Genomic DNA, 112544 nt, shown 5'->3' with positions numbered 1-112544 from the left:
TCACCGACGACCCCGCAACACTCGTTACCAGGCGGGCGCTACCCCTTACCTGGGCCGGACTTCCACCGGCCGGATCGCGCCAGCTTTCCTGACGCACCGCTCAACGCGCCAGCGCGGCGAGAATCTCTCTCGGAAGAGCAACTCGCGCGCGTTCACCCTGATCCTTTGGACGATGCGGCAGGGCTACTCGGCGATCTGCGGATCCAACTTCCGCCGCCCCCCCCGTTCACCGATGAAGACCCACAGGAGAACCGACGCCAGGATATCGAAGACGAACAGCATGGCGAACAACGGCTCGTAGCCGATCGTGCTCGCCAGTTGTCCGACCACCAGGGTGAACAAGGCGCCCCCCAAATAGCCGAACATTCCCGCGATGCCGGTCGCCGTGGCCACGTCCGACGTCTCGAAGACGTCGCCGACCACCGCATACAGCATGCTGGAAAGCAACTGGTGGGCGAAACCGCCCAGAGAGAAACAAAGGATGGCGACGATCGGGCTCGCCACCATACCGATCAGGGCCGGGCCGATCATGCAGACGGCGCCGATACTGATGGACGCCAGCCGGGAATTGATCAGGCTCAGTTTGAAATGCCGGTAAATGAACGGCGCGAGATAGCCGCCGCCGACGCAGCCCAGGTCCGAAAAGAAGAACGGCATCCAGGCGAACAAGGCGAACTGCTTGATATCCATGTGCCGCACATTGACCATGTAGAGCGGAATCCAGAAGGCGAAGGTCTGCCACGCCGGTTCGGTCAAAAAGCGGGCGAAAACGATACCGAGGAATTTGCGCTGGGTCAGCACCGCCTTGATCGAAGGTTTGGGCGGCTTCACGTTCCGGTCGCGCCCGCCGGTGATGAGGGCGAACTCCTCCTCGCCGAGGCGGGGATGATTTTCCGGATCCCGATAGAGGGCATACCAGACGATCGACAGTCCCACGCCGAGCAGGCCGGTGATCACGAACGCCGGTTTCCAACCCCAGGTGAGGGAAATCCAGATGGCCAGGGGCGGGGCGAGGGCGGCGCCGATCGACGAGCCGGAGTTGAACCAGCCGGTGGCGATCGACCGCTCCTTGGGCGGAAACCAGACGGTGGAGGTCTTCGTGCCGGTGGGAATGGCGACGGCCTCGGTCAGGCCCAGAAGACCGCGGAAGACCGCCAGCGATCCCCAACCGCCGGCGAAAGCGTGCAAGGCGCAGATGATGCCCCAGACGCAAACGGCCACGCCATAACCGATGCGCGGACCGATCAGATCCGTAAGGTAGCCGGCCACCGGCTGCATGAAGCTGTAGACGATCTGGAACGAACTGACGATGTAGGAATATTGTTCGGTGGTGAAATGCAGCTCTTTTTCAAGAAGCGGGGCCAACACGCCCAGCACATTGCGATCGATATAGATGATCACCGTGCCGAGCAGCATGAGCACCAACATGCGCCATCTCAAGCCTTTGATCTTGCTCAACTGATAAACTCCCAACCCCGTCCTTCGCGGCATTTCGCCCCGGGACCGATCCAAAAACATCGAGACGCGTCGCAAAAAAACGCCACCGTTGGCGCGAAGGGGTTCCCTCGCGCTTTCGAGTGACGTTTCTATTTCCCTGATCGTGCCTTGTTTGTTGTCGCGGGAGGTCGCTTCAGCTCAAGGCCGCCATGCCCAGACAATGCGGGGTTAAGCGCCTTTTTGGAGAGGGGCGGAAATGGCCCTTCTCTCGAAACATTTACCGGACAACTGGCCTTACCGCCTGACCATTCCATCTTTTTTCGAATGTGTCTAGCAACGTTTGAGCCGGAGCGCGGGCATCGGATGGAGTGCCATTGCGGAAGGCAGATTGCCTCGGGTCTCGTCGCCGTGACGGCGGCGTGCCCCACCGAAGCGACGGCGCACGGGAGATTTTCCGCATTGCCCTCTGGCCGAAGCTTGTAAAATCGGTAATATCTTTCCGTCATGGATCGCTTACCTTTCTCCCTTCCCGATTTCCTTCCCGGACATGTCTGGCTGGTCGGGGCAGGACCGGGAGACCCCGGTCTGCTCTCGCTGCTGGCGCTCCATGCGCTCACCCATGCCGACGTCATCGTCTATGACGCGCTGGTCGATCCTCGCGTGATGGCATTGGCCAACGCCGGGGCGATCCTGGAATTCGCCGGCAAGCGGGGGGGCAAGCCTTCGGCGAAGCAGCCCGATATCTCCAACCGCCTAGTCATCCTGGCCAGGGAGGGCAACCGGGTTCTGCGCCTCAAGGGCGGCGATCCCTTCGTCTTCGGACGCGGCGCCGAGGAAGCGTTGACCCTTTCCAAAGCCGCCGTCCCCTTCCGCGTGGTGCCGGGCATCACCTCGGGCATCGGCGGCCTGGCTTATGCGGGCATCCCGGCGACCTCGCGCGAGACCAACTCGGCCATCGCCTTCGTCACGGGCCACGACGCCTCGGGCGATGTTCCCGACAGCGTCGACTGGGAGCATCTCGCCAAGGCGGTGCCCGTGCTGGTGTTCTACATGGCGCTCAAACATCTGGACCGGATCGCCAGCCGGCTGGTCGCCGCCGGCCGCCGGCCCGACGAACCCGCCGCCGTGGTCTCCCGCGCCTCGACCCCGCAGCAGAGAGTCGTGGTCGGCACCCTGAACGACATCGCCCTGCTCGCTCAACGGGAAGGCATCGAACCGCCGGCCCTGGTGGTGGTGGGTGAAGTGGTTCGGCTCCGCCAGGAGTTGAATTGGCAGATCACCTTCTCTTGATCCCCGATAGCGGGCGGTCCTATGCTGCCGCGGTCTTCATGGAGATCGCGCGGTGACCGACCAAGCTGTTCTACTTGCCCTGTTGGAGTCCGGTCTGCATCAATGCCATGTGGCGTTGCAGGGCGAGGGCGGACTGCTGGGCAGCCTGGCCCTGGCCGGTCTGGTCGGCGGCGTCAGCCACTGCGCCGGAATGTGCGGTCCCTTCGTTCTTTCGCAGGTCGCCGCCAGATTGGAAGGCACTCCGGCCGGCCAGATGAGGGAGTGGCATCGCTTGAGCGGCGCCGCCGTCCTTCCCTACCATCTGGGACGGGCCGCCACCTATGCGATCCTCGGCGGGGCGGGCGCGGCGGTGACCGGATCGCTGACCACGGCGGTGGGCGGCCTGCATTGGCTGTCGGCGGCGCTCCTGCTGGCCGCGGCCCTGTTCATGGCGGGGCTCGCCATTCCCTCGCTCAAACGGCTGCTGACGGGAACGAACGGCGAAGCCGCGGGATGGAGCCGCATCCTCGAACGTCTGGCCGGCCCCTTGTTCGGCCAGCCGACGGGATGGCGGGGATTCCTCCTCGGCCTGCTGCTGGGCTTCATTCCTTGCGGCCTTCTCTACGGCGCCCTGGCGGCGGCGGCGGCCAGCGGCAATGTCCTGACCGGCATGGCCGGCATGCTCGCCTTCGCCGCCGGCACCTGGCCCAGCCTGTTCGCCGTCGGCCTGCTCGGACATCTGGCCGGAAACCGTTGGCGGGCGCCGGTCCTGCGTTACGCGCCGCTCCTTTTAATGATCAATGCCGGCATGCTGACGTGGCTTGCCTGGCGCCATGTCGCTTGAGAGTCGGATGACCGATAAATACCATTCCAGACATTCCCGCCCGTGGCCGGCCATTCTGGCCGGGATCGCCGCCTTGGCCGTGGTCGCGGCCATCGGCCTCCTGCCGCGTTTTCTCGAACAGGCGCCGGCGGGGCCGACCATCGGCGGGCCCTTCAGCCTGATCGACCAGACCGGACGCACGGTCACGGACAAGGATTTCCAGGGCAAGCTGCTGCTGATCTATTTCGGCTATACCTTCTGTCCGGACGTCTGCCCGACGACGCTCGGCAATATGGCTCAGGCCTACGATATGCTGACCCCGGCCGAGCAGGCCCAGGTGGTGCCGATGTTCATCACCGTCGATCCGGAACGCGATACCGTCGACCAGATCGCCCAATATGTCGACGCCTTCTCCCCCGCTTTCGTCGGCCTGACCGGCAGCCCCGACCAGATCACGCCGGTTCTCAAGGAATTCCGCGTCTATGCCCGCAAGGTGGAAAGCCAGGACGCCAATTATTCGGTCGACCATAGTTCGATCCTTTATGTCATGGGAAAGAACGGCAAATACGCCACCCATTTCACCGGCGAGGCCGCGCCGAAGGACATCGCCGCCGGCGTGAAGAAGCTGTTGGCGGGATGACCGCGCCCGGACTGATCATCGCCGCCGCCGCATCGGGCAGCGGCAAGACCGTCTTCACCCTGGCCCTGCTGCGCGCGTTGAAACGCCGGGCCTTGCGCATCGCCTCGGCCAAGGTCGGCCCGGACTATATCGATCCCGCCTTCCATGCCGCAGCCAGCGGCCGACCCTGCCTTAATCTGGATGGCTGGGCGATGCGCCCGGCTTTTCTCGCCCGGCAGGTCCAAGACATGGGACGGACCGCCGAGCTGGTCGTCTGCGAAGGAGTCATGGGCCTGTTCGACGGCGCCAACGTCGAAACCGGGGTCTCCGACGGATCGACGGCGGACTTGGCGGCCCGGACCGGCTGGCCGGTCATCCTGCTGCTCGACCTGCGGCGGCAGGCCGCCTCGGCGGCCGCCGTCGTCGAAGGATTCCGCCGCCACCGCCCCGACGTCCATATCGCCGGCGTGGTATTCAACCAGGTGGCCGGCGACGCCCATCGGGCGATGGTGGCGCGGGCCTGCCATGCCACCTGTCCCGACCTTCCCTTGCTCGGCTGGTTGCCGCGAACGCCTCTTTTCGCCTTGCCGGAACGGCATCTGGGGCTGGTCCAGGCCGGCGAGACCGAGGACCTGGAGGCCAGACTCGATGCCGTGGCCGGATTGATCGAGGAGCATGTCGATGTCGACGGCCTGATCGGGCTGGCTCTCAGTTCACCGCTCTCCGGCGACGCCACCTCGTCCGCCTGGCCCGTACCGCCGCTCGGCCAGCGGATCGCCGTGGCCAGGGACGAGGCCTTCGCCTTCGCCTATCCGGCCGTTCTCGAAGGCTGGCGAAAGGCTGGGGCCGAGGTCTCGTTCTTTTCGCCGCTGGCCGACGAGGCGCCGCCGGAAGACGCCGACGCCGTCTATCTTCCCGGCGGCTATCCGGAATTGCACGCGGCGCGGCTGGCGGCGGCTTCGCGTTTCCTGTCGGGCTTGCGCCGGCTGGCCGGCCTGGGCGGGTGCGTCTACGGCGAATGCGGCGGCTATATGACGCTGGGGGAAATCCTGGAGGATCGGGATGGCCGGCCCCACGTCATGGCCGGCCTGCTGCCGGTGTCCACCAGTTTCGCCAGGCGGCGGCTCCATCTCGGTTACCGGCAATGCCGCCTGGCCGGACCGACCGCGCTGGGGCCGGCCGGAGCCGCCTTTCGCGGGCACGAATTCCATTATGCCACCATCGTCCGGCAATCCTCGGCGCAGCCTTTGTTCCATGCGGCCGATGCCCAGGGGCGGTCCCTGGAGAGCGCGGGGCAGATTTCGGGCACGGTGTTCGGATCGTTTCTGCATCTGATCGATCGCGATGGAGATTGACGGGTCGACAATCCAAAATCCGTCACCATTTTGAAATGGGGCGCCGAGGCGCCCGGGAGATCCAGGTTTTATGTCATCACCGCCCACCGAAAACTCCAAGGAACCGTTCTGGCAGGTCAAATCTCTCGCCGAAATGAACAAGGCGGAATGGGAATCCCTGTGCGACGGCTGCGGTAAATGCTGTCTGCATAAGCTGCAATACGACGACACCGGCGAGGTCCATTACACCAACGTGGCCTGCCGCCTGCTCGACCTGGGAAGCTGCCACTGTTCGAACTACCCCGAGCGCCAGCGCCATGTTCCCGACTGCGTGGCGCTCAGGGCCGACAAGGTGCTGGAGTTGAACTGGCTGCCGTCGACCTGCGCCTACCGGCTGCTGGCCAACGGCCTGCCGCTGGCCTGGTGGCATCCGCTGGTTTCCGGCGATCCGGAAAGCGTGCATGCGGCCGGGCAATCGGTCCGTGGGCGCGCGATCCCGGAGAAGAAAGCCGATATCCTCGATCATCACATCGTGACCTGGCCGGCGTGACCGAACTGATCCTCGACGGCCGCAAGGTGCCGGTAAAAATCCGCAGGAACGCCAATGCCGGCCGCATGTCGCTGCGCATCAACGAGCAGGACGGCTCGATCATCCTCACCCTGCCGTCGCATATGGCCGCCGCTCGTGGCCTGGATTTCGCCATGAGCAAGGCGGACTGGCTGACCGAGCGGCTGGACGCGCTACCCGACGGCATGCCCTTCAAGGATGGGGCCATCCTGCCGCTGCTGGGCGTTCCGCACCGGTTGCGCCACGATCCCCTCGGCCGGCAGGGCGTCTGGCTGGCGGATCGTGAAATCCACGTGGCCGGCCGCCCCGAGCATTTCGAGCGCCGCCTCACCGACTGGCTGAAGCGCGAGGCCCGGAAGGAAATCACCGCTCTCGCCCTGCCGATGGCCGCCTCGATCGGCAAATCGCCGGGATCCGTGCGGCTCAAGGACACCCGCTCCCGCTGGGGAAGCTGCAGCGCCCGGGGCGATCTGGCTTTTTCCTGGCGGCTCGTGCTGGCGCCGGCCCATGTGCTCGCCTATGTGGTCGCCCATGAGGTGGCTCATCTGGCGCAAATGAACCATTCCCCCGCTTTCTGGCGTGTCGTCGACGAGCTGATTCCCGACGCCGGGGGAGCGCGGGCCTGGCTGAAGCGCAACGGGACGCAATTGCATCGTTACGGCCGGTCATGACAGGCCCCGTCTCTCCCACGACGTCTCCCCCACCCCGTCCGCCGCTCGCCTTGCTGATCGCCATGGTCATGGTGGGTCCCGTCTCGATCGATATCTTTCTGCCGTCGCTGCCCGACATGACGCGCGTCTTCGCCACCGACGTCTCCCATGTCCAATTGACCATGAGCATCTTCATCGGCGGCTTCGCCCTGTCGCAACTGATCCTGGGCCCCCTGTCCGACCGCTACGGACGACGGCCCGTCCTGTTGACCGGGATCATCCTTTATCTGATCGCCAGCCTGGCCAGTCTGGCGGCCCGTTCCATCGAAACCCTGATCCTGGCCCGCCTGGTTCAATCCTTCGGCGCCTGCGCCGGGCCGGTCTTGAGCCGGGCCATCGTGCGCGACGCCTATCCGAGGGACCAGGCGGCGCGAACGCTGGCCATGATGGCGTCGGTCTTCACCATAGCCCCCGCCGTGGCGCCCATTTTCGGCGGCTGGCTGCACACGCTTTTCGATTGGCGCGCCAATTTCGTCGTCATGGCGGTCTTCGGCGTCGTCCTGTTCCTCGGCGTCTGGAGATGGCTGGCCGAAACCAACCTGCATCCCGACCGTCACGCCCTGAAGCTCTCGCGCATGCTGGGCACCTACGCGCTGCTGATGGGACGACGCTCCTTTCTCGGCTATACCCTGACCGTCAGCTTCGTCTTTGCCGGCATGTTCTGCTTCGTCTCCATCGGCTCCTTCGTCCTGATCGACGTCCTGGGCGTGCGGCCGGAGCATTTCGGCTTCTGCTTCGCCCTGGTCATCATCGGGTTGCTCTCCGGCAATGTGATCACCGCCCGCCTGGGACATCGTTTCGGCATGGCGCGCATGATCGGCGCCGGCGTCGTGATCGGCGTGCTGTCCGGAACGATATTGGGGGGGTTGGCCCTGGCCCATATTCAAACCATCGCCGCGATCCTGGCGCCGATGACGGGCGTCTTCCTGGCCGCCGGCCTGGTCCTGCCCAACGCCACGGCGGCGGCGATCGCCCCGCACGGACGCATCGCCGGCAGCGCGTCGGCCCTGCTCGGCTTCATTCAGATGGCGGTGGCGGCCGGCGCCGGCTGGATGGTCGGCCGGCTGCACGACGGCACAACCCTGCCGATGGCGCTGACCATCGCCCTGATGCTGTTCATCGGAGCGGCCAGCTTCGCCCTGCTGTCCGATCGCAAGGGCGGCAAACGTCCGGAAAGCATCGGATAACTCCGCCTCCATCTCAATAAAGCAGAGCCGCTCAACCGCATGTCGCGTAGATCGGCAAATCAAGCTGGTTGCAGGCCCCCGCAACCACTTCCCTCATAGCTCAACACCGTCCCGGTCTAACAACCCGCCGGTTTTGGCTTGGCGGCCCGATGACGGGCAAGCCTCATTTCTCCCCACCGCGCCAGCGCATCGAAGATCGACCTGAGGCTTTCGCCTTCTTCAGTCACACGGTACTCCACACGCGGGGGCACTTCCGCATAGACCGTTCGACTGACCAGCCCGGCTTCTTCGAGTTCGCGCAACTGCTTCGTCAGAAGGCGCTGCGTGATGCCAGGCAGACGCCTGTGCAACGCGTTGAAGCGAAGGCAGCCGGCATCGAGCAGATGGAAGAGCACAACCCCCTTCCAGCGGCCGTCAATAAGGTCGAGCGTCACTTCCACCGGACAGCCAGGAACGTCGACGTAGTGCTTGACCTTCATCATTACGGTTCCCTTTCGGGAACTTAATACGCCAAATAGCCGTGTTTACGGAAGCAGGTGTGGTGACGATCTTGGACAGACACTGTCTCTGTCACGGAAATCACCATGAAAGCCATTGGTTATCGTCCGGCCTCGCCATTGTCCGCTCCGGATTGCTTCATCGAATTGGAGCGGGACCCTCCCGTTCCCACGGCTCACGACCTTCTCGTCTCGGTACGCGCCGTGTCGGTAAATCCACTCGATACCAAGGTTCGCAATGGCAGCGTAACGGTGGGCAATGACGTCGACATTCTGGGCTGGGATGTCGCCGGTACCGTCCAGGACGTGGGTTCCGCGGTAACACTGTTTCGGCCTGGTGACGATGTCTATTACGCCGGGAGCTTCGGTCGCTCCGGTGGGAATGCGGAGTTGCATGTGGTCGACGAGCGTATTGCCGGCTTCAAGCCAGCGAGTTTGACCTTCACACAGGCGGCGGCACTTCCCCTCGCCTCGCTGACCGCATGGGAACTGCTGTTCGACCGGTTGGGCGTCATCCCCGGCAAGCTATGCAATGCGGGCGCCTTGCTGATTATCGGAGGCGCTGGAGGTGTCGGCTCCATGCTGATTCAGCTTGCCCGTCGTCTGACTGGACTTGAGGTGATTGCAACGGCTTCGCGTGAGGTAAGCCGCGACTGGTGTCTGAAGCTTGGCGCCCATCATGTCATCGATCATTCGAAGTCGATGACGGAAGAGCTTGCAGCGATGAACGCGCCGCCGATCACATACATAGCCGCGCTGAACCAAACTGCCCGCCATTGGGACGCAATTTCCGCGATCATCGCCCCACAGGGCAAGGTGGGCGTGATCACCGATCATGACACACTCGACGCCACGCCATTGAAGGCGAAAAGTGTATCTCTGCATTGGGAGATGGTCTTTACGCGGCCGTTGTTTGCCACGCCGGACATGATCGCCCAGCATAAAATCCTCAATGAAGTGGCGTCATTGATCGACGCCGGCCAGCTGCGCACGACCGTCAGCAAGGAGTTGCGACCACTCGATGCCGCTAGCCTGAGGGAGGCCCACGCCCTCGTCGAAGGCGGGCGAGTGCTGGGCAAAATCGTGTTGCCGGGAATATCGTCCGATACGATCGGACGTTAGCGCGATGGATCTTCGCCGATCACCACAACACCAGCCGCTCCGGCGGGGCTCAAACGCCGCTCGGGCGCGATTCCAACAGGGCCTCAGCCGCCCAGCATCTTGACCAGGCCGTTCCAGATGTTGTCCAGCGTCTCCGCCGGTTGCGAGGGCCGGCCGGACTCGTTCTCGGCGGAAGGCGCCTCCTCGCCGCCCTGGCCCGGCAACGGACGCGCCGGCAGGCCCTTGTGGGCGGCCAGCATGACATTGTGCCAAAGCTGGGCGGGCAGACTGCCGCCAGTGGTCCGGTGCATGGAGGTGCCGTCGTCGTTGCCGAACCAAACGCCACCGACATAATCGGCAGAGAATCCGATGAACCAGGCGTCGCGGTAATCCTGGGACGTCCCCGTCTTGCCGGCGATCGGGCGGTCGATCGCCGCCGCCTTGCCGGTGCCCTCGGTGACCACGGCGGACAGCATGTCGTCCATCTCGCGCAACGCATGCGGCGAGATGATCTGGCCGGTACCGGCGCCTTCACGGTGGTAGATGACGTTGCCCCGATTGTCGCGGACCTCGGTGAAGCCGAAGGGGAAGACGCCGTTGCCCGCGTTGGCGAAGGTGGCGTAGGCGGAGGTCAGTTCGACCAGATTGACCTCGCCGGTGCCCAGCGCCAGCGAGGCGTCGGAATGGAGCTGCGAGGTGATTCCCAGCCTTTTGGCCACGGCGACCACCCGCTTCGGGCCGATGCGTTCGATCAGGCGGACTGCCGCCACGTTGCTCGATTTGGCCAGCGCGTGGCGAAGCGTGATGGACCCCTCGTAGCGGTGTGATTCCACAATGTTCTCCGGCTGGTATTTGCCGGTGGTGATCGGGGAATCCTCGATCATGTCGTTCTCGTCCCAGCCGGCCTCGACGGCGGCCAGATAAAGCATCGCCTTGAAGGACGATCCGGGCTGGCGAAAGCCCTGGACGGCGCGATTGAACTGGCTGGTGGCATAGTCGCGGCCGCCGGTCAGGGCACGGATGGCGCCATCGGGGGTCATCACCACCATGGCTGCCTGGCTTACCCCGGCTTTGCTCCCCGATTTGGCGAGGAGGGCCTCCAGTTCGGCCTCGACCCTGCGCTGCAGCCCCATGTCGAGAGTGGTACGGACAACGATGTCGCGGTCGTCGCGAGCATATTGGTCGACCAGGTCATGGATCCAGTCCGCGAAATAGCGTCCGGTGTGGGAAACCTGCCTGACGGAGGATTGTTCGTTTTTCAAGGCCTCGGAGGCCTGTTCCGGCGAGATCACGCCGAAAGCCACCATATTGGCCAGGACCTGGGTGGTCCGTTTCACCGACTGCTCGCGGTCGTTCTGCGGATTGTAACGGGACGGCGCCTTGAGAAGGCCGGCCAGCAAGGCCGACTGATAGAGGTTGAGCCTGGTGGCCGGCACGTCGAAATAGCGCCGCGCCGCGGCGTCGACCCCCCAGGTGCCGTTGCCCAGATAAACGCGGTTCAGATACAGCGTCAGGATCTGGTCCTTGCTGAATTTATGTTCCAGCCACAATGCCATCAGCAGTTCCTGCACTTTCCGCTTCAGGCTGCGTTCGGGCGTCAGGAACAGGTTCTTGGCCAACTGCTGGGTGATGGTCGATCCGCCCTGCACCACATGGCCGGCCCGCAGATTGACCACCATGGCGCGCGCCAGGCCGATCAGATCGAGGCCGAAATGGCTATAAAAATGACGGTCCTCGGTCGCCATCACCGCCTGCGGCAGGCTGGCCGGCAGATCCTGGAGATTGACCGGCTCGCCATAGACGTCGCCATAGGCGGCGATGGTTTCACCATCGGCCGACAGCAGCGTGATACTGGGCCGCCGGGCCGTGGCGGTCAGGTTCTCCAGATCGGGCAGATCGTAGGCGTAATAGGCGATGACCCCACCCAGGCCGATGGCGACCCATATGGCGACGGTCAAGGAGAAATTGATCAGCATGCCGAGCAGGCGGCGACCACCGCCACTACCGGGCGGACGCGGACCACGGCCGTTTCTCGGCGGCCGGGGCGGCGGCGGCTTCGACGTGCCGCCGCGGTCGGGCGGCGGGGGCGGCTCAGACCGGCTTTCCTTCATCGATCGCGGGCCACGTCCAAAAAAAGACGACGCCATCTCGCCGACCGGCTTGGACCTGCGCGATGGCGATTCGGACGAGATCCGCATGCGATCTTCGGGCGCCACCCAAAGATCAGAATCCGTGTTACTTGGCTTTCGAGAAGGCATGAGCGGGCTTATATCACAAACGAATCCATTCTGGCACATAGCCATACATGGAATTTAAGGCTAGAATGCGTCAACTTTGCTCAATTTTCGATCAAAGGGTACCTCGTCCATGAGCACTCCGGACTTGCTGCTGGCCCTGACGCCCGCCATGCGAGAGCGTCTGGAAGACATCTCGGCCCAGTTGGGCCGGACGCTGGAAGAGTGCGCGCAAACGGCGCTGACCGAATTCATCGAGAACTGGGACGATTATATGCGCACCGTCGCCGAATTGGAAAAAGGCGACGAGGAGAGGCCCGTTCTCCGCGCCGTCAACGACTAGCTTGTTTTTCAAGTCCCTGGCCTTAGCGCACGCATCCGCGTGCTAGGCCATCGCCAGTGAGCGAAAGGCGGATTGCTCAGGGTTCTTCCGGAAAATAGGCGGCCATCAGATCGCGCACGCGGCCGATCTGGTCGTCCATGTCTTCCGGTGTCGCCCGCGCCGCCACCGGAACATCGCCGATTTGGACGACGTCGAGGATTTCCTTGCCGTCGGAATTGAAATACTGGATCCGCCAGACATTTCGGAGCGCCGCGGCACGGATGCGGCAACTGCCGTAGCCCCGCGACCAGATTTCCAATGCCCCGATCCCCAGCGTCTCCTCCAACACCCGATGATCGGCCGGGCTCATCGGCATCAAGCTCAGGTTGATCTCGTGCTCGCCCGCCTCCGCCGCCATGTGGTGGGCGATCTCGGCAAGGACGGGCAGGATATTCATCGTGCCTTCGGGCAAGTCCTCCACCGCCGGCATGTCCAGCCGTGCGCTGCCGCGCCGCGCCGCGTCGCGGGCGATGGCGGGAAAATCGGCCACCTCGAGCCCCTGCCGTTCGCCATCGACCATCCAGACCCCGTAAAGCGATGTTTCCTGGATGCGCGTGGGCGGGGTGGCGGCAAGGGTGGCCGAGATTTCACCGACGCTCAGCATGCTGGACAGCAAGGCCCGCGAGCCGCCTTCGAGAGAGGCGATATCGATCCAGCGCCCGGGGATTTTGCCCCGGCCGATGTCGCAAAGGGCCTGGACCACATCGGCCAGCACGGCGCGGACGTCCTGGTGGCGGGCCGCCTCGGCGTCATCGAGCAATAAAGGCATGGGCCGCTGGGGCGTGGCCAGGGCGATCAGGGCATCGGTCACGCTTGGTCCGGTCATCGCTTCAAGCCTTTCTCAAATGGGCGGGAAGTTCGGGTTCTCGGCCGAGCAGATCGGCGAACAGATGATCGACATTATCCCCCTCGGCGGCCAGAAGCGCCGCGTCGAGAGCATCGGCGATCAGGCGGGCGTCCTCGGCGTCGAGCGCCTCGCGGGCCAGGCCGCGATGGGTCAGCACCCAGCCGCCGGCCGGAACCGGATCGAGCAGACGCATGTCGATTTCCACCGCCTGTCCTCCACGGGGACGACACAGCGCCTGCATATCGCCCGGAACCTCAACCTGCATGGGAATGCCGATGCACATCGGTCTATCTCCTCTCCGCCAGAATCGGCCGCCGTTCGTACCCGGCGAGATCGATGTCGTGGCCCAGCAGCAGACCCTCACCGTCCGCCGCCTGACGCGGAATCGCCTCGACGCCCCACTCCCGCAGAATCTCTAATCCGAGACCGATGGCCGGCTCGATTCGTCCGCGCACCGTTTCGGTCAGACTGCCGCCCCAATCGTCCAGACGCTCGGCCTGAACGCCGACCAGGGCCGCGCTTTCCGGACCGCCGCCCAGAAGGCTGGCGGCGGCCAGGACGTCCTGGAAGCCGGTCTGATGCAGACTGAGCTTGCGACAGCCCATGAAAGTCGGCACCTCCCCGTCGCGCACCACGCGCAAGGTTCCGGGCTCAGCCCCGTAGTCGATGGCGTCGAACACCAGAAGACGGCGGACGGCCTTCACATATTGAACGAGGTAAAGCCCCTGGGTGCCGCCATCCATCACCGACACGCCGGCGGGCAGGCTGAAGCGGCGATGAATCTCCTCGACCACCCGCACGCCGAACCCCTCGTCGGCCCATAGGATATTGCCGATTCCGAGGATCAGGGTATGGGCCGTCGGTTCGCCGAAATCGTCGGCTCCCGTCCTCACGGCTCGTCGTCCTTGAAGGCCCGCTCGCCGTTGATGATGGTGCTGATCAGATTCTGCCGCGACATGATGTCCTCGCGGATCGCCGCGTAGACATGCAGGAAAACGAAGATGCCCATCATCCACAGCCCGAGATGATGCAGAAGATGCAACCGCTCGCTATTGCCGGCCAGGGTGACGATCCAGCCGAACAGCAGATGTTGCCAACTGTCGTAGCCGGCCCCTTCGGAGTAGAGGGCGAAGCCCGTACCGATCATGAAGACCAGCGTGGTCAGGAACATACTGACCATCATCAAATGGGCCAACGGATTGTGCCCGACATATTTCTTCGGAACACGTTCCAGGAACAGATACCATTTCAGTTCGAAGAGCACCTCGCTCCACCAGCGCAGGCTGGTGAGCGGCAGGCGGAAAAGCTGGCGGGAATGGACGTTGCCGACTACCGCCCAATAGAGCCGCCCCAGCAAAGCGACGGTCAGGATGTAACCGGCCGAGAAATGAACGAAGCGGATGATGCCGGTGGTGAAGATGGCCGAGGCCTCGCCCGGCATGGATGGCAAGGGACTGCCGATCAGATAGCCGCTGCCCATCAGCACGACGATGGCCAGGGCATTGACCCAGTGCCACAGGCGCACCGGCGCCTCGAAAACATAGATGGAGGCGCGGGCGATGGCGCGGGACCGCAACTCCCGCGCCGACTCGTCGCTGGTGTAATTGAGCGTCATGACCACCCCCCTTCCTTATCCGGAAACCCTGATCAGCGCACGGTGACCCGCGTCGTCTCGCCGTCGGGCGACATGACGTGGGTCGAACAGGCCAGGCACGGATCGAAGCTGTGGATGGTCCTCAGTATTTCCAGAGGCTTGTGGGGATCGGCCAGCGGAGTATCCAGCAGGGAGGCCTCGAAGGCGCCGATATTGCCGTCGGGGTCGCGCGGCGAACCGTTCCAGGTGGTGGGCACGATGCATTGATAATTGGCGAGGCGCCCCTGGGTGATGTGGATCCAATGGCCCAGGGCGCCGCGAGGAGCCTCGGTGAAGCCGACCCCCTTGACGTCGGACGGCCAGGAGGAGGGGTCCCATTTCCCGGTATTGGCGGTGGCGAGATCGCCCGACTTGAGATTGGCGACCAGCTTATCGAAGAAATACTTCATCTTCCGCGCCGCCCATTGGCATTCCAGGCCGCGCGCCGCCGTCCGCCCCAGCGTCGAGAACAGCGCCGTCACCGGCACATCCAGGGCCTTCAGCGTCGCCTCCACCGGCTCCTTGAATTCGGGCTTGTTCTGGGCGTAGCCGATGATCCAGCGGGCCAGCGGGCCGACCTCCATGGCATGGCCCTTCCAGCGGGGCGCCTTCAGATAGGAGTATTTGCCGCCTTCGTCGAGGGATTCGATCTTCGTCTTGGCGCCCTTGAAATTGGGCCCCATGACGAAATTGGCCTCGGTGACGCCCTCCCAGGGATGCAGGCCCTTGGTCTCATCGGGATATTTGTACCAGGAATGGGTCACGAACTCCTGGATCTCCTGCGGATTGCGAACATCGACCGCATGCACCTCGGCCAGCTTGCCGTCGATGATGGCGCCTTGCGGCAACAGCAGATTCTTCGCGGAATAATCGTTGGCCTGTTCGGGGATGTCGCCATAGGACAGCACCGAGCGCGACGACAGCCCACCGCCATGGAGCCAATCCTTGTAGAAGGAGGCGATGGCCATGAGATCCGGAATATAGACCTTCTCGGTGAATTCGATGCAGCGGTCGATGATCGAGGAGACCAGATTGAGCCGCTCCATGTTGATCGCCCCGACGGCGCCGGTACCGTCGAGGTTGATGGCGCAGGGCACCCCGCCGACCAGCCAGTTGGGATGGGGATTCTTGCCGCCGAAAACGGCATGGATCTTGACGATGTCCTTCTGGAAATCGAGCGCCTCCAGATAATGGGCGACGGCCAGCAGATTGGCCTCGGGCGGCAATTTGTAGGCGGGATGTCCCCAGTAGCCGTTCTTGAACGGTCCTAACTGCCCCGAGGAAACGAAGCTTTTCAGGCGCTGCTGCAAGTCGCGGAAATAGCCCGCCGAGGCCAGAGGCCAGGACGAGATGCTCTGCGCCAGGACACTGGTCTCCTTGGGATCGGCCGAAAGGGCGCTGACCACATCCACCCAGTCAAGGGCGTGCAGATGGTAGAAATGCACCAGATGGTCATGCACCTGAAGCGCCAACTGCATGATGTTACGGATGGAATTGGCGTTTTCCGGGATCTTGATGGCCAGGGCGTCCTCGACCGCGCGGACCGAGGTCAACGCGTGGGTCCCCGTGCAGACCCCGCAGATGCGCTGGACGAAAGCCCAGGCGTCGCGCGGGTCCCGATCCTTGAGGATGAGTTCGATGCCGCGCCACATGGTGCCGGTGGAGACGGCGTTCCGGATGACGTTGCGGTCGTCCAGGTTGACCTCGAGCCGCAGATGCCCCTCGATACGGGTCACCGGATCGACCACGACGCGCCGGCCGGCGGAGTCGAGCTTGAAGCCGTTGGGTGTCTGAATGGTCATGGCCTGCAAATCCCCCCTTTATAGATCTTTGTTTTTCTTATTTTTCTTGTCGGATACCTGTTTCACCGCGCTGACGGCGGCATGGGCGGCCACGGCCGCGCCCAGCACCACGCCGGCACCGGCGCCGATCTCATCGGCGTTCTTCTCGATGCCGAACTGGGTAATGTCGGTCAGCCGTGAATAGAAGGAGCCGCGATCCCAGAAGCCTTCCTCCGAACATCCGATACATCCGTGGCCGGACTGGATGGGGAAGGACACGCCGTCGTTCCAGCGCACCGTCGAACAGGCGTTGTAGGTGGTGGGGCCCTTGCAGCCCATCTTGTAGAGGCAGTAGCCCTTGCGGGCGCCCTCGTCATCCCAATGCTCGACATATTGCCCGGCGTCGAAATGCGGGCGGCGATAGCATTTGTCGTGGATACGCTGGCTGTAGAACATCTTCGGCCGGCGCTGACTGTCGAGCTCCGGCAACCGCTCGAAGGTCAGCATATAGGTCAGCACGCCGGTCATCACCTCGGCGATCGGCGGACAGCCGGGCACCTTGATGATCGGCTTGTCGGTGATCACCTTGTGGATCGGCACGGCTTGCGTCGGATTGGGCTTGGCCGCCTGGATGCAGCCGTTGGAGGCGCAGGATCCCCAGGCGATCACCGCCTGGGCGTCGGCAGCCATGGATTTCAGTTTCTCGACGAAGGGCACGCCGCCCGGAAAGCAATACATGCCGTCGTTGCCCAGCGGCGAATTGCCCTCGACCGCCAGGATATAGCGGCCCTTGTACCTGGCCTTGGTCTCCTCGAGGATTTCTTCCGCCTGATAACCGGCGGCGGCCATGATGGTGTCGTCGTAATCGAGCGAGATCATCGACAGCACCACGTCCTTCACCAGCGGATGAGCCGAACGGATGAAGGATTCGCTGCAACAGGTGCATTCCAGCCCATGCAGCCAGATCACCGGGATGCGCGGCTTGGTCTCCAGCGCGTAAGCCATCTTCGAGGCGACCATCGGGCCCAGCCCCAGACTCGCCGCGGTCAGGCTGCAGAATTTAAGAAAACTGCGCCGGGATACCCCCTGGCGCCGGATGACCTGATAGAAGCTATCGTCATGATCGAACATTGCTCCCCCCGCTCCAACGACGTAATTTTGGAACTAATATGATCCGAAAAACCGTTCCAAAAAACGGTTTTTTATCCATTTTTTTAACATGGTTAATATCACAAATAGGATTTACAACCTTTGATAGCATCCCCGAAAAGGACAAGCGGCATTGCCGCCGGACGGCGCGATACCGTCGGTGTCGGGTTCGAAATACGCGTCGAAAATTCGGGGTTTTGGGGCTTGGAGCGCGTTGCGTATAGATTGAATCGCGCTCGTTGGCCTGAGGGCAAAAGCCCTTCTCCCCTCGCGGGAGAAGGGGGCATCCCGCCGACAGGCGGAAGAAAACTCTCAAGCGTCACGCAAGCCTGGGGCAGGTCACGCGAAGCGCGAACTGCCCCAGGCTTGCGAATTATCGAAGTGTCAGGATCCGACCGGCCGGCCGGTGACCAGGGCGACCAGATGAGCCAGCAGGCCGATGACCACCACCAGACAGACCATCATGACCGGAATATAGGGAAACAGTCTCGGCTTGCCAAATTCACGGGGACGGCGCTCCCCCAGCAGGCACACGGCGAAAATCGCGATGGCCGCAGCCACCCCCAGAAGCGTCGTGGTGCGATCCATTATTCGATATACTCGGTTTGGTAAACGCCCCAGAACTCATCGCGCTTCAGCCATCCCTGGATATTCTCAATCTCGACCCGACAATAGGATTTGCTCCTTGGGCATCCAAGCAGGCGGCCGGTAACGTTGGGATCGATCAGCGCGAGAGACAGCGCTTTGTCATCCGGCTCGGCACGCAGGCGGCGCTGGCTTCCCACCACCACCACCATCCTCCGCGCCGCCAGCATGCTTTGATGCACCCAGCCCTCGGTCCCCTGCCAATCGCGGATTTTGCGCCAGGTTTCAAACTCGGCGATCACCTCGACCGGCAGATCGCGCCGGGTGTAGATCCAATCGACCGGGTAGCGAACCCCCGGCCCGGTCCTCAAATTGACCTCGTCGGAACGCAGGGAAACGAACCTTGGCAACGGCAAGCCGCTGCTTTCCGCCGCAACCGCGGCCTGCGCCAAAAGGAGCAGCGCCACCAAGGTTGCACCACGAGGGAAAAAGCAACGGATCAGTCGCGCCACAGGCGGCATATCAGGGACCTTCATTTCGGTAAGGGAATATTTGCCAGGGTCCGGGCAACCGGTCAAGCTATCGCCGTTCAAGGCGTTCGGCTACTGGACAAGACGAGCTGGTCTTGCTACAGCCTCTCGAATAACAATGAATGTCCAAAAAAGACGGAGGCTCCACGATGGCACCTAAGAAGCCCTTGGTTTTCGCCACACGCAAGCTGCCCGACGTCATCGAGACCCGTCTGATGGAATTGTTCGACGCGCGGTTGAACGTCGACGATCGCTCGTTGACCAAGGCCGATCTGATCGAGGCGGTCAAGACGGCCGACGTCCTGGTCCCCACGGTCACCGACCGCATCGACGCCGCGGTGCTTGCCCAAGCCGGCCCCAACCTGCGGCTGATCGCCAACTTCGGCGCCGGCGTCGATCATATCGACCTGGCTACCGCGCGCCAACGGGGCATCACCGTGACCAATACCCCCGACGTGCTGACCGAGGACACGGCCGACATGACCATGGCCCTGATCCTGGCCGTCCCGCGCCGGCTGACGGAAGGCGAGCGCCTGGTGCGCGCCGGCCGCTGGGAGGGATGGAGCCCGACCTTCATGCTGGGACGGCGCATCTGGGGCAAGCGCCTCGGCATCGTCGGCATGGGCCGTATCGGCCAAGCCGTGGCGCGGCGCGCCAAGGGGTTCGGGCTGGCCGTGCATTACCATAACCGCAAACGCCTGCACCCCGATCTGGAGCAGGAGCTCGACGCCACCTACTGGGAAAGCCTCGATCAGATGCTGGCCCGCATGGACGTCATCTCGGTGCATTGCCCGCACACCCCGGCGACCTATCACCTGCTGTCGGCGCGACGTCTCAAGCTTCTGCAACCGCATGCCTATGTGGTGAACACGGCGCGCGGCGAGGTGGTCGACGAAGCCGCGCTCACCCGCATGCTGCAAAAGAGGGAAATCGCCGGAGCCGGCCTCGACGTGTTCGAGCATGAGCCGGCGGTCAATCCGAAGCTGCTTGAAATGGACAATGTGGTGCTGCTGCCCCACCTGGGCTCGGCGACCCTGGAAGGGCGCATCGACATGGGCGAAAAGGTGCTGATCAACATCAAGACCCATATCGACGGCCATAATCCACCGGACCGCGTCCTGGCCAGCATGCTCTGAGACCGCTCACGCCTCCGGCTCCGGATCGGCTACGATCTGGTTGAAACAGGCGTAATCGAGGGCCCTTCCGCCATCCGGCAGTAGACGGAAGAGGTCGGCGAACCGTGCCCCCCAGGCGATGTCCTTCGCCGAATAGGCCCAGCGGGAGTGAACCTCCTGCTGGAAGCCTTCGTGGTGCCCGGCCAGATGAACGATGAACTGCAATTCCTCGTCCCGCGCCGCGTCCGCAGTGCAGCCATAAAGCGGACTGTCCTTGTCGAGCTTATGCATGATCGTCCAGGACAGGCCCAGGATCGGCGTGAAGGAGCGTTCCAGGGCGAGATCGCGCAGACGCCGGAATTCGTGCCCTTCCGGCGAACGCTCGGTACGGACCAGCACCACATGGATGCGGGCTTCGTGAATGAGATCGTTGCGCTCGTTGGCCAGTCGGAACATCAGGGTCGGCACCCCGTTCAGACGCGTCACCACCGCCTGCCGGCTGAATAGAATGCCGGCCGTGGCGCGGGTAAAACGGGAAAACATCAGGGCGGCGGAGACGGCGATGCCGAACAGGCCGACGCCGGCCTCGATGGTGACCAGGACATTGGCCAGCGTGGAGGTCGGGACCATCTTGCCGTAGCCGATGGTCGCCATGGTCTGGACCGAAAAGAAGAAGGCGTCTTCAAAAGCGCCGGGACGGGCGTTCTCGATGCCGCCCCCCGCCACATAGGCCAGGGCGAAAAAGGTGTTCAGGACGAAATAGCCGACGACCAAGACCGCGGCGAACTTCCCCCGCGAGGTGGTCAGCAGCCAATAATAAAGGTCCCGGATGCCGGCCCGCCTTCCGTTGAGGCGCTCGATGCGGACGCTGCCGTCGTCATTGAGAACGGGGCGGGAGTCGAACGACCCTTTCAAATGAACACCACGGCGCCATCCGCCGAGGCATCGGCCAGGAAGGAGACCAGCCCCCCCGGCATCACCGGCACGTCGGAGCGCAGCGCCGATAGCTCCAGCCCCAACGCCCTCAGCCCCGTCTCGCAGACCATCACCGTGGCGCCCAGGGCGACGCAGGCGGCCAGCAATTCCTCGAACCCGCCGATTCCCTTCGCCGTCAGATCGGCGTCGGCCACCTGCGGCGCCAAACCGTCCTCGGTGGGATGCAGGTCCCGCCAACCGGGCCCCCCGGCATCGGCGGCCAACAGGGCGCGGGTGGCGCCCATGGTGAAGAACAGGGTCGCCATGCGATTGCTGGCCAGCGCCGCCGCCGCCATCGCCAAGGCGTAATGCACCTTGTCGTAAGCGCCCGAGAACAGCACCAGGGACAGCTTGTCCGGACCAGCCTTATCCGCAGACACGCACGGTGCTCCGATGCTGGGACAGATCATGGATGGAGGCCGCTCCGCCGCACAGCGGACAGGTCGGATCGGGGCGCAGCCGGACCTTGCGAATGGTGGTCGACAGGGCATCGATGATCAGCAGGTTCCCGGCGAGGCTATCGCCGATCCCAAGGATTTCCTTCAAAACCTCGGTCGCCTGCAAAGTCCCCATGACACCGGCCATCGCCCCCAGCACGCCGGCCTGGGCGCAGGTCGGGACATCGTCGTCGGGCGGCGGCGCGGCATAGAGACAGCGGTAACACGGCCCGCCCGGCTTGAAGGTGGACAGTTGCCCGTCGAAACGCAGGACGGCCGCCGAGACCAATGTCTTGCCGGCCAGCCGGCAGGCGTCGTTGACCAGAAAACGGGTCGGAAAATTGTCGCTGCCGTCGGCGACGATGTCGTAACGGCCGATCAGATCAAGGGCGTTGGAGGCGTCCAGGCGGAACCGATGGGCCACCAGGGTGACATCGGGATTGATCGCCGCCACGGCCGCCTTGGCGCTTTCCGCCTTCGGCCAGCCGATCCGGTCGGTGTGGTGCAGAACCTGGCGTTGCAGATTGGTGAGATCGACCGTGTCGTCGTCGACGACACCGATGGTCCCCACCCCGGCCGCCGCCAGATAAAGGATCACGGGGGATCCCAGGCCGCCGGCACCGACAACCAGGACCTTGGCCCCCAGGAGCTTGGCCTGCCCGGTGCCGCCGACCTCGGGCAGGATGATATGGCGCGCGTAGCGCCGGATCTGATCTTCGGAAAAATCCATTCGTTCGTTTTAGCCGAATTTCAGAATGGATGCGATGGTTCTCGGTTCCGCCTTCGTGAGCCCCCGCCCGAACAATGGAAAAGGGAAACGGGCCTCCCCGCCCGACGGGCCTTGCGGCCGTCCGGCGGGGAGGGGGATCATCAGGCGATGCCGTCGAACAGGGCGGTCGACAGATAACGTTCGGCGAAGGACGGGATGATCGCCACGATCAGCTTGCCGGCGTTCTCGGGACGGGCGCCCAGTTCAAGCGCGGCGGCCAGGGCGGCACCCGACGAGATGCCGACGGGAACGCCTTCCAGACGGGCCGACTTCCGGGCGGTGGCGAAAGCGGTCTCGTTGCTGATCTGCAGCACTTCGTCGACCACGCTGCGGTCGAGCACGGCCGGCACGAAGCCCGGGCCGATACCCTGGATCTTATGCGGGCCGGGAGCGCCGCCGGACAGAACCGGACTATCCTCGGGCTCCACCGCCACCAGCTTGACGCCGGGCTTGCGGCTCTTCAGAACCCTGCCGATGCCGGTGATGGTGCCGCCGGTGCCGACGCCGGAAACCACGATATCGACCTTGCCTTCGGTATCGGCCCAGATCTCTTCCGCCGTGGTGGCGACATGGATGGCCGGATTGGCCGGATTTTCGAACTGCTGAAGGATCACCGCATGGGGGATTTCCTTGGCCAGTTCCTCGGCCCGGCGCACGGCGCCGGTCATACCCTTCGGCGCCGGGGTCAGTTCGATCTCGGCACCCAGCAGGGCCAGCATCTTGCGGCGTTCGAGGGACATGCTTTCCGGCATGGTGAGGATGAGGCGGTAACCCTTGGCGGCGGCGACGAAGGCCAGGGCAATGCCCGTATTGCCCGAGGTCGGTTCGATGATGACGGAACCGGGAACCAGCTTACCGGCCTTCTCCGCGGCTTCGATCATCGCCAGACCGATGCGGTCCTTGACCGACGACAGCGGATTGAAGAATTCGAGCTTGCCGACGATGTCGGCCTTGACCCCGGCTTCGGCGGCCAGCTTCTTGAAGCGAACAAGGGGGGTGCCCCCGATGGTCTCGAGGATGCTGTCATAGATCTTGCCGCGATAGCCGGCTTTGGAAGCAGCGGTCATGATTTACCTCGTGTTAATGTAAATAAATTCAATACGCACATCTATGTTGTGTTTAAACCCTGGCGGGTCAAAACTCAAATCGTAAAATCCATCTTCTGAGTCACTTCGCTGACGATTCCGGACTGATAGGCCTTCATGCACAGATCATCGATGGAAATTCCGTCGAGGCGGGTCATGATCTCGTCCTGCAGAGTGGTCCACATCGGACGGATCACGTCCTTGCCCAGTTCCGACGACGGTTGTTCCTCGGCCGTTTCCTCCGCCGCCTCGAGGGCGCGGACCACCCTGACGATCTCGCCCACCGTCACCCTGCGCCGTTCGCGGGCCAGGCGGTAGCCGCCGCGCGGACCCCGCACGCCCGTCAGAATGCCGGAGCGGACCAATTGCTGCAGGGTTTGTTCGAGATAGCGGCGCGGAATTCCCTGCCGCCGGGTGATTTCACGGCTCTGCACCGGCTCGCCGCCTGCGTGATAGGCGATGTCGAGCACCGCCTCGATGGCGAACAACATCTTTTTCGAAGGTCTCAGCATGAAAGTGCATCCTCACGTTCTGAAATAGGTCCCATGCCCGCCCACGGGCGTCCGGTTACGATGTCGCGCCCCCGATGCCGGTCGAACCGAATCCACCGACGCCGCGCCGCGTCTCCGACAGATCGCCGCTTTCCCTCAACTCCGCCCTGGCCACCGGCGCGACGACCATCTGGGCGATGCGCAGGCCACGGGTCACGCTGAAGGCGGCCGAGCCATGATTGATCAGAATCACCTTGATCTCGCCCCGGTAGTCGGCATCAATGGTTCCCGGACTGTTCAGCACGGTAATGCCGTGTTTGGCCGCCAGGCCGGACCGCGGGCGGATCTGGGCTTCGTGATCGGACGGCAAGGCGATACGGATTCCGGTGGGAATCAAAGTGAAGCCGCCGGGAGCCAGAACGACCTCGGACTCGACGGCCGCCAGCAGATCCAGACCCGCCGCCTGTTCGCTTTCATAACGCGGCAGGGGCAGATCGCGCGCATGCGCCATCCGCTCGATTTCGACGGTTACCGGCGGCATTACTTCGTTCCTCCCAGCAGTGCGGCAAGATGGGCGGCCAGACGTCTGGCCACCGCGAGTTTGGAAAGCGCCGGCCAGTCTTCGACACCATGGGGGCCGACCAGATGCACCTGATTGTCATCACCGCCGAAAGTCCCCGAGCCTTGCGATACGTCGTTGGCGACGATCAGGTCACACCCCTTGCGGGCCAGCTTGGCCTTGGCATGCGCGATCAGGTTTTCCGTCTCGGCGGCAAAGCCGACCACCAGCTTCGGCCGGTTCGGACCCGGCGCCGCCAGGGTCGCCAGGATGTCGGGATTGGCCACCATTTGCAGGGTGGGCGGAGGAACCCCCTCGGCCTTCTTGGTTTTTTCCGCCGCCGGTTCGGCCACGCGCCAGTCGGCCACCGCCGCCGCGCAGACCGCCAGGTCGGCCGGCAGCGCGGCCTGACAGGCCTCCAGCATCTGCCGGGCGGTTTCCACCTTGACCACCACGACCCCGTCGGGATCGGGAATCTGAACCGGCCCGCTGACCAGCGTCACGCTCGCCCCCAGTTCGCGCAGCGCCTGGGCGATGGCATGACCCTGCTTGCCCGATGAACGGTTGGCGATGTAGCGAACCGGATCGATCGGCTCCACCGTCGGCCCGGAGGTGACCAGCACCCGCCGTCCGGAGAGCGGACCGGCGCCACCCAGGACCGCTTCGATGGCGTCGATGATCTGCGCCACCTCGGCCATCCGGCCGTCACCCTGCTCGCCGCAGGCCAGTTCGCCGGCGCTCGGCCCGACCTGAAAAACGCCGCGCTCCTTCAGGATCGCCAGATTGTCCTGGGTCGCCGGATGGCGCCACATGACGACGTTCATCGCCGGGGCCACCAAAATCGGCTTGTCCGAGGCCAAAAGCAGGGTCGAGGCCAGATCATCGGCCAAACCATGAGCCATCTTGGCGATCAGATTGGCGGTGGCGGGAGCGACCAGCAGCAGATCGGATTCGCGGCTGGCCCGGATATGGCTCATGCCGTAATCCTCGGTGAGCGAGAACAAATCCTCGTGCACCGGCTGTTCCGACAAGGCCGCCAGGGACATCGGCGTGACGAAATGAGAGGCGGCCTTGGTCAGCACGCAACGCACCGAGACCCCCCGTTCGCGCAGGCGCCGGATCAGATCAAGACATTTATAGGCGGCAATTCCACCGGCGATGACCAGCAGGACGCGTCTTCCGGCAAGCGGCAATGGAAAATCTCCACGAACTACGAAATTGGACTGTGGTTAAGGTAAACGGCAAAGCGGGGTCACGCAAGGAGAATACGGCGATCATCGGCACCGGCATTCCGGCCGCTGGGAAATTCAGGCGTAAACGGTGGGAGAGACGATGTCGCCGGACCAGGAATAGATGGCCAACATCGCCTCGTCGGAGGTTCGCATGGCGTGGACGGCCTGCGACGGATGCAGAACGAAGGAGCCGGGCGGACGGGCAACGTCCGCCCCCTCCAAGTTCCACCGGGCCGTGCCCGCCACGACATTGTAGAGTTCGACCGCCGGATGGCGGTGCGCCAGGTAATGCGTCTCGGCTCCGATGAAGGTCAGACCGAACCCGACGTGATCGTTCAGAACCGGCGCCGCCGGACCGATGATTTCGGCCCAGGCCATGCGCTCCCCCAATCCCGGCGCATCCGGACGGGGCGCATAGGTGAACCGCCAGGGAAGCAGCGGGGCCAGCGCGCCCAGGGCCTCGGCCCAGGCCGACGGCAGTCCCTCCGCGGTCCGGGCGACGGCAAGAGCGACGGGATGGGAACTGGGCGACAGGACCGGCTCGTGGGGCGACGCCCGCAACCGGTCGGGCAGATGGGCGAGAACCCGGGTGGTCTCCTCCGCCACCGGACCCGGCACCGCCAGGCCTTTGGCGAAATGATCGCGCATCAGAACGAAAAGGTCGGCCAGTCGATGTCCCATGCCGTCTACTCCAGCGCCGATTCCAGAACGGCGTAGGTATGGGCGATGCGTTCGCCGCCCTTGAAGGCGGCGTAGGCCGCTTCGGCATCGAGGCTGCGCGGCGCCAGATCGCGTTCGATGGCGAGCGCGTTGGCGGCGGCGTCGACCGGATCAAGGCCGGCGAAGGCCGCCGCGACGTCGGGCTCGTGATAGAAATGGAAGGGCCCCAGGCCGTGGCGCTGCCAGGCGGCGTATCCGGACAGGACGTCCTCGGCCTCGGCCTGGATCTTCCAGCCATAGGACAAAAAGCGGGGCCGATAGCCGGCGAGCCGGGACATATCGAGAAAAACCTCAAGCGGCACCCGGCCTCCCAGCATCGACAGGACGATGCCGGCGGGTGCCAGGAAGTCCTTTGCCTGAACCAGGGCGACGTAATGCAGCGTAAGAAGGTTGGCCTTCAGGTCCTCCGGCACGACTTCCCGCCGCGCCGGGAAAAAGCTGGAGCTGACGCGGTCCTTTTCCAACTGGGAACCGTCATCCAGCGGCACGTTGGGCAGGTTCTCGTAAATCACGTCGAATCGCGGCCCCTCGGAGGCCAGCGGCGAGAGAAGGTCGCCGGTGCCGGCGAGCAGCCGGACGGAAGCGGGATCGCGCAGATTGCCGCGGATATTGGCCGCCGCCGTGCTGACCACCTCGTCATGCACATCGGTAATGCCGACGCGACGGGCGCCGAACACCTCGATGGCGCCCAGCGCGTCCAGACCCGTCCCCGTGCCGATCGAACAGAAGGCGCCGACCGTGCCGGGACGGCGCCTTTCCAAGGTGCGGAAGGCCGGAATGGCAACGCTCGCCACCCAGTCTTCCTTGAGATCGTCGAGATAGGGCGGGAAAGCGCGGGCGGTTACCGTGATGGAGAGGCGATCTTCCAGCCGCTCGGGCCGGCCGGCGCCGAAATAACGGGCGGAATCGATGAACAGGGGAGCGGGTTCGGACATGGGAGCTTCCATAGAACGTAAGGAGTGAGGGCGCCCGGATGATCAGCGCCGGTGATTGACCCGCCGCGACAACCATTCGCCGGCGAATTGCACACCGGTGACCATGGTCACCAGGATGACGATGATTTCGAAAAGCACCTGGGTTTCATAACGCTCGTAACCATAGCGGATGGCCAAGTCGCCGAGACCGCCGGCTCCGACGGCGCCGGCCATCGCCGAGGAATTGATCATGGCGATGATGCAGACCGTCATGCCGCCGACGATGCCGGGCAGGGCTTCCGGCAGCAGCACATGGCGCACGATATGGAAACGGCGGAATCCCATGGCGCGCGCCGCCTCGATCAGACCGTGATCCACCTCGTTCAGGCTGACCTGGGCGATTCGCGTGTAAAAGGCGATCAGATGGATGCTCAAGGGCACCATGGCGGCCCAGATACCCAGCGTGGTGCCGATGAGAAGGCGGGTGAAGGGCAGCAGGGCGACCAGAAGAATGATGAAGGGAATGGCCCGGAAAACATTGACCAGGACCGACAGAGCCTTGTTGACACGGGGTTTCGGCAGGAGACCGTCGGGACCGCTGACCACCAGGGCAAGAGCCAGCAGCAGGCCGCAGACAATGGCGATCAAGGACGAGACGCCGACCATGGCCAGCGTCTCCAGGAACGCCTTGGCGTAGCGATCAAGCATTATCGTCGACATAGCCCAGCACTTTCAGGGAATCGGGAGAGAAACGGGCGCCGGCGGCGGAGCGCAAGGCGCCGGCGGGAACGGCGAGCAGCAGATCGCCCTGGGCGTGCCCCTGAATGCGGTCGATCCCGCCATGCAGCAGGGTCGCACCGGGAGCGAGCGCCAAAAGACTTTCCAGAGAAACGCCATCGGGATGGCTCTCGCCGGTGAACCGCAACGATAGAATGGCTAACCCTCCATGGGCCGGCGGCTCGGGACGCAGACGGCCGGCGAGGTCGCCCGGCAATCCGCGCCGCAACGGCTGGAGCAGGGCCCGCGTCGCCTCGCCCTTGGAATCGCCGAACACCCGCCAGACCTCGCCCTGCTCGACGATGCGTCCCTGGTCCAGAACCAGGACCTCGTCACAGATCGCCCGGATCACCGACATGTCATGGGTGATGAGAACGACGGTCAGGCCGAATCGGTCGTTGATGTCGCGCAGCAGATCGAGAATGGCATGGGTGGATTCGGGATCGAGCGCCGAGGTCGCCTCGTCGCACAGCAGAATTTCCGGGTCATGGACCAGCGCGCGGGCGATGCCGACCCTTTGCTTCTGACCACCCGACAGCTTGGCCGGATAGACGTCCGCCTTGTCGGCGAGCCCCACCATATCGAGCAAAAAGTCGACCCGGCGGCGTATCTCGGCGGCAGGAACCCCCGCCACCTTGAGCGGCAGACCGACATTTTCGCGCACCGTCTTGGCCGAAAGCAGATTGAAATGCTGAAAGATCATTCCGATCTTGCGGCGTAAGGCGACCAGGCCCTTTTCATCCAGGGCGCCGACGTCGATGCCATCGACGAGCACGCGTCCCCCCGAGGGGCGTTCCAGCATGTTGATGGAGCGCAGGAGCGTCGATTTTCCAGCTCCGCTGCGGCCGATGATACCGAAAATCTGCCCCCGGCGAACGCTGAAGGAAACTTCGTGCAACGCATGCACGCCGCCTCCCGCTCCGGGATAGACCTTGCGGATCGCCTCGAAAACGACATGGGCCTCGGCCCGATCCGACCCCGGCACGGGCGCCTGGTCCGCCAGCGGCGCCGCCTGGACATTCTGATACACCGAAAAGTCTCCTTCCGAACGGACCTCCGGCATCAAAAGGCCGGAACGATGATGCCCTTCAGGTCCGTTTCGATATATTTGCGGACTTCCTCGGACTGGAACGATTTGACCAGCAGGGGAACCCAGGGAGCGTTCCGGTCTTGTTCGCGGACCGCGATGATGTTGACGTTGGGATTGTTGTTCTCGCGTTCCTGCGCGATACCGTCCCGCGCGGCGTTCAACCCGACCTGGGAGCCGAAACTGGAAATCACCGCCGCCGCGTCGAGATCCTGGTAGGAACGGGCGAGAACCACCGACTTCGCCTCGACGATCTGCAATTTGCGGGGATTGTCCTTGATATCCGCCAAGGTCGCCGTCTCGTTGTAGGCGTCGAATCCGTCACGCAGGGTAATCAACCCCTCGTCACGCAATACGATCAGGGCCCGGCTTTCGTTGCTGGGATCGTCCGGCACGCCGACCTTGGCGCCGCTCGGCAGATCATGCAGCGTCTTGTATTTCTTCGAATAGAAGGCGAGAGGCGACAGATAGGTATTGCCGACGACGGCGAGCTTGTAGCCCCGCTGGCGCACCTGATCGCGGAAGAAGGGGATATGCTGGAAGGCGTCGGCCTGAAGCTCACCGGAATTGAGCGCCTCGTTGGGGCTCAAGGTGCCGGCGAAAACGACGGGCTCGATCTCCAGCCCGTAGGTCTTGCCGACCTTGGCGGCGACCTCCCACATCTGTTCACCGATGCCGCCACGGATGCCGACCTTCAGATGAACGGGTTCGGCGGCCAGGCTCGTCGCCGTGAAAATATCGCCGACCGCAAATAGGATGCCCGCGAAAATGGCCAAAAAACGCCCCGTCATTGATGCCTCTCGGAAAGGGACGAACCCCGCCCCCGGGTTATTAACATATTTTGATGATAGATTAACTGACAAATATAACACCTGTGTCAACGATAATTAAATTATGTACATTAAATATATGTTGTATATAAAAAATATATGTTTGTTTTCAATCTATTATAAAAATATGGGGGTGGCGTTTCCTCCCATCCGGCTCCGATTTTCGGCAACCGACCTATTTCACATACAAAATTATGTTATCTATTAAATTTACCGGAAATACATTGTTGGTATGAGGCCGACGTGCTAATCGGTGAGGAAGACGTCGTTCCGACAACCTGGGAAATCCGGCCATGTGCGCATCTTTTTCCGGCTCAGACCCCCTGCTCGCCGATCTGCGGGCGATCGTCGGGGATGCCTACGCCCTGCCCGGCGAGGACGCTCCCGAACTTCTCACGGACCAGCTCAACCGCTACACCGGCCGCGCCCGGGCGGTCGTCCGCCCCCGCACGACGGAAGAGGTGGCCCAGGTCGTCCGCCTGCTGGCCGGGCAACGCGTTCCCATCGTGGCGCAGGGCGGCAATACCAGCCTGACCGGAGGAGCGACCCCCACGGCGGAGGGAAGCGCCGTGGTGCTGGCCTTGACCCGTCTCGACCGGATCCGCGATATCGATCTCGAAAACGACGCGATGACCCTCGAGGCCGGCGTTCTGCTCGCCAACGCCCAGGAGGCGGCGCGCGAGGCGCAACGGCTGTTTCCCCTGCGCCTGCCCTCGGAGGGAAGCTGCACCATCGGCGGCAATCTGGCGACCAATGCCGGCGGCACCCAGGTGCTGCGCTACGGCAATACCCGCGCCCTGACCTTGGGAATCGAAGTGGTCACGGCCGATGGCGAGATCTGGGACGGTCTGCGGGCCTTGCGAAAGGATAACGCAGGCTACGATCTGCGCGACCTGTTCATCGGCAGCGAAGGAACGCTGGGCATCATCACCGCCGCGACCCTGCGCTTGTTTCCGCAGCCCGCCGCCCAACGCAGCGCCTTTCTGAAATTCGCCGCGATCGAGGACGTCCTCGCCCTATTCGACCGGGCCAAGAAGGGATTCGGCTCCGCCTTGACGGCCTTCGAAATCATTTCCGGCGCCACCTACGAATTGGTGGCCCGCCGGCTGCCGGAGCAACGCCTGCCCTTCCCGGCGGAATTCGGCGAGGAACGATGGTATGCCCTGGTCGAACTGTCCGACGAGGAAAGCGACGATCACGCCCGCGACGCGCTCGAGCGGGTCATCGGCGAAGCCATCGAGGCCGGGTTGGTACAAGATGCCGTGCTGCCGGAAAGCCTCGCGCAGACCAGGGCAATCTGGGAACTGCGCGAGACCGGCCTGGGCTCGGCCCAGAAACGCGACGGCTGGAACGCCAAACACGACATCTCGCTGCCCATTTCCCGCATTCCCCACTTCATCCGCTCCACCGGCGACGCCCTTCGGCAGGCATTCCCGGGGATCCGGGTGTTCACCCATGGCCATGCCGGCGATGGAAACCTGCATTACCAGGTGGCCCGACCGGAAGACACCGGCGACGACTACTGGCTGACCCACGAGACGGCCGTCCGCACGCTGGTCCACCGCGCGGTGCTCGCCCACAATGGCTCGATCTGCGCCGAACATGGAGTCGGCGCCCTGAAGGCGCATACCCTGCCCGACTACAAACCTCCGCTGGAAATCGCCTTGATGCGGCGCATCAAGGATGTCCTCGACCCGCAAGGCATCCTCAATCCCGGCAAGGTTCTGCTCGCCTGACCAGCGGGCCGGACGGACCCGCCGATCTCCATGGCGTCATGGCGGCGCCGCGATGGGCGCGCAGTTGGTGCGGCCCGACATGACGCAGTCCTGCATCCGGGCCATATCCTTCAATTTGACCGCCAGGAAATAGCCGCCGACCACCACCACGACGGCCACCACCAACATGACCAGGGAGGACGGACCGTGATTTGCCGGCCGGGGCGGCCCGGATTGGGAAGACGAGTCCATCCCGATATCAGCGCCGCAACAGGAGAGCCGTCAATCCGACCACCAGGACCCACGGCAGCCAGGTTGGGAACAGCCCACTCCGGCGTCCGCCGTTCTGCAAGGATCTGATCGACTCCGGATGCAGTTTCAGGCCGCCGTTGCGCAACGCCTCGACGGTTTTTTCGGCGTGCGAGACCAGGCGCGGCAGGCTTTCAAACGACGCCACCATGGCGCTGACCGATTCCATGACGCGGGCCTGCGGTCCAAGATTGCTGGTCATCCACTGTTCGATCAGCGGACGCGCCAGTTGCCACATATTGATCTGAGGATCGAGCCGGCGACCGACGCCCTCGGCCACCAGCATGCTCTTTTGCAAGAGGAGAAGCTGCGGCTGCACTTCCATGGCGAAGGTCTCGGTCACCTCGAATAGCTGCCCGAGCAGGCGGGCGATCGAAATTTCGTGCAGCGGCCGCCCGAGAAGCGGTTCGGCGAAGGACCGGCAAGCCTGGGCGAAGGCGTCGATCGATTTGTCCGGCGGCACAAAGCCGGCTTCGAAATGAACCTCGGCGACCCGGCGGTAGTCGCCGTTCAGGAAGCCCAACAGCATCTCGCCCAGGAAACGGCGGGTCTGCTTGTCGACCCGGCCCGTAATGCCGAAATCGACGGCGATCAGTTGGCCGTTCTCACCGACGAATAGATTGCCGGGATGCATGTCGGCATGAAAGAAACCATCGCGGAAGACCATATTGAAAAAGGCGTCGGCCGCCTTCTCGACGATTGCCACGCGATCGTGGCCGGCCGCCATCAGAACCTCCACCTCATCGATGGAAATGCCATGAATGCGTTCCATGGTCAGAACCCGGTGCGCCGTCCGCTGCCAGTCGATCGTCGGAATGGTGAAGGTGGGATCGTCCGCGAAATTGTCGGCCATCTCGGCGGCAGCGGCGGCTTCGAAGCGCAGATCCATCTCCATGATGACGGAATCTTCGAAGGCATGCACCGAATCGACGAAACGCAAGCGGCGCATCGAGGGCAACAGACGCTCGACCCAACCGGCCAGCCAATAGAAGAGCGCTATGTCACGGGCGAACTTCTGTTCGACGCCCGGCCGCAACACCTTGACGGCAACCTCCTCGCCGTCGCTGGTCACCGCCAGATGCACCTGGGCGATGGAGGCGGCGGCCACCGGCTCGTCCTCGAAATGCCGGTAAAGCGCCTCCACCGGCTGGCCAAGCTCGGCGGCGACGATGGCGCGGGCGGCGGCGGCGGGAAATGGCGCCAGGCGATCCTGCAACTCGGAAAGATCGGCCGCCACCTCATCGCCGACCAGATCGGCCCGTGTCGACAGGGCCTGGCCGAATTTGACGAAGGTCGGCCCCAGCATTTGCAAGGCCGCGGCCAGCCGCTGTCCGGGGCGCAGGGAGGCATAACGGGAATCGGCGAACGGGTGAAGGATTTTCGCCAGCAGGCGTCCCCCGTCGGTAACCTCGATGAGGAACAGGGCATCGTGACGGGTCAGGGCGCGGCCGATGCTGGCAAGGCGCAACAGATTGCGGAACACTCGGAACATCGCGTTACAGTCGCCAACCGGAGTGCAGGGCGGCGATGCCGCCCGAAAGATTACGATAGTGGACCTGCTCGAAGCCCGCCTGGGCCATGCGGCCGGCCAGTTCCGCCTGCGGCGGAAATTTGCGGATGCTTTCCACCAGATATTGATAGGCGTCGCGGTTGCCGGCCACCATGGCGCCGATACGCGGCAGCACCTCGAAGGAATAGCGGTCATAAAGCCCGCGCAGCGCCGGCAGCACGACCTGCGAGAATTCGAGGCAAAGGAAACGCCCACCCGGCTTGAGAACCCGCCGCGCCTCGGCCAGCGCCAGATCGATGCGGGTCACGTTCCTGAGGCAGAAGGCAATGGTATAGGCATCCACCGAGCGATCCGGAAAGGGCAGCCGTTCGGCGTCGCCGCAGACCCAACTGACGTCGTCCTGGCAATTGCGGTCGATGGCGCGATCGCGCCCGACGGACAGCATTTCCCGATTGATGTCGCAAACGGTCACCGGTCCACCGCCGCGCGCGCGGAAGCGGAAGGCGATGTCCCCCGTTCCGCCGCCGACGTCGAGCAGGCTCATACCGGCCCGCGGGCGCAACCAGTCGATCAGGTTGTCCTTCCAGAAGCGATGGATGCCGACGCTCATCACGTCGTTCATCAGGTCGTAGCGCGTCGCCACGCCGTCGAAGACGGCGCGGACCAGAGACGCCTTTTCCTCTTCACGGACGGTGCGGAAACCGAAATGGGTGGTGGCCTCGGTCGGGCTGGGATCGTTGCTGTTGCTCATGGCGCGGCAGGATAACCGAAGCCCGAAGGCTGCGCCATGCGGAACCTTCGGAAACAGGACGCGGAATTTCTGCGACTTGCCAATCACGAATGGACGGGGCATGGTCAGCACCATGCCTGAATTGCCCGAAGTCGAAACCGTCTGCCGCGGCCTGGCGCTGGCCTTGGAGGGACGCCTTTTGACCAACGCCCGGACCTACCGGGCCGGTCTGCGCCGGCCGTTTCCGCCCGATTTCGCCGAGCGGTTGCGCGGGCGCCGCGTCCAAACCCTCTCCCGCCGGGCCAAATATCTCACCTTGTTTCTGGACGACGGATGGGTCTGGCTCGCCCATCTCGGCATGTCGGGACGCATGCTGATCGGCCCGGCCGACGGAGCGGAGCCGGGCAAGCACGACCATCTGATCGTCGAGACCGAGGAGGGCCAGCGCGTCGCCTACAACGACGCGAGACGCTTCGGCCTGATGGACCTTTGCCCGGCGGATGAGCTGTCCCGGCACCCCCTGCTGGCCAGCCTCGGCCCCGAACCGCTGGACGACGCCTTCACTCCGGCCGTCCTCGGCGCCGCCCTGGCCGGACGGTCGGGCCCCATCAAAACCGCCCTGCTCGACCAGACGCTGGTCGCCGGTATCGGCAATATCTATGCGAGCGAGGCGTTGTTTCGCGCCGGTATCCACCCGGCCCGACCGGCGGACGAGGTCGGCCTCAAGCCCTTGCGCCGTCTGGTTGGAGCCATCAAAGCCGTCCTGACCGAAGCCATCGCGGCAGGCGGCAGCAGCCTGCGCGATCATCGCCGTCCGGATGGGGAACTGGGTTATTTCCAGCATGCCTTCGCGGTCTATGACCGGGAGGGACTGCCCTGTCCGGATTGCACCTGCGGCGAAGGAATCCGCCGGCTCGTCCAGTCTGGCCGCTCTACTTTCTATTGCCCGAAACGACAACGCTGACCCCGGGTAAGGCCGGAGCGCACAGGAACGATCAAGAGGACGAAGTACATCCGGCCAATTGCCAATTGTCCACATGCCCTAGTGGCGCCTATGCTCCGGTAATGTTATGACTTCACGCATGGCTCTATCGCGATCGATCCTCGCCCTTACGGCGGCCCTGCTCCTTTTCCTGTCCGCGATCACCGGTTCGGCCGCGGCGGAGGGAGCGTTCCTGAGCGAGATGGAAGATCTGCCCTTGCCGGACGGACTGACCGAAGCACCGGGCGGCATGCTGTTCGACTCGCCCACCGGCCGCATCCTCGAAGCCACCGCCACCGGAACCGTCAGCCCCGACCAGGTGCGGGCCTTCTATGCCCAGACGCTGCCGGAGCTGGGCTGGCAAAAGCTTGGTCCATCGTCATACCGGCGCGACAATGAATTGCTGAAGATCGAGATCGAAGCCAAGCGCCGGCCCATGCTGGTCCATTTTTCGGTGGTGCCCCAATAAACCCGAGCGGTGCCCGCGCCCCGTCTTGAAATGACGGGAATGGCGGGTCGACAGAGAGGGAATCCCGTCATCATGGCTTATGAAAACATCATCGTCGAAACCAAGGGCCATGTCGGCCTGATCACGCTCAACCGGCCGAAGGCCCTGAACGCCCTGTCCCAGGCCCTGATCGCCGAGCTGGGCAAGGCCCTCGACGGTTTCGAGGCGGACGACGATATCGGCGCCATCGTGCTGACCGGCAGCGAAAAAGCCTTCGCCGCCGGCGCCGACATCAAGGAGATGGCGTCCAAGACCTTCACCCAGTGCTACCTTGAGGATTTCATCACCAAGGGTTGGGAGGCCGTTTCCAAGGTAAGGAAGCCGGTCATCGCCGCCGTCGCCGGCTATGCCCTGGGCGGCGGATGCGAAGTGGCGATGATGTGCGACTTCATCCTCGCCGCCGACACCGCCAAATTCGGCCAGCCGGAAATCACCTTGGGCGTCATCCCGGGCGCCGGCGGCACCCAGCGCCTGACCCGCCTTGTCGGTAAATCGAAGGCCATGGAAATGATTCTGACCGGACGCATGATGGATGCCCAGGAGGCCGAACGCTCGGGCCTCGTCAGCCGCATCGTGCCGGCTGGCGAACTGCTGGAAGAGGCGCTGAAGGTGGCCGAACGCATCGCCTCCATGGGGCGACCCTCGGTTCTGGCCGCCAAGGAAGCCGTCGAACGCGCCTATGAATCGACCCTGGCGGAAGGGGTCCGTTTCGAGCGACGGCTGTTCCACGCCCTGTTCTCCACCGATGATCAGAAGGAAGGCATGGCGGCCTTCGCCGAGAAGCGTCAGCCGAATTTCAAGAACAGGTAGATTCTCTCCCTTGACGAGAGACCGGGAGGAGTCATATAAACGCGCCTTCCGATTGCGTCCTATTTCTGGAATGAACAGGTTTTTGATCCATGGCTCACCATAAGTCGGCTAAAAAGCGCATCCGCCAGACCGAGCGTCGCACCGAAGTAAACCGTGCTCGCATCAGCCGTATCCGGACCTTCGTCAAAAAGGTCGAGACGCTGATCGAAGGTGGCGACAAGACCCTGGCCGCGGAAGCTCTTCGGGCCGCCGAGCCCGAGCTGATGCGTGGCGTGCAGGCCGGCATCGTTCATCAGAACACCGCTTCCCGCAAGGTTTCGCGGCTGGTTGCCCGCATCAAGTCGCTGTAATCTTAAAGCGACTTATCGCCCAGGTACGAGATTAAGAAACGGCCGCATCCGCCGAAATGGCGAGTGCGGCCTTTTTCTTGTCGGGCAAGGTTATCGATGAACAGCGAAAAAAATATCTGTTCGCCATTCGGTCACGTTGCGCCCCAGCTCAAGCATCGCTAGAGTCGTTTCTGGCATTGTTTGACGACGGTGCCTTTCCGAAGTTTAGTGTTGACTCACCACAATCTTGTGGGGCGCGAGATATTTAGCAGTTGTTTAAATTTGTACTTTGTTTCCCGGCCGAACGAATCGTTTCGACTCGTAATAAAGACCAAATAACTGCGCATCATAAAAGCGCAACATTTCGGCTACGGGGCTCTTGGGGGCGGCTTGGGGGGTGGTGAGGTATTGAGCCGTCCGGGTGCCGCGCTCGTCGGATTTCGATAGAACCAGACGAGACGGATCCGGCATTTGTCGGATTGGGGAGCATTGAGCAGGTCTGAGCTACGAATGACATTCACCCGCTTCCATATCGGGGATTTGTTGGTCCGCGCTCTGCCGATCGTGCCGAGATACTAAGGTGAATTACTTGAGCGACGATTTGGTCCATGCACAATGGAATCGCGTCCGCGGTCGGTTGCGCGACGAATATGGCGAAGCCGCCTTCAAAAGCTGGCTTAATCCGCTGACGCTGGCCGAGGTGCGGGATGGACAGGTGCGCATGTGCGTGCCGACCCGTTTCCTGCGCGACTGGGTCGTCACCCATTATGGAGACCGCATCCGCAGCCTGTGGTCGAAGGAGGACGCCACGATCAGCGGCGTCGATATCGTGGTGCTGCCGACCACCGCCAAGATGCCGCCGCGCGCGACGCTCGTCGCCAAGGCCAGCAACGTCGCGCATGTCGCCGCTCAAACGGCGGCCGCGCCCTGCGAGCCCGCCAACATCAACGAGGAAATCGGCGCGGCGCTCGATCCGCGCTACACCTTCGACAATTTTGTCGTCGGCAAGCCCAATGAATTCGCCTATGCCGCCGCCCGGCGGGTCGCCGAATCGGACACCGTCTCCTTCAATCCCCTCTTTCTCTATGGCGGCGTCGGCCTTGGCAAAACCCATCTGATGCATGCCGTGGCCTGGCATATCCGTGAACGCAACCCTCAGCGCTCGGTCATCTACCTTTCGGCCGAGAAGTTCATGTACCGCTTCGTCCGTGCGTTGCGCTTCCAGGACACCATGGCCTTCAAGGAACAGTTCCGCTCGGTCGACGTCCTGATGATCGACGATGTGCAATTCATCGGCGGCAAGGACTCCACCCAGGAGGAGTTCTTCCATACCTTCAATTCCCTGGTCGATCAGGGCCGGCAGATCATCATCTCGGCGGACAAGTCGCCATCCAGCCTGCAAGGCATGGAGGAGCGGCTGCGCTCGCGACTGGGTTGCGGCCTGGTCGCCGACATTCACGCCACCACCTATGAGCTGCGCCTAGGCATCATCGGAGCCAAGGCCGAACAGATGGCCGTCGAGGTCCCCCGCAAGGTTTCCGAATTCCTCGCCCACAAGATCACCTCCAACGTGCGTGAGTTGGAAGGCGCCTTGAACCGGGTGATCGCCCATGCCCAATTGGTCGGCCGCGACATCACCCTGGAGTCCACCCAGGAGGTGCTGCACGACCTTTTGCGTTCCAACGACCGGCGGATCACCATCGAGGAAATTCAGAAAAAGGTGGCGGAACACTTCAACATCCGTCTGGCCGACATGCATTCCGCCCGGCGCGCCCGTCAGGTCGCCCGCCCCCGCCAGGTCGCCATGTATCTCGCCAAGCAACTGACATCGCGGTCGCTTCCCGAGATCGGCCGCAAATTTGGCGGCCGCGACCACACCACGGTGATGCACGCCGTCAAGAAGATCGAAGAGCTGCGCAGTGCCGATTCCGGCTTCGCCGAGGACATCGAACTGCTGAAGCGGATGCTGGAAAGCTGACGATCGGTGGACGCCGGGAAGGCGTCCACCGGGGCAAAGCCGCGCCATTCCGAAATCACTTCTGGAACCAAAGGCTTGTGGTATACTGTCGCCCCTTATGAAAGGGGGGTGCGGCGACGCGCCTTATGGAATTGCGGACTGGCCGCAGACAAGCAACGGATCGCCATGAAACTGACCATTGAACGCGCCGCCCTGCTGAAGTCGTTGAATCATGTGCAAAGTGTGGTCGAACGACGAAACACAATTCCCATTCTCTCCAACGTTAAAATCGAAGGCGCCAACGGACGGCTCAGTCTGAACGCCACCGATATGGACCTCGACATCGTTGAAGCGGTCCCGGCCGAGGTCGCGCAACCCGGAGCCACCACGGCACCGGCGCATACCCTTTACGAGATCATCCGTAAATTGCCCGAAGGCTCGCAGGTCGAGATCGAGCAGAGCGGCGACGACAGCCAGTTGGTCCTGCGCTCCGGCCGATCCCGGTTCACCCTGGCCTCGCTGCCGGTGACCGATTACCCGGTGATGTCCGGCGGGGAATTGCCCTACAGCTTCGTGCTGGGGGCCGACGATCTCAAGGGGCTGATCGACAAAACGCGTTTCGCCATTTCCAGCGAGGAAACCCGCTACTATCTGAACGGCATCTATCTGCATGCCGCTTCGAGCGACGGCGTTCCGGTTTTGCGCGCCGTGGCCACCGATGGCCATCGCCTGGCCCGGGTGGAAGTGCCGCTTCCGGAAGGGGCGCCGGGGATGCCGGGCGTCATCGTGCCGCGCAAGACGGTGGCGGAACTTCGCAAATTGCTCGACGAAACCAGCGTCGACGTCACCATCTCGCTCTCCGAGACGAAAATTCGTTTCGCCTTCGACGATGCCGTGATGACCTCGAAGCTGATCGACGGAACCTTCCCCGATTACGAGCGGGTGATTCCCGCCGATAACGACAAGGTCCTCGAAGTCGACTGCAAAAGCCTGTCCCAGGCCGTCGATCGCGTCTCGGCCATTTCCACCGAGAAGTCGCGCGCCATCAAGCTTTCGGTCGACAAGGGCGGCCTGACCCTGTCGGCATCGAGCCCGGAAAATGGCAGCGCCGTCGAAGAGTTGGAAGCTTCTTACGAAGCCGGACCGATGGAGATCGGTTTCAATTCGCGTTATCTGATGGACATTCTGGCCCAGATCGAAGGTGACGCGGCCCGCTTCGCCATGGCCGACGCGGCAAGCCCGACGGTGGTCCGCGAAGTTACCGATTCGAGCGCCGTTTATGTTCTGATGCCGATGCGGGTGTGATCGACGGAGAAGAGTGATCCAAGCAAAAGGGGCGGCGGGCCAGGCGATCGTACGTCTGACCCTCAGCGATTTCCGCTGTTATGCCTTTCTCCGGCTGGAGGTCGACCCGCGTCCCGTGGTGTTGACCGGCGCCAACGGAGCCGGCAAGACCAACATCCTTGAGGCTTTGTCGTTTCTGGCGCCGGGCCGCGGCCTGCGACGGACCCGGCTGTCGGATGTGACGCGGCGCGAGGCCGGAAGCGAAGCGCCCTGGGCGGTGGCGGCAAGGCTGGAACGCCTGTCCGGAACCGGCATGGCGATGGACGAGATGCCGACAGCGGTGGAAATCGGCACCGGACGCGACGCCGGATCGGAAAGGCGGCTGGTTCGTATCGATGGACAGCCGGCGCGTTCGCAGGCGGCGTTGTCCGAGGTCACCAGCGCGCTTTGGCTGACGCCGGCAATGGACCGGCTGTTCAGCGATGGCGCGGCGGGGCGACGGCGGTTTCTCGATCGTCTGGTACTGGGCATCGATCCGGCGCATGCTGCGCGCGCCTCCGCCTATGAGCACGCCTTGCGCGAACGGGCGCGGCTCTTGAAGAGCGGACGGTACGATCCCGCCTGGCTGGGCGTCCTGGAAGAACGGATGGCCGAGGGCGGAGTGGAAATGGCCGGGGCCCGCAAACGGACGGTGGCCCGCTTGAACCAGGCCTGCGCCGAGGGAATCGGGCCGTTTCCGGCGGCCCATCTGACGGTGGAGGGAAGCGTCGAGAACAGTCTCGGCGCCCTGGAGCCGCCGGAGGCCGAAGTGAAACTGCGTGACGCCCTGGCGGCGTCGCGGCGCGCCGATGCCGAAAGCGGCGGCGCGGCGCAAGGTCCGCATCGCAGCGATCTGCTGGTGCGCCACGCGGGCAAGGATCAGCCGGCGGAGCACTGTTCCACCGGAGAGCAGAAGGCGGTTCTGATCGCCATCGTGCTCGGACAGGCGCGGATCCAGGCGGACCTTCGCGGTTCGCCGCCGATTCTGTTGCTGGACGAAGTGACGGCGCATCTCGATCGGGCGCGCCGGATTGCCCTGTTCGATGAGCTTTGCGTGCTCGGCACGCAAAGCTGGTTGACCGGGACGGACGATTCCCTGTTCGCCGACCTGGGCGAGCGGGGACAGTTTTTCCGCGTCAACGATGCCGTGGTGACGCGGGCGTGAAATGGGTTTGATTTAAGGAACATCTGTCGATGACGACGAGCTCTGCTGATCTGTCCACCGTTCCCCATGAAGAGGCCTATGACGCCGATTCCATCAAGGTTCTGCGTGGCCTTGACGCGGTACGGAAACGACCCGGCATGTACATCGGCGACACCGACGACGGGTCGGGTCTGCATCACATGGTCTACGAGGTCGTCGATAACGCCATCGATGAGGCCCTGGCCGGCCACTGCGACCGCATCGAAGTGCAGTTGAACGCCGAAGGATCGGTCACGGTGCGCGACAACGGGCGCGGCATTCCCACCGACCTCCACAAGGAAGAAGGCGTCTCGGCGGCCGAGGTCATCATGACCCAACTGCATGCCGGCGGTAAATTCGACCAGAATTCATACAAGGTTTCCGGCGGTCTGCACGGCGTCGGCGTATCGGTGGTCAACGCCTTGTCCGAATGGCTGGATCTGCGCGTCTGGCGTAACGGCAAGGAACATGCCATGCGCTTCCGCCACGGCAACGCCGAGGCGCCGCTGGCCATCGTCGGCGACGCGCCCCAGACCGAAAAGGGGGGGCCGCTGACGGGAACGGAGGTAACCTTCCTGCCGTCCACCGAGACCTTCACCATGATCGACTTCGACTTCCCCACCCTGGAGCATCGGCTGCGCGAACTGGCCTTTCTCAATTCCGGGGTCTTCCTGCGCCTGATCGACAGCCGCCAGGAGGAGGAGAAGCGCATCGACCTTCATTACGAAGGCGGTATCGAAGCCTTCGTCCATTATCTCGACAAGTCGAAGATGGCCCTGCACACCCCGCCCATCGCCGTGATCGGCCAACGCGACGACATCACCGTCGAAGTGGCGATGGAGTGGACGGACTCCTACCACGAGAACTGCCTGTGCTTCACCAACAACATTCCGCAACGCGACGGCGGCACCCATCTGGCCGGTTTCCGCGCCGCCATGACCCGGACCATCAACAATTACGCCAATGATTCGGGGATCGCAAAAAAAGAGAAGGTGGCGCTGTCGGGCGACGACATGCGCGAAGGGCTGACCTGCGTGCTGTCGGTGAAGGTTCCGGATCCGAAATTCTCCTCGCAGACCAAGGACAAGCTGGTTTCCTCCGAGGTGCGAACCGTGGTGGAAACCGTGGTCGCCGACAAACTGGCCCAGTGGCTGGAGGAACATCCGCTGGAGGCCCGCAAGATCATCGGCAAGGTGGTCGAGGCCGCCGCCGCCCGCGAGGCGGCGCGCAAGGCCCGCGACCTGACGCGACGCAAGGGGGCGCTCGACATCGCCACCCTGCCCGGCAAACTGGCCGACTGCCAGGAACGCGATCCCGCGCTTTCCGAACTTTTCATCGTCGAGGGCGATTCGGCCGGCGGATCGGCCAAACAGGGGCGCAATCGGGCGTTCCAGGCCATTCTTCCGCTGCGCGGCAAGATCCTGAACGTCGAGCGGGCGCGCTTCGACAAGATGCTGTCCTCGGCCGAAATCGGCACCCTGATCGCCGCCTTGGGCACCGGCATCGGCTCGGAAGACTTCACGGTCGAAAAGGCCCGTTACCATAAAATCATCATCATGACCGACGCCGACGTCGACGGCAGCCACATCCGCACCCTGCTGTTGACCTTCTTTTATCGCCAGATGCGCAGCCTGATCGAGCGGGGCTATCTCTATATCGCCCAGCCGCCGCTCTATCGCGCCAAACGCGGCAATTCCGAGGTTTATCTGAAGGATGACCGCGCGCTGGAAAATTATCTGATCGACGGCGGCCTGACCGATGCCGTGCTGCGGCTGGGCGTCGGCAGCGGGGCGCAGATCGGCGGCGCCGATCTGCGGGCGCTGGCCGATCAGGCGCGAAACGTGAAATCGCTGCTCGCCAACATCTCCCGGCGTGTCCCCATGCGCATCCTCGAACAGGCCGCCATCGCCGGATCCCTGAAGGCCTCGATTTTGGCCGACCACGACAAGGCCGTCGCCGCCGCCGTCCACATCGCCGACCGGCTGAACGCGCTTGAGCCGCCGCTGGAACGCGCCTGGCAGGGGGACTCCACCGAGGGTGAGGCCATCATCTTGAGCCGCACGCTGCGCGGCGTCACCGAAACCCACCACATCGACGCAGGCATCCTGAAAAGCCCCGAGGCCCGCAAGCTCGACGAATTCTCCGCCCGGCTCCTGGAGGTCTTCGGCCAGCATGGCGAGCTTCTGGTCAAGGAACGCAGCACCACGATCATCGGCCCGGTTGCCCTGCTGGACGCCATCATGGACGCCGGCCGCAAGGGCATCGCCATTCAGCGCTACAAAGGCCTGGGTGAAATGAATCCCGGGCAGTTGTGGGAAACCACCCTGGATCCCAATGCCCGGGCGCTGCTGCAGGTCAAGCTGACCCATGCCGAGGAGGCCGACGAAGTGTTCGCCACATTGATGGGCGACGTCGTCGAGCCTCGCCGCGACTTCATCACCACCAACGCCCTCAAGGTTGCCAACCTCGACGTTTAAGCTCTCCCGCGTTGCCACCATCATTCCCGGACCCGGTCCGGGAATGATGGGCGAGGAGATCTGCTCCGGCCATGGCGAAGGGCCGGCCACCCGGCCCGATCATGCAAAATCAATAAGCGAAATTTGAGGGACCCCGGCAAAAACCGGTTCCGAAGGGCAGCTTCTGCCGGGCTCGGGGATCGGTCGTTACACGACCAGATCGAGCAGGCGCGGGGACGCGACACCGATCCCGGACGCCATGATGCTCAGAGAGGTGTTCTGCAGGGAGGCCCCTGCCTGCCGGGCCAGATTGCCGGTCCGGTCGGCGAGCTGGGTGAGCGTCGCCTTCGCATCGGAAGTCGCGCCATCCGCGCCATTCGACGCGCTATTCCCACGGTTTCCCGAGGCGCCGCTCGCAGTCTGGTCCCCGCCATTGGTGGCCGTGCTCGGAGAAAAGAGCGAGCTGCCGACCCGCCGCAGCATATGCGTCAAGCTATTCGATATCGCGGCAATCGCCATCACATCCTCATCCGTCCGATCCGGACACCCGGCAAGAATCGCCTCTGCCCGCCCTGTCTCGATACCTACTAAGCAAAACCCGGGCCACTCTGCGTGGGACCGCCCCACTTGATCTTCCTATCAACATCGATAGTCTGGCTGGCGCGCGGTGCCGACGGGAAAATCCGCACCGTTTTCTGCGATGACCGATGGGGGTGGCATGGCCGAGCAGAACGACGACGAAACGGATCAAGGGTCCGCACAAGGCGACGAGGCGGCCCGCCGCTTGCGGCTCCGGCGGTTCAAGATCTTCGGGGGAGTAACCGCCGCCGCCTTTCTTATCGGCGGCGTCTGGTGGCTGCTGACCCGCAATCAGGAAACCACGGACGATGCCTTCATCGAAGCCGACATGGTGCAGATCGCGCCGCAGGTCGGCGGCATCGTCGCCGCCGTACATTTCACCGACAATCAAAGGGTCGCCGCGGGGGCTCCCCTGATCGACATCGACCCCGCCGATCTGGAGGCGCTGCGGGCGGCGGCTGAAGCCGGCCTGAATGTTGCGCTGGCGCAAGAACAGGCCGCCCAGGCCGATCTCGACCTCATCAAGGCGACCACCGGCGCGGCCGTCGATGAAGCCCGGCATGCCGTCGACCAGGCCCGCCATCAAGTGGCCGAGGCCCGGGAGACCGCCGATGCGGCCAACGCCGACTCCATCCGCGCCGCAGCCGACGTCAAACGCTATCAGGACCTGCTGCAAAGGGCCGACGCCTCGCGCCAGCGCGTCGAACAGGCCATCGCCGAGGCAAGATCGACCGGCGCTCGATGGCGGGCGGCCCAGTTGGCCGTCACCGCCGCCGCCTCGGCGCAGGCGCAGACCGAGGCCCGCTATCGGGACGCCCTGGCCGCTCCGCAGCGCATCGCCCAGAAGGAGGCGCAACTCGCCAACAGCCGGGCCCAGATCGCCCAGGCGCTGGCCAACCTGCAAACGGCCCGGTTGTCGCTGTCCTATGTCCATATCGTCGCGCCCAAGGCCGGCCGTATCGGCCGTCGGGCGGTCAATGCCGGCGACGTGGTGCAGAAAGGACAGATTCTGGCCAATCTGGTGGTCGACCCGCCCTGGGTCATCGCCAATTTCAAGGAAACGCAGTTGACGCGGATGCACCCCGGACAGCCGGTAGCCATAACCGTCGACGCCTTTCCCGGCCATCGGCTGGAAGGGCGGGTCGATAGCGTTCAGCCCGGATCGGGGGCTCGCTTCTCCCTGCTGCCGCCGGAGAACGCCACCGGCAATTATGTAAAGGTGGTGCAGCGCTTCCCGGTGAAGATCCTGTTCGCCGACGCGCCGGACGACCTGCTGCGCCAGCTTTCCCCCGGAATGTCGGTGGTCCCCGAGGTCGACGTCTCCTCGCGGCAGGAAGCGCCAAGATGAGCCTCAGGCCGGCCAGGGAGGGCGACGGCAAGGGAACCATCAATCCCTGGCTGATCGCCCCCCTGGTCGCCCTGGCGGCGTTCATGGAGGTGCTCGATATCTCCATCGCCAATGTCTCGCTTCAACATATCGCCGGCGATTTGTCGGCCGGACAGGATGAATCCACCTGGATCCTGACCTCCTACCTGGTCACCAATGCGGTCATCCTGCCGGTGTCGGGCTGGCTGTCCTCGGTCATGGGACGCACCCGCTTTTTCGTCGCCTGCATCATCGGCTTTTCCATCAGTTCCCTGGCCTGCGGCCTGGCTCCCACGCTCGGTCTGCTGATTGTTTTCCGGGCCATTCAGGGGCTGACCGGCGGCGGGCTGCAGCCGACCGCCCAGGCGATCCTGGCCGATAGCTTCCCGCCCCGGCAACGCGGCATGGCTTTTGCCCTCTACGGCATGGCGGTCGTCTTCGCCCCCGCCATCGGACCGACATTGGGCGGCTGGATCACCGACCAGTTCAGTTGGCGCTGGGTATTTCTTCTCAATGTTCCGATCGGCGTGGTGCTGACCATGCTGGTCACCGCCCTGCTTCAGGATCCCCCGGCCTATACCGCCGCCCGGTTGGAACGCCGGCGTCAGGGCGCGAAGGTCGACTACATCGGCTTTTCCTTGCTGGCCGTCGGATTGGGTTTCCTTCAGATCGTCCTCGACAAGGGCGAGCAGGAAGCCTGGTTCGCCTCCTCCTTCATTTTCTGGTTGAGCGTCTTCTCCCTGCTTTCCCTGATTTCCTTCGTTCTCTGGGAATTGGGTCAGAAGCATCCCATCGTCGAGCTGCGTTTGTTGTTCGAACGTAATTTCGGCGTGGCCAACCTGCTGATGTTCCTGCTGGGATTCATCCTGCTGGGCAGCACGGTGCTGCTGCCCGAACTGGTGCAGCGACTGTTCGGCTACACGGCGACCGAGGCCGGCCTGGTCATCACCCCCGGCGGCGTCTCGATCATCCTGGTCATGCCGATCGTCGGCCGCCTCGTCTCGGTCGTCGATTCCCGCTATCTCATCGCCCTGGGGCTGGTGATCTGCTCGTTTGCGCTGTTCCACATGGCCGATTTTTCGTTGGAAACAGACTACCGAACGTTCGTTTGGGCCAGAATTTACCAGGCTTTCGGCCTTTCCTTGCTGTTCATCCCGATCAACACGGCCGCCTACCGCTTCATCCCCGCCACCATGAGCAGCGAGGCCTCGGCGCTGATCAATGTGGCGCGCAATCTTGGCGGCAGTTTCGGCATTTCACTGGTCACGACCTATCTGTCGCGCTTCGGTCAGGTTCACCAGACGACTCTCGTTGCCCATGCGACCCCGTTCGACGCCCCCTATCGGGACATGATGAACGGCCTGGCCCTGTCCTTCGTCGCGCAGGGGGCGACGGCGGCCGAAGCATCCGCCAAGGCACTGGGCTCGATCTACGCCATCGTTCAGAAGCAGGCCTTGCTGTTGGCTTTTCTCGATGACTTTCAAATGCTTGGGATTGTTTTTTTGGCTGTCCTCCCCTTCGTTTTCATCATGAAGGGAGGCCTGCCCGGACATGGTCCGGGACCGGCGGCTCATTGAGCGGGCCGGGGGATGGAGCGAATTTTTCCAAGCGCCGGGAAATCGCGGGGGGTGAGAACCCCCTCTCCTCATGATCGTATCAGGTCGACTGCGAAATCCCGGAACGAAAGCGCAATGAAACCCGCCTCGGCCTTCGTCAAAAACTGCAAATGCAGCCTCAAAGACCGACAGAGGCGATCTTCCACGGTCATCGAGATCCTCCCGTCGCCGGGAGGATCGGTCATGACACGTCAAGCAATTGATAATATTGTAATTTTTTGCAGAATGGCGCTAGCTGCAATCGTAGGCTGAACGCCGTCTCAGCGCTGGAATTGCGTCCGCACCAAACGGTGCGCCGCCCTGAGACGGGCCATCAGCCAACCACGGCCCTTCTCCTGAAGAACCTGCCGCCAGTGATGGAGAAGTCCATGGAGCCGCACCCGCACCAATCGCCACACGGCGACCCGGTCGAGTTGAGCGTGGGCCCAGGTGCTGACCGCCCGCACCCATCCCTCCAGCCGGACGAACCAGATGAGTTTCGATAGCGAAGGCCGGCACAGGACATAGATCCGGGCCAGGAAACCGACGCCGAACAATTCACCGGCGGCAAACAGCGCGATTCCGGCAAGGGCATGACCCGTCGCCAACAGCCATAGGGCGATGAGCTTGACCGGCAGAATGACCGCCCAGGGAATGACGAACAATAGAATGGCAAGATAGGGGGGCAGACGGCGAATTGCCGTCTCGACGCGGGCAATGGGCGCCCAGCGCCCCAGGGCGGCCGTCGCTCGGGCGAGCCACGCCCATGCAATCTCTTCGACAAGAAAGACCACCACCGCGACCGCCACCAACGGCGGACTGAGCAGCGCTTTCAACCGGCGAATACGCACGACCGAATTTCCCGGCGCGAGCCCGTCAGCCGTTCACTCTGACGATGACGTCGACGCGACGAATGGTCGTGCCTTCCGGCGCCGACGGCACCTTGCTGACAGCCACCATATCGGGCGGAATATCTTCCAGATGTCCGGAAGCCTCGAAGAAGAAGTGATGGTGATCCGACGTGTTGGTGTCGAAATAGGACCGTCCGGCATCGACGACGATTTCGCGCAGCATGCCCGCCGTCGTGAATTGATGCAGGGTGTTGTAGACGGTGGCCAGGGAAACCCGGATGCAGTTGCTGACGGCTTCGCCGTGCAGCTGTTCAGCCGATATATGCCGGTCGCAGCCGTCGAACAAAAGCTTCGCCAAAGCCAGTCTTTGACGGGTCGGACGCAGCCCTGCGGCCCGCAGGCGGTCGAGGGCGTGACTGAAAGGCCGTTGGAAGTTCGCGTTCATTTTCGGAAGCTCCTCCCGGACGCATTAACCGGGGATTATTTATACCTGTTAAGAAGATAGGATACCATTTGGAATTGCTTTAGGCCGTATTCAATTGCGGCCTGAAATCTTTCCCCGTCGTGGCCCTAATCACCCGTTTGTATGCGTTCAACCAGCTGGCGAACCGTCGGGATGAAACCGCCGGCATAGAACGGATCGTTGGAGAAGCGGTGCGCGTTGTGTCCGGCGAACATCAACTCGTCCTCGACATTGCCGTCATGCGCGATATTTTGCAGCGTCTTTTGAATACAGAAGCTTCTGGGATCGGCCTTCTTGCCGGTGGTTCCCGACTCGCCCTGAGACCAGTTGGAGAAATTGCAGGCCGACAGGCATCCCATGCATTCCACCTGATCGCGGCGGATCATTTCCGCGCGCTCCGGCGTCACGAAGACCAATGTCGAATCGGGGGTGCGCAGCGCCTCGCCGAAACCTTTCGCGATCCAGCCCTCGGCCTGGGCCTTGTCGCCGGGCGTCACATAAACCACCCGGCCGCGCAGACCGATGGCCAATTCCGCCGTATGTTCGCCCACCGCCTCGGAGGAATAGGGGATCTGATGTTCCAGCCGCTGGCACAGTTCCTCGATGAAGCCGTTCTTCACCGCCGAGGAATAAAAGCCGGTCGGGCTGAAACGGTGGAGGAGCACATCGCCGGGCTGAAGATTGAGCAGACGGTGCTTCCAGGCATTGGAAACCGGGCTTTCACGGGTCAGCAACGGACGCGTCCCGAACTGGAAAGCCACCGGACCCACCTCCGGATTGTCGAGAAAATCGACCCAGTCCCGCAAATACCAGACGCCACCGGCCACGAAAATCGGCACTTCCGGCGCGCCAACCTGACGCATGGTGGCCCGCAATTCGCAAACCCTGGGTAACGGCGGCTGCGGAAGTTCCGGATCCTCGGAATTGGACAGGCCGTTGTGACCGCCGGCCAACCAGGGATCCTCATAGACGACGCCGCCCAGCCATTCGGGGAACTTATGATAGGCCCGCTTCCACAAGGCGTTGAAAGCCCGCGCCGAGGAGACGATCGGATAATAATAGACGCCGTAGCCGGCGGCGATTTCCGCCACCTTGTAAGGCATGCCGGCACCACAGGTCACCCCATGCACCAGCCCCTTGGCTCCCTCCAGAACGCCATGCAGGATATGTTCGGCGCCGCCCATCTCCCACAGCACATTCATATGGACGCGCCCCTGTCCGCCCGACAGGTCGTGGGCAATGCGGGCCTGGGCGATACCGCCGCGGATGGCATAGGCCAGCAGTTCGCCGTGGCGTTCGCGCCGGGTCTTGCCATGATAGGCGACCGGAACGAACTTTCCGTTTTCGTCATAAAAATCCGCGTTGACGCCCGAGAATGTGCCGACCGCCCCCGCGGCCGCCCAGGCCGCGGAACTTTCACCATTCGAAACGGCGATGCCTTTTCCGCCCTCAACCAACGGCAAAACTTCACGGCCAGAAATAATCACAGGCTTCAGGGATTTCACAGCGACGTCCACTCCATTTGCGGTCCAACCCGACGGTCCGCGAATTTAACGCGGCCATTCGTTTTTTGAAAGATGGCCGCTATAGCCAAAGATGGAGATCGGTGCCGTCGGAGATCATTGTCTCAACCATCCGAACCGCTCAGCAATTGCTCCGGGCAATCGCTGAACAGCGTATCCGCACCCCACCCCCACAATTGTTCCGCCCGCAACCGATCATTGACGGTATAAGCGAACAGAGCCAGTCCAGCCTCTTTGACGGCCCTCACCGTCTTTTCATCCAGCGTCGTCTGGTCGACGTGCAGACTGGTACATCCCAATCCGCTCACTTCGTCACGCCAATCGGACGGCACCTTTTCCACCAGCAATCCCCGGGGACGGTCGGGCGCCATCTCGTCCGCCACCGCCAGGGCACTCTTGGCGAAACTCGAAATCACCAGCGGCGGACCATCCGCCGGCCAGGATCTCTCCACTTCCGCCAGGGCGGCCCGCGCGGTCGAACCGCCGCGGGCCTCGCTGGCCTTGACCTCAAGACAAAGGCCCTGCCCTTGTTTGACAAGGAAGGACAAGGCCTCGCTCAGGGTCGGTATCTTTTCGCCGGAAAACCGTTCGGCGAACCATCCTCCGGCATCCAAGCGACGGATGTCCGCCAGGGATGTCTCGACAAGAAGACCATGACCATCGCTGGTGCGATCCAGCCGATCGTCATGAAAGACCACCGGAACGCCATCCGCCGTCAGCTGGACATCCAATTCGATCCAGCCGACCCCCAGGCGAACGGCGCAGGCAAATCCGGCCAGGGTGTTCTCGGGCGCATGCGCGGCGGCGCCGCGATGGCCGATCACCCTGGGCAGGATCGATCCGGTCACGCTTCCTTCTTCTCTTCCTTCTTGCTCAGGTCCTCGCCAGTCTCCTGGTCGACCTGCTTCATCGACAGCTTCACCTTGCCGCGATCGTCGAAGCCGATGACCTTCACCTTGACGGCGTCGCCCATCTTCACCACGTCGGTGACCTTCTCGACACGCCGCGGGGCCAGTTCGGAGACATGGACCAAACCGTCACGGGCACCCAGGAAGTTGACGAAAGCGCCGAAATCGACGGTCTTCACCACCTTGCCGTTATAGACGCAGCCCATTTCCGGCTCCGCAACGATCCCCTTGATCCAATCGATGGCGCGCTGGCCGGCGTCGGAATCAACCGAGGCGACCTTGATGGTGCCGTCGTCGTCGATATCGATCTTGGCGCCGGTCTGTTCGCAGATCTCGCGGATGACCTTGCCGCCGGTGCCGATGACTTCGCGGATCTTATCCTTCGGAATGGAGAAGGTGACGATCCGGGGCGCGTTGCCGCTGACCGCCTCGCGGGCACGATCGATCGCCTTGGACATCTCGCCCAGGATGTGCAGACGTCCGTCCTTGGCCTGGCCAAGGGCGATCTGCATGATTTCCTTGGTGATCGAGGTGATCTTGATGTCCATCTGCAGAGCGGTGACGCCCGTTTCCGTACCGGCCACCTTGAAGTCCATATCGCCCAGGTGATCTTCGTCACCCAGGATGTCGGACAACACGGCGAAACCGTCGTCTTCCTTGATCAGACCCATGGCGATGCCGGCCACGGGGCGCGGCAGAGGCACGCCGGCGTCCATCAGGGCGAGCGAGGAGCCGCAAACGGTGGCCATCGAGGAGGAACCGTTGGATTCCGTGATCTCGGACACCACGCGCAGGGTATAGGGAAAGGCTTCCTTGGCGGGCAGGGTCGGGCGGATGGCCCGCCAGGCCAGCTTGCCGTGACCGATCTCGCGACGACCGGGCGATCCGATGCGACCGGCTTCACCCACCGAATAGGGGGGGAAGTTGTAATGCAGCATGAAGCGCTCGCGGTATTCGCCTTCCAGCGCGTCGATGATCTGCTCGTCCTGGCCGGTGCCCAGCGTGGCGACCACCAAGGCCTGGGTCTCGCCGCGGGTGAACAGCGCCGAACCGTGGGCGCGGGGCAGAATGCCCACCGAAACCTCGATCGGGCGCACCGTCTTGGTATCGCGGCCGTCGATGCGGATACCGGTCTTCAGGATGTTGCCGCGCACGACATCGGACTCGAGGCCCTTGAACACCTCGGAGGCGACCGCCAGTTCGGCGGCGTTGTCGCCCAGGCTCTCCAGAGCCTTGGCCTTGACCTCGCCGACCTTGGCATAACGGTCCTGCTTGACGACGACCTTGTAGGCGTCGGCCAACTCGGCGGCGATTCCGCCGTCAGTGAACTTCTGGCGGACGACGGCGGCTTCCGGCGCCGGAGCGGCAATGTCCCAGGGCTCCTTGGCGCACATCTCGGCCAGTTCGATGATCGCGTTGATCACCGGCTGGAAGTTTTCGTGACCGAAGGTCACGGCACCCAGCATGATCTCTTCCGACAGTTCCTTGGCTTCGGACTCGACCATCAGAACGCCTTCGACGGTTCCCGCGACCACCAGTTCCAGAGCGGACTGGGGAATCTGTTCGGAAGTCGGGTTCAGCACGTAATTCCCGTCGATATAACCGACGCGGGCGGCGCCGATCGGACCCATGAAGGGAATGCCCGAAATGGTCAAAGCCGCCGAAGTGCCGACCATCGAAACGATGTCGGGATCATTTTCCAGATCGTGCGACAACACCGTGCAGATGACCTGGGTCTCGTTGCGGTAGCCATCGGCGAACAGGGGGCGAATCGGGCGGTCGATCAGACGGGAGACCAGGGTCTCCTTCTCGCTCGGACGGCCTTCGCGCTTGAAAAAGCCCCCGGGGATCTTGCCGGCGGCGAACGCCTTTTCCTGATAGTTGACGGTCAGGGGGAAGAAATCGACGCCCGGCTTTGGCGTCTTGGCCCCGACGACGGTGCACAGCACCTTGGTCTCCCCGTAGGTCGCCAGCACGGCGCCGTCGGCCTGGCGGGCGATCGTGCCGGTCTCCAGAACCAGCTTGCGGCCACCCCAGGTCAGCTCTTTACGGAAGGGTTTAAACATCGACATACGTTTGTTTTCCTTATCCCAAGGGACGTGGCCGAATTGCCAGGTCCCGGGCAGAATTTCGCGCCTTACCAAAGGCTTTCATGGTTCCCGGCTTGAAGGATCGACCCGCCGGAATGCCCGGCGGGCGCAGGGGAACTGCCGATATGACGCTACCCGCGCGAAGCCATCCCCGCGCGGGTTCTTTAAAAAAAAACTTGCCACCCAAAGACCCGCTCGACCGGATGACGGACGAGCCCTTGAGGCGGGGCACCACCACAAGCTTACTTGCGCAGGCCGAGACGGGCGATCAGTTGCTCGTAACGAGCGACGTTCTTCGCCTTCAGATAATCCAGCAGGCGGCGACGCTGGCCGACCATGATCAGCAGGCCGCGGCGCGAATGGAAATCCTTCTTATGGTCCTTGAAATGTTCCGTCAGATTGCGGATACGCTCGGACAGAATGGCCACTTGAACTTCCGGCGAACCGGTGTCGGATCCGGTGGTGGCATATTCCTTGATGAGCTCTTGCTTGCGCTCGGCGGTGATCGACATCGTCTACTCCATATTCAAAGGTTCAACACACGTATCGGACGCAACTCGGCGCCATCGATACGGGCCAACGCCACCAATCGCTCTTCGGCCATGGCTCGCACGGTTACACCGGCGGATATGGACGTGTGAGGATTCAAGGCAGCCAGCCGGAGGACCGACAGGGACTGCCCATTCTGCAGGCGACGGGCCTCATCTTCCGTCAAGGCCAGAGCCGGGATGTCGTCCAGCACGGTCTCAACGGGAAGCACTAAATTCGCAGACGCGGCACTATGCCCAAACTCTTCGAGCATATCCAGGGAAATCGCGTTGATTTCGTCAAACGGCCCGCAGCGAGTCCGCCGTAGCGAAGACACATAGCCGACGGTGTCCAGGGCCAAGGCCAAGTCGCGCGCCAGCGAGCGGATATAGGCCCCTTTTCCGCAGCCAACCTCGAAGGTGGCGCTCTCGGGCGTCGATTCGATCATGGTGAAACTGTCGATGCGCACAATGCGCGGCCGCAATTCGACGCTCTGTTCGGCGCGCGCCAAAGCATAGGCGCGCTGACCTCCGATCTTCACCGCCGAATAGGCGGGCGGCACCTGTTCGATCTCGCCCAGAAAGCGCGGCAGGACCGCCTCGATGTCGGCCAGGCTCGGGCGATTCTCGCTGGTCGCCACGACCTCGCCCTCGCCGTCGTCGGTGCTCCGCGCTTCGCCCCAGGTTACCTGCCAGCGATAGCTTTTCGCTCCGTCCATGACATAGGCGACGGTCTTGGTGGCTTCGCCAAGGGCGATGGGCAGAATGCCGCTGGCCAGTGGATCGAGCGTTCCGCCATGCCCGACCTTGGCCGCGTCGGTCATCCGGCGCACCTTGGTCACCACGGCGGTCGACGTCATGCCGAGCGGCTTATCGATGGCGATCCAGCCGTTGATGGGCTGCCCGCCTTTCCTACGCCCCATCGTCCTGGCCTTCGTCGGACTCCGTCCGGGTCTCCCCGTCTTCGGCCGGTTCCTCGCCCAGATCGCGCCGCACCTCGGGACTATGCAGCAGCGCCTCGATGCGGCTGGCATTGTCGAATGTCGTATCGGCAACGAAAGAAAGGTCGGGAACCATCCGCATCTGCACCATCCGCGCCACTTCGTGGCGCAGATATGGCCGGACCCTTTTCAGCCCGGCCAGCAGGGAGGCGTTTTCACCCCCGCCCAACGGAATGACGAACACCGTCGCATTCCGAAGATCGGGGCTGACCGACACCTCGGTTACCGTGACCGGACGCCCGGCGACATCCACGTCACGGATGTCGCCGCGTTCCAGAATGTTGGCGATAGCGTGGCGCAATTCCTCGCCGACGCGAAGCTGGCGCTGACTGGGTGCCCGTTGCCCTCGGCTCATGGCACATCCTCCACCGAAAGACCGCTCACCACTTGGCTGACCCGAAAGGATCAGAGGGTGCCGGCGATCTCCTCGATCTCAAAGCATTCGATCACATCACCGACCTGGATGTCGTTGTAGTTCTCGAACGACATGCCGCACTCGTAGCCCTCGCGCACTTCGCGGACATCGTCCTTGAAACGCTTGAGCTGACCCAGCGCACCCTCGTGAATGACCACATCGTCGCGCAACAGGCGCACCTTCGCGCCCCGCTTGACCATGCCCTCGGTGATCAGGCAGCCGGCCACCTTGCCGATCTTGCTGATGGAGAACACCTCGCGGATCTCGGCATTGCCGAGGAAACGCTCCTTCAGGGTCGGAGCCAGCATGCCGGTCAGCGCCTGGCGCAGATCGTCAGCCACGTCATAGATGATCGAATAGTAGCGGATGTCGACGGTGTCGCGCCGCGCCATATCGCGGGCCTGCGGATTGGCGCGCACATTGAAGCCGATGATCAGGGCGTTGGACGCCTTGGCCAGGGTAATGTCGGATTCGTTGATGCCGCCGACGGCCGAATGAAGAACGCGGACCTTGACCTCGTCGGTTCCCATTCTTTCCAAGGTCGAAACGATGGCTTCCACCGAGCCTTGGACGTCGCCCTTGATGACCACGGGAAGCTCCTTGGCTTCGCCCGCGGCGATCTTGGAGAACATCTCTTCGAGAGTTCCGCGCGCCCCGGCGGCAGCCTTGGCGTCACGTTCCTTGCGCTGACGATAGCCGGCGACCTCGCGGGCCCGGACCTCGGTCTCGACGGTGACGAAATCGTCGCCGGCGGACGGCGTGCCGGCCAGTCCCAGAACCTCGACCGGCGCCGAGGGGCCGGCCTGCTCGACCTTGTTGCCGCGATCATCGATCAGCGCGCGCACACGCCCCCACTCCGCCCCGGCGACGAATACGTCGCCGACATGCAGGGTGCCCTTCTGCACCAGGACCGTGGCCACGGAACCCCGGCCGCGTTCGATCTTCGCCTCGATCACCACGCCTTGCGCGGCACGATCGGGATTGGCCTTGAGATCGAGGATTTCGGCCTGGAGAAGGATGGCCTCCTCGAGCTTGTCGAGATTGATCCGCTTCTTCGCCGAAACCTCGACGGCCAGAACGTCGCCGCCCAGTTCCTCGGTCACCAGTTCGTGCTGCAACAGTTCCTGGCGGACGCGCTCGACATTGGCGTCCGGCTTGTCGATCTTGTTGATGGCGACGATGATCGGCACCTTGGCCGCCTTGGCGTGGCGGATGGCCTCGACCGTCTGCGGCATGATGCCGTCGTCGGCCGCCACCACCAGAACGACGATGTCGGTCATGTTGGCGCCACGGGCGCGCATGGCGGTGAAGGCTTCGTGGCCGGGCGTATCGATGAAGGTGATCCGCTGGCCGCCATGCACCGCGACCTGGTAGGCGCCGATATGCTGGGTAATGCCGCCGGCTTCCCCCGACACCACGTCGGTGGCGCGGAGCGCATCCAGAAGCGAGGTCTTGCCATGATCGACATGGCCCATGACCGTCACCACGGGCGGACGCTGGATCAGGTTGGAATCGGCGTCGCTCACGCCGGACAAGCCGATCTCGACGTCCGAATCGGCGACGCGCTTGGGCGTATGACCGAATTCGGAAACCACCAGCTCGGCGGTGTCGGCGTCGATCACCTGATTGATCGTCGCCATGATGCCATTGCGCATCAGGCACTTGATCACGTCGGCGCCGCGTTCGGCCATACGGTTGGCCAATTCCTGGACCGCGATGGTTTCGGGAATGACGACTTCGCGAATAACCTTCTCGCTCGCCTTCTGCAATTGCTTAAGCCGCTCGCGTTCACGGGCGCGCTTCACGGCGGCCAGCGAGCGACCGCGCTGACCGCGATCGTCGTCGTCCAGGGCGGCGGTAATGGTCAGCTTGCCTTCACGGCGGCGGGGCTCGGTCCTCTTGACCACCGGCACCGGCTTATGAGGCGCGGGCCGACCCGGACGCTTGCCGCGGTCTTCCTCTTCCTCTTCCTCGGTCGCCGCCTTGGCTGCCGGAGCGGCGGGCGTGGTGGCGGTCGCAGTAGTCGCCGCAGGCGAAGCCGACGGGGCAGTGGACGCGGGCGCGGCGGCGGCGGCCGTGGTTTCGGCGGAAGCCGGAGCCGCGGACGGCGCGGGGGCCACGGGCTCCGGTTCCGGTGCGGGTTCGACCACCGGCGGAGCGTTAAGGGCGGCCTCCTCGGCGGCGAGCCGGCGGGCTTCCTCTTCCAGGCTGCGGCGCAGCTCCTCGTCGGCGGCGCGACGGCGCGCCTCGTCCTCGGCGCGGCGGGCATCCTGCAGGGCACGGGCACGGGTGGCCTTTTCGCCGGAGGTCAGATCATGCAGCGGATGCACCGCCGGCGTTTCGCCAACCTCGACGACGGCCGGAGCCACCATCTGCTCGAACTCGGGAGGACGAGGGCCCTCCTTGACTTCGTGCAGAACGCCGCCGGCTCCCGTCGCGAAAGTCCGCTTTTTGCGCACCTCGACGGTGACAACCTTGGAGCGGCCATGCGAAAAGCTCTGCCGCACCTGGCCGGTCTCCACGGTCTTCTTCAATTCAAGCTTGCCCGGTGACAGCTTCAACGGTGCTTTCCGGTCGGGGTCATTGGACTCGGTCATCGGTTCGATTTACTCTCGTTTCCGCGGGGACGCAGGTCCTCGCATCTCAGACATCATTACATCCGGGTTCAATCCGGCGCATACCCGCCAGGCGCGTAGCATCGATTTTCAAGCCATCCGCCAACCGTCCCGCCGTTAGCAAAGCGTGCACGGCATGACTGCGGCCGAAAGCGGCACCCAGCTCCTCACTGCTCAATACCGCAACCAGCGGCAGGGCGGGAGCCAGCGCCCTAATCTTATCACGTCCATCGGCCGCGCCGTCGGCGGCGGCCAGCAGAACCGCGCCACGCCCGGCCTTCAACTCGCCGCGGACCTTTTCAAATCCCGTAATCGCCTGGCCCGCGCGCCGTGCCAGGCCTATCCTCTCCAGGCAACGGCGCAGAAGCAGTCCGGCGATCGTCTCGGCAAGATCGGCCGGCGCGACGACCTTCCGACGGAACGACTTGGCGAAAAGATTTTTCGCCACAGCCGTATTTACCATATTCCATCCGGCGCTCAACCATAACCCGCGACCGGGGAGCCGCGCCTCGATGTCGGGAACCACCACCCCGTCCGGCCCCACGACGAAGCGGATCATCTGCTCCACCGGCAAGACCCGGCCGGTGACGATACAGCGCCGGTTCGGGCCCTTTTCCTCGAAGTCGGGGCTGTCCGCCCCGCTTTCGACCGGCCCTTCCGTCAAAGTCTCGGGTGGACGCTCTTCCGCCATGCGGGGTCCTCGCGCCGAACCCGTCAGGCCTGACCGCCCTCGCCATCGAACCAATGAGCCCGGGCGGCCATGATCGCGGCATTGGCGTCATCGAGGGAGAGCTTGTCCTTGCCCAACATCTCGATCAGTTCATCGCCGGCCAGATCGGCCAGATCGTCAAGGGTCTTCACCCCCTTCTCACCCAGAGTCACCAGCATGCTGGTGGTCAGACCGGCAATAGCCGCCACTTCGTCGGTGACGCCCAGATCCTTGCGCCGCGTCTCATTGCGCGCGTCCTGCTCTTCCAGGAAGACGCGGCCACGCTGCTGCAATTCGCCGGCGATCGCCTCATCGAACCCTTCGATGTCGGTCAGATCCTCAAGCGGCACGAAGGTCACCTCCTCCACCGAGGAGAAACCTTCGGTCACCAGAAGATGGGCGATCACGTCGTCGACGTCGAGGGCCTCGATGAACATCCGGGAGCGCGACTTGAATTCCTCGGTGCGCCGTTCGGATTCCTCGGCCTCGGTCAGGATGTCGATGTCCCAGCCGGTAAGCTGCGAGGCCAAGCGGACGTTCTGGCCGCGCCGGCCGATGGCCAGGCTGAGCTGATCGTCGGGAACCACCACCTCGATGCGGTTCGCCTCCTCGTCGAGAACCACCTTGGCCACCTCGGCGGGCGCCAGGCCGTTAACGATGAAGGTGGCCGGATCGGCCGACCACTGGATGATGTCGATCTTCTCGCCCTGCAGCTCCGCCACCACGGCCTGCACGCGGCTACCCCGCATACCGACGCAGGCGCCCACCGGATCGATGCCCGAATCGCGGCTGATCACGGCGATCTTGGCGCGAGAGCCCGGATCGCGGGCAACCGACTTGATCTCGATGATACCGTCATAGATCTCGGGCACTTCCTGGGCGAACAGCTTGGCCATGAACTGCGGATGGGTGCGCGAAAGAAAGATCTGCGGCCCACGGGGTTCCTGGCGAACGTCGTAGATATAAGCCCGCACCCGGTCGCCGGTCCGGAAGGTCTCGCGGGGGATCAGTTCGTCGCGGCGAAGCAACGCCTCGGCTCGACCGAGATCGACCACCACATTGCCGAACTCGACACGTTTGACGAGGCCGTTGACGATTTCGCCGGTGCGGTCCTTGAATTCGGCATATTGGCGCTGACGCTCGGCGTCGCGGACCTTCTGCACGATGACCTGCTTGGCGGTCTGGGCGGCGATTCGACCGAAATCGATCGGCGGCAGGGAATCGACGATGAACTCGCCGACCGCAACATCCGCCTTCTTGCGGCGAGCCTGGGCCACGGTCAGTTGCGTGGCCTCGTTCTCTACCGTTTCCACCACTTCCATGAAGCGGGAGAGCTGGATTTCGCCGTTTTTGCGATCGATATGGGCACGAATATCGTGCTCATGGCCATATTTGGAGCGTCCGGCCTTCTGAATGGCCTGTTCCATAGCCTCCAGGACTTCGTCACGGTCGATCCCTTTATCACGGGCGACCGCGTCGGCGACCTGAAGGAGTTCGGGGCGGGGGAGTGCTGCTGTGCGTTCCATGGGGTCCGTTCTCGGGCCTACTGTTCTTGAGCCTTCGTCGCTGCGGCAATCAAGGCATCCGTCAAGACGAGCTTGGCAGACTTGATGCTCGCCAGCGGGATGGCGATTTCACCGGTTTCCACAACCAGACGAACCTGGCTGTCGTCGTTCATACCCATTACCTGACCGCGGAAGCGCTTGCGCCCTTCCACCGGCTGCACCGTTTCAACTTTGGCTTCGAAGCCGGCGAAACGATCAAAATCCTGCGGACGAGTGAGCGGCCGATCGATCCCAGGCGAACTCACTTCCAAGGTATAGGCTTCGGCAATCGGGTCCTCGACGTCGAGAATAGCCGATATCGATCGGCTGATCTCGGCGCAATCATCAACGGTCATCGGCTGACGGTCGCGACGCTCGGCCATGACCTGCAAGGTCAGGTTCTGTCGCCCCTGCAGGAGCACGCGAACCAATTCGTAACCCATGGCATCCAGCGACGGCGCGACCATGGCCGAGATGCGATTCTCGATCTCCAAATCCAGCGGCCTTCCGACGACTTACCCACACCGCGCGATGCGGCGCTTGCCAAACCCTGACCCCGCTTTCAATCCCATATGAAAATGGAAAGCAAGGCCCCTAAAAAAAGCAAAAAAGTGGGCCAGCGGCCCACCCTTACAACCCCGCCTCTGGGGCGGGACCACAAGAATGTGTCAGGCGCCACTATAGCCATCAACGCTCCGCCTGCAAGCCTTTTGTCTCGATCCTATCGGCCGGCATAGGCCTTGCTTCCCGATGCCCGGCGCCGACGGGGCCAGCCGGGCGTCACGAACTTGTCTTTTGAACCGGCGCGAGAATCGCGCTACCACTCATCATCGTGGGCAATACATTGAAATTACTTGTATTTTTATCTATCGCACGAGGTGGGGTGATGCGCAGGTTCAGTTCCCTTCTGTTACTCCTTTTCACCGCCGGCTCCGCCCTGGCTTCCGATATCGGCGACTTGCCGCTGAAGCCCGGCCTGTGGGAGGTGCGCCCCCTCAAGATGATCCGCGACGGCCAGGACGTGCTGGCCCAAAGGGCGGCGGCGCATGCCGCGCTCGAAAAATCCTTGCAAGCGATGCCGCCGGAGAAGCGCAAGCGCATGGAGGAACTGACCTCGGGAACCGGCCGCATCTGCCTCTCCTCCAGTGATTTTTCCGCGGCGGCGAAGGCTTTGCAGCCCACAGGCTGCAAGCCGACCATCACCTCGAAGTCGGGCAACAAGGTGTCTTACTCCTGGGATTGCACGATCCAAGGCACCAGGAGCAGCGGCAAGGGCGAGAGGGTGGATGAAGGCGACAGGGTATTCAGCCACGTCGAAACACAATCCACCGATCCCACCGGCGCCTCCCACGGCACGATCCACGAAACCGAAATGCGGTATGTCGGTTCCGACTGCGGGTCCGTGGGCGGCGCCAACAGCGCCCGCTGACCAACGTCGTCAGCGGGGCTTTCGCAGATAGCGCAAGAAAATCGGCTGTCGCCCCTGTTCGCGGGCTTTTGCCTCATAGCGGGTGGCCGGCCAGTCCTCGACCTTGACGAGAGGGTCGACGGTGACATTTTCAAAATCGGCCCGCGCCGCCATCTGGCTTTGCGCCCAAGCCTTGTAGGTCTCATCGTCGGTGGCGATGCGAAGTTCGGCGCCGTCGGCCATCAGACGGGACAGTTGATCGAGATTGTCGCCGCCGATGAAGCGGCGTTCGGCGTGGCGTTTCTTCGGCCAGGGGTCGGGAAACAGCACGAAGACGCGCCGCAGGCAGGCATCGGGCAAAGCGGGAAACAGACGGCGGACGTCCTCGGCGAAGATGCGGACATTTTCGATGGCCTGGCGGTCGATATGGCCGAGCAGCGAGGCGATACCGTTGAGAAAGACCTCGCCCCCGATCAGGCCGACGTCCGGATGGCTGGCCGCCTGCCAGGCCAGATGCTCGCCGCCGCCGAATCCGACTTCCAGCCACAACTCCTTCGGCGGAACGTCGAACAGGCCTCCCGGATCCAGGCTATCGCCCGGCCGCGGCTCCCCGATGGTCAGCCGGGGCAACAGGGTTTCAACGAGGGATCGGCCGGTGGCTCGCAGAGCCTTGCCGCGGCGCCGGCCAAAAAAACGCGGACCCTCGTGGATCATTCCCTTAGATTCCTCGCATGACGTCCGCGTTCCGGCGTGTTGGCGTTTTGACTGGCGAACGCTTCAGCCCGAGCGGCTCCCGAAGCACCCCAAGATGCCTCATATAGAAACACTTTAGGGCTCGACGCGATGACCGCGCCAAGCCCTAAAGCATGGATTAGACGCCTCCGCGCCGTTTCCGGCATGGAGGCTGCTCAGACCCTCAGGCCAAAGCCGTCTTCAGTTGATCGACCAGATCCAGGCGCTCCCAGGAGAAGCCGCCGTCGCTCTCGGGCTCGCGGCCGAAGTGGCCGTAAGCGGCAGTCCGCGCATAGATCGGGCGGTTGAGGCCCAGATGGGTGCGGATGCCGCGCGGGCTCAGATCGACCAGCTGCTGCAGGACGTCCGAAAGTTTGTCCTCGTCAACCTTGGCGGTTCCGAAAGTATCGACATAGACCGACAACGGCTTGGAGACGCCGATGGCGTAGCTCAACTGGATGACGCATTTGTCGGCCAATTTGGCGCCGACGACGTTCTTGGCCAGATAACGGGCGGCATAGGCGGCCGACCGATCGACCTTGGTCGGATCCTTGCCCGAGAAGGCCCCGCCGCCGTGCGGAGCGGCGCCGCCGTAAGTGTCGACAATGATTTTGCGGCCAGTGAGGCCGGCATCGCCGTCGGGGCCGCCGATAACGAAGCGCCCCGTCGGATTGACGTAGAAATGGTCTTCCGGGCACATCCATCCGTCGGGCAACACGTTCAGCACATGCGGACGGACGATCTCGCGGACGGCGTCCTGATCGATCGTGCCGCTGTGCTGGGTCGAGACCACCACCGAGGTGGCGCGCACCGGCTTGCCGTTCACATATTGCAAGGTCACCTGGCTCTTGGCGTCGGGCCCGAGCAGAGGCTCGGCCCCGGAATGGCGGGCCTCGGCGAGCGACTTCAAGATGGCGTGGGAATAATAGATGGGCGCCGGCATCAAGACGGCGGTCTCGTCGCAGGCATAGCCGAACATGATGCCCTGGTCGCCGGCTCCCTCATCCTTGTTGCCGGCCGCGTCCACGCCGATGGCGATGTCTGCGGACTGCTTATGGACGAACACGTCGACGCGGGCGTTCTTCCAATGGAAGCCGTCCTGCTCGTAGCCGATGTCGCGGACCGCGGACCGGGCTACCTCTTCCAGGGTCTTGCTGGTGATGCCGTCCGGGCCGCGCACTTCGCCGGCCAGAACGATCTGATTGGTGGTGCACAGCGTCTCGACGGCGACGCGGGCGCTGGGATCGGCGGTCAGAAAGGTATCGACGATGGCGTCCGAAATACGGTCGCACACCTTGTCGGGATGCCCCTCTGAAACAGACTCACTTGTAAAAAGGAAATTGGACTTCGACACAGTCGATTCCTCCGAAATCCGGTTGCGACAGGACCTGGGGCATCGAAGGAAGGCCATCGGTGCACCCACTTAGCCTTGGATTTTACGTGGCAGCAAGCGGTCAAATCTCCACGCCCCGGCAAAACCGAGGTGTTGTTAGTTACAGAATTTCGCGCTTCGGTTCAAGCGTGAAGACGTCGAACAGGAAAGAAAACGCCGGCCCCGACGACCGGCGCTTCCCCCATCCTACTTCGTCTCGATCGCGTCGCTCGCGTTGGCCAGGGCCTTGGCCAGCTCGAAAACCCGCTTGCGGATCTGCGGATCGGTGATGCGGTAATAGGCGCGCACCAGTTCCAGGGTCTCGCGCTTGGTCATCGGATCGGCTTCGAGCGACACCGGCAATTCCTCGACGAGACCGGCGACGATCATCCGCGGGCTTTGCAAAGAGGTGTCGTCGGACATGTCGTCGAAGAAGAAGGAGACGGGAACGTCGAGCACCCGCGACAGATCGAACAGACGCGACGCGCCGATCCGGTTGGCGCCGCGCTCATACTTCTGCACCTGCTGGAAGGTCAGGCCAATGGCCTCGCCCAGCTTTTCCTGGCTCATGCCGAGGAGAGTACGACGGAGGCGAACGCGCGCACCAACATGCACGTCGATCGGATTGGGTTTTCCCGAAGCCGTCCGCCCGCGACCGGATCGGCGAACGGGGACGTCGGTTTTCAAAGGTTTGGTATTGCTAGCGGCACGGGCCATGGCGATTCCATGAGAGAAGGATGTTGACATCGAAGGTCGGTGATCGCGGACAGACGAGCCTGATCGGATTGGCTGTCACGCGCTATCACTTTAGGCATACTACTCTATACCAGTCAACATACATCAGTTACTGAAAGTCGCTCCACCCCTCCAGGAATTCAACCAGCCCTAAACACCCGCAGCCAAAAAACGAGGCAAAACATAGTCAATACCCATAAAACCAATGGGGCGAACAGGCCGAATCGCGCGAACGGCATTTCCGCCGGCAGCGGTGTGGGCAAGTCGGCATCGAGAATGCCCCGGGTGCCCAGCGGCAACCGGGCGAGAACCCGACCGTAAGGATCGATCACTCCGGAAATGCCCGTATTGGCCGCCCGGACGAGAGGCAGGCCTTCCTCGACGGCACGCAGGCGGGCCGCGGCGAAATGCTGATAGGGACCGGCGCTGATGCCGTACCAGCCGTCGTTGGTCAGATTGAGCAGCCACCCCGGACGATGGGTCCGGTCCACCACCTCGCCGGGAAAGATCACCTCGTAACAGATCAAGGGGCCGGCCGGGGGCAAACCGGGCAGCAGCAGGGTCGACACGCCCGGACCGGGCGTGAAATCGACGCTGCCGGCGGTAATCTTGTCGAGGGGCAGCAGGCTATGCAGCGGCACATATTCCCCGAAGGGCACCAGATGGGCCTTGTCGTAGGTCGCCGCGATATCACCTTGCCGCGTCAGGGCGAGCATGCTGTTCCACACGCGAAACGGTTCAACGCCCGGCGGCGTGCCGCGGACCGCGCCGGTGATCAGCAATCCCCCCGGCGGCGTGACCGCGGCGATCAGGCTCCGTGCCACGCCGTCGCGCTCAAGGAAGGACGGAGCCGCCGTCTCCGACCAGATGACGTCGGTCACCTTGTCCCAGCCCGGCGACAAGGTGAGGTCGAGATGCTCCTGGAGATGAGCCATGCGCATCTCCGGCTTCCATTTCAGCGTCTGTTCGATGTTGGGCTGCACCAGACGCAAACGGACACCCGTCACGGTGGGCACGCCGCCATCGGCCAAACGCACGCTTCCCCAGACGGCGACCATAGCCAGCACCAGCAGGCTGGCCACCACCGCGCTCCGATGGGACCGGCTGGGACGGACCAGCAGGGCGGGCATGGCGGCGGCGGCGACGGTCAGCAGCCCCAGGCCATAGGTTCCGGCGACGGCGGCGAACTGCACGACGGGCAGGACCGGCATCCAGACCGAACCGATCAAATTCCAGGAGAAGCCGGTGAAGATCCAACTGCGCACCCATTCGAACAACACCCAGGCCAACGCCAGCGCCAGGACCCGGGGCACCCCGGGCGGCGCCAGACGACGGGCGAAGAAGGTGGCGGCGCCGACGAAGAGGCCGAGCAGGCCGCCCAGGCCGAAGACGGCGACGGGGACCAGCCAGCCGAAGCGAACCGGGTCGACGAGCAGGGCGTAGGAAATCCAGTAGAGTCCCAGGGAAAAATGTCCGAAGCCGAACCAGCAGCCGTCGGTGAACGCCTGGCGGCCCCCCGATCCGCCGTCGAGCAGGAGAATCAGGCCCGGAAAGGCAATCCACAGGAGGGGAAGCGCATGGATGGGCGGCAAGGCCAGGGCGGCCAGGACACCAAGCAAAACGGCCAGACCGCGCCGCCGCCAGCCATGCTGGTGGGCGAGGCGGAGAGCGGCGCCCGCAAGGCGCGAAAAAAGGGCGTTCAAGCGGCGCGATCCTCCGGCTTCGGCACATTGCGGACCCTAAGACGCTTGATCCGCCTGGGGTCGGCGTCGACCACTTCGAATTCCAGTCCCGAGGGATGATTGATCAACTCGCCGCGCGACGGAACCCGTCCGGCCAGGAAGAAAACCAGACCGCCCAGGGTATCGACGTCCTCGCGGTCCTCGTCGTCGAGCAGCGGCCCGACGCGCGCCTCCAAATCCTCGATCGGCAGACGGGCATCGGCTTCGATCACGCCGTCGGGGCGCTCGATATAATCCGGCTCGACATCGTGGTCGTGCTCGTCCTCGATTTCTCCGACGATCTGCTCGACCACGTCCTCGATGGTCATCAGGCCATCGATACCGCCATATTCGTCGACAACCAGGGCCATGTGGGTGCGCTTCAAGCGCATCTCCAGCAAAAGATCGAGCAGGCGGATCGACGGCGAAACGAACAGCACTTTCCGAACGATCCGCTGGAGGCTGAAGGGCTTGCCGGAGGCCACCAGCATCAGCACGTCCTTGATGTGGACCAGGCCGATGGCATCGTCGAGCGTGCCGCGAAAAACCGGATAGCGGGAGTGCCCGTGGGTGTTGATCACCTCGATCAGGCCTTGCAGGGTGACCCGGGTATCCACCGCCACGATATCGGCCCGGGGCACCATCACATTGTAGGCGGTGACATCGCGCAGTTGCAGGATATTGCCGAGCAGTCGGCGCTCATGTTCGTCGATGGGAATCGACGCCTCTTCGCGCTCCTCGAACAGTTCCTCAAGGGTTTCGCGGACCGATTCGCCCGATTTGCCGCGGCGCAGGCTCTTCAGCCATGCGCGCAGCGATCGGACCAGGGATTCGTCGTTGGCCCCGTTTTCACGGGGCGATCTACTGCCAGAAGGGTCGTTCATGTCCGTTCAATCCGCTCCTCTCCCGCTTCGGAACCTGGCGGCAGGGCGTAAGGATCGGCAATGCCGAGACCGGCCAATATGACCCTTTCCCGACCCTCCATTTCCTCGGCCTCGGCCTCCTCCAGATGGTCGTAGCCCAGCAGATGCAAAATCCCATGTACCAACAGATGCGATAAATGATCGGCCAGCGGCTTGCCCTCGGCCAGCGCCTCGCGCGTCGTCGTCTCGAAGGCCAGCACCACGTCCCCCAGCATCAGGGGGCCGTCCGGCACCGCTATTTCATCATCGCCGTCCAGCGCGGCGAAGGACAGCACGTTGGTCGGCTTGTCCTGCCCGCGATATTGCCGGTTCAACTCCTGGACCATGGCATCGTCGGCCAGGACCAGACTGACCTCGACCTGCTCGGGCGTGCCGCGGGACAGAACCTCACCGCTGCCGTCCAGGGCCGCCAGGACGACGCGCCGGCACAGGCCCTCGACGTCCGCAAGGGCCTCGCTCCAGTGCTCGCAGGGCATGGCCAGATCGATCTCGGCCTCGCTCACGATGCCCCTCCTCCGTTTCGCCCCTCGCGGTGGCGATCATGATTGTCATAAGCGCGGACGATCTCGGCGACCAGGCCGTGCCGAACCACATCGCGGTCGGTGAACCGGACGACGCCGATCGAAGGCACCCCCTCCAGAATATCCAGGGCATCCTTGAGCCCCGAGCGCGAACCGGCAGGCAGATCGATCTGCGACAGATCACCCGTGACCACCATGCGCGAATGCTCGCCCAAACGGGTCAGGAACATCTTCATTTGCACCGGCGTGGTATTTTGCGCCTCGTCGAGAATGACGAAGGAACTGGCCAGGGTGCGGCCGCGCATGAAAGCCAGCGGCGCCACCTCGATGTCGCCGGCGGCCAGCCTTTTCGCCACCTGATCGCCCGGCAGCATGTCATGCAGGGCGTCGTAGAGCGGACGCAGATAGGGATCAACCTTGTCGCGCATGTCGCCCGGCAGAAAACCGAGGCGCTCACCGGCCTCGACGGCGGGGCGCGACAGGATGATGCGGTCGACCTCGCCCTTGACCATCATGGAAACGGCCTTGGCGACCGCCAGATAAGTCTTGCCGGTACCGGCCGGCCCCAGGCCGAACACCAGTTCCCGCTCGTCCATGGCGCGCATGTAATCCGCCTGGACGGGAGAGCGCGCCGCGATGTGGCGCTTGCGCGTGATATAGACGGGCCGATCGCCGCCGGGCAGCCCTTGCGCGACCATGCGCAGCGCGGCATCGATGTCGGCCGGCCCCACTGGCTGGCCATCCCTCAATCTGCGATAAAGCTCATCGAGAACGGTCAGGGCCTCTTCGACCCGGCCGGCCGGACCGTCGATGGCCACCGTATTGCCACGGGAGGTCACGCGGACGCCGAGTTGCCGCTCGATCCGTTCGAGATGAGCGTTGGTGGGACCGAACAACATCTGCAACAAGGCATTGTCGTCGAATTCCCGGATGATTCGGGCGTTATCGGACAAAGAATCGGTCACGCGCAGGCTCGACGCTCCAAAAGGGTTGCCGCCAGGGAATTGGGATGCGCGCCGATCACTTGCAGGCGCTGGACCGTGTTCAACATGGTCTCCGGAGCGGTGACAAAGACCGATTGCATGTAAGGGCTGCGGCCGATGAGCTGGCCGGGATGGCGGCCCGGGCGGTCGAGAAGCACGTCGAAACTCCGTCCGACGCAAGCCTGGTTGAAAGCGACGGCCTGGCGTCCGATCAAGTCCTGGACGGCGGCCAGACGCTCCTCCTTGCGGGTTTCGTCGACCTGATCGTCCATCGCCGCCGCCGGCGTTCCCGGCCGTGGACTGTATTTGAAGGAATAGGCCTGGGCGAAACCGATATCGCTGATCAACGCCAGCGTCGCGGCAAAATCGGCGTCGCTTTCGCCCGGAAAGCCGACGATGAAATCGGACGACAAGGCGATATCCGGCTGCGCGTCGCGCAGGCGACCGATCAGGCGACGGTAATCGTCGGCGGTATGCTGCCGGTTCATCCGGGCCAGGACGCGATCCGAACCCGACTGCACGGGCAGATGCAGGAACGGCATCAATTGAGGAATGTCGCGATGGGCGGCGATCAGATCGTCGCTCATGTCGCGCGGATGCGATGTGGTGTAACGGATCCGCTCGATCCCCGGCACCTCGGCGAGAGCGCCGATCAGACGGCCCAATCCCCAACCTTCGCCGCCGGGCCCCTCGCCGTGATAGCCGTTGACGTTCTGTCCCAAAAGGGTGATCTCGCGCACGCCCTGATCGGCCAGACCCTTGGCTTCGGCCAGTACGGCCGAAACCGAACGGGAATATTCGGCGCCACGGGTGTAGGGCACGACGCAGAAACTGCAGAATTTGTCGCATCCCTCCTGCACCGACAGGAAGGCCGCCGGTCCCTGCGCCGACGGCGCCGGCAGATGATCGAACTTCGGCTCGGCGGGAAAATCGGTTTCCAGAACCCGGCTCCCGGCACGGCTGGCCTGGGCGACCATTTCGGGCAGCCGATGATAGGTCTGCGGGCCGAGAACGATATCGACGTAAGGCGCGCGGGTCAGAATCTCCTCGCCCTCGGCCTGGGCGACGCAGCCGGCGACGGCGATGATCAGCCCGCCCCGGCCGGACCGGTCCTCCTTCAGCAGGCGCAGACGTCCCAGCTCCGAGAAGACTTTGTCTTCGGCGTGCTCACGGATGTGACAGGTATTGAGGATGACCATATCGGCCTCCTCGACCCGTTCGGTGGCCCCATAGCCCAAAGGCGCCAGAACGTCCGCCATCCGGGCGGAATCATAAACATTCATCTGGCAGCCATAGGTTCTGATGAAAAGTTTCTTCGCCAAAGATCAAATACTCAAGTATGGAGAAGGGAGAGACAAGCCCCCCACCTGTTGATAACTAACATCGGCTGGGGGGAAGTCAAGTTACCCAACCGTAACGGAGCCCGTCAGCGGAGCCTGGCCGCCGCGACCGGCAAGAGCATCGACGACCCCCCGTCTTATGACGTCGTGGCAGTGATCGGCCAGCGCCTTCCTGGAGCCGAACTGGTCGAGTGTCACCGCCGGATAAAAATCGACCTCGACCGTCACGCGGCCCAGGCCCAGCATCGTCCATAAGTGGGGCGCCAGTTCCATGTCACCGTACCAAGCGTAGTAAGGCCGCCAACCCCGCCCCATCGGCAAGCCGCCGAGATGCGTATAGGCGAGCGAAAGGGGCTGCACGGGAAGCGGCCGGCCATCCGGCAGGCGGGCCTCCGCCACCGAGAGCAGGGCGCTCTTGAACGGCAGGACCCGGTTTCCGTCGTTGCTGGTGCCTTCGGGAAACAAAACCAGCGATTCGCCCAATTCCAACAGACGGCCGATCATCAGATCCTTCTGGACCTTGCTGCGCCGCGCCCGCCGCTCGATGAAGACCGTTCGGCCCAATTTCGCCAGAAAACCGATGCCTGGCCACTGGCCCACCTCCTGCTTGGCGACGAAAGCGGCCGGCACCAGGGCGCCGATCACCGCGATATCGAGGTAGGAGGCATGATTGGCGACGAACAGCAAAGGCCGATCCGGGCAAGGCGTTCCCCGGACGATCAGGCGAATGCCGAGGATGTGGACGGCGCCGCGCCAAAAAAACAGGGCGACGCTCCGGCAGGGCCCGACCAGACCGCTCGCCCCCAAAAGAGCGACGGCCGGCACGAGAGCCAGCATCCAGAGTACAAACGCGCACAACCGCAGGACGGCGGTGACGGGCCTGTGCATGGCCTTGGTCTGACTGAGGCCGTCGGCCTCCGTTTCCGTTGATGGCCGGTCCGTCATGGCGTGCCCCCGGACCCGGCAACCGTGCGCGACGAAATCATAGATTGCGCGTGGCGGTACGGTCGTAATGACGGAAATATTTGTCGGTGATCAGATCCGTCTTGACGATCACGCAGACATCCGTGGTGTTGAACTGGCGGTCGATCACCGCCCCGTCACCGACGAATCCTCCCAACCGAAGATAACCCTTGATCAGGGGGGGCAGCTCGACCACCGCGCGGCGCGCGCTGAGCGAGTCGGCCGGCAGCAAATTCATCTCGGCGAACAGTCCCGGCAAGGCACGCGGCCGGATCGATTCGGGAGCCAGATGATTGTGATAGAGGAAACTGAGCGGCACGGCCAGCGCCTGCGGATCGGTCCCGTGGAGACTGGCGCAACCGAACATCAGATCGATGTTGTGGGAAAAGACATATCCGGCGATGCCCCGCCACAGGCATTGCATGGTCATGCGGGTCCGGTAAGCCGGATCGACGCAGGAGCGCCCAAGCTCCAGGACATGTCCGGGGAAGGCCGCGATCTTGCTGATGTCGTATTCGCTGGCGGTATAGAATCGCTGGAATTTCGGTGTGTCGCGCCGTTGCAGGCGGTAGGTGCCGACCACGCCCTCGGCACCGGCCCCCCTCTTGCGGTCGATCACCAGGAGATGGTCGCAAACGAGGTCGAACTCGTCAAAGTCGCGCCCCTGGGCAGCCATCTCGGGCGTCGGCAGCGCCCCCATCTCGTCGTAAAAGACGCGATAGCGCAAACGCTGCGCCGCTTCGACTTCGTCGGAAGACGAGGCCAGACGCACCTCGAGGCTAGCCGCTCCCGCTTCACCCACGTCGGACACCTCGGCTATCATTATCCCTCGTTCGACATTCGGCGCCGATGACCGCCGGCCGGAATCATTGAGTCTCGCCGTCCTCGCCGGCCGTCAACGGCACGGCATAGAGTTCGAGCCGATGCCCGACCAACCGATAGCCGAACCGGCGTGCGATTTCGCGCTGTAAAGCCTCGATTTCGGGATTCTGAAACTCGATGACGCGACCGCTTTGCACATCGATCAGATGATCGTGATGCGCCTCGGGTGCCTCTTCGTAACGGGCCCGTCCATCACCGAAATCATGACGCTCGAGGATATTGGCCTCCTCGAACAGGCGGACCGTCCGATAGACGGTCGCAATGCTGATGTTCGGATCGATCGCCGTTGCCCGTCGGTAGACTTCTTCGACATCAGGATGATCGACCGCATCGGACAGCACACGGGCAATCACCCGACGCTGCTCGGTCATTTTCATCCCTCTCTCGATGCATCGCTGTTCGATTCGCGAGATCATGACCGGGTTGTAACCGATATATCAAAGAATTTGCAACGACAAACGCGGAGCCGCCGTGAGGGGGTCTCTCGGCGGCTCCGGTTCGGATTCAACGCTTACTGAGCAGCGCGGCGACGCTTGCGCGGCTTGGTCCCCAGACCGATCTTCTTGGCCAGGGAACTGCGATGCTGGGCGTAATTGGGCGCGACCATCGGATAGTCGGCGGCCAGTCCCCAGCGATCGCGGTATTCTTCGGGCGACATATTGTAGGCTGTCTTCAGATGACGCTTCAGCATCTTGAGCTTCTTGCCATCTTCCAGACAAATAATGTAGTCGGGCGTCACCGACTTCTTCACCGGAACCGCAGGTTGCGGACGCTCAAGAGCAACCGGAACGGTGCCCACTGACGACAGCGTACGGAATACTTCGTGAATGAGCTGAGGCAAATCAGTCACGGCCACGGTGTTATTGGCCACATGGGCCGCCACGATCTGCGTGGTAAGAGCCAGCAGTTCGTTTTGGTTGGATTGATCAGACATTGTAAGGCGGCCTTCTAATTACAAAAGCTGGCAGCTTATATAGTTTGTTTTAGAAGCCATGGCAATATACAATGTTACCCAGACAAAACTTCGGAATATCCCGTGACTGAGATCGTTAACTACTACCTGGACATCATCAACGAGCTATGTCCAATGACCTTCGTCAAGACCAAGTTGGTGATTGAAAAAATGCAGTCGGGAGACAGACTGGAGGTCCGTTTGCGGGGAGGGGAACCCATTCGTAATGTCCCCCGCTCCGTACGAGAACTGGGGCATCTCGTTTTATCTCTGGAACCGGAACCGGGCGAACCTGTCGATGGCATCCATAAATTGTATATTCAGAAGAGCTGATTGATCTATGCGATGGTCGCCAGAGGACGCCGCATCACCAATGCGTCGATGACATTCCCATAGTAATGAGGGCGGCAACCGACTTGTTCGAACCCCATCGCTGAATAAAGAGCCCGCCCCGCCTCATTATCCGCGGCCACTTCCAAAAATATGACGGCCGCGCCGCCTGCCGCCGCCTCGGTCATCCCATGGTCGAGCAGACCTTGCGCCAGCCCTTTCCGGCGATGGGTCGGCAGCACCATGAGGGTCAAGACCTCGGCCTCGTCGCCGGCCGTCCTGCACATGATGAATCCCCGTGGAAGTTTTCCCGCCTCGGCCGCCAGAAAGCCATAGGTTCCGGGCATGGCGAGAAGCTCCCGCATGGCCTTTTCGTCCCAGGGTTCGGTGAAGCAGATCCGATGCATGCCGGCCAGCAAGGCGGCGTGCGCCGCCTCGATCGGCAGAAAATCGACGCTCATCATCGGCAGACAGGCTCGCTTTGGCCAGGTTCCCGACGCGCGGGCAGGGTGACGTCCGGCGGTCGCAAATAGATCGGCTCGGCCGGCAAGGCGGTGCCCGCGGCATGGCGGACGGCCGCGAGCCGGGCGACGATCCTCGCGTCGGGATGGACCGGTGCCGACGACAGCACGGCGTCGGGCCTCAGCGCGACCAGACGTTCCGCCGCGTCACCGGCCAGCAACAGGGGACCGGGAGCCAGGTCGAGAGCCTTGACCGGGGCCATTCCGGCCGGCGGTCCCAGGGGCACGAGCCGCTCATCGAAGGCCTGCACGAAAAGATCCGCTCTTTTGCTGTCCACCACCACCAGCAGGGTGCGCCCCCGGCGCTCTTCGGCGGCGACCCCATGGGCAAGCGCCTCGCAGGTACCGATCCCGGCGATAGGAAGGTGGGCGGCCAGGGCGAGACCCCGCGCCGCCGCCAGGCCGATGCGAATGCCGGTGAAAGTGCCGGGCCCGACGGTCACGCCGATGAGCGAGATTTCGGGCCAGCCCAGCCCGGCCTCATCCAGCACCGCCGCGATCATCGGCATCAATGCCTCGGATTGGCCGCGCGTCATGGCCCGCGAACGACAGGCCAGAACGTCCTGATTGCGAAGGACGGCCGCCGAGCAACTTTGCGTACTACAATCGAAAGCGAGTATGGTCAAAATCCGGAAAATCCCGCGGAAACCCACGAAGTGGCGGCTATACTGCCGCGTCCTTCGCCTTCTGCATAGGTTGTCCGTATATGAGTCTGGTCGCCATCCTTCCCCCCGCCTTCGACGTCGACGTGGCGCTCGCCTATGCGACGGCGGACAATTTCACCGGTCAGCCCGTCTATGCCCGGGCCGACTGCTGGCTGCACGGCGAAGCGGCGGCACATCTCAGCCGCGCCATTTCCCTGGCGGCCGCGCTGGGCCTGCGCCTGCGCATCTTCGACGCTTTCCGTCCGCAGGAGGCTCAACGGCTTTTGTGGAACCACACGCCGGATCCGGAATTCCTCGCCGATCCCAAGAGCGGATCGACCCATTCGCGGGGTGTCGCCGTCGATTTGACGCTGATCGACGGCAACGGCCAAGCCCTCGACATGGGAACCGGCTTCGACGCCTTCACGCCCTTGTCGCATCACGGCAACCAGACGATTTCGACGGAAGCGCAGAAAAATCGCTTTCTGCTGCAGGGAATCATGACGACGGCGGGATGGGCGTTCTACGCCAGCGAATGGTGGCACTACCAGCTTTTCAACGCCCATGGCCGTTTCCCGCTGCTGAGCGACAGCATCCTGCCTCGACCGATGTTGGGATAGGGGCCGAGCGCGGGCTTCACGCCCACGCTTGCCGGAGTCATTTCAAAGCCGTTCAAGCGATCCGGCAGGCTTCGTCGAATTCGAGGCGCGGCAGGCGGGGCATCATGGCGGTATCGTCGCCGTAGCCCAGATTGACCAGGAAATTGGAGCGGATTTGGGTTCCGGCGAAAAACGCCTGATCGACCTTGGCGTTGTCGAAGCCGCTCATCGGTCCGGCGTCGAGGCCGAGAGAGCGCGCCGCCAGGATCAGATAGGCGCCGGACAGGCTGCTGTTGCGGAATGCGGTCGATTCGATCATGGCGTCATTTCCGACGAACCACGCCTTGGCATCCACATGCGGGAAGGTCCGCGGCAGATTTTCATAGAAGGCCAAATCCTGGCCGACGATCACCGTGACCGGTGCCGACATGGTCTTCTCGAGATTGCCGGCGGCCAAAGCCGGCTTCAGTTTTTCCTTACCCGCCGGAGAGGTCACGAAGACGAAACGCGCCGGCTGGGCGTTGGCGGCGGTCGGACCCATGCGAGCCAGATCGTAGACGGCCCTCAGCAGATCGGGACCGACCGGCTTATCCATCCATTTGTTATGAGTTCTCGCGCGCCTGAACAGAAGATCAAGATCGGCCGAAGAGACGAGATTGGTCATCAATTGCTCGCTAAAATGGTTGCCACGCTACGCAGGTTCAGTCGGGCGGCGTCGAAATCCTCCAGCGCGTTGCCGCGGATGATCGCACGCAAGGTCGTCACATAGTCATCGCCGCGCTCAGAATAACGATGGAGCGTGGCGGACAGTTCGAGCGAATCGATCCCGCCGCGGGTCGCACGCATGCGGGCGCGCATCTGGCGAAACTCCCGATAGGCCCGATGGGTGTTGAGATTATGGGCGTAGGAAGCGACGGCTTCGGTCAGGCTGGCGAAGTTGCGGTAATCCCAGTCGCCCGAGGCGCCTTGCCCGAATTGACCAAAAATGGCGTTTTGCTCGCGGGCGATGCGCGACGTCCCCCACCCGCTTTCCTCAATGGCCTGGGCCAGGGCGAGGGAGGGTGGAATGACGTCGACCTTTTTCAGCAGAACATCGACGTCGGCGTCGGGCTGATCGTAATTGTCGGCCAGAGCCAAAATCCACTGCACGTCGGTCGCCGACAATGTCTCGCCGCGGGTCATCGCCGCCTTGATCATGAGAAGCTTCTGACGATCCACGCCGATCTGATCGTTGATGTGAAGAATCACCGGCAGCAGGGTGCGCAGGAACAGCACCCGACGGGCGTCCATGGCGTCCAGACGGTCGAGATCCGGGGGGAGGCTGGCCAGCAACACCCTGGGCACGGAGATATAGCCCTGGGAAACGGCATCGAGGTCGAACCCGATGCGGTCGAAGGCAGCCTGCAACATCTGGGCGTTGCGGGTTTCCGACTGACGAATGGTATAGGTTACCGGCGGCAAGGAACCGTGTGCCACGGCGACCGTTTGGTGCTCGCCAGGCAAACGCGGCGAAGGAAGGCCGCTCCAAACCAGGGCAAACAGGCCGACAACGAACATCGCCAGCATAGCCAGCAATACCCCGTTGCACAGCGAGGTCCGAGTTTTATGATGCATTCTTCCTCTTTCTCTTTTCCTACCGCTCCCAGTTCACCGGCCCCGCACTCCGGATCCTTCGGTTACTCGATGAAAATGGTATCCCCTTCGCGGTGTGATTGCAATTCTACACCACGGTAATCAACTATTAGATATAGGGGCTCTTCGCTTAGTCCACGGCCTCGACGGCCTGAACTTCCGGCACGTAATAGCGCAGCATGTTCTCGATACCGTGCTTGAGCGTCGCCGTCGAACTGGGGCAACCCGAGCAGGATCCCTGCATATGCAGATAGACCACGCCGTCTTCGAAGTTGCGGAAGATGATGTCGCCACCGTCGTTGGCCACGGCCGGACGAACGCGCGTATCGATCAATTCCTTGATCTGGGCGACCACGTCGCTGTCGTCCTCGCTCACCGCCGCGGCGCGGGCTTCCTCGCTCAACAGAGCGGCGCCCGAGGTGTAATGGTCCATGATGGCGGCCAGCACCTGAGGCTTCAGGACCGCCCAGTCGCCGCCCTCGGTCTTGCCGACGGTCACGAAGTCGGCACCGAAAAACACCCGGCCGACACCCTCGATGGCGAACAGCCGGGTCGCCAGCGGCGACCGCTGGGCTGCGGCCCCATCGGCGAAATCGGCGGTCCCCTGACCCATGACGTCGCGGCCGGGAAGGAACTTCAGCGTGTTGGGATTGGGCGTATTCTCGGTCTGAATGAACATGGTCTACCTCGTGATTCGCGGGTCCCGCTCAAAGGCTGAGCGCGCAAATGCTTCGGCCGGTACATGGGGCAATCGAACCTGTTCGTCAAGGCTAATCGGCCAGACGGAAGATCGCCGACAGGGTGGAAATGGCCGGAACGGCAGGTCATCGGAATCGAAACAATCTTTCTATACCAATGCGTTATCCAACAGCAGGGGTGCCGCCGCGCAAAAAATGTTAAAATGCAATGGATAGTATTTTTTAACATTATTCGAACTGATATTTTTCAACTTATTGGCTCTTCCGGAACCCTCCCGGCTCACGTCAAAGCGTCGATCGCGTCATCGGACAGACTGCCGGGCACGATGGTCAGTGGAATATGCAGCCGATCGAGATAGCGTCCGGTCAGGGCCTGGCACAGCGGACCGGGTCCATCCGGCCCGGTGCCCGCCGCGAGGACCAGGATGGAAATCGACGGTTCCTCATCGATCAATTTCAATAGCTGATCGCGCGGATCGCCCTCGCGGACATAGAGCATGGGCACCTCGCCCGAGGTTTCGTTGACCGTTTCGGCCAAGCGCTGCAAAAGCGCCTCGGCGGCCTGCCGGGCCTCGGCCTGCATCAAATTGCCGATGGCGGCGAAATGTTGGAATTCGGGGGGTTCGAGCACCCGCAGCAAGGCGACCCGTCCGCCGGTGTTGCGGGCACGGCGGCAGGCATAACGGAGGGCCGAGCGCATTTCATCGCTGTCATCGACCACAATCAGAAAGGTCCGGCCGGTTTTCGCCGGGGGCTTGCGTCTTTCCACCATGACGATCAGCCTTTTCTGAAGGCCGCCGCCGCCAGCCAACCGGCGGCGGCGGCGAGCAACACGGCGAACAGCCCATAGAGTGCCGCGCGATGAATGGCGAAGTCAAAAACTTGCGCGCCCAGGCCGATCTTGCTGATGATCAGCGGGGTTGTCTGCGCGCTTGCCACCTCCCCATTCTTCATCAGATAGACCTCGACGCTGTAAACACCGGTCGGAACGTTGGCCGGAAGATCGATTTCCGTACGGAACAGCCGGCGCCCGATGAAACTGACGCTTCCCGGTGCCCGCAGATAAAGGCCCGCCCCCTCCTTCAGACGCAAGAGGGCCTTCCGATAGTCGTCGTCGCTCGCCCGGACGTCCTTGCGGCGCACGTTCATCGCCAGATGATCGAGCCCGATCTGATGGCGGGCCAGCACGGTGGCGCCGGCGACACGTTCCAGGGACCGGCTGGTGGCGATCCGGTAATAGGCGGGCGCATCGCCGATCACCGCCTGGGCGTGATTCACCCAGAGTCCCAGCATCCGCTCCTTGCGGCGCACCAGTTCGCTTTGCGAAGGGCCACGGACCACCACCACCACGTCGCCGTCGTCCTCGACGGCACCGAACAGCAAGACGCTGGTGCCGGCGAAGCCGGTGGTGATGGCGACCAGATGATCGGACAGATCGACCACCAGCGGATCGACGCCTTGCGCCGCCGCCGGCCCGGAAAAGACCGGCCATATCCAGGCGGCCAGCAACAACCGCACCCAGAAAAACAGCCGCCCGGCGCCAAGGGTCATAAAGTCCGCCCCCAAGGGGTAGAAAGCCGGGCCCCGCTTCAGCGCAAGGCCTCGGCCAGTTCGTTCAACCGCGCCGTGGCGCGCAACAGATGATAGCCCTGCGCCGTCAGATGGTTGGGCACGAAGGTCGAATCGGCCGCCCCATCGAGAACCAGCCAGGGTCGGGGGGTCGCCGCCGCCGCGAGAGACGCCAGCATCGCCCGCCAGGCGTCGGTCAGGCCGCGGGCGGTCAACAGCTCGGCATCGTCCTCGCCCAGACTGCCCAGCAACAGCAGGGCGGCATAGGCACGCCCCTTGCCGCCGTAATAGGCTTCGCCGGCGGCGCGGCTGAACCAACCGGACGCCGCACCGATCGGAGCATCGAGGCGTCCCGCCGTCGCCTCCAGTTCCTTGGCGAAGCGGACCAGAACCTCCCGAAGAACCTCGGGCCGCCGGTCGAAAGCGGCCTGGCCGGCGGCCAAACGCTGATTGTAGGCTTCGAAGGACCGGGCGGCGTTGCGATATTGCTTCTCGGTCGAAAGCGTCCGGGCCCAAGGGGCCGCCGGATCGATCATCCAAACATTGGGCGGATACTGCAAAAGCCCCGCCGCCCGCTCGAGATCAGCGTCGGCGGAGGCTCCAGACCGGCCGATCTGCTGGTCCATTTCGATAGCAAAACGACCGACCATGGCGGTGATGCCCTTTTGGAAATTGGGCATGTCGACCAGAATCGAGACGGGCAGGAAAAACGGCTTGTTCGGAGTCCAGCCATGCTGATCGACCTCGCGGCGGATCAATCTCGCGGCAATCGCCACGGCTTTGCTCTGCCCGGTGACGGTTTCGCCGGCGGCGAATCCGGGATCGTCATCGATGGCGTGAACCCGCCAGGCACCGACCGGGTAATAGAGCAGGAAAGCCAGCAAAACGCCGATTCCGCACAGTGCGAGCAGACGTCGCTTGGACCATCCGCGAAAAAGCGCTGCGGCGAACGAACGATCCTTGGCCTCGGGGGCCTTGGCCTGTTCTTCGCCCGGCAAAACGGTCATGGAAGGAGCTCCCCTGTTGGCTCTCTCCTTCCTACGCCCTGTCCCGCCGGCGATCAAGGGAAGCGGCTTTAAGGCCGCAGGAAACCGACCAGATTCTCGGCTTCGGCCAGGATCGGCGCCGACAGGGCGCGGGCACGTTCGGCCCCGCTCTTCAGCACCGCGTCGATGGCCGCCGGATCGGCCAGATAGCGTTTCATCTCGCTGTTGATCGGGCCCAGCACCGCGACGGCCAGATCGGTCAGCTCCTTCTTGAATTCGGAGAATTGACGACCGGCGAAGCGCTCGATGGCGGCGGCGCGGGTCCCATCCGAAAGAGCCGCCCAGATATCGAGAAGATTGGCGGCCTCGGGCCGTCCCTCCAGTCCCTCCACGCTGTCCGGCAACGGCAGGGGATCGGTCTTGGCCTTTTTCAGCTTCAGGCTGATGGTATCGGCGTCATCGGTCATGTTGATGCGGGAATAATCCGACTCGTCGGATTTGCTCATCTTCTTGGCGCCGTCGCGCAAACTCATCACACGGGTCGCCGAACCCAGGATCAACGGCTCGGGCAGCGGGAAGAACTCGACGCCATAGTCGCTGTTGAATTTCTGCGCGGTGTCCCGGGCCAGTTCCAGATGCTGCTTCTGATCCTCGCCGACCGGCACATGGGTGGCCTTGTAGACGAGAATGTCGGCGCTCATCAAATTGGGATAGGCATAGAGGCCGACGCTGGCGTTTTCGCGGTTCTTGCCGGCCTTGTCCTTGAACTGGGTCATCCGGTTCAGCCAACCGATGCGGGCCACGCAGTTGAAGATCCAGGCCAGTTGCGCATGGTCCGGATTCTGGCTCTGATTGAACAGGATATGCTTCTTCGCATCGACCCCGGCCGCCAGCATGGCCGCCGCCACTTCGCGGGTATGGGCCTTGAGCGCCGCCGGATCCTGCCACAGGGTGATGGCGTGCATGTCGACGATGCAGAAGACGCATTCATAGTCGTTCTGCAGCGTGACCCAGTTGCGCACGGCCCCCAGATAGTTGCCGAGATGAAGGTTTCCGGTGGGTTGAACGCCGGAGAAAATGCGGTTCATGACTTCAACGCTCCTGGGTCGGTGTGGGCGCTTGGGAGGTACTCCAAAGCGACGGGCGGGTCAACGGCGGCGGCGCAACATGGTTTTGAATTCGCCGAGACGGGCGGCACCGGTGAGAACGGCGGCCACGGCGAAGGACAGGCCACCCGCCGCCACCAGCAGACAAAGCGCCGGCAGGCGCAGGCCACGGGCGGCCAGCATGGAATCCAGCAGCCAGCGGCCGGCGGCGAGAACGGCGGCCATGACGAGGCAGGCCGCGACAATGCGCCACAGGCGATCGAGCAACCGGCGATCGACGGCGAAATAGCCCCGCCGTTTCAAGGTCCAAGCCAGCAGGGCGACATTGAGCCAGGCGGCGACGGCCGTCGAAAGGGCCATGCCGACATGGGCGAGCGGGCCCATCAACGCCAGATTGAGGCCGACGTTGATCAGCAGGGTGGCCAGGGCCATCTTGACGGGAGTTCGGGTGTCGTGACGGGCGAAGAAGCCGGGGGTCAGCACCTTGACCAGAACATAGGCCGGCAGGCCCAGGGCGAAGGCCATCAAAGCCGGCGCCACCGCCCGGGTATCGGCCGGAGTGAAGGAGCCGCGCTCGAACAGGACGGCGATGATCGGAGCGGCGATGACGAGAAAGGCGGTGGCGGCCGGCAGTGTCAGCAGCATGCCCACTTCCATGGCGCGATTCTGCGACTCCAGGGCGGCGGCCGTCTCGCCGGCGCGAAGCTGGCGGGACAGCAGGGGAAGCAAGGCGGTGCCGATGGCGATGCCGACGACCCCCAGGGGAAGCTGGTTGACCCGGTCGGCGTAATTCAGATAGCTGACCGCGCCGTCGGCCACCTGCGAGGCGATCATCGTATTGATCAGCAGATTGACCTGATAGACGCCGGCCCCGACGGCACCCGGCACCACCCGTTTCAGCATCAGCCGGACCTCCGGCGACAGGCTGGGCTTGACCAACCGGATGCCCATCCCGACCCGGCGCACGGAAAAAACCAACCAGAGGAACTGGACGATGCCGGAGGCGAAAACGCCCCAGGCCATGGCGTGACCCGCCGTCTCGACATAGGGAACCAGGGCCACCAGGACGGCCATCGATGTCAGATTGAGCAGCACCGGAGTGCCCGCCGCCGCCGCGAAACGGCCCATGGCGTTCAACACGCCGCTTTGCAGCGAAACCATCGAAATGAACAGAAGATAGGGAAAGGTGATGCGCGAGAGTTCGACGGCCAGGGCGATCTTGCCCGGAGTATCGTCGAACCCCGAGGCCAGGATGTGGATCGCCCAGGGCATGCCGATCTCGATGACGATCACGAATCCCAGCAGGGCCGCGGCCAGAACGGCGAAGCATTGCTCGGCGAACCGGCGCGCCGCCGCCGCGCCTTCGCCTTCCAGCTTGCCGGAGAACAGGGGGACGAAGGCGGCGTTGAAGGCGCCCTCGGCGAACAGGGCGCGAAACATGTTGGGAAAGCGGAAGGCGACGAAGAAGGCGTCGGCGACGGTGCCGGCACCCAGATAGCGCGCCACCAGCATTTCGCGCATCAAGCCGGTGATGCGCGAAAGCACCGTCCAGCCGCCGATGGTGGCGATGGCCTTGGTGAGGTTCATCTGGACCGGCCGGCTATTGGGCGGCCGAAACGCGCGGCGCCTTGGCCTCGCCGGCGGGATCGGCAAGGCCCCGCTCCTTCAGGGCGGTGACCAGCATGTCCCGAATTTCCCCGATCTTGCGCTCATGCTCGACTTTCAGGCCGAAGACGTCCTTGACGTAGAAGACGTCGACCACCCGTTCGCCGTAGGTGGAGATATGGGCCGAGGCGATTTGCAGGTTGAGCCTCGTCATCGCCGAGGTGATGTCATAGAGCAACCCGATGCGGTCGCGCCCGTTCACCTCGATCACGGTATGCCCGGCGCTCGCCTTGTTGTCGATGAGAACGCGCGGCGGCACCTTGAAGACCCGTGTCCGGCTCTGCGCCGAAGCACGCCGCTTGGCCAGCTCGCGGTCGAAGCGCAGGCGGCCCGACAGGGCCTGCTCGATGTTGGAGGTCAACTTGGCCAGGCGGCTGGAGCTGTCGAAGGCGGCCCCGCTGGCGTCCTGGATGACGAAGGTGTCGAGCGCCATGCCGTTGGTCATGGTGATGATCTTCGCATCGACGATCGAGGCGCCGGAGAGCGCCATGGCGCCGGCGATCTGGGCGAACAAACCCGGATGATCTCCGGTGTAGATGGTGATCTCGGTGACGGCATGCGCCGTGATGACCCGCGAATCGATGGTCAGCGGCGCCTTCGTCGCCTCGGCCTCGCGGATCAGCGAGGCGTGCCGCAAATGGCTCGCCGCGTCGAACGACACCCAGTAGGACGGATAGCCGCGGGCCAGATGGGCCTCGATCTCTTCCGGCGACCAGTGCGCCACCAGTTTCGCCCGCAAGCTGTTCTGGGCGGCCTCGACGCGGGCTTCGCGGCGCTCGACCCCGATGCCGCCCGACATCAGGTCGAGCGCGCGATGGAACAGGTCGGTCAGCAGCCCGGCCTTCCAATTGTTCCACACCCCCGGTCCGACGGCGCGGACGTCGGCCACCGTCAACACCATCAACAGCTTCAGGCGCTCCGGGCTTTGCACGACGGAGACGAAATCGGCGATGGTCTTAGGATCGTCGACGTCGCGCTTGAAGGCGGTACGGGTCATCAGCAGATGATGGCGGACCAGCCAACTGGCGGTCTCGGTCTCCTCGTCGCTCAGGCCGAGGCGTGGACCCAGCTTCAAGGTGATGTCGGCGCCCAGCAGCGAATGGTCGCCGTTGCGGCCCTTGGCGATGTCGTGCAGGAAGACGGCCAGATAAAGCGCGCGCCGCGAATAGAGCGTGCCCACCACCTCGGAGGCGATCGGCAGTTCCTCGGCCAGCACCCCCTGCTCGACGCGATGCAGCAGCCCCAAGGCCTGGATGGTATGCTCATCGACCGTATAGACGTGGTACATGTCGTACTGCATCTGCGCCACCACCCGGCCGAAGTCGGGCACGAAGCGGCCGAGCACGCCCGCCTCGTTCATATGGCGCAGCGCCACTTCGGGATCCTTGCGCGAGGTCAGCATCTCGACGAACAGACGATTGGCCTCGGCGTCGTGGCGCAATTTGTTGTCGATGCGCTTCAGGTTTTCCGTGACCAGCGACATGGCGCGCGGATGAATGTCGAGATCGTGCTCCAGCGCCGAGTGGAACAGGCGGATCATCTTGATCGGCTCTTGCTCGAAGTCCTGATCCTCGGTGACGTCGAGGCGGTTTCCCTCGAGCCGGAAGCCGTCGATCTTCTTGGCGCGGTGCATCAGCGGGAAGCGCAGCTTGGGCTTGCGCTTGTTCTGCGATTCCAGCAGCGCGCAAAGGATGCGGGTCAGGTCGCCGACGTCCTTGGCGATGAGAAAATAGTGCTTCATGAAGCGCTCGACCCCCAGCGTCCCGCCGTGGTCGGTATAGCCCATGCGCCGCGAGATCTCCTGCTGGATATCGAAGGTCAGCCGGTCCTCCTCGCGCCCCGTCAGGTAATGCAAATGACAGCGGACGGTCCACAGGAAGGACTGGGCCTTGGCGAAACGGTTGGCGGCATCCCCCGACAACAGGCCGCGCTCGACCAGTTCGCCGACCTCGGTGACGGCATAGAGATATTTGGCGATCCAATAAAGGGTATGAAGATCGCGCAGGCCGCCCTTGCCCTCCTTGATGTTGGGTTCGAGGACGTAGCGCGCCTCGCCCAGCTTGGCATGGCGTTCGTTGCGTTCGGACAGCTTGGATTCAACGAATTCCTCGCCGCTGCCGGCCGCCACGTCGGAGCGGTAGCGGCGCTTCAATTCGGCGAACAACGCCTGGTCTCCCCACAGCCAGCGGGTCTCCAGAAGGGCGGTCCTGATGGTCAGGTCGGCCTTGGCCTGCCGGATGCATTCATCGACCGAACGGGTCGAATGCCCGACCTTCAACCCCAGGTCCCATAGCATATAGAGCATATATTCGACGATCTGCTCGCAATGCGACGTCCGCTTGTAGGGCAGCAGAAACAAGAGATCGATGTCGGATTTGGGCGCCAGCTCGCCACGGCCGTAGCCGCCCACCGCCACCACGCTCATCACCTGGCCGGTGGTCGCGGCCCCGGCCGGATATTCGTATTGGGCGGCGAAATCGTGAACCAGCCGGACGAGCTGATCGATCAGAAAGCAGTTTTCCCGCACCGTTTCGCTGCCCTGGCCATGGGCCTCGAAGCGGCGGCGCACCTCGTCGAAGCCGGTCTGGAACGCCTGCTTGAAGATATCGAGAGTAAGCCCGCGCCGTTGCGTCTTGGGCGGCGCCGAGGCGATCAGCGCCTCCAATTGGCCGATGACCTCCTGACGATCAATGATGGCGCGCTGATTCTTGATTTTCGAAGTCATCGGGTCCGGCCGCTGAAAAATGATCGTCGCAGACTATAGCGAGGAAATCCCGTGGATGCGTGGATTTTTCAGGAGCGACGGGGCAAGGAAATTTGCGGGCCGTCACGTTCCCAATATCCGGCGCAGCACCTCATAGATCCGCTGATGACCCGACTGCGCCACATTGAATCGCAGATAGCGGCCGGCGGTCTGCGAGACGCTGAAGGCGTTGCCCGGGGCCAGACTGATCCCTTCGGCCAGGGCCCGCTTGGCGATGACCGAGGAATCCCGCCCCTCCGGCAGAACGGCCCAGAGAAAGGCGCCGCCCCGCGGATCCGTCCACAGGCCCAATCCAATGTCGGCGAGAGAGCGGCGGACCTCGGCCCCGGCCTTGCGCAACCGGCCGCGCAGGGCCTCGACATGCTTTCTATAGCTGCCGTCGGTCAGCAGCTCGTGCATCACCTGGGCCGAGATCTCGTTGTTCGAAATCATCGTGGCGAGCTTGAGATCGGTCAGCCCCTCGATGAGGTCGGCGCGCGCCGCGATGTGGCCGCAGCGCATGGCCGACGACATGGTCTTCGAAAAACTGCCGACATAGATGACCCGCTTCAACTGGTCGAGCGAGGCCAGGCGCGGCGTCGGATGTTCCTCGAAATCGGCGAAGATGTCGTCCTCGACGATGGTGATGTCGAAATCCTCGGCATGTTTCAAAAGCCGGTGCGCCACCGCCGGCGACATGGTCGCCCCCGTCGGATTGTGCAGGGTCGCGTTGCTGAGATAAAGGCGCGGATGGTGGCGCGCCGCCTCCGCCGCGAAAATGTCGGGATCCGGTCCGTTGGGACGGAAGGGGATGCCCACCACCTTGGCGCGGTGCGCCCTCAAATTACATAAGTAATTGAAATAGCAGGGATCGTCGACGAAAACCGTGTCCCCCGGCTGGATCAGCAGGCGGTTGATCAGATCGATCGCCTGGGTTCCGCTGTCGGTCAGCATGATCTGCCCCAGGCCGGCCTCGATGCTGCGTTCGGCGAAGATCCGCTGAAGCTGCGTGCGCAAGGGGGCATAGCCCAACGGGCGTCCGTAATCGATGATCTGGCTCTGCGGAGCCCGGGCGAGGGCGCGAAAGCCCCGCCGCAGTCCGTCGCCACCCAGCCATTCCGCCGGAAGCCATCCGCAACCGGGCTTCAGGCAGTGCGAATCGACTTCCACCGACTGGCGGACCATCCACATCGGATCGATGTCGCGATCCCGGGCCGGATCCGGTTCGGACAGGTCGAAGGGCGGCCGCTGGCCGGCGACGAAAAACCCGACCTTGTGCCGGGACTCCAGAAGTCCGCGGGCGACCAGCCGGTCATAGGCCTCGACCACCGTCGATTTGGAAATGTCGTTGGCTTCGGCGAAGGCGCGGATCGAGGGGAGCTTGCGCCCCGGCGGCAGGTTCCGGCTTTCGACACCCTCGGCGATGGCCGCCACCACCTGATCGACGATGGTCCGCCCCGCCTGGGTGGCAAGATCGATTTTCATGATCTGTCCTGCATTTTGTACCGGTACAGATTACCCATGAATCGGCGATCTGTCTCTGTCCGTTCGGTCCCTTCCGCCTAAACTTCATCCATTGCCGACGGTCGGGACGCCACGCCATGCCGAAACAGCTTCTTTCCTGGATGAAAAGCGGAGACCGGCTCCTTCTGCGGACCTGGGCGCGGGTGGAGGCCGCCCTGGCCCGCCGGCGGGAACGCCGCCGCCTGCTCGGCCTCGACGACCATCTGCTGAAGGACATCGGCCTCAGCCGCTGCGACGCCCACCGGGAGGCGGGCAAGGGATGGCATTGATGCGCAGCCTCACCTTGGCCGGGCGGCAATTGTGGCGGGCGCAGTTCGTCCGCTCCTCCTGGGATCCGGCGTCCGCGCGGCCCTACCGGATCCCGCCCTGGTGGGCAAAACCGTTGGCCGGGAAAGCGCACCATTGCGACAGTGAGCAAAAAGCGTTTTCGTCCAATCGTCGATTGGCGATCATGGATACTCGGACCACGTCACAGTGATTTTGACGGTTTGGGCATGTCTCTATCCGGCCAAACCTGCGACCGCGATGGGCCGTGAAGGGACTGGCGGGTATCGGAAACGGAGCGGACAATAGCCGACGTTGCGTCGGTACGGGCTTCGGTAAATCCTCAACAGGAGCAAACGCGGACCGTAAGGACCATGGGAATGTCGCACCCACGCTTGCCAATTCTGCCGACCGCATGCCGTTCGGCGAGATCTGAAGACCACCCGGTCTGCGATGATCGCCCACCGACGATACCGGTGTACCAACGGGCTGTGGGGCTTGATCCACTGGACCAACTGCTATAATTTCACGTGCGTCGCGAAAAACGGCCGTCCGCGGGCGGTCGAGTACACGTCAGCCATGCCAATGGCTTGGTTGGACCAGCGTCTCCGAAAGCAACTGCCTGACGAACATCAGGCCCTCGCAGTCACCAGCGTCTACACGCGCTGCATGCTTGCGACGAGAGGAGCGCAACAATGCGACAAGAACCTATCAACATCATTGGATTTTCCGCTAGCCCCCGTCCGGAGGGCAGCACCGCCTGGGCGGTCGACGCCATCCTTGAAGGCGCCTGGGAGCATGGGGCGAAGGTGCGATCCTGGAGCGCGGCCGGACTTGACCTCCAGCCCTGCCGCGCTTGTTTCGCCTGTCGGACGAAGGACCGCCGCTGCGTCATCCAAGACGACATGCCCCGCGTCCACGCCTCGCTCCTCGAGGCTCAGGCCCTCGTCCTAGGCGTACCGATCTTCATGAGCCAGATGAGCGCCCAGGCCAAGATCTTCGTCGATCGCCTCCACCCCCTCTTCGCGCCCCGCTTCTCCCCCACGTTCCAGAAGAGGAACGCCGGCAAGGCGCTGGTTCTGGCTTTCGTCCAGGGTAATCCCGATCCCGAGCTATTCCGGATCTACGTTAACTACACTTGCCAAACGTTCCGGACGCTGGAATTTGACGTGCGGGAGAGCGTGGTAGTCGCCGGCACGCGAAGCGCCCTGGTCCAGGAGCAGGACGCCTTGCACGCGCGACTAAAAGCGATCGGCGCCACCCTGGCATCCTGAGTCCATTTCGCGGCCGTTACCGGCAGAGATGCTGGTGCTACAGGTTCGGCACGAACGCCTACGCCGTAGCTTATTCGGCTGCGGCGTATTTGTGAAATTTCGTTGCGGGGGCCGCCCCGACTTGAACCTGCGTCGTATGACCGCTTTCGCGGTGAGGCTAGACCGCGCCTAAATGTCGAGATGGGCGCTGCCGTCCAACCGCTTCGAAGCGCTTGGTGGTGACCGGGCCGGCCAGTACAGCATTCGGATCAACGACCAATGGCGGGTATGCTTCCGCTGGGAACTGCGCCAGCCCCTGGTCGAAGGCATCAACATCCTGATCGCCGAGGGTGACGCGATCAGGATGTTGAAATCATCGACGATCATTGAGGAGATTGCCATGGCTTCCCCGGTCAACGGTTTACCCCCGATCCATCCCGGCGAAATGCTGGCCGACGAATTGAACGAACTCGGCCTGAGCGCGCGCGCCCTCGCCGATAAGCTCAAGGTGCCCCACAACCGGATTTCCAGCATTTTGGCGGGCAAGCGCGCTGTCAGCGCCGACACATCACTTCGATTGGGGCGGTTCTTCGGCATGAGCGAGGACTTCTGGCTGCGGTTGCAAACGACCTACGACATCAAGAAGGCCAAGGCCGAGTCCGGTGCGAAAATCTCCTCCGATGTCCTGCCGCTCCGCGGGAGCAGCGACGAGTCAGCAGCCATAACACAACAATAGGGCTATGAAATCGACTCCGGACCCTTGGAATTGGGTGGCGGTTATCCGATCGCAAATGTCCGGTTTCAAGGTGCAGTCCCAAGAGACGGGAACGTCCGCCATCGGCGCCAGGCCGTCGAGACGAAACGTTCAGTCATACTGGCGGAAATGGCACTTCGACATCGGCCCCGGCACAATGAGGACGACATGAAGACGATGGCCCCTGATCAGGCAAGAAACGGCCATCGCAGCCACCCGGATTCATGGGCCGGTTGAATTTTCTTCCGGCCGCGATAATTTAGTCATGAATGACCACTTCTTTTCCGGAGCAACCCGATGTCCACCGTCAGCCTTAAGGACGCCAAGGCAGGTTTTTCGAGCCTGGTCGACGACGCCATCAGGGGCGAGTTTGTGACCATCACACGTCACGGAAAACCTGTCGCCGCGCTCGTCTCGGTCGCCGCAGCGGATATCGCGCGAAAAGCGCTCGGAAAGAAGCGATCCGGTCTCGTTTCCTATCTCAGGACGTTTCCAGACGGGGAGTTCGAGCGGAACCCCGCACCTTCGCGTGACGTCGATCTGTGAGCGGCTTTCTCCTCGACACCAATGTCATCTCGATGCTGTCGCCATCTAGGGCGGAAGCCTCCGACCGGTTCCTCGACTGGCTGGAACGTGCCGATGGCGAAGGCCGGGTATTTTTGTCGGTCGTGACCATCCACGAAATCGAAAAAGGCATAGCGCTGCTGGACAGCAAGGGCGCGACCGCGAAAGCGGCGGGCCTGAAGGTTTGGCTTTCCGGCCTCCTCACCACCTATGACGACAAGATTCTCGGTCTTGAGGTTCCCGCCGCCTCCTTTTCCGGGAAGGCGGAAGCCAATGCGGTTGCCGCTGGCCACAATCCTGGCATGGCGGACGCAATAATCGCCGGCATTGCCGAAGCGCACGATCTCACTGTCATCACCCGCAATGTAAAGCATTTCCGACCATTCGACATTCGCATCGCCTCGCCGGACGACGCCGAGTTCGGGACGGTCTAACGTTGTCCATATCGCGTCCTACCGCGGAACGCGAGGCGGCGCCGGTGTTGCTTGGGCGGTGTCAAACCAGCCCCTTCAGCCGATAGAGCGCCTCCAGCGCCTCGCGCGGGGTCATCGCGTCCGGATCGACCTCGGCCAGCGCGGTCTCGACGGCCGACGGCGCCGGCGGGGCCGATGGGGTGTGCGTCTGGCGGACGGCGGCGGCGAACAGGGGCAGATCGTCGGCCAGCTTGGACACCGCCGAGGACTGCTCGCCCTTTTCCAGGCTGTGCAGGATTGTCTCGGCCCGGCCGATGACCGCCGACGGCAGGCCGGCCAGACGGGCCACGTGGATGCCGTAGGAGCGGTCGGCGGTGCCGGCCCCCACCTCATGCAGGAAGACCACGTCGCCTTGCCATTCCTTGACCCGCATGCAATGGCAGGACAGCGCCGGCAGCTTGGCGGCCAGCGCCGTCAATTCATGATAGTGGGTGGCGAACAGGGCGCGGCAGCGGTTGACCTCGTGCAGATGCTCGACCACCGCCCAGGCGATGGACAGGCCGTCGAAGGTGGCGGTGCCACGGCCGATCTCGTCCAGGATGACCAGGGCGCGCGGCCCCGCCTGGTTGAGGATGGCCGCCGTCTCGACCATCTCCACCATGAAGGTCGAGCGGCCGCGCGCCAGGTCGTCGGCGGCGCCGACGCGGCTGAACAGGCGGTCGACGACACCGATGCGGGCGGCGTCGGCCGGCACGAAGCTGCCCATCTGGGCCAGGATGGCGATCAGGGCGTTCTGCCGCAGGAAGGTCGATTTACCCGCCATGTTGGGGCCGGTGATCAGCCACAGGCGCTGCGTGTCGGCGAGATCGCATTCGTTGGCGACGAAGGCGCCGGACAGGCCGGCCTCGACCACCGGATGGCGACCGCCCTCGATGCGGAAGGCCGTGCCCTCCTCGACCTGGGGCCGCACATAGCGCCGGTCGACCGCCAGTTCGGCCAGCGAGGAGGCGGCGTCGAGGGCGGCCAGTGCCCGGGCGGCGGCGGCGATCTCCTCGGAACGGAGCGTCACCTCGCCCAGCAGATCGGCGAACAGCTCCAGTTCGAGGGCCAGCGCCTTGTCGCCGGCGCTGCGGATCTTGTCCTCCAGCTCGCCCAGCTCGACCGTCGCATAGCGGACCGAGGAGGCGATGGTCTGGCGATGGATGAAGGGCTCGCCCATCCGCTCGGCCTGCTTGGGCGGCACCTCGATGTAATAGCCCAGCACATTGTTGTGCTTGATCTTCAGGGCGGCCACGCCGCTCATCTCGGCATAACGGCTTTGCAGGGCGGCGATCAGCCGGCGGCTTTCGTCCCTCAGCCCGCGCAACTCGTCCAGGCCCGCGTGATAGCCGGGGGCGATGAACCCGCCGTCGCGGGTCAGGATGGGCAAATCGGCGTCGAGCGCCCGGGCCAGCCGGTCGACCAGCACGCCATGTTCGCCCAATTGGCCGAGCGCGTCTTCGATCCCATCGGGCGGCACGCCGAGATCGCCGCCCCGCAGGACGGCCTTGAGCCCCGGGATCACGCCCAGCGCGTCCCTTACCGAGGCGAGATCGCGCGGCCCGCCACGGCCCAGGGTGAGTCGCGAAAGGGCCCGCTCGACATCCGGACAGCGGCGCAGCCGGTCACGAAGATCGGCGCGCAGGGAATGCTGGTCGGCGAAGAACTGCACCATGTCGAGACGCCGGCCGATGGCCGCCGGATCGGTGAGCGGCGCCGACAAATGCTGGGCCAGCAGGCGGGCTCCGGCGCCCGTCACCGTACGGTCGATCACCGAAAGCAGGCTGCCCTTCCGCTCGCCGCCCAGCGTCTCGCTCAGTTCGAGATTCCGCCGGGTCGCCGCGTCGATTTCCATCACCGCGCCCTCGGCCAGCCGGCGCGGCGCGCCCAACCGGGGCAGTTTTCCCTTCTGGGTCAGTTCGACGTAATCGACCAGGACACCGCCGGCGGCCAGTTCCGCCCGGCTGAAGGCGCCGAAGCCGTCCAGCGCGCGGACGCCGTAAAGGGTCTCCAGGCGCTTTTTGGCGTTGGTCGAATCGAAGCGGGCCGCCGGCAGCGGCGTCAGGATGTCCCGCCAGTCGCGGAACAACTCGAACAGATCGGCCTGCTGCAGGATCCGTTCGGAAACCAGAAGCTCGCCGGGGGCCAGCCGGGCGATGGCCGCCCCCAGCGTCTTGGCCGCCACCGCCTGCACCTGGAAATCGCCGGTCGACATGTCGAGCCAGGCGAGGCCCAGCCCTCCCTGCGCTTCGGCCAGCGCCGCCAGGTAATTATGGGAACGCGCGTCGAGGAGCGCGTCCTCGGTAATGGTGCCCGGCGTCACCAGGCGGATCACGCCGCGCTCGACCACCGACTTGGCGCCGCGCTTCTTGGCTTCGGCCGGATCCTCCATCTGCTCACAGACGGCGACCTTGAATCCCTTGCGGATCAGCCGCGACAGATAACCCTCGTGGGAATGCACCGGCACCCCGCACATGGGGATGTCCTCGCCGGCGTGGCGGCCGCGCTTGGTCAGCGTGATGTCCAGCGCCTCGGACGCCTTCACCGCGTCGTCGAAGAACATCTCGTAGAAGTCGCCCATGCGATAAAACAGCAGGCAATCGGGATGCGCGCGCTTGATGGAGAGATACTGGGCCATCATCGGCGTCACGGCGTCGTCGGCCAAGGGACTCGGGGTCTCGAGAGGAATTGTTTCGTTCACGTTATGATCGGGGGCTCGTGGTCATGGGGAAAGGCGGGGCACCTTAACACGTCATCGCATCGCGCTCTAGGAATCGCGTTCCGGATGCGTCACACTGAAGACATAACAACGATAAGGTGAGGAATGGTCTCCGTGAACACTCCAGCCAAAACCATGCGCCGCGAAGTGGTCGGCGCCTTCGCCCAACGGTCGGATTTCGATCAAGCCGTTTCCGCCCTGCTGACGGCGGGCTTCTCTCGCGCCGATCTTTCCGTTCTCGCCTCCCACGACAGCCTTGAAGCCGCCTCGGCCGACGCCAAATCGTGGAAAAGCCGTCTGGTCGGACTGCTGGGCGAGTTGAAATACGAAGGCCCGCTGGTCACCGCCGGACTGATCGCCATCGCCGCCGGAGAGGTCGGCGTGGTTCTGGCCGGACTGATCGCCGCCGGGGTCGGCGGGGCGGCGCTCAAGGAACTGTTGGATGAGGTGACCGCCCAGCCGCATGCGGCGGAATTCGCCGCCGCCCTGGCCGAAGGCAGCATCCTGTTGTGGGTGGAAGTCCCCGATGCCGAAGGCGAAAGCAGGGCCACGGCTCTGCTGACGGCCGCCGGAGGGACCAACATCCACACCAACGAACGGTCGGTCTAGGGCGCTATGGATATTCAGACGGCCATGCCCTCTTGATGGGAGCGCTTTAACGTTGCCTCTGGTCCCCCGATGGCATGAAAGGAAACCCCGGATATTTTGAACCACCAAGGCACCAAGGCGTCTTTCGGATCAATCGGCGGCGGCCAACCTGCGCCGCAGGCATTCGGCCGACAGCCGATGACGGGACGGGAAAATGCCGATGGTATGCTCCGTCCCCTTGGTGTCTTGGTGCCTTGGTGGTTAATCAAAAGCCGGAGCGCACCGGAACCATCAAGAGGACGAAGAGAATCCGGCCGATTGCCGAATGTCCACACGCCTAAGGCCTGTTGATAAATTGTCGATCAACGGGTCCATTAGCCCGAGCGGCGCTTCTTGCCCGCAGGAAGACGCGCATTTCGAACATCTCACAGGGACGTCGTCACCATGGATGAAATCTCCCAGCCGATGAGCGACCTCGAACGGGACACTTTGCTGTTTCACGCTTCGGGGCGGCCCGGCAAGATCGAAATCACCCCCACCAAACCGCTGACCACCCAACGCGACCTGTCGCTCGCCTATTCGCCGGGGGTCGCCTTTCCCTGTCTGCGCATCGCCGCCGATCCGTCGCTCGCCTACGACTACACCGCCAAGGGCAATCTGGTGGCGGTCATCTCCAACGGCACGGCGGTTCTGGGGCTGGGCGACCTGGGCGCGCTGGCCGGCAAACCGGTGATGGAGGGCAAGGCGGTCCTGTTCAAGCGCTTCGCCGACGTCGATGCGGTCGATCTTGAGGTCGACACCCGCGACGTCGATGAATTCGTCAATTGCGTCCGCTATCTGGGTCCGAGTTTCGGCGGCATCAATCTCGAGGACATCAAGGCGCCCGAATGTTTCATCATCGAGCAGCGTCTGCGCGAGTTGATGTCGATTCCGGTGTTCCACGACGATCAGCACGGTACCGCGATCATCGCCGCGGCCGGATTGATCAACGCGCTGCATCTCACGGGGCGCACCCTCAAGGACGTCAAACTGGTGGTCAACGGCGCCGGAGCCGCCGCCGTGGCCTGCATCGAACTGGTCAAATCCATGGGGCTGCCGCACTCCAACGCCATCATGTGCGACACCAAGGGGGTCATCTACAAGGGCCGGACCGAGGGAATGAACCAGTGGAAATCCGCCCATGCGGTGGAGACCCGGGCACGCACCCTGGCCGAGGCGATGGAGGGAGCCGACGTTTTCCTCGGGTTGTCGGCGAAAGGCGCGGTGACCAGCGACATGGTAAGCCGCATGGCCGCCAAGCCGATCATCTTCGCCATGGCCAACCCCGATCCGGAAATCACTCCGGAAGAGGTCCGCGCCATCCGCCAGGACGCCATCATCGCCACCGGCCGTTCGGACTATGCCAACCAGATCAACAATGTCCTGGGCTTTCCCTATATTTTCCGGGGCGCCCTCGATGTGCGCGCCAGCACCATCAACGATTTCATGAAGATCGCCGCGGCCGAGGCCATCGCCGCCCTGGCCCGCGAGGACGTGCCCGACGAGGTCGATGCCGCCTATTCCGGCCGGCGCCTGCGCTACGGCCCCGACTACATCATTCCCGTCCCCTTCGATCCTCGCCTGATCGCGGCGATTTCGCCGGCCGTGGCCAAGGCCGCCATGGATTCCGGCGTGGCCCGCCGGCCGATCGTCGACATGGACAACTATCGCAAGGTGCTCTCGGCCCGCCTCGATCCAACCGCCGCCTCGATGCAGATGATCTCGGAAGAGGTTCGCGCCAACCCGCGCCGGGTGGTGTTCGCCGAAGGCGAGGAGGAGAAGACGATCCGGGCCGCCCTGGCGTTCCACCACGCCGGTTATGGCTCCCCGATCCTGCTCGGCCGCGAAGACCGCATCCAACAGACGATGAAGGCGGCCGGCTTGGCCGGCGCGCTGGAGGGCATCGAGATCGTCAACGCCCGGCTGTCGGAACGGACCAAGGCCTATGCCGACATGTTCTATGCCCGCATGCAGCGCAAGGGCATGCTGTTTCGCGACGCCCAGCGAACGGTCAACCAGGATCGCAATATCTTCGCCGCCGCCATGGTGGCCTTGGGCGACGCCGATGCCATGGTCACCGGATTGACCCGCAATTATTACCAGGCGTTCGAGGAGGTGACCCGGGTCATCGATCCGAAGAAGGACGAACTGGTGTTCGGCACCACCATTCTGATCAGCCACGGCAAGACCGTCTTCATTTCCGACAGCGTGGTGATCGAGACCCCAACCCCCGACGAGCTTGCCGACATCGCCTGTCAAACCGCCGCCAAGGCCCGGCAAATGGGATATGTGCCGCGTGTCGCGCTGCTGTCCTACGCCAATTTCGGCAATCCGCCGAACCTGAATTCCGAACGGGTCCACGAAGCGGTAGCCATCCTCGACCAGCGGCGGGTGGATTTCGAATATGACGGGGAAATGGCGGCCGACGTCGCCCTCGATCCCGATCTGATGAAGCTCTACCCGTTCTGTCGGCTGTCGGGTCCGGCCAATGTGCTGGTCATGCCGGGACTCTATTCCGCTCATATCGCCTGGAAGCTTTTACAGAAGCTGGGCGGCGGCTCGATCATCGGACCGGTGCTGATGGGCCTGTCGAAACCGGTGCAGATCACCTCGATGGACGCCTCGGCAAGCGACATCGTCAATATGGCGGTTCTGGCCAGCCACGACGCGCTGCGGCAGGAAGGGTTCAAATAGCGGGCTCGGACCAGGGCAATCGGACCGCCTGGCGAGGCGAAGGACGGAATATGTCAGAATAATGAAAACGCCGCCCTGACGGTTTGAACGGTTGACGGGACTGGCGGATTGTTCGAAAGCTCGCTGGAACAGCCAGAAGGAGAAGCGGACGGATGGCCACGTCGAAGTTCAATCCACGGCTGATGCCGTTGGTCGCGGCGTTGTCGACCCCGCCTCTTTGCGTGTTCATCGTCCTCGTCGCCTCCGGCGCCATCGATTTCGGATCGGCGGCGTTGGGCGCCCTGGCCATCGTCCTGCTGACCGGCCTGCTGCTCCGCCCCTACGGCAACGACCTGGCCAACATCGCCGGCTACGTCCGCGACCTGGAGCGCGGCGCCGAGGTCAAGCCGCCGATCCTCGATACCGGACTGGCGGCCGACGTCCTGACCGCGCTCGGCCAGTTACGCCGTGGCTGGCGGGCCCGGGCCGATGAACTGGGAGCCCTGGTGCGCTTTCATGACGCCCTGTTCGAAAGCCTGCCCAGTCCCTTGTTTCTGCTTAATCGGCAGCGGCGGATCGTCCGCGCCAACTTCGCCGCCCGCAAGATTTTCGGACGGGAATTGCAGGGACGCGATCTGGCCGCGATGTTACGCCATCCGGCGCTTCTCGACGCCATCGACGAGGTCTTGAAAGGCCAACCCGGCGGCGACGTCGAATTCGCCCTGCCCGGACCGATCGACCGGGAATTCCGCGCCATGCTGGAGCCCTTTCCCGAAGCGGGCATCGACGGCACGGTGGCCATCCTGTCGCTTCACGACGTCACCGCCCTGAAACGGATGGAGCAGATGCGCGCCGATTTCGTGGCCAACGCCAGCCACGAGCTGCGCACGCCGCTCTCCGCCCTGCTCGGCTTCATCGAAACGCTGCGGGGACCGGCGCGTGACGACCCGGAGGCGCATGAGCGGTTCCTGGCCATCATGTTCGACCAGGCCTCGCGCATGTCCCGCCTGGTCGCCGATCTGCTCAATCTGTCACGGATCGAATTGAACGAGCATACCCTTCCCGACGGGCAAACCGACGTGGCGACCATCGTCCAGCGTGTCGCCGACGGCCTCGAACTCCAGGCACGGCAGCGCGACATGCGAATTGAATTGACGCTGTCGGAGTCCCTGCCGCCGGTCATCGGCCGGGCGGACGAACTTGAACAGATTTTCCAGAATCTGATGGACAACGCCTTGAAATACGGTCGGGAAGGCAGCGCCGTCAGCGTCTCGGCCGCTTTGAGCGAGACCATGCCCGCCAGTCTGGCCGTCCGGACGCGACGCGCCATCGCGGTGGCCGTCCGCGACCGGGGCGAGGGCATCGCCCGCGAACATCTGCCCCGGCTGACCGAACGATTTTTTCGTGTCGATACCGCCCGCTCCCGCCGGCTGGGTGGGACCGGCCTGGGCCTGGCCATCGTCAAGCATCTGGTCAACCGTCACCGCGGGCTGCTGACCATCGACAGCGAACTCGGCAAAGGCAGCGTCTTTACCGTTTATCTGCCCGTCGAGGATGTTTCCGAGCCCGTCGCGAAATGATGCCCCTCACGCCTTCGACGCGAATAAGACGCGATGCCGGGAATGTGAAATCCATCCCGCCCGGACCGAATCCTGTTGCCAGTCACATGGCGAACGTTATACCAGCATAGCGCTACGGACGATATTTACATGTCACGGAGATTGATATTGCCGCCCGAGTCCGCGCCCTTGTCGGAAACCGTTGCGTCGCGGACAAAAGTCGTCGCCAAGGATATCGAGGTCTTTTACGGCGACAAACGGGCGATCAACAACATCAGCCTGACGATCAATGAAAACGAGGTGACCGCCCTGATCGGTCCGTCGGGATGCGGGAAGTCGACCTTCCTCAGATGCCTAAACCGCATGAACGATACCATTCCCGGCTGTCGGATCACCGGTTCGGTGCGGCTCGACGGGGAAGACATCTATGCCGATCTCGACCCTGTTCAATTGCGGGCCCGGGTCGGCATGGTTTTCCAGAAACCCAACCCCTTCCCCAAATCGATCTATGACAATGTCGCCTTCGGGCCGCGTATCCACGGCCTGATCGATCATCCCGACGATCTCGACGGAATTGTGCAGCGCTCCCTGACACGGGCCGGCCTCTATGAGGAGGTGAAGGATCGCCTGCGCGAGCCGGGCACCGGCCTGTCCGGCGGGCAGCAGCAGCGCCTGTGCATTGCGCGCGCCATCGCGATCGATCCCGAAGTCATCCTGATGGACGAACCCTGTTCCGCCCTCGATCCCATCGCCACCGCCCGCGTCGAGGAATTGATCGAGGAATTGCGCAACGACTATACCATCGTCATCGTCACCCATTCGATGCAGCAGGCGGCGCGCGTTTCTCAACGAACCGCCTTTTTCCATTTGGGCGACCTGATCGAAGTGGGAAATACGGAAGATATCTTCACCAGCCCGCGTGAAGCCCTGACACAGGGTTATATCACCGGACGTTTCGGTTGAGCAGGACTGCCTCATGGAGCACATCGTCAAATCCTTCGACGAAGAACTGACCCGGCTCCGCGATACATTGGCGCGGATGGGATCACTCTCGGCGTCGCAATTCGAAAATGCCTTGGAGGCGCTGACCGAGCGCGACGAGGCCCTGGCCCGAAAGGTCGGCGGGGGGGATCAGGAAGTCGACCAGATGGAACAGGCGATCAACGAACTGGTCGTCCGCGTTCTCGCCCTGCGGGCGCCGATGGCCGACGATCTGCGGATGGTGGTAACCGCGCTGAAGGTCGCCAGCGATCTGGAACGCGTCGCCGACTACGCCGCCAACATCGCCCGCCGCACCCTCAATCTGGGGGAGGGACCGGCCCTTCCGTCGGTCCGCACCGTCGGGCGCATCGGCACCCTGGTCAAGCGCCAACTGCGCGACGTGCTGGACGCCTATGTCCAGCGGGACGCCGACAAGGCCCTGGCTGTCTGGAACAGCGACCAGGAGGTCGACGAGATGTATTCCGGACTGTTCCGGGAATTGCTCACTTATATGATGGAAGATCCGAAGAACATCGGAGCCGCCAGCCATCTGCTGTTCATCGCGAAGAACATCGAGCGGATCGGCGATCACGCCACCAACATCGGCGAAATGGTCTATTTCATCATCACCGGCCGGCGGATCGAAGGCGAACGGCCGAAAAACGACAGCTCCAGTTCGGTCGTGGCCTGACGTCCGTCACCCCCGTGCTTGGCCCACGGCTATCCGGCACGGTTTGTGCGTCGCCCGTATTTGAGGGGTGACTGCAACCAAAAACCGTCATTGCCGGACTTGATCCGGCAATCCATCATTGCATAGATCGGCCGACTTCATTTGAAGCGGGCACGTGGATGCCCGGCTCAAGGCCGGGCATGACGACTTATAATTGAGCGGGCACGTATGAATTTTCCAAGTATTGAGGAAAAATCCGTGCCGCGCCGAAGCCCGGCAATGACGGCCTGAATTACTTCTTCTTCTTCGGCTTGCCCTTGCCGCGCTCGATCGCCTCGTCGATCAGCCGGGCGGCTTCGTCCACGTCGCCCCAACCCGAAACCTTGACCCACTTGCCGGGTTCCAGATCCTTGTAATGGGCGAAGAAATGCTCGATCTGCTGAATCAGCGTGTCCGGCAGATCCTTGTAGGAGGCCACGTCGTTGTAGAACGGATGCAGCTTCGGATGGGGCACCGCCAGGATCTTCTCGTCGCGGCCGGCTTCGTCTTCCATCAGCAGCACGCCGATCGGCCGCGAGCGCATGACGCAGCCGACCGACACCGCATGGCGGCCGACCACCATCACATCGACCGGATCCCCGTCATCGGCCAGGGTGTTGGGGATGAACCCGTAATTGCACGGGTAATACATGGCGGTGTGCAGGAAGCGATCGACGAACATCGCGCCCGAATCCTTGTCGACCTCGTATTTCACCGGATCACTGTTCAAAGGGATCTCGATGACCACATTGACGTCGAGTGGCGGCTTGATTCCGATCGGGATCTTCTTCAGTTCCATGAGTTTTCTTTCTCGGTCGAGTGATAACGAACGGTGGTGAGGCGAGAATACCGCATCGCCCGGAGAGGAACCATCCCCGCCGGTGCAACCATGACGATGGTCGGGGGTGGCGGAAAAACCGGGATCACCCGTCGGCCGCCGCCTGCGCTTGCGGCCAGCGAACCATCATCCAGAGCAGCAGCAGCAGCGAGGGAACGGTGATCATGGTGGTCAACAGAAAGAACAGGCTCCATCCCAGATCGTCGGCGAGAAATCCGCCGCTGGAGGCGAAAAGCGTCCGCCCGAGAACGGCCAGGGACGACAACAGGGCGTATTGGGTGGCGGTGAAGGAGGCATTGCACAAGGTCGAGATATAGGCGACCAGGGCGGTTCCCGCCATGCCGCCGGTCAAATTCTCGGCGGCGACGCACAAGGCCAGATATTCCAGGTGATGACCGCCCTGCGCCTGCAGGATGTAGAACAGATTGCCGAGCGATTGCAGGACGCCGCACATCAGCAGGGCCTTCCGGCAGCCAAAGCGGGTCACCACGGCGCCACCGGCCAGACAGCCGATGATGGTGGCGAAGAAGCCGAAAATCTTGCTGACCTGGGCGATTTCGCTCAGGGAAAAGCCCAGCGAGACATAAAGCGGCGTCGCCATCACCCCGGCCATCGCCTCCCCCAGCTTGTAGGTGACGATAAAGATCAGAACGGCCGGCCAGCCGGGCCTTTGCATCAGGTCTCCGAACGGCCGCACCACCGCCTGATGCAATTCACCGCGCAGCCAGCCCCAGCCGCGTGGCGCGCTGGCCGGCGCCTTATCGGAAAGATCGACCACCGGCTCGGGGGACAGCAGCAGGACGACGATGCCCAGGCTGAGAAGCGCGGCCATGACGCCATAGGCGACGGCCCAGCCGAAAGCATCGGCGAGAAACAACGCGCCGGCGCCGGCGACCAGCATGGCCAGGCGGTATCCGACCTGCACGGCACCGGCACCTGGGCCTTGCCGCCGCTCGTCGAGAAGCTCGATCCGGTAGGCATCGATGACGATGTCCTGACTGGCCGACAGAAAGGCGACCAGCACCGCCACGACCGCCATGGCGCCGATCTGGGTCTTGGGATCGAGAAAGCCCATCGTCAGGATCGCCGCCATCAGGGCAAGTTGGATCGCCACCGCCCAGCCGCGGCGGCGGCCCAGCGGCAACGGGGCCGGCAGCCGATCGATCAACGGGGACCAAATGAATTTAAGCGCGTAGGGGAGCCCGACCAGGGCGAATAGTCCGATGGCCGAACGGCTGATCCCTTCCTTGGCCAGCCAGGCCGACAACGTCGAATAGGTCAGCAGCAGGGGCAACCCGCTGGAAAACCCGAGAAGCAGGACCGTCATCACCCGGCGATCCCGATAACTCTCCACAGCCTGACGCCAAGCGCTCATCACCTGCCTTGCCGAAATGATTGGCGGCCCTTCTCATGCTCCGGGAAGGACCGCCGCGTCAAACTCTTTTCACGCCATACCGGCAAACAGGTCGGATCAAGGGTTCGCCGGCATCGGAAGGCGCCCTGGATCACCCCATCCCGTTTATTACTCCGCCACCTCCTTGGCCAGGCCCCAAACCTCGGGCGAGCGCCAAAGCCGGGATTTCAGGAGTTCCCGCTCGTAAATGAACTCCTTGGGCAGGCGATCGAAGAATTTATCGAATTGCTCCTCATGAGCGCGCGCCTCGGCGGTTCCGGCGGCCCGGTCGACCGTCATCAGCTCATAGAACTTGGCTGCCGGGAAATCGAGACCGGTCCATTCGATATCCTCGTAGCGCGGCATGAAGCCGAGGGGGCTTTCCACCGCGAAGCCGTGACCATGCACACGGGTCGAAATCCATTTGAGGACACGCATATTCTCGCCGAAACCCGGCCAGATGAATTTGCCGTTCTCGTCCTTGCGGAACCAATTGACGCGGAAAATCGGCGGCGGATTGGACAATTGCCGCCCGATATTGAGCCAATGGCTGAAATAATCGGCCATGTTGTAGCCGCAGAAGGGCAGCATCGCCATGGGGTCGCGACGCATCGCCGCCTGTCCGACCGCCGCCGCCGTGGCTTCCGAGCCCATGGTGGCGCCCAGATAGACGCCGTGCGCCCAATTGAAGGCCTGGAAGACCAGCGGCATGTTCTTCGAGACGCGGCCACCGAACAGGAAGGCCGAGATGGGAACGCCATTGGGGTTTTCCCAATCGGGATCGATACAGGGGCACTGCGACGCCGGGGCGGTGAAACGCGCGTTGGCATGGGCCGCCGGTTCGGCCGAATCGGGTGTCCAGTCGCGCCCCTTCCAATCGATCAGATGGGCAGGCTTCTCGTCGGTCAGCCCTTCCCACCAGATATCGCCATCATCGGTCAGACCGACGTTGGTGAAGATGGAATTGGCGCGGCAGGCGGCGATGGCGTTGAAGTTGGTCTTGGCGCCCGTGCCGGGAGCGACCCCGAAGAAGCCGGCCTCCGGGTTGATCGCGTAAAGGCGTCCGTCGGCGCCGGGCTTGATCCAGGCGATATCATCGCCCACCGTCCAGACCTTCCATCCCTCGAAGCCCTTGGGTGGAAGCATCATGGCGAAGTTCGTCTTGCCGCAGGCCGAGGGGAAGGCGGCGGCGACATAGGTCTTGCGCCCCTTGGGATCCTCGACGCCGACGATCAGCATATGCTCGGCCAGCCATCCCTCGTCGCGAGCCATCACCGAGGCTATTCTGAGAGCGAAACATTTTTTGCCGAGCAGGGCGTTTCCACCATAGCCAGAGCCGAACGACCAGATGGAGCGCTCCTCGGGGAAATGGGCGATGTAGATGTTCTTCGGATTGCAGGGCCAGGCGACGTCCTTCTCTCCGGGTTCGAGCGGCTTGCCGACCGAATGGACGCAAGGCACGAAGTCGCCGTCGGCCCCCAGGACGTCAAGCACGGCCGACCCCATGCGGGTCATGATGCGCATGCTGACGGCGACATAGGGACTGTCGGTGATCTCGACGCCGATATGGGCGATGTGACTGCCGAGCGGACCCATGCTGAAGGGAACCACATACATGGTACGGCCCCGCATGCAGCCGTCGAACAACTTGGTGAGCTTCCCCTTCATTTCCCGCGGGTCGATCCAATTGTTGGTCGCCCCCGCGTCGGCCTTGTTTTTCGAGCAGATGAAGGTGCGGTCCTCGACCCGGGCCACGTCCGACGGATCGGACCGGCACAGATAACTGTTGGGGCGTTTGACGTCGTTCAGCCGGATCATGGTCCCCGCATCGACCATCAATTTGCACAGGCTGTCGTATTCGGCCTGGGAACCGTCGCACCAATGCACGGTCTCCGGCTTGCAAAGCTTGACGATCTCGCTGACCCAGGTCAGCAATTTTCCGTTGGTCGTGGTGTCTCCGCGGGTGGCTAACGTGTTCATTCCTGCCTTCCTCCCCTTAACAGCGGTCTGTCCCGTTTTCATCGCTTCTTTAATTATCTGCAGACAACAGGCGTCGAAGAAAGACGGGAGGGCCGGATATCGACGGAACAGAGATGCAATATACTCTTATTTTTTATAAGGGTATAGCTTCGGCCCGCTCCTTCTCGATTATCCTCCGCAACTTTTGATCGATGATAGTTTTTCCGCCAAAACTTTATGAAGCATGTTGAATGTTGCGCGCAAGGTCCATCAACGTCGCCAAAATATCTTCTGCCGAAGGTAATGGGCTCTCGAAAGCCAGGCGATGGACTTTCTTCCCGCAGCCCAGATCGCAGCCGTCGGGGTCGACGCCGGCCAAACGCCACCTCCGGCCCCGTCGGCCCAGCCGCAGCCGGGCGAGCCGTCCCAGCAGACAGTCGGCACCGGCCGGCCCTTCGCCAACCGGCCCTTCGACAGCGCTCCGCAAGGCCGGCAGCACCGCCTCGAACCGATCCGCCGTCCCGGCGTCGCAGGCCGGCAATGGCGCCAGCCAGCGGGCCCGGCCGAAACCACCGACCCAATGCATCCGTTCGATATCGATCCGGTAGAAGGCAAAATCGCCGAAGCCGGCATAAAGTTCCGCCGCCGGATGACGGGCGAGGAATCGGCCGGCGAACCGCGCCGATCCGGCGGGAACCGCCCGTCCCACAAGACTGACCCGCGGGCCCTGCTGCGGATTGGCGAAACCGGCGGTCCCGTCGATCAGCAGGGAAACCCTGGGATCTTCGAGAATCGCCCGCGTATGCTCGGCCAGACGCGACAGAAGCAGGATAGGCGTTCCATCGATATCGGTGGCCATACCGACCAGGGAGGCGTAGGGACGGGCCTCGCCGGTCAGAACGGTGGCCAGCGTCGCCCTGTCGGCTTGGCGCAACATCATCCTGGCCGCAACCGCCAATCCTGCGGAGGAAGTCTCGGAATCCCCGGACATCGGCTAAGATACCCTTCAAGAAGCGGATCATTCATCGGGAAAACATCGGCGCACTGTGGTCCTCGCGGTCCGGGGTCGTCAAGTCGCCGTAAGATCTCTACAATTCCGCCACAAAGATCCCGTCCACTCGTCTCACGCAACGCCTTGGCAAGAACCGCGGAAGCGGCCACACTTCCCGGGCGCGATTTTCGGAGAAGACATCCCGTGGCACAGACCATCGCTTTGGTCGATGACGACCGCAATATTCTGACTTCGGTCACCATGGCCCTGGAGGCCGAGGGTTTCCGCGTCCGCAGCTATACGGACGGGGCCGAAGCCTTGCGCGGCATGACCGCGCAGCCGGTCGACCTGGCCGTCCTCGATATCAAGATGCCGCGTATGGACGGCATGGAACTGCTGCAGCGTCTGCGCAAGAATTCGGCGGTGCCGGTGATCTTCCTGACCTCGAAGGATGACGAGGTGGACGAGGTCCTGGGTCTTCGGATGGGCGCCGACGACTATATCAAGAAGCCTTTTTCACAGCGCCTGCTGATCGAACGCATCCGCGCCCTGTTGCGCCGCGGCGAACTGGCTCTGGAGACCGGCGACGCCAGCGCCAGCCAGGCGGTGACCCGGGGCGACCTGATCCTTGATCCCGCCCGGCACGACTGCACCTGGAAAGGCCAGCCGGTGGATCTCACGGTGACGGAGTTCCTGATCCTCAAATCCCTGGCGATTCGGCCCGGCCACGTGAAGAACCGCGATCAACTGATCGACGCCGCCTATGGCGAACATATCTACGTCGATGACCGCACCATCGATTCCCACATCAAGCGTCTGCGTAAAAAGTTTCGCGACATCGACAACGAATTCGGCCATATCGAGACCCTGTACGGCGTCGGCTATCGTTACCGCGACGACCCGTGACCGCGCCCGGCCTGCCGACCCCATCCGGAGAATCCGGCGTTTTACCGCGACGGCGACGACGCTGGCTGCCGTTCGCCTCGCCGCTGACTTGGCGCATCCTGGCAGTCAATATGGTGGCCCCGGTGCTGCTGGTGGGCGGGCTGTTCTATCTCGACCGCTATAAGAACGAGCTGATCGCCGCCGAGCTGGAATCGTTACGTATCCGTGCTGAAATGGTCGCGGCGGCTTTGGGCGAGGGGGCGGTGATCGACAGCGGGTTCGCCCTGGCCGAGCTTTCGCCGCAAATGGCCCGTCAGATGGTGCGCCGCCTGTCCCCGCCGGCCCGGGTCCGCGCCCGGCTGTTCAGTCAGCAGGGCGTCGAGCTGGCCGACAGCCGCCTGCTGCTTTCGGCCAGCATGATGATCCAGGTCGAGGATCTGCCCGATCCCGAACGCGGCTGGTTCGCCACGACCTTCCGCCGCATTTACGATTTCATCACCGATTCCCATCTGGTCGACGACCATTTGCCGGTTTACCACGAGCGCAGCCGGCCGCTGGCCAGCGACTACAACGAGGTGACGCAGGCACTGGCCGGTGATCCCGCCTGGGCGATCCGCACGCGCAATCACCGTCTGCTTTTGTCGACGGCCGTTCCGGTACAGCGCTACAAGCAGGTCCTGGGCGCCGTCATGGTGTCCTCGTCCGGCGACGATATCGCCAAAAGCCTGTTCAAGGTCCGCCTGACCATCTTCCAGGCCTTCGCCTTCGCCCTGGTCATCACCATTACCCTGTCGCTTTACCTGGCCGGGACCATCGCCCGGCCGATCCGCCGTCTTGCGGCGGCGGCCGAACGGGTCCGCCGAGGGCACGGACGCCATCCCTCCATCCCCGACCTGACGCGCCGGCACGACGAGATCGGCGAACTGTCGGGGGCGCTTCGGGACATGACCGAGGCACTGTGGCAGCGCATGGACGCCATCGAGGCCTTCGCCGCCGACGTCGCCCATGAAATCAAGAATCCCCTGACCTCGCTCAGAAGCGCCGTCGAAACCGTCTCGCGCGTCACCGATCCCGAGCAGCAGCGCAAACTGATGGCCATCATCCAGGACGACGTCGGCCGCCTGGACCGCCTGATCAGCGATATCTCGGACGCCTCGCGCATCGACGCGGAATTGTCGCGCGCCGAAACGGCGCCCGTCGAAATGCTGGGCATGCTGCAGGCCCTGGCCGAGGTCTATCGCGATACCGGCGCCGCCGAATCGGTCAATATCGTGATCGAGGCCACCCCCGATGACCCCTTGGAAGTGATGGGCATCGAAAGCCGCCTGGTGCAGATCCTGCGCAACCTGATCTCCAACGCGCTGTCCTTCAGTCCGCCGGAAAGCACGCTTTCACTCCGCGCCGGACGGGAAGGACGCTGGGTGGTCATCCGCGTCGAGGATCAAGGTCCCGGCATCCCGGAAAATAAGCTTGAGGCGATCTTCGACCGCTTTTATTCCGAACGCCCCAAGGCCGAAAAGTTCGGAACCCATTCCGGCCTGGGCCTCTCCATCTCCAAGCAAATCGCCGAGGCGCACGGCGGAGCCTTAAGGGCGGCCAACCGCCTCGGTCCCGATGGAAGCGTCGAAGGGGCCAGTTTCACCCTTCGGCTGCCCGCCGCCGAAATCAAACCGCCGGCCGCCCCGGAACGACCCTCGCCAAAGAATCCGGACCGCGCCTCGGCGAAAAAATAGGAAACGGCCCCTTTCCGTCTTTCGTTGGAAAAGTTTCCTTCGCTATGGTGCCCGTCGCGGCTCTGTGCCATCTTTGGCAGGTTCCGGAAAGTTTTCTGTTCCGCCTTGTCTTCTTTTTGCTGTCTTTCGTTCGCCAGCATTTATGAACATCCTCGGCGAATTCGGCGGAAGGCTCCCGGCACGCCGTCCCGATGGATGTTTGACATGAGCGCCGCACCGCCTTCCCTGACCGCACGGGACAATCCCAAGCTTGGGATCTGTATGATGATCGTCTCGACGATGCTGTTCTCGGTATTGTGGTCGCTGGTCAAGATCCTCTCCACGCGCTATCCCATCGATGAGGTGACTTTTTTCCGCAGCGCGCTGGCTTTCATCCCGATCGGAGTGATCGTCGCCACCAACGGCGGCCTGGCCCTGTTGCGCACCAGACGGCTGAGCGGACATATCTGGCGGTCGGTCCTGGGCGTGACGGCGATGATTATGGGCTTTCTATCCTATCATCTGATGCCGCTGGCCGACGCCGTGGCGCTGTCCTTCACCTCGCCGCTGCTGGTCACCGCGCTTTCCGTGCCGCTGCTCGGCGAAAAGGTCGGCATCCATCGCTGGAGCGCCGTCGTCGTCGGTTTCCTGGGCGTCCTCTTGATCGTCAACCCCGGCGGCGCGATGCTGAACCTGGGCGCCCTGACGGCTCTCGGCGCCGCCGTCGCCACCGCCTTTGTCATGGTGACCATCCGTCAACTGAACAAGACCGAGAACCCGATCACCATCGTCTTCTACTTCACCTTGTTCTCGTCGATTTTCACCGCCCTGCCCTTGCCTTTCATCTGGGTCAGTCCGACATGGCAGGACTGGGGATTGCTGATCGTCATGGGCGTGACCGGCGGGATCGGTCAATATTTCATGACCCGGGCGTTCGGACTGGCCAAGGCGGCCGTGGTCAGCCCCTTCAGTTACATCGGACTTTTATGGGCCGCCCTGTTCGGCTGGGTAATTTGGAACGACATTCCGGAGACCCACGTTTTCGCCGGATCGGCGGTGGTGGTGGCCAGCGGCCTGTACATTCTCTATCGCGAGGTCCGCAAGGACCACGATAGAACGGCGCCGGACGCTCGATAAATCGACTGGATCGATTTATATTAATAGAACTTTCAATTTCATCGATTTCATTCCTCTCCGTATGATGACCTCCGTTCTGATCACCAACCGAGTGGAGCATGTCTATGTCTTTGATCAACACCCAAATCAAACCGTTCACCGCCGACGCTTTCAAAAGCGGCGCCTTCATCAAGGTCAGCGACACCGACCTCAAGGGCAAGTGGTCAGTCTTCTTCTTCTATCCGGCCGACTTCACGTTCGTCTGCCCGACCGAGCTCGAGGATCTCGCCGACAACTATGCCGAGTTCAAAAAGATCGGCGTCGAAATCTACAGCGTGTCGACCGACACCCATTTCGCCCACAAGGCCTGGCATGACACCTCCGACGCCGTCGGCAAGATCGGCTACACCATGGTCGGCGATCCGACCGGCACGATCAGCCGCAATTTCGAGGTTCTCATCGAGGAAGCCGGCCTGGCCGATCGCGGCACCTTCGTGGTCGATCCCGATGGCAAGATTCAGATCGTCGAGATCAATGCCGGCGGTGTAGGCCGCGACGCCAGCGAGCTGCTGCGCAAGATCAAGGCCGCCCAGTATGTCGCCGCCCATCCGGGCGAAGTCTGCCCGGCCAAGTGGAAGGAAGGCGAGAAGACCCTCGCTCCGTCGCTGGATCTGGTCGGCAAGATCTGATCGGCACCGTCTAACCCGGTCTTCCCTGGATCCGGCCCCCCCCGTCCGGATCCAGGGACCAGCGCCCCGGCGCTTCGATCAAGACCCAAGAGGAACCTCTCGACATGTTGGACAATACTCTCAAGGACCAGTTGAAGGTCTATCTGGCGAACATCGCGCAACCGGTCGAACTGGTCGCCTCCCTCGACGATGGCGCCAAGTCGCAGGAACTCCTGAGCCTGCTCGAAGACATCGCGGCGCTTTCGGACAAGATCACGCTGTCGCGCCGGGACGACGACGCCCGCAAGCCGTCCTTCGCCATCCGGCGCGCCGGCACCGATATCGGCGTGCGCTTCGCAGGACTGCCGATGGGTCACGAATTCAATTCCCTGGTCCTGGCCCTCCTGCAGGTCGGCGGGCACCCGTCCAAGACGGCGCAGGATCTGATCGCACAGGTCCAGTCTCTCGACGGCGACTTCCGTTTCGAGACCTATTTCTCGCTGTCCTGCCAGAACTGCCCCGACGTGGTGCAGGCCCTCAACCTGATGAGCGTGCTCAACCCTAAGATCCGCCACGTCGCCATCGACGGCGCCTTGTTCCAGTCGGAGGTCGAAGCCCGCGAAGTCCTCGCGGTGCCCTCGGTCTTCCTGAACGGCGAGCCCTTCGCCCAGGGCCGCATGACGCTGGAGCAGATCGTGGCCAAGCTCGACACCGGCGCCGCCCTGCGGGATGCCGAAAAAATCAAGGCCAAGGCCCCCTTCGACATGCTGGTTGTCGGCGGCGGACCGGCAGGGGCATCGGCGGCCGTCTACGGAGCGCGCAAGGGCATCCGCGTCGGCATCGCGGCCGAGCGGTTTGGCGGCCAGGTCCAGGACACCATGGCCATCGAGAATTTCATCTCGGTTCCCCACACCGAAGGCCCCAAGCTGGCCGCGGCGCTGGAAAGCCATGCCAGAACCTATGACGTCGACATCATGAACCTGCAGCGCGCCACCAGGCTGATCCCGGCGCAGGCGCCCGGCGGCCTGATCGAGATACATCTGGAAAACGGCGCCGCGCTCAAGGCGAAGACGGTGGTGCTGTCCACCGGCGCGCGCTGGCGCCTGATGAACGTTCCCGGCGAGGATGCCTATCGCAACAAGGGCGTGGCCTTCTGCCCGCATTGCGATGGCCCGCTGTTCAAGGGAAAAAGAGTGGCGGTGATCGGCGGCGGCAATTCCGGCGTCGAGGCGGCCATCGACCTGGCCGGCATCGTCGCCCATGTCACGCTGATCGAATTCGACGTCAAGCTTCGCGCCGACGCCGTCCTCCAGCGCAAGCTGACCAGCCTGCCCAACGTCACGGTGATCACCAACGCCCAGACCACCGAGGTGCTGGGCGACGGCAGCCGGGTGACCGGCCTCGCCTACAAGGACCGCGCTGCCGATCGGGCGCACCAACTCGACCTGGAAGGCATCTTCGTCCAGATCGGCCTGGTCCCCAACACCGAATGGCTGAGGGGCACGGTGGCCCTGTCGCCGCGCGGCGAGATCGAGGTGGACAGCCGCGGACAGACCTCGGTGCCCGGTGTTTTCGCTGCCGGCGACGCGACGACGGTGCCCTACAAGCAGATCGTCATCGCCATGGGCGAGGGCTCGAAGGCCGCCTTGTCCGCCTTCGACTATCTGATCCGTCTGGCTCCGGTGGAAACGGCGGACGCGGCGTAACCGCTCCGTGGACATTCGCTATCTCCTCTCCCGCCTCTGGCGGGAGAGGTTAGGGTGAGGGTGGCCTTAGCGTCTGCGCGGCAGATGACTCGACAAATGCTTGACGCGCGGTAGCTGTTTTGATTCAATGGTTTACACAGAAGGCGAGTCTTTCAGCGCTCGCAGGATCGCCTCCAACACACCCTCGGTACCGGTCAGAACATCGTTGTTCCAGAACCGGATGACCAGCCAGCCGTGATCTTCGAGCCAAGCCGTTCGCCGCGCATCGCCAGCGCTGTCGGCATGTTGGCCGCCGTCGAGTTCAATGATCAAACGTCGCTCGATGCAGACGAAATCGGCGACAAAGACACCGATCGGATGCTGGCGACGGAATTTGTGGCCGTCCAATTGCCGATTGCGCACCAACCACCAAAGGCGCTTCTCGCGCATCGGTCATGTTGGTGCGTAATTCACGGGCAAAAGCATCTGGCATGCATGAGAACATAACGGAAACATGCCAAGATCAGAAGGGGCTCCCTACCCGCATCCCCTCCAGAACAAGCGAGTCATTTGCCGCGCAGACGCGCGCATCCCTCACCCGCTCGCTCACGCTCGCCGCCCTCTCCCGCAAAGCGGGCGAGGGCTTGTTATGTCCACAGACCCTAGCCCTGAGATTCCATATGACGCCCATGCTCCGCTACGGCGGGCGAGAAGCGCCGCTCGGGCTCAGGCTCCGTTAATTCGATGATTTATCAACGGACCCTTACGGTAACGGCATTTTCCCGAACGGACCGCATTCGTTCTTCCCGCCGCCTCAATTTTTTCATCGCAAATGGCGGCCGACGCCCCTATTTTGTCAGCGTAACGGCTTCGGCCCACCGGATTAACTCCCGGCGGGCCGTTGTTTTTTATCCACCCCCAATCGGAACGACGTGATGATGGACTCCCGCCTGGCCGCCGGAGGGCCTGGCCGGCGGAGAGAGTTCTTCAGGATTCTATCGCTGGCCGCGCCTCTCGCGGCCGCCCAGATCGCCCAGATGGTTATGAACCTCACCGATTCGGTGGTGATGGGACGGATCGACGTCGATTCGCTGGCCGCCGGCAGCCTGGGCGGCAATTTGTCCTTCATGATGATCATCATGGTCCAGGGGCTGACCATGAGCATCCAGCCGCTGGTCGCACAGGCCCGCGGTTCCGGCGATGTTTCCAGTGCCGGGCGCGTCATCGCCGCCGGTCTTTTGATCTCGCTGGTCGCCTCGGTGCCGCTGATCGCCGTGCTGACCCAGATCGATCACATCCTGATCGCCATGGGCGAACCGGAAACCATCGCCCGTCTGACGCTCCGCTACGAGCTGGCCTTCGTCTGGGCCATCCCGCCGTCGCTGCTGCTGGCGGTGGTGCGGAACTATCTGATGGCCATCGAACGGCCGCGCCCGACCATGATCGTCACCGTCGCCGCCTGCCTGGCCAACGGCGTGCTGGCCTGGGCCCTGGTCTTCGGCCATTTGGGTCTGCCCGCGCTTGGGCTGGCCGGCTCGGGCTATGCGACGGCGATCGTATGGTGGGCCTCGCTGGTGGTCCTGATCGCCTATGCCGGCCGCGCCCGGCTTATTCCCCCCGGGATGGCGGCGCTTACCGGCTGGGAAATCCGGGCCGGTGTTTCCGCAGTCTTGCGAATCGGCTGGCCGATCGCCGGAGTCATGATGGTCGAGGTGGGGCTGTTCGCCGGCTCCGCCCTGCTGATGGGCCACTTCGGCCCCGTGGCCCTGGCCGCGCATCAGATCTGTCTCGGCATCATCTCGCTGACCTTCATGGTGCCCCTGTCCATCGGCCAGGCAACCACGGTGCGTGTCGGATTCCACATCGGCGCCGGGTTTCCCGTCCGTGCCCGCGACGCCGGTTTCATGGCGCTCGGCATGGGGCTTGCCTTCACCGTCTTCAGTTCTGCCGCGCTGGTCCTCTGCTCGCATGCCGTCTTTTCGCTCTATCTCGACGCGAATGACCCCCAACGCGACGCCGTGCTCGCCATCGGCGTCCATCTGATCCTGGTGGCGGCCGCCTTCCAACTGTTCGACGGCGCCCAGGCCATCGCCTCGGGCGCGTTGCGCGGCCTCAAGGATAGCCGGGCGGCGATGGTCGCCGGCCTGGTCGGCTATTGGGTGCTGGGCATGCCGATCGGGATCGGTCTGGCATTCGGTCTGGATTTCGGGCCGATCGGCCTGTGGTGGGGCTTCGCCGGCGGCCTGGCCGCCACCGCCGTCCTGCTGATCCTGCGTTTCCGCCACAAGATCGACCGCCTGATCATCAAGCACCCCGAGCGGATGCTCGGGGTGCTTGATTATAAATAGAAATAGCCCTCAAACGCCGGGCGGGGCCATCCGGCCCCTTGGCTTACGCGCCAACGATGGCGCGGGGCCTCAACGGCCCAGTCGCGGGCGATGCCCGCTCCGGTTATATATTTTGTCCCTCAAGCGCCGGGCGCCGGCATCCGCCGGCTTGGCTTACGCGCCAACGATGG

Annotated in this window: 109 protein-coding genes and 1 pseudogene; 41 read left to right on the top strand and 69 right to left on the bottom strand. The window is 63.4% G+C overall.

Translation table 11 applies throughout. From position 1 onward, the window contains the following. Nucleotides 1-183: 183 nt before the first annotated feature. Nucleotides 184-1458 carry an MFS transporter gene (locus tag CWS72_RS17295; protein ID WP_101251889.1) on the bottom strand — a complete coding sequence of 425 codons (1275 nt, stop codon included), beginning with the start codon at nt 1456-1458 and terminating at the stop codon, nt 184-186. 483 nt (nt 1459-1941) lie between these two features. Between CWS72_RS17295 and cobA the strand changes: the two genes are divergently transcribed. From cobA to CWS72_RS17260, 7 genes are all read left to right on the top strand, one after another. Continuing rightward, the gene (gene cobA, locus CWS72_RS17290; protein WP_101251870.1) at nt 1942-2727 is read left to right on the top strand and encodes a uroporphyrinogen-III C-methyltransferase; all 786 of its coding nucleotides are present in this window, start codon (nt 1942-1944) and stop codon (nt 2725-2727) included. Between the two features lie 52 nt (nt 2728-2779). Continuing rightward, on the top strand, nt 2780-3550 hold the full coding sequence (locus CWS72_RS17285) for a sulfite exporter TauE/SafE family protein (RefSeq protein ID WP_101251869.1): 771 nt from the start codon (nt 2780-2782) through the stop codon (nt 3548-3550). 7 nt (nt 3551-3557) lie between these two features. Beyond that, on the top strand, nt 3558-4169 hold the full coding sequence (locus CWS72_RS17280; RefSeq protein WP_101251888.1) for an SCO family protein: 612 nt from the start codon (nt 3558-3560) through the stop codon (nt 4167-4169). After that, complete coding sequence (locus CWS72_RS17275) at nt 4166-5503, top strand: cobyrinic acid a,c-diamide synthase CobB (RefSeq protein WP_101251868.1); 1338 nt, start codon at nt 4166-4168, stop codon at nt 5501-5503. Before CWS72_RS17280 ends, CWS72_RS17275 begins: the two co-directional genes overlap by 4 nt. Before the next feature lie 70 nt (nt 5504-5573). Further along, a complete protein-coding gene (locus CWS72_RS17270) occupies nt 5574-6032 on the top strand; it encodes a YcgN family cysteine cluster protein (protein WP_101251867.1) in 459 nt (152 codons plus the stop codon). Then, nucleotides 6029-6721 carry a M48 family metallopeptidase gene (locus CWS72_RS17265; protein WP_241911779.1) on the top strand — a complete coding sequence of 231 codons (693 nt, stop codon included), beginning with the start codon at nt 6029-6031 and terminating at the stop codon, nt 6719-6721. Before CWS72_RS17270 ends, CWS72_RS17265 begins: the two co-directional genes overlap by 4 nt. After that, the gene (locus tag CWS72_RS17260) at nt 6718-7947 is read left to right on the top strand and encodes a multidrug effflux MFS transporter (RefSeq protein WP_101251866.1); all 1230 of its coding nucleotides are present in this window, start codon (nt 6718-6720) and stop codon (nt 7945-7947) included. Before CWS72_RS17265 ends, CWS72_RS17260 begins: the two co-directional genes overlap by 4 nt. 116 nt (nt 7948-8063) lie before the next feature. Here the strand turns inward: CWS72_RS17260 and CWS72_RS17255 are convergent, their stop codons facing one another. Further along, complete coding sequence (locus tag CWS72_RS17255) at nt 8064-8429, bottom strand: winged helix-turn-helix transcriptional regulator (RefSeq protein WP_199175749.1); 366 nt, start codon at nt 8427-8429, stop codon at nt 8064-8066. A gap of 102 nt (nt 8430-8531) precedes the next feature. Here CWS72_RS17255 and CWS72_RS17250 point away from each other — a divergent pair, with 102 nt between their 5' ends. Next, the gene (locus CWS72_RS17250) at nt 8532-9566 is read left to right on the top strand and encodes a zinc-binding alcohol dehydrogenase family protein (RefSeq protein ID WP_101251865.1); all 1035 of its coding nucleotides are present in this window, start codon (nt 8532-8534) and stop codon (nt 9564-9566) included. A gap of 83 nt (nt 9567-9649) precedes the next feature. Here CWS72_RS17250 and CWS72_RS17245 read toward each other — a convergent pair whose 3' ends face one another. After that, entirely contained in the window at nt 9650-11743 is a 2094-nt protein-coding gene (locus CWS72_RS17245) for a transglycosylase domain-containing protein (protein ID WP_241911778.1), read from the bottom strand. Nucleotides 11744-11912: 169 nt separating this feature from the next. Here CWS72_RS17245 and CWS72_RS17240 point away from each other — a divergent pair, with 169 nt between their 5' ends. Then, nucleotides 11913-12122, top strand: coding sequence for a ribbon-helix-helix protein, CopG family (locus tag CWS72_RS17240; RefSeq protein WP_101251864.1), 210 nt, complete (start codon nt 11913-11915; stop codon nt 12120-12122). Between the two features lie 76 nt (nt 12123-12198). On the opposite strand, the gene CWS72_RS17235 is transcribed toward CWS72_RS17240, so the two are convergent. The 8 genes from CWS72_RS17235 to CWS72_RS17200 form a co-directional block, all read right to left on the bottom strand. After that, nucleotides 12199-12987, bottom strand: a complete 789-nt coding sequence (locus CWS72_RS17235; protein ID WP_101251863.1) for a hydrogenase expression/formation protein — start codon at nt 12985-12987, stop codon at nt 12199-12201. A 4-nt stretch (nt 12988-12991) separates the two neighbouring features. Continuing rightward, the gene (gene hypC, locus CWS72_RS17230) at nt 12992-13291 is read right to left on the bottom strand and encodes a HypC/HybG/HupF family hydrogenase formation chaperone (RefSeq protein ID WP_101251862.1); all 300 of its coding nucleotides are present in this window, start codon (nt 13289-13291) and stop codon (nt 12992-12994) included. Between the two features lie 4 nt (nt 13292-13295). Next, the gene (locus CWS72_RS17225; RefSeq protein WP_101251861.1) at nt 13296-13901 is read right to left on the bottom strand and encodes a HyaD/HybD family hydrogenase maturation endopeptidase; all 606 of its coding nucleotides are present in this window, start codon (nt 13899-13901) and stop codon (nt 13296-13298) included. Next, nucleotides 13898-14623 (bottom strand): Ni/Fe-hydrogenase, b-type cytochrome subunit, encoded by a 726-nt coding sequence (gene cybH / locus CWS72_RS17220; protein WP_101251860.1) that lies wholly within the window; start codon nt 14621-14623, stop codon nt 13898-13900. Before cybH ends, CWS72_RS17225 begins: the two co-directional genes overlap by 4 nt. A gap of 32 nt (nt 14624-14655) precedes the next feature. Further along, nucleotides 14656-16443, bottom strand: coding sequence for a nickel-dependent hydrogenase large subunit (locus CWS72_RS17215; RefSeq protein ID WP_101251859.1), 1788 nt, complete (start codon nt 16441-16443; stop codon nt 14656-14658). 18 nt (nt 16444-16461) lie between these two features. Further along, complete coding sequence (locus CWS72_RS17210) at nt 16462-17553, bottom strand: hydrogenase small subunit (RefSeq protein WP_101251858.1); 1092 nt, start codon at nt 17551-17553, stop codon at nt 16462-16464. Between the two features lie 402 nt (nt 17554-17955). Beyond that, nucleotides 17956-18159, bottom strand: a complete 204-nt coding sequence (locus CWS72_RS17205) for a hypothetical protein (protein ID WP_101251857.1) — start codon at nt 18157-18159, stop codon at nt 17956-17958. Then, complete coding sequence (locus CWS72_RS17200) at nt 18159-18623, bottom strand: SH3 domain-containing protein (RefSeq protein WP_241911777.1); 465 nt, start codon at nt 18621-18623, stop codon at nt 18159-18161. The genes CWS72_RS17205 and CWS72_RS17200 overlap by 1 nt, the downstream gene beginning before the upstream one ends. A gap of 212 nt (nt 18624-18835) precedes the next feature. On the opposite strand from CWS72_RS17200, the gene CWS72_RS17195 reads away from it, so the two are divergent. Next, a complete protein-coding gene (locus CWS72_RS17195; RefSeq protein WP_101251884.1) occupies nt 18836-19822 on the top strand; it encodes a 2-hydroxyacid dehydrogenase in 987 nt (328 codons plus the stop codon). A gap of 6 nt (nt 19823-19828) precedes the next feature. On the opposite strand, the gene CWS72_RS17190 is transcribed toward CWS72_RS17195, so the two are convergent. From CWS72_RS17190 to CWS72_RS17135, 12 genes are all read right to left on the bottom strand, one after another. Further along, a complete protein-coding gene (locus CWS72_RS17190) occupies nt 19829-20716 on the bottom strand; it encodes an ion channel (protein ID WP_199175747.1) in 888 nt (295 codons plus the stop codon). Continuing rightward, the gene (locus CWS72_RS17185) at nt 20713-21156 is read right to left on the bottom strand and encodes a DsrE family protein (RefSeq protein WP_241911776.1); all 444 of its coding nucleotides are present in this window, start codon (nt 21154-21156) and stop codon (nt 20713-20715) included. The genes CWS72_RS17190 and CWS72_RS17185 overlap by 4 nt, the downstream gene beginning before the upstream one ends. Further along, nucleotides 21143-21943: a HesA/MoeB/ThiF family protein gene (locus CWS72_RS17180; protein ID WP_101251854.1), complete on the bottom strand. Its 801-nt coding sequence runs from the start codon at nt 21941-21943 to the stop codon at nt 21143-21145. Before CWS72_RS17180 ends, CWS72_RS17185 begins: the two co-directional genes overlap by 14 nt. A 140-nt stretch (nt 21944-22083) precedes the next feature. Then, on the bottom strand, nt 22084-23049 hold the full coding sequence (gene cysK / locus CWS72_RS17175; RefSeq protein WP_101251853.1) for a cysteine synthase A: 966 nt from the start codon (nt 23047-23049) through the stop codon (nt 22084-22086). 74 nt (nt 23050-23123) lie between these two features. Continuing rightward, nucleotides 23124-23579, bottom strand: a complete 456-nt coding sequence (locus CWS72_RS17170; protein ID WP_101251852.1) for an RrF2 family transcriptional regulator — start codon at nt 23577-23579, stop codon at nt 23124-23126. Nucleotides 23580-23634: 55 nt separating this feature from the next. After that, nucleotides 23635-24099, bottom strand: a complete 465-nt coding sequence (gene dut, locus CWS72_RS17165; protein ID WP_101251851.1) for a dUTP diphosphatase — start codon at nt 24097-24099, stop codon at nt 23635-23637. Further along, the gene (coaBC, locus tag CWS72_RS17160; protein ID WP_101251850.1) at nt 24099-25310 is read right to left on the bottom strand and encodes a bifunctional phosphopantothenoylcysteine decarboxylase/phosphopantothenate--cysteine ligase CoaBC; all 1212 of its coding nucleotides are present in this window, start codon (nt 25308-25310) and stop codon (nt 24099-24101) included. The genes dut and coaBC overlap by 1 nt, the downstream gene beginning before the upstream one ends. Nucleotides 25311-25424: 114 nt before the next feature. Next, nucleotides 25425-26030, bottom strand: coding sequence for a dimethylsulfonioproprionate lyase family protein (locus tag CWS72_RS17155; RefSeq protein ID WP_101251849.1), 606 nt, complete (start codon nt 26028-26030; stop codon nt 25425-25427). Nucleotides 26031-26035: 5 nt separating this feature from the next. Next, nucleotides 26036-27004: a class I SAM-dependent methyltransferase gene (locus tag CWS72_RS17150; RefSeq protein ID WP_199175745.1), complete on the bottom strand. Its 969-nt coding sequence runs from the start codon at nt 27002-27004 to the stop codon at nt 26036-26038. A 42-nt stretch (nt 27005-27046) separates the two neighbouring features. Further along, nucleotides 27047-27703, bottom strand: a complete 657-nt coding sequence (locus CWS72_RS17145) for a methionine ABC transporter permease (RefSeq protein ID WP_101251847.1) — start codon at nt 27701-27703, stop codon at nt 27047-27049. Beyond that, the gene (locus tag CWS72_RS28640; RefSeq protein ID WP_420824073.1) at nt 27684-28745 is read right to left on the bottom strand and encodes a methionine ABC transporter ATP-binding protein; all 1062 of its coding nucleotides are present in this window, start codon (nt 28743-28745) and stop codon (nt 27684-27686) included. The genes CWS72_RS17145 and CWS72_RS28640 overlap by 20 nt, the downstream gene beginning before the upstream one ends. Before the next feature lie 77 nt (nt 28746-28822). Continuing rightward, nucleotides 28823-29638, bottom strand: coding sequence for a MetQ/NlpA family lipoprotein (locus CWS72_RS17135; RefSeq protein ID WP_101251845.1), 816 nt, complete (start codon nt 29636-29638; stop codon nt 28823-28825). A gap of 332 nt (nt 29639-29970) precedes the next feature. Here CWS72_RS17135 and CWS72_RS17130 point away from each other — a divergent pair, with 332 nt between their 5' ends. After that, entirely contained in the window at nt 29971-31413 is a 1443-nt protein-coding gene (locus CWS72_RS17130; RefSeq protein ID WP_101251844.1) for an FAD-binding oxidoreductase, read from the top strand. Nucleotides 31414-31449: 36 nt separating this feature from the next. Here CWS72_RS17130 and CWS72_RS17125 read toward each other — a convergent pair whose 3' ends face one another. From CWS72_RS17125 to ubiE, 3 genes are read right to left on the bottom strand one after another with little or no spacing between them, the layout of a single operon-like run. Further along, a complete protein-coding gene (locus tag CWS72_RS17125) occupies nt 31450-31644 on the bottom strand; it encodes a hypothetical protein (RefSeq protein ID WP_101251843.1) in 195 nt (64 codons plus the stop codon). A gap of 7 nt (nt 31645-31651) precedes the next feature. Continuing rightward, nucleotides 31652-33193 (bottom strand): 2-polyprenylphenol 6-hydroxylase, encoded by a 1542-nt coding sequence (gene ubiB / locus CWS72_RS17120; RefSeq protein WP_101251842.1) that lies wholly within the window; start codon nt 33191-33193, stop codon nt 31652-31654. Nucleotides 33194-33197: 4 nt separating this feature from the next. Beyond that, nucleotides 33198-33962, bottom strand: a complete 765-nt coding sequence (ubiE, locus tag CWS72_RS17115) for a bifunctional demethylmenaquinone methyltransferase/2-methoxy-6-polyprenyl-1,4-benzoquinol methylase UbiE (RefSeq protein ID WP_101251882.1) — start codon at nt 33960-33962, stop codon at nt 33198-33200. Nucleotides 33963-34074: 112 nt separating this feature from the next. On the opposite strand from ubiE, the gene mutM reads away from it, so the two are divergent. The 8 genes from mutM to gyrB all read left to right on the top strand — a co-directional run bounded on the left by mutM (nt 34075) and on the right by gyrB (nt 43510). Next, nucleotides 34075-34905, top strand: coding sequence for a bifunctional DNA-formamidopyrimidine glycosylase/DNA-(apurinic or apyrimidinic site) lyase (gene mutM / locus CWS72_RS17110; RefSeq protein WP_101251881.1), 831 nt, complete (start codon nt 34075-34077; stop codon nt 34903-34905). A 118-nt stretch (nt 34906-35023) separates the two neighbouring features. After that, a complete protein-coding gene (locus CWS72_RS17105) occupies nt 35024-35392 on the top strand; it encodes a hypothetical protein (protein ID WP_101251841.1) in 369 nt (122 codons plus the stop codon). 72 nt (nt 35393-35464) lie between these two features. Then, nucleotides 35465-36241: an enoyl-CoA hydratase gene (locus tag CWS72_RS17100; protein WP_101251840.1), complete on the top strand. Its 777-nt coding sequence runs from the start codon at nt 35465-35467 to the stop codon at nt 36239-36241. 89 nt (nt 36242-36330) lie between these two features. Beyond that, nucleotides 36331-36591: a 30S ribosomal protein S20 gene (gene rpsT, locus CWS72_RS17095; protein WP_101251839.1), complete on the top strand. Its 261-nt coding sequence runs from the start codon at nt 36331-36333 to the stop codon at nt 36589-36591. A gap of 568 nt (nt 36592-37159) precedes the next feature. Then, nucleotides 37160-38548 carry a chromosomal replication initiator protein DnaA gene (gene dnaA / locus CWS72_RS17090; RefSeq protein ID WP_101251838.1) on the top strand — a complete coding sequence of 463 codons (1389 nt, stop codon included), beginning with the start codon at nt 37160-37162 and terminating at the stop codon, nt 38546-38548. Nucleotides 38549-38713: 165 nt separating this feature from the next. Next, on the top strand, nt 38714-39832 hold the full coding sequence (gene dnaN, locus CWS72_RS17085; RefSeq protein WP_101251837.1) for a DNA polymerase III subunit beta: 1119 nt from the start codon (nt 38714-38716) through the stop codon (nt 39830-39832). Nucleotides 39833-39845: 13 nt separating this feature from the next. Next, entirely contained in the window at nt 39846-41015 is a 1170-nt protein-coding gene (gene recF, locus CWS72_RS17080; RefSeq protein WP_101251836.1) for a DNA replication/repair protein RecF, read from the top strand. Nucleotides 41016-41044: 29 nt separating this feature from the next. Continuing rightward, entirely contained in the window at nt 41045-43510 is a 2466-nt protein-coding gene (gene gyrB, locus CWS72_RS17075; protein ID WP_101251835.1) for a DNA topoisomerase (ATP-hydrolyzing) subunit B, read from the top strand. A 186-nt stretch (nt 43511-43696) separates the two neighbouring features. Here the strand turns inward: gyrB and CWS72_RS17070 are convergent, their stop codons facing one another. After that, nucleotides 43697-43981, bottom strand: a complete 285-nt coding sequence (locus tag CWS72_RS17070) for a hypothetical protein (protein WP_146002780.1) — start codon at nt 43979-43981, stop codon at nt 43697-43699. Nucleotides 43982-44207: 226 nt separating this feature from the next. On the opposite strand from CWS72_RS17070, the gene CWS72_RS17065 reads away from it, so the two are divergent. Next, complete coding sequence (locus CWS72_RS17065; protein WP_158240692.1) at nt 44208-45416, top strand: HlyD family secretion protein; 1209 nt, start codon at nt 44208-44210, stop codon at nt 45414-45416. Continuing rightward, complete coding sequence (locus CWS72_RS17060) at nt 45413-47011, top strand: DHA2 family efflux MFS transporter permease subunit (protein WP_101251832.1); 1599 nt, start codon at nt 45413-45415, stop codon at nt 47009-47011. Before CWS72_RS17065 ends, CWS72_RS17060 begins: the two co-directional genes overlap by 4 nt. Before the next feature lie 299 nt (nt 47012-47310). On the opposite strand, the gene CWS72_RS17055 is transcribed toward CWS72_RS17060, so the two are convergent. From CWS72_RS17055 to rimP, 12 genes are all read right to left on the bottom strand, one after another. Next, nucleotides 47311-47880, bottom strand: a complete 570-nt coding sequence (locus tag CWS72_RS17055; RefSeq protein WP_146002779.1) for a hypothetical protein — start codon at nt 47878-47880, stop codon at nt 47311-47313. Nucleotides 47881-47905: 25 nt separating this feature from the next. Further along, the gene (gene irrA, locus CWS72_RS17050) at nt 47906-48325 is read right to left on the bottom strand and encodes an iron response transcriptional regulator IrrA (protein WP_101251830.1); all 420 of its coding nucleotides are present in this window, start codon (nt 48323-48325) and stop codon (nt 47906-47908) included. A 125-nt stretch (nt 48326-48450) separates the two neighbouring features. After that, a complete protein-coding gene (locus CWS72_RS17045) occupies nt 48451-49848 on the bottom strand; it encodes an NAD(P)H-dependent flavin oxidoreductase (RefSeq protein WP_101251880.1) in 1398 nt (465 codons plus the stop codon). 122 nt (nt 49849-49970) lie between these two features. Further along, nucleotides 49971-50714: a glycerophosphoryl diester phosphodiesterase gene (locus CWS72_RS17040; protein ID WP_101251829.1), complete on the bottom strand. Its 744-nt coding sequence runs from the start codon at nt 50712-50714 to the stop codon at nt 49971-49973. After that, on the bottom strand, nt 50711-52846 hold the full coding sequence (gene pnp / locus CWS72_RS17035; protein WP_101251828.1) for a polyribonucleotide nucleotidyltransferase: 2136 nt from the start codon (nt 52844-52846) through the stop codon (nt 50711-50713). The genes CWS72_RS17040 and pnp overlap by 4 nt, the downstream gene beginning before the upstream one ends. A 260-nt stretch (nt 52847-53106) precedes the next feature. Continuing rightward, nucleotides 53107-53376, bottom strand: a complete 270-nt coding sequence (gene rpsO, locus CWS72_RS17030) for a 30S ribosomal protein S15 (RefSeq protein WP_101251827.1) — start codon at nt 53374-53376, stop codon at nt 53107-53109. A 14-nt stretch (nt 53377-53390) separates the two neighbouring features. Next, entirely contained in the window at nt 53391-54314 is a 924-nt protein-coding gene (truB, locus tag CWS72_RS17025) for a tRNA pseudouridine(55) synthase TruB (RefSeq protein ID WP_101251826.1), read from the bottom strand. Continuing rightward, nucleotides 54304-54747: a 30S ribosome-binding factor RbfA gene (gene rbfA, locus CWS72_RS17020; protein ID WP_101251825.1), complete on the bottom strand. Its 444-nt coding sequence runs from the start codon at nt 54745-54747 to the stop codon at nt 54304-54306. Before rbfA ends, truB begins: the two co-directional genes overlap by 11 nt. A 50-nt stretch (nt 54748-54797) precedes the next feature. Beyond that, complete coding sequence (gene infB, locus CWS72_RS17015; RefSeq protein WP_101251824.1) at nt 54798-57404, bottom strand: translation initiation factor IF-2; 2607 nt, start codon at nt 57402-57404, stop codon at nt 54798-54800. Between the two features lie 46 nt (nt 57405-57450). After that, a complete protein-coding gene (locus CWS72_RS17010) occupies nt 57451-58113 on the bottom strand; it encodes an RNA-binding protein (RefSeq protein ID WP_101251823.1) in 663 nt (220 codons plus the stop codon). Between the two features lie 23 nt (nt 58114-58136). Continuing rightward, nucleotides 58137-59657, bottom strand: a complete 1521-nt coding sequence (gene nusA / locus CWS72_RS17005) for a transcription termination factor NusA (protein ID WP_101251822.1) — start codon at nt 59655-59657, stop codon at nt 58137-58139. A gap of 17 nt (nt 59658-59674) precedes the next feature. Beyond that, a complete protein-coding gene (gene rimP, locus CWS72_RS17000) occupies nt 59675-60169 on the bottom strand; it encodes a ribosome maturation factor RimP (RefSeq protein ID WP_101251821.1) in 495 nt (164 codons plus the stop codon). 392 nt (nt 60170-60561) lie between these two features. Here rimP and CWS72_RS16995 point away from each other — a divergent pair, with 392 nt between their 5' ends. Next, the gene (locus tag CWS72_RS16995) at nt 60562-61104 is read left to right on the top strand and encodes a DUF3617 domain-containing protein (RefSeq protein WP_101251820.1); all 543 of its coding nucleotides are present in this window, start codon (nt 60562-60564) and stop codon (nt 61102-61104) included. Nucleotides 61105-61113: 9 nt separating this feature from the next. Here CWS72_RS16995 and trmB read toward each other — a convergent pair whose 3' ends face one another. From trmB to CWS72_RS16935, 12 genes are all read right to left on the bottom strand, one after another. Next, nucleotides 61114-61797, bottom strand: coding sequence for a tRNA (guanine(46)-N(7))-methyltransferase TrmB (trmB, locus tag CWS72_RS16990; RefSeq protein WP_101251819.1), 684 nt, complete (start codon nt 61795-61797; stop codon nt 61114-61116). Nucleotides 61798-61999: 202 nt separating this feature from the next. After that, nucleotides 62000-63169, bottom strand: a complete 1170-nt coding sequence (gene metK / locus CWS72_RS16985; protein WP_101251818.1) for a methionine adenosyltransferase — start codon at nt 63167-63169, stop codon at nt 62000-62002. Nucleotides 63170-63394: 225 nt separating this feature from the next. Continuing rightward, complete coding sequence (locus tag CWS72_RS16980; protein ID WP_199175743.1) at nt 63395-63904, bottom strand: helix-turn-helix domain-containing protein; 510 nt, start codon at nt 63902-63904, stop codon at nt 63395-63397. Between the two features lie 158 nt (nt 63905-64062). After that, nucleotides 64063-65625, bottom strand: a complete 1563-nt coding sequence (lnt, locus tag CWS72_RS16975; protein ID WP_101251816.1) for an apolipoprotein N-acyltransferase — start codon at nt 65623-65625, stop codon at nt 64063-64065. Further along, entirely contained in the window at nt 65622-66527 is a 906-nt protein-coding gene (locus CWS72_RS16970; RefSeq protein ID WP_101251815.1) for a hemolysin family protein, read from the bottom strand. Before CWS72_RS16970 ends, lnt begins: the two co-directional genes overlap by 4 nt. Beyond that, complete coding sequence (gene ybeY / locus CWS72_RS16965) at nt 66524-67042, bottom strand: rRNA maturation RNase YbeY (RefSeq protein WP_101251879.1); 519 nt, start codon at nt 67040-67042, stop codon at nt 66524-66526. Before ybeY ends, CWS72_RS16970 begins: the two co-directional genes overlap by 4 nt. A gap of 23 nt (nt 67043-67065) precedes the next feature. Then, nucleotides 67066-67986, bottom strand: coding sequence for a PhoH family protein (locus tag CWS72_RS16960; protein ID WP_101251878.1), 921 nt, complete (start codon nt 67984-67986; stop codon nt 67066-67068). Between the two features lie 62 nt (nt 67987-68048). Then, the gene (miaB, locus tag CWS72_RS16955; protein ID WP_101251814.1) at nt 68049-69392 is read right to left on the bottom strand and encodes a tRNA (N6-isopentenyl adenosine(37)-C2)-methylthiotransferase MiaB; all 1344 of its coding nucleotides are present in this window, start codon (nt 69390-69392) and stop codon (nt 68049-68051) included. A gap of 81 nt (nt 69393-69473) precedes the next feature. Continuing rightward, nucleotides 69474-70355 carry a lysophospholipid acyltransferase family protein gene (locus CWS72_RS16950; protein ID WP_241911774.1) on the bottom strand — a complete coding sequence of 294 codons (882 nt, stop codon included), beginning with the start codon at nt 70353-70355 and terminating at the stop codon, nt 69474-69476. 37 nt (nt 70356-70392) lie between these two features. Next, on the bottom strand, nt 70393-71196 hold the full coding sequence (locus CWS72_RS16945; protein ID WP_101251813.1) for a GNAT family N-acetyltransferase: 804 nt from the start codon (nt 71194-71196) through the stop codon (nt 70393-70395). 43 nt (nt 71197-71239) lie between these two features. Next, nucleotides 71240-71671, bottom strand: a complete 432-nt coding sequence (locus tag CWS72_RS16940) for a Fur family transcriptional regulator (protein ID WP_101251812.1) — start codon at nt 71669-71671, stop codon at nt 71240-71242. Nucleotides 71672-71766: 95 nt separating this feature from the next. Beyond that, a complete protein-coding gene (locus CWS72_RS16935) occupies nt 71767-72189 on the bottom strand; it encodes a Ros/MucR family transcriptional regulator (protein WP_101251811.1) in 423 nt (140 codons plus the stop codon). Between the two features lie 102 nt (nt 72190-72291). Between CWS72_RS16935 and CWS72_RS16930 the strand changes: the two genes are divergently transcribed. Next, nucleotides 72292-72540, top strand: a complete 249-nt coding sequence (locus CWS72_RS16930; protein ID WP_101251810.1) for a sulfurtransferase TusA family protein — start codon at nt 72292-72294, stop codon at nt 72538-72540. 5 nt (nt 72541-72545) lie between these two features. On the opposite strand, the gene CWS72_RS16925 is transcribed toward CWS72_RS16930, so the two are convergent. Together CWS72_RS16925 and tsaB are read right to left on the bottom strand one after the other, a co-directional pair. Then, entirely contained in the window at nt 72546-73001 is a 456-nt protein-coding gene (locus CWS72_RS16925) for a GNAT family N-acetyltransferase (protein ID WP_241911773.1), read from the bottom strand. Further along, entirely contained in the window at nt 72998-73684 is a 687-nt protein-coding gene (tsaB, locus tag CWS72_RS16920) for a tRNA (adenosine(37)-N6)-threonylcarbamoyltransferase complex dimerization subunit type 1 TsaB (RefSeq protein ID WP_101251876.1), read from the bottom strand. The genes CWS72_RS16925 and tsaB overlap by 4 nt, the downstream gene beginning before the upstream one ends. An 80-nt stretch (nt 73685-73764) precedes the next feature. On the opposite strand from tsaB, the gene ddpX reads away from it, so the two are divergent. Then, the gene (ddpX, locus tag CWS72_RS16915) at nt 73765-74322 is read left to right on the top strand and encodes a D-alanyl-D-alanine dipeptidase (protein ID WP_101251808.1); all 558 of its coding nucleotides are present in this window, start codon (nt 73765-73767) and stop codon (nt 74320-74322) included. Between the two features lie 52 nt (nt 74323-74374). Here the strand turns inward: ddpX and CWS72_RS16910 are convergent, their stop codons facing one another. The 10 genes from CWS72_RS16910 to CWS72_RS16865 form a co-directional block, all read right to left on the bottom strand. Next, complete coding sequence (locus tag CWS72_RS16910; RefSeq protein WP_101251807.1) at nt 74375-74965, bottom strand: malonic semialdehyde reductase; 591 nt, start codon at nt 74963-74965, stop codon at nt 74375-74377. Beyond that, nucleotides 74965-75915: a glucosaminidase domain-containing protein gene (locus CWS72_RS16905; RefSeq protein WP_101251806.1), complete on the bottom strand. Its 951-nt coding sequence runs from the start codon at nt 75913-75915 to the stop codon at nt 74965-74967. The genes CWS72_RS16910 and CWS72_RS16905 overlap by 1 nt, the downstream gene beginning before the upstream one ends. A gap of 148 nt (nt 75916-76063) precedes the next feature. Next, nucleotides 76064-76612 carry a NifU family protein gene (locus CWS72_RS16900; RefSeq protein WP_101251805.1) on the bottom strand — a complete coding sequence of 183 codons (549 nt, stop codon included), beginning with the start codon at nt 76610-76612 and terminating at the stop codon, nt 76064-76066. Nucleotides 76613-76911: 299 nt separating this feature from the next. Beyond that, nucleotides 76912-77403 (bottom strand): universal stress protein, encoded by a 492-nt coding sequence (locus tag CWS72_RS16895; RefSeq protein ID WP_101251875.1) that lies wholly within the window; start codon nt 77401-77403, stop codon nt 76912-76914. A gap of 5 nt (nt 77404-77408) precedes the next feature. After that, nucleotides 77409-78182, bottom strand: coding sequence for a TIGR02186 family protein (locus CWS72_RS16890; protein ID WP_101251804.1), 774 nt, complete (start codon nt 78180-78182; stop codon nt 77409-77411). Nucleotides 78183-78220: 38 nt separating this feature from the next. Beyond that, the gene (locus CWS72_RS16885; RefSeq protein WP_101251803.1) at nt 78221-79207 is read right to left on the bottom strand and encodes a DUF2333 family protein; all 987 of its coding nucleotides are present in this window, start codon (nt 79205-79207) and stop codon (nt 78221-78223) included. Between the two features lie 68 nt (nt 79208-79275). Next, entirely contained in the window at nt 79276-80274 is a 999-nt protein-coding gene (trpS, locus tag CWS72_RS16880) for a tryptophan--tRNA ligase (protein ID WP_101251802.1), read from the bottom strand. A 60-nt stretch (nt 80275-80334) separates the two neighbouring features. Further along, entirely contained in the window at nt 80335-81879 is a 1545-nt protein-coding gene (gene murJ / locus CWS72_RS16875; protein WP_101251801.1) for a murein biosynthesis integral membrane protein MurJ, read from the bottom strand. Nucleotides 81880-81892: 13 nt separating this feature from the next. After that, entirely contained in the window at nt 81893-84682 is a 2790-nt protein-coding gene (locus CWS72_RS16870; RefSeq protein WP_101251800.1) for a [protein-PII] uridylyltransferase, read from the bottom strand. A gap of 102 nt (nt 84683-84784) precedes the next feature. Continuing rightward, the gene (locus tag CWS72_RS16865; RefSeq protein WP_101251799.1) at nt 84785-86185 is read right to left on the bottom strand and encodes an aminotransferase-like domain-containing protein; all 1401 of its coding nucleotides are present in this window, start codon (nt 86183-86185) and stop codon (nt 84785-84787) included. A gap of 116 nt (nt 86186-86301) precedes the next feature. Between CWS72_RS16865 and CWS72_RS16860 the strand changes: the two genes are divergently transcribed. From CWS72_RS16860 to CWS72_RS16840, 6 genes and pseudogenes are all read left to right on the top strand, one after another. Next, entirely contained in the window at nt 86302-86493 is a 192-nt protein-coding gene (locus CWS72_RS16860) for a DUF1127 domain-containing protein (protein ID WP_101251798.1), read from the top strand. Between the two features lie 690 nt (nt 86494-87183). Beyond that, nucleotides 87184-87762: a flavodoxin family protein gene (locus CWS72_RS16855; protein WP_199175742.1), complete on the top strand. Its 579-nt coding sequence runs from the start codon at nt 87184-87186 to the stop codon at nt 87760-87762. Nucleotides 87763-87952: 190 nt separating this feature from the next. Continuing rightward, a pseudogene (locus CWS72_RS28635) lies at nt 87953-88131 on the top strand (type II toxin-antitoxin system RelE/ParE family toxin); the annotation flags it as partial. Further along, nucleotides 88106-88477: a HigA family addiction module antitoxin gene (locus CWS72_RS28100; protein ID WP_338056200.1), complete on the top strand. Its 372-nt coding sequence runs from the start codon at nt 88106-88108 to the stop codon at nt 88475-88477. The pseudogene CWS72_RS28635 and the gene CWS72_RS28100, both read left to right, overlap by 26 nt. Before the next feature lie 315 nt (nt 88478-88792). Then, a complete protein-coding gene (locus tag CWS72_RS16845; protein ID WP_101251796.1) occupies nt 88793-89041 on the top strand; it encodes a type II toxin-antitoxin system Phd/YefM family antitoxin in 249 nt (82 codons plus the stop codon). After that, a complete protein-coding gene (locus CWS72_RS16840; RefSeq protein WP_101251795.1) occupies nt 89038-89493 on the top strand; it encodes a type II toxin-antitoxin system VapC family toxin in 456 nt (151 codons plus the stop codon). The genes CWS72_RS16845 and CWS72_RS16840 overlap by 4 nt, the downstream gene beginning before the upstream one ends. 61 nt (nt 89494-89554) lie before the next feature. On the opposite strand, the gene mutS is transcribed toward CWS72_RS16840, so the two are convergent. Beyond that, nucleotides 89555-92152, bottom strand: coding sequence for a DNA mismatch repair protein MutS (gene mutS / locus CWS72_RS16835; protein WP_101251873.1), 2598 nt, complete (start codon nt 92150-92152; stop codon nt 89555-89557). 183 nt (nt 92153-92335) lie between these two features. On the opposite strand from mutS, the gene CWS72_RS16830 reads away from it, so the two are divergent. The 5 genes from CWS72_RS16830 to phoU all read left to right on the top strand — a co-directional run bounded on the left by CWS72_RS16830 (nt 92336) and on the right by phoU (nt 98761). Next, nucleotides 92336-92839 (top strand): hypothetical protein, encoded by a 504-nt coding sequence (locus CWS72_RS16830; protein WP_101251794.1) that lies wholly within the window; start codon nt 92336-92338, stop codon nt 92837-92839. Nucleotides 92840-93283: 444 nt separating this feature from the next. After that, nucleotides 93284-95551, top strand: coding sequence for an NADP-dependent malic enzyme (locus CWS72_RS16825; protein WP_199175751.1), 2268 nt, complete (start codon nt 93284-93286; stop codon nt 95549-95551). Between the two features lie 152 nt (nt 95552-95703). Then, nucleotides 95704-97110, top strand: coding sequence for an ATP-binding protein (locus CWS72_RS16820; protein WP_101251792.1), 1407 nt, complete (start codon nt 95704-95706; stop codon nt 97108-97110). Nucleotides 97111-97257: 147 nt separating this feature from the next. After that, nucleotides 97258-98052, top strand: a complete 795-nt coding sequence (gene pstB, locus CWS72_RS16815; RefSeq protein ID WP_241911771.1) for a phosphate ABC transporter ATP-binding protein PstB — start codon at nt 97258-97260, stop codon at nt 98050-98052. A 13-nt stretch (nt 98053-98065) separates the two neighbouring features. Beyond that, nucleotides 98066-98761, top strand: a complete 696-nt coding sequence (gene phoU, locus CWS72_RS16810) for a phosphate signaling complex protein PhoU (protein ID WP_101251790.1) — start codon at nt 98066-98068, stop codon at nt 98759-98761. 271 nt (nt 98762-99032) lie between these two features. Here phoU and ppa read toward each other — a convergent pair whose 3' ends face one another. The 4 genes from ppa to CWS72_RS16790 form a co-directional block, all read right to left on the bottom strand. Then, complete coding sequence (gene ppa / locus CWS72_RS16805; protein WP_101251789.1) at nt 99033-99578, bottom strand: inorganic diphosphatase; 546 nt, start codon at nt 99576-99578, stop codon at nt 99033-99035. A gap of 124 nt (nt 99579-99702) precedes the next feature. Beyond that, on the bottom strand, nt 99703-100992 hold the full coding sequence (locus CWS72_RS16800) for an AmpG family muropeptide MFS transporter (RefSeq protein WP_101251788.1): 1290 nt from the start codon (nt 100990-100992) through the stop codon (nt 99703-99705). Nucleotides 100993-101139: 147 nt separating this feature from the next. Further along, entirely contained in the window at nt 101140-102990 is a 1851-nt protein-coding gene (locus tag CWS72_RS16795; RefSeq protein ID WP_101251787.1) for a phosphoenolpyruvate carboxykinase (GTP), read from the bottom strand. Nucleotides 102991-103204: 214 nt separating this feature from the next. Beyond that, nucleotides 103205-103960, bottom strand: coding sequence for a HugZ family pyridoxamine 5'-phosphate oxidase (locus CWS72_RS16790; RefSeq protein ID WP_101251786.1), 756 nt, complete (start codon nt 103958-103960; stop codon nt 103205-103207). 204 nt (nt 103961-104164) lie between these two features. On the opposite strand from CWS72_RS16790, the gene CWS72_RS16785 reads away from it, so the two are divergent. The 5 genes from CWS72_RS16785 (at nt 104165) to ahpF (ending at nt 110047) form a co-directional block, all read left to right on the top strand. Beyond that, nucleotides 104165-104866 (top strand): response regulator transcription factor, encoded by a 702-nt coding sequence (locus CWS72_RS16785; protein ID WP_101251785.1) that lies wholly within the window; start codon nt 104165-104167, stop codon nt 104864-104866. Then, entirely contained in the window at nt 104863-106578 is a 1716-nt protein-coding gene (locus CWS72_RS16780) for a stimulus-sensing domain-containing protein (RefSeq protein ID WP_241911770.1), read from the top strand. The genes CWS72_RS16785 and CWS72_RS16780 overlap by 4 nt, the downstream gene beginning before the upstream one ends. 204 nt (nt 106579-106782) lie before the next feature. Next, nucleotides 106783-107694: a DMT family transporter gene (locus CWS72_RS16775; protein ID WP_241911769.1), complete on the top strand. Its 912-nt coding sequence runs from the start codon at nt 106783-106785 to the stop codon at nt 107692-107694. A 104-nt stretch (nt 107695-107798) separates the two neighbouring features. Further along, entirely contained in the window at nt 107799-108362 is a 564-nt protein-coding gene (gene ahpC / locus CWS72_RS16770; RefSeq protein ID WP_101251784.1) for an alkyl hydroperoxide reductase subunit C, read from the top strand. Between the two features lie 104 nt (nt 108363-108466). Next, complete coding sequence (ahpF, locus tag CWS72_RS16765) at nt 108467-110047, top strand: alkyl hydroperoxide reductase subunit F (RefSeq protein ID WP_101251783.1); 1581 nt, start codon at nt 108467-108469, stop codon at nt 110045-110047. A gap of 132 nt (nt 110048-110179) precedes the next feature. On the opposite strand, the gene CWS72_RS16760 is transcribed toward ahpF, so the two are convergent. Beyond that, nucleotides 110180-110476 carry an endonuclease domain-containing protein gene (locus CWS72_RS16760; protein WP_241911768.1) on the bottom strand — a complete coding sequence of 99 codons (297 nt, stop codon included), beginning with the start codon at nt 110474-110476 and terminating at the stop codon, nt 110180-110182. Between the two features lie 485 nt (nt 110477-110961). Here CWS72_RS16760 and CWS72_RS16750 point away from each other — a divergent pair, with 485 nt between their 5' ends. Beyond that, the gene (locus CWS72_RS16750) at nt 110962-112374 is read left to right on the top strand and encodes an MATE family efflux transporter (protein WP_101251781.1); all 1413 of its coding nucleotides are present in this window, start codon (nt 110962-110964) and stop codon (nt 112372-112374) included. Nucleotides 112375-112544: the final 170 nt, after the last annotated feature.

The sequence above is a fragment of the Telmatospirillum siberiense genome, assembly GCF_002845745.1.
Classification (GTDB): Bacteria; Pseudomonadota; Alphaproteobacteria; order Rhodospirillales; family Magnetospirillaceae; genus Telmatospirillum; species Telmatospirillum siberiense.
The sequence above is the reverse complement of the archived record's forward strand: the minus strand, read 5'-3'. Positions and strand labels throughout refer to the sequence as shown.

Excerpts from the sequence above, each read along its gene's own strand:
- cobA (WP_101251870.1), top strand. The coding sequence starts at position 1,942 with ATGGATCGCTTACCTTTCTCCCTTCCCGATTTCCTTCCCGGACATGTC.
- CWS72_RS17280 (WP_101251888.1), top strand. The coding sequence starts at position 3,558 with ATGACCGATAAATACCATTCCAGACATTCCCGCCCGTGGCCGGCCATT.
- CWS72_RS17275 (WP_101251868.1), top strand. The coding sequence starts at position 4,166 with ATGACCGCGCCCGGACTGATCATCGCCGCCGCCGCATCGGGCAGCGGC.
- CWS72_RS17270 (WP_101251867.1), top strand. The coding sequence starts at position 5,574 with ATGTCATCACCGCCCACCGAAAACTCCAAGGAACCGTTCTGGCAGGTC.
- CWS72_RS17260 (WP_101251866.1), top strand. The coding sequence starts at position 6,718 with ATGACAGGCCCCGTCTCTCCCACGACGTCTCCCCCACCCCGTCCGCCG.
- CWS72_RS17255 (WP_199175749.1), bottom strand. The coding sequence starts at position 8,429 with ATGATGAAGGTCAAGCACTACGTCGACGTTCCTGGCTGTCCGGTGGAA.
- CWS72_RS17250 (WP_101251865.1), top strand. The coding sequence starts at position 8,532 with ATGAAAGCCATTGGTTATCGTCCGGCCTCGCCATTGTCCGCTCCGGAT.
- CWS72_RS17245 (WP_241911778.1), bottom strand. The coding sequence starts at position 11,743 with ATGCGGATCTCGTCCGAATCGCCATCGCGCAGGTCCAAGCCGGTCGGC.
- CWS72_RS17240 (WP_101251864.1), top strand. The coding sequence starts at position 11,913 with ATGAGCACTCCGGACTTGCTGCTGGCCCTGACGCCCGCCATGCGAGAG.
- CWS72_RS17235 (WP_101251863.1), bottom strand. The coding sequence starts at position 12,987 with ATGACCGGACCAAGCGTGACCGATGCCCTGATCGCCCTGGCCACGCCC.
- hypC (WP_101251862.1), bottom strand. The coding sequence starts at position 13,291 with ATGTGCATCGGCATTCCCATGCAGGTTGAGGTTCCGGGCGATATGCAG.
- cybH (WP_101251860.1), bottom strand. The coding sequence starts at position 14,623 with ATGACGCTCAATTACACCAGCGACGAGTCGGCGCGGGAGTTGCGGTCC.
- CWS72_RS17215 (WP_101251859.1), bottom strand. The coding sequence starts at position 16,443 with ATGACCATTCAGACACCCAACGGCTTCAAGCTCGACTCCGCCGGCCGG.
- CWS72_RS17210 (WP_101251858.1), bottom strand. The coding sequence starts at position 17,553 with ATGTTCGATCATGACGATAGCTTCTATCAGGTCATCCGGCGCCAGGGG.
- CWS72_RS17205 (WP_101251857.1), bottom strand. The coding sequence starts at position 18,159 with ATGGATCGCACCACGACGCTTCTGGGGGTGGCTGCGGCCATCGCGATT.
- CWS72_RS17195 (WP_101251884.1), top strand. The coding sequence starts at position 18,836 with ATGGCACCTAAGAAGCCCTTGGTTTTCGCCACACGCAAGCTGCCCGAC.
- CWS72_RS17180 (WP_101251854.1), bottom strand. The coding sequence starts at position 21,943 with ATGGATTTTTCCGAAGATCAGATCCGGCGCTACGCGCGCCATATCATC.
- cysK (WP_101251853.1), bottom strand. The coding sequence starts at position 23,049 with ATGACCGCTGCTTCCAAAGCCGGCTATCGCGGCAAGATCTATGACAGC.
- CWS72_RS17170 (WP_101251852.1), bottom strand. The coding sequence starts at position 23,579 with ATGCTGAGACCTTCGAAAAAGATGTTGTTCGCCATCGAGGCGGTGCTC.
- dut (WP_101251851.1), bottom strand. The coding sequence starts at position 24,099 with ATGCCGCCGGTAACCGTCGAAATCGAGCGGATGGCGCATGCGCGCGAT.
- CWS72_RS17155 (WP_101251849.1), bottom strand. The coding sequence starts at position 26,030 with ATGGGACATCGACTGGCCGACCTTTTCGTTCTGATGCGCGATCATTTC.
- CWS72_RS17150 (WP_199175745.1), bottom strand. The coding sequence starts at position 27,004 with ATGTCCGAACCCGCTCCCCTGTTCATCGATTCCGCCCGTTATTTCGGC.
- CWS72_RS17145 (WP_101251847.1), bottom strand. The coding sequence starts at position 27,703 with ATGTCGACGATAATGCTTGATCGCTACGCCAAGGCGTTCCTGGAGACG.
- CWS72_RS17135 (WP_101251845.1), bottom strand. The coding sequence starts at position 29,638 with ATGACGGGGCGTTTTTTGGCCATTTTCGCGGGCATCCTATTTGCGGTC.
- CWS72_RS17130 (WP_101251844.1), top strand. The coding sequence starts at position 29,971 with ATGTGCGCATCTTTTTCCGGCTCAGACCCCCTGCTCGCCGATCTGCGG.
- CWS72_RS17125 (WP_101251843.1), bottom strand. The coding sequence starts at position 31,644 with ATGGACTCGTCTTCCCAATCCGGGCCGCCCCGGCCGGCAAATCACGGT.
- ubiB (WP_101251842.1), bottom strand. The coding sequence starts at position 33,193 with ATGTTCCGAGTGTTCCGCAATCTGTTGCGCCTTGCCAGCATCGGCCGC.
- ubiE (WP_101251882.1), bottom strand. The coding sequence starts at position 33,962 with ATGAGCAACAGCAACGATCCCAGCCCGACCGAGGCCACCACCCATTTC.
- mutM (WP_101251881.1), top strand. The coding sequence starts at position 34,075 with ATGCCTGAATTGCCCGAAGTCGAAACCGTCTGCCGCGGCCTGGCGCTG.
- CWS72_RS17105 (WP_101251841.1), top strand. The coding sequence starts at position 35,024 with ATGGCTCTATCGCGATCGATCCTCGCCCTTACGGCGGCCCTGCTCCTT.
- CWS72_RS17100 (WP_101251840.1), top strand. The coding sequence starts at position 35,465 with ATGGCTTATGAAAACATCATCGTCGAAACCAAGGGCCATGTCGGCCTG.
- rpsT (WP_101251839.1), top strand. The coding sequence starts at position 36,331 with ATGGCTCACCATAAGTCGGCTAAAAAGCGCATCCGCCAGACCGAGCGT.
- dnaN (WP_101251837.1), top strand. The coding sequence starts at position 38,714 with ATGAAACTGACCATTGAACGCGCCGCCCTGCTGAAGTCGTTGAATCAT.
- gyrB (WP_101251835.1), top strand. The coding sequence starts at position 41,045 with ATGACGACGAGCTCTGCTGATCTGTCCACCGTTCCCCATGAAGAGGCC.
- CWS72_RS17065 (WP_158240692.1), top strand. The coding sequence starts at position 44,208 with ATGGCCGAGCAGAACGACGACGAAACGGATCAAGGGTCCGCACAAGGC.
- CWS72_RS17060 (WP_101251832.1), top strand. The coding sequence starts at position 45,413 with ATGAGCCTCAGGCCGGCCAGGGAGGGCGACGGCAAGGGAACCATCAAT.
- irrA (WP_101251830.1), bottom strand. The coding sequence starts at position 48,325 with ATGAACGCGAACTTCCAACGGCCTTTCAGTCACGCCCTCGACCGCCTG.
- pnp (WP_101251828.1), bottom strand. The coding sequence starts at position 52,846 with ATGTCGATGTTTAAACCCTTCCGTAAAGAGCTGACCTGGGGTGGCCGC.
- rpsO (WP_101251827.1), bottom strand. The coding sequence starts at position 53,376 with ATGTCGATCACCGCCGAGCGCAAGCAAGAGCTCATCAAGGAATATGCC.
- truB (WP_101251826.1), bottom strand. The coding sequence starts at position 54,314 with ATGGGGCGTAGGAAAGGCGGGCAGCCCATCAACGGCTGGATCGCCATC.
- rbfA (WP_101251825.1), bottom strand. The coding sequence starts at position 54,747 with ATGAGCCGAGGGCAACGGGCACCCAGTCAGCGCCAGCTTCGCGTCGGC.
- infB (WP_101251824.1), bottom strand. The coding sequence starts at position 57,404 with ATGACCGAGTCCAATGACCCCGACCGGAAAGCACCGTTGAAGCTGTCA.
- CWS72_RS17010 (WP_101251823.1), bottom strand. The coding sequence starts at position 58,113 with ATGGCGGAAGAGCGTCCACCCGAGACTTTGACGGAAGGGCCGGTCGAA.
- nusA (WP_101251822.1), bottom strand. The coding sequence starts at position 59,657 with ATGGAACGCACAGCAGCACTCCCCCGCCCCGAACTCCTTCAGGTCGCC.
- CWS72_RS16995 (WP_101251820.1), top strand. The coding sequence starts at position 60,562 with ATGCGCAGGTTCAGTTCCCTTCTGTTACTCCTTTTCACCGCCGGCTCC.
- trmB (WP_101251819.1), bottom strand. The coding sequence starts at position 61,797 with ATGATCCACGAGGGTCCGCGTTTTTTTGGCCGGCGCCGCGGCAAGGCT.
- CWS72_RS16980 (WP_199175743.1), bottom strand. The coding sequence starts at position 63,904 with ATGGCCCGTGCCGCTAGCAATACCAAACCTTTGAAAACCGACGTCCCC.
- CWS72_RS16970 (WP_101251815.1), bottom strand. The coding sequence starts at position 66,527 with ATGAACGACCCTTCTGGCAGTAGATCGCCCCGTGAAAACGGGGCCAAC.
- ybeY (WP_101251879.1), bottom strand. The coding sequence starts at position 67,042 with ATGCCCTGCGAGCACTGGAGCGAGGCCCTTGCGGACGTCGAGGGCCTG.
- CWS72_RS16960 (WP_101251878.1), bottom strand. The coding sequence starts at position 67,986 with ATGTTGTTCGGTCCCACCAACGCTCATCTCGAACGGATCGAGCGGCAA.
- CWS72_RS16950 (WP_241911774.1), bottom strand. The coding sequence starts at position 70,355 with ATGACGGACCGGCCATCAACGGAAACGGAGGCCGACGGCCTCAGTCAG.
- CWS72_RS16945 (WP_101251813.1), bottom strand. The coding sequence starts at position 71,196 with ATGATAGCCGAGGTGTCCGACGTGGGTGAAGCGGGAGCGGCTAGCCTC.
- CWS72_RS16940 (WP_101251812.1), bottom strand. The coding sequence starts at position 71,671 with ATGATCTCGCGAATCGAACAGCGATGCATCGAGAGAGGGATGAAAATG.
- CWS72_RS16935 (WP_101251811.1), bottom strand. The coding sequence starts at position 72,189 with ATGTCTGATCAATCCAACCAAAACGAACTGCTGGCTCTTACCACGCAG.
- CWS72_RS16925 (WP_241911773.1), bottom strand. The coding sequence starts at position 73,001 with ATGATGAGCGTCGATTTTCTGCCGATCGAGGCGGCGCACGCCGCCTTG.
- ddpX (WP_101251808.1), top strand. The coding sequence starts at position 73,765 with ATGAGTCTGGTCGCCATCCTTCCCCCCGCCTTCGACGTCGACGTGGCG.
- CWS72_RS16910 (WP_101251807.1), bottom strand. The coding sequence starts at position 74,965 with ATGACCAATCTCGTCTCTTCGGCCGATCTTGATCTTCTGTTCAGGCGC.
- CWS72_RS16905 (WP_101251806.1), bottom strand. The coding sequence starts at position 75,915 with ATGCATCATAAAACTCGGACCTCGCTGTGCAACGGGGTATTGCTGGCT.
- CWS72_RS16900 (WP_101251805.1), bottom strand. The coding sequence starts at position 76,612 with ATGTTCATTCAGACCGAGAATACGCCCAATCCCAACACGCTGAAGTTC.
- CWS72_RS16895 (WP_101251875.1), bottom strand. The coding sequence starts at position 77,403 with ATGGTGGAAAGACGCAAGCCCCCGGCGAAAACCGGCCGGACCTTTCTG.
- CWS72_RS16890 (WP_101251804.1), bottom strand. The coding sequence starts at position 78,182 with ATGACCCTTGGCGCCGGGCGGCTGTTTTTCTGGGTGCGGTTGTTGCTG.
- CWS72_RS16885 (WP_101251803.1), bottom strand. The coding sequence starts at position 79,207 with ATGACCGTTTTGCCGGGCGAAGAACAGGCCAAGGCCCCCGAGGCCAAG.
- trpS (WP_101251802.1), bottom strand. The coding sequence starts at position 80,274 with ATGAACCGCATTTTCTCCGGCGTTCAACCCACCGGAAACCTTCATCTC.
- murJ (WP_101251801.1), bottom strand. The coding sequence starts at position 81,879 with ATGAACCTCACCAAGGCCATCGCCACCATCGGCGGCTGGACGGTGCTT.
- CWS72_RS16870 (WP_101251800.1), bottom strand. The coding sequence starts at position 84,682 with ATGACTTCGAAAATCAAGAATCAGCGCGCCATCATTGATCGTCAGGAG.
- CWS72_RS16865 (WP_101251799.1), bottom strand. The coding sequence starts at position 86,185 with ATGAAAATCGATCTTGCCACCCAGGCGGGGCGGACCATCGTCGATCAG.
- CWS72_RS16860 (WP_101251798.1), top strand. The coding sequence starts at position 86,302 with ATGCCGAAACAGCTTCTTTCCTGGATGAAAAGCGGAGACCGGCTCCTT.
- CWS72_RS16855 (WP_199175742.1), top strand. The coding sequence starts at position 87,184 with ATGCGACAAGAACCTATCAACATCATTGGATTTTCCGCTAGCCCCCGT.
- CWS72_RS28100 (WP_338056200.1), top strand. The coding sequence starts at position 88,106 with ATGTTGAAATCATCGACGATCATTGAGGAGATTGCCATGGCTTCCCCG.
- CWS72_RS16845 (WP_101251796.1), top strand. The coding sequence starts at position 88,793 with ATGTCCACCGTCAGCCTTAAGGACGCCAAGGCAGGTTTTTCGAGCCTG.
- mutS (WP_101251873.1), bottom strand. The coding sequence starts at position 92,152 with ATGATGGCCCAGTATCTCTCCATCAAGCGCGCGCATCCCGATTGCCTG.
- CWS72_RS16830 (WP_101251794.1), top strand. The coding sequence starts at position 92,336 with ATGGTCTCCGTGAACACTCCAGCCAAAACCATGCGCCGCGAAGTGGTC.
- CWS72_RS16825 (WP_199175751.1), top strand. The coding sequence starts at position 93,284 with ATGAGCGACCTCGAACGGGACACTTTGCTGTTTCACGCTTCGGGGCGG.
- CWS72_RS16820 (WP_101251792.1), top strand. The coding sequence starts at position 95,704 with ATGGCCACGTCGAAGTTCAATCCACGGCTGATGCCGTTGGTCGCGGCG.
- phoU (WP_101251790.1), top strand. The coding sequence starts at position 98,066 with ATGGAGCACATCGTCAAATCCTTCGACGAAGAACTGACCCGGCTCCGC.
- ppa (WP_101251789.1), bottom strand. The coding sequence starts at position 99,578 with ATGGAACTGAAGAAGATCCCGATCGGAATCAAGCCGCCACTCGACGTC.
- CWS72_RS16800 (WP_101251788.1), bottom strand. The coding sequence starts at position 100,992 with ATGAGCGCTTGGCGTCAGGCTGTGGAGAGTTATCGGGATCGCCGGGTG.
- CWS72_RS16795 (WP_101251787.1), bottom strand. The coding sequence starts at position 102,990 with ATGAACACGTTAGCCACCCGCGGAGACACCACGACCAACGGAAAATTG.
- CWS72_RS16790 (WP_101251786.1), bottom strand. The coding sequence starts at position 103,960 with ATGTCCGGGGATTCCGAGACTTCCTCCGCAGGATTGGCGGTTGCGGCC.
- CWS72_RS16775 (WP_241911769.1), top strand. The coding sequence starts at position 106,783 with ATGAGCGCCGCACCGCCTTCCCTGACCGCACGGGACAATCCCAAGCTT.
- ahpC (WP_101251784.1), top strand. The coding sequence starts at position 107,799 with ATGTCTTTGATCAACACCCAAATCAAACCGTTCACCGCCGACGCTTTC.
- ahpF (WP_101251783.1), top strand. The coding sequence starts at position 108,467 with ATGTTGGACAATACTCTCAAGGACCAGTTGAAGGTCTATCTGGCGAAC.
- CWS72_RS16760 (WP_241911768.1), bottom strand. The coding sequence starts at position 110,476 with ATGCGCGAGAAGCGCCTTTGGTGGTTGGTGCGCAATCGGCAATTGGAC.
- CWS72_RS16750 (WP_101251781.1), top strand. The coding sequence starts at position 110,962 with ATGATGGACTCCCGCCTGGCCGCCGGAGGGCCTGGCCGGCGGAGAGAG.